Source organism: Bremerella cremea, assembly GCF_039541315.1.
GTDB lineage: Bacteria > Planctomycetota > Planctomycetia > Pirellulales > Pirellulaceae > Bremerella > Bremerella cremea.
Genome location: NZ_BAABFZ010000005.1, coordinates 749,728 through 865,070 on the forward strand (window position 1 = coordinate 749,728; position 115,343 = coordinate 865,070).

Annotated in this window: 86 protein-coding genes and 1 tRNA gene (2 of these 87 only partly in view); 48 read left to right on the top strand and 39 right to left on the bottom strand. The window is 56.4% G+C overall.

Annotated features, from left to right (window positions below):
- On the bottom strand, nucleotides 1-368 hold the 5' end (the start) of the coding sequence (locus ABD890_RS19930) for an aminotransferase-like domain-containing protein (protein WP_345093862.1). The gene continues 1,084 nt to the left of window position 1, outside the view; 368 of the gene's 1,452 nt are visible here — the first part of the coding sequence; its start codon is at nucleotides 366-368; the stop codon falls past the left edge of the window.
- 168 nt (nucleotides 369-536) lie between these two features.
- Here ABD890_RS19930 and metE point away from each other — a divergent pair, with 168 nt between their 5' ends.
- The 8 genes from metE to ABD890_RS19970 all read left to right on the top strand — a co-directional run bounded on the left by metE (nucleotide 537) and on the right by ABD890_RS19970 (nucleotide 10,119).
- A complete protein-coding gene (gene metE / locus ABD890_RS19935; protein ID WP_345093864.1) occupies nucleotides 537-2,825 on the top strand; it encodes a 5-methyltetrahydropteroyltriglutamate--homocysteine S-methyltransferase in 2,289 nt (762 codons plus the stop codon).
- A gap of 170 nt (nucleotides 2,826-2,995) precedes the next feature.
- Nucleotides 2,996-3,409 carry a Dabb family protein gene (locus ABD890_RS19940; protein ID WP_345093866.1) on the top strand — a complete coding sequence of 138 codons (414 nt, stop codon included), beginning with the start codon at nucleotides 2,996-2,998 and terminating at the stop codon, nucleotides 3,407-3,409.
- Nucleotides 3,410-3,730: 321 nt separating this feature from the next.
- Nucleotides 3,731-4,045, top strand: a complete 315-nt coding sequence (locus tag ABD890_RS19945; protein ID WP_345093868.1) for a hypothetical protein — start codon at nucleotides 3,731-3,733, stop codon at nucleotides 4,043-4,045.
- Between the two features lie 225 nt (nucleotides 4,046-4,270).
- Nucleotides 4,271-4,885: a carbonic anhydrase gene (locus ABD890_RS19950; RefSeq protein ID WP_345093870.1), complete on the top strand. Its 615-nt coding sequence runs from the start codon at nucleotides 4,271-4,273 to the stop codon at nucleotides 4,883-4,885.
- 31 nt (nucleotides 4,886-4,916) lie between these two features.
- Nucleotides 4,917-6,626, top strand: coding sequence for a SulP family inorganic anion transporter (locus ABD890_RS19955; protein ID WP_345093872.1), 1,710 nt, complete (start codon nucleotides 4,917-4,919; stop codon nucleotides 6,624-6,626).
- A gap of 437 nt (nucleotides 6,627-7,063) precedes the next feature.
- On the top strand, nucleotides 7,064-8,533 hold the full coding sequence (locus tag ABD890_RS19960; RefSeq protein ID WP_345093874.1) for an OprO/OprP family phosphate-selective porin: 1,470 nt from the start codon (nucleotides 7,064-7,066) through the stop codon (nucleotides 8,531-8,533).
- A gap of 100 nt (nucleotides 8,534-8,633) precedes the next feature.
- Entirely contained in the window at nucleotides 8,634-9,185 is a 552-nt protein-coding gene (locus ABD890_RS19965) for a hypothetical protein (RefSeq protein ID WP_345093875.1), read from the top strand.
- Nucleotides 9,186-9,312: 127 nt separating this feature from the next.
- Nucleotides 9,313-10,119 carry a TrmH family RNA methyltransferase gene (locus tag ABD890_RS19970; protein WP_345093877.1) on the top strand — a complete coding sequence of 269 codons (807 nt, stop codon included), beginning with the start codon at nucleotides 9,313-9,315 and terminating at the stop codon, nucleotides 10,117-10,119.
- Nucleotides 10,120-10,127: 8 nt separating this feature from the next.
- Here ABD890_RS19970 and ABD890_RS19975 read toward each other — a convergent pair whose 3' ends face one another.
- From ABD890_RS19975 to ABD890_RS20005, 7 genes are all read right to left on the bottom strand, one after another.
- Nucleotides 10,128-10,916 (bottom strand): biotin--[acetyl-CoA-carboxylase] ligase, encoded by a 789-nt coding sequence (locus ABD890_RS19975; RefSeq protein ID WP_345093878.1) that lies wholly within the window; start codon nucleotides 10,914-10,916, stop codon nucleotides 10,128-10,130.
- 3 nt (nucleotides 10,917-10,919) lie between these two features.
- Nucleotides 10,920-14,363, bottom strand: a complete 3,444-nt coding sequence (locus ABD890_RS19980) for a pyruvate carboxylase (RefSeq protein WP_345093880.1) — start codon at nucleotides 14,361-14,363, stop codon at nucleotides 10,920-10,922.
- 200 nt (nucleotides 14,364-14,563) lie between these two features.
- Complete coding sequence (locus ABD890_RS19985; RefSeq protein ID WP_345093882.1) at nucleotides 14,564-14,968, bottom strand: hypothetical protein; 405 nt, start codon at nucleotides 14,966-14,968, stop codon at nucleotides 14,564-14,566.
- Between the two features lie 105 nt (nucleotides 14,969-15,073).
- Nucleotides 15,074-15,835, bottom strand: a complete 762-nt coding sequence (locus tag ABD890_RS19990) for a response regulator (RefSeq protein ID WP_345093884.1) — start codon at nucleotides 15,833-15,835, stop codon at nucleotides 15,074-15,076.
- A gap of 36 nt (nucleotides 15,836-15,871) precedes the next feature.
- Nucleotides 15,872-16,561, bottom strand: coding sequence for a phosphate signaling complex protein PhoU (gene phoU / locus ABD890_RS19995; RefSeq protein ID WP_345093885.1), 690 nt, complete (start codon nucleotides 16,559-16,561; stop codon nucleotides 15,872-15,874).
- A 115-nt stretch (nucleotides 16,562-16,676) separates the two neighbouring features.
- Nucleotides 16,677-18,464, bottom strand: a complete 1,788-nt coding sequence (locus tag ABD890_RS20000; RefSeq protein ID WP_345093887.1) for a sensor histidine kinase — start codon at nucleotides 18,462-18,464, stop codon at nucleotides 16,677-16,679.
- Between the two features lie 197 nt (nucleotides 18,465-18,661).
- Complete coding sequence (locus ABD890_RS20005; protein ID WP_345093889.1) at nucleotides 18,662-20,050, bottom strand: Gfo/Idh/MocA family protein; 1,389 nt, start codon at nucleotides 20,048-20,050, stop codon at nucleotides 18,662-18,664.
- Between the two features lie 190 nt (nucleotides 20,051-20,240).
- Here ABD890_RS20005 and ABD890_RS20010 point away from each other — a divergent pair, with 190 nt between their 5' ends.
- Nucleotides 20,241-21,287 (top strand): FAD:protein FMN transferase, encoded by a 1,047-nt coding sequence (locus ABD890_RS20010; RefSeq protein WP_345093891.1) that lies wholly within the window; start codon nucleotides 20,241-20,243, stop codon nucleotides 21,285-21,287.
- A gap of 4 nt (nucleotides 21,288-21,291) precedes the next feature.
- On the opposite strand, the gene ABD890_RS20015 is transcribed toward ABD890_RS20010, so the two are convergent.
- Complete coding sequence (locus tag ABD890_RS20015; protein WP_345093893.1) at nucleotides 21,292-21,822, bottom strand: opioid growth factor receptor-related protein; 531 nt, start codon at nucleotides 21,820-21,822, stop codon at nucleotides 21,292-21,294.
- Nucleotides 21,823-21,918: 96 nt separating this feature from the next.
- Entirely contained in the window at nucleotides 21,919-22,758 is an 840-nt protein-coding gene (locus ABD890_RS20020; RefSeq protein ID WP_345093895.1) for a hypothetical protein, read from the bottom strand.
- 219 nt (nucleotides 22,759-22,977) lie between these two features.
- Here ABD890_RS20020 and ABD890_RS20025 point away from each other — a divergent pair, with 219 nt between their 5' ends.
- The 3 genes from ABD890_RS20025 (at nucleotide 22,978) to ABD890_RS20035 (ending at nucleotide 26,497) form a co-directional block, all read left to right on the top strand.
- Nucleotides 22,978-24,540: a cryptochrome/photolyase family protein gene (locus tag ABD890_RS20025; RefSeq protein WP_345093897.1), complete on the top strand. Its 1,563-nt coding sequence runs from the start codon at nucleotides 22,978-22,980 to the stop codon at nucleotides 24,538-24,540.
- Between the two features lie 436 nt (nucleotides 24,541-24,976).
- Entirely contained in the window at nucleotides 24,977-25,744 is a 768-nt protein-coding gene (locus ABD890_RS20030) for an AraC family transcriptional regulator (protein ID WP_345093899.1), read from the top strand.
- 39 nt (nucleotides 25,745-25,783) lie between these two features.
- Complete coding sequence (locus ABD890_RS20035) at nucleotides 25,784-26,497, top strand: DUF2185 domain-containing protein (RefSeq protein WP_345093901.1); 714 nt, start codon at nucleotides 25,784-25,786, stop codon at nucleotides 26,495-26,497.
- A 20-nt stretch (nucleotides 26,498-26,517) separates the two neighbouring features.
- Here ABD890_RS20035 and ABD890_RS20040 read toward each other — a convergent pair whose 3' ends face one another.
- From ABD890_RS20040 to ABD890_RS20050, 3 genes are all read right to left on the bottom strand, one after another.
- On the bottom strand, nucleotides 26,518-26,982 hold the full coding sequence (locus tag ABD890_RS20040) for a carboxypeptidase-like regulatory domain-containing protein (RefSeq protein ID WP_345093903.1): 465 nt from the start codon (nucleotides 26,980-26,982) through the stop codon (nucleotides 26,518-26,520).
- Between the two features lie 94 nt (nucleotides 26,983-27,076).
- Nucleotides 27,077-28,084 (bottom strand): DUF1559 family PulG-like putative transporter, encoded by a 1,008-nt coding sequence (locus ABD890_RS20045; RefSeq protein ID WP_345093905.1) that lies wholly within the window; start codon nucleotides 28,082-28,084, stop codon nucleotides 27,077-27,079.
- Nucleotides 28,085-28,647: 563 nt separating this feature from the next.
- Nucleotides 28,648-30,219: a M20/M25/M40 family metallo-hydrolase gene (locus tag ABD890_RS20050; RefSeq protein ID WP_345093906.1), complete on the bottom strand. Its 1,572-nt coding sequence runs from the start codon at nucleotides 30,217-30,219 to the stop codon at nucleotides 28,648-28,650.
- A 217-nt stretch (nucleotides 30,220-30,436) separates the two neighbouring features.
- On the opposite strand from ABD890_RS20050, the gene ABD890_RS20055 reads away from it, so the two are divergent.
- Nucleotides 30,437-30,525, top strand: a tRNA-Ser gene (locus ABD890_RS20055).
- Between the two features lie 105 nt (nucleotides 30,526-30,630).
- Here ABD890_RS20055 and ABD890_RS20060 read toward each other — a convergent pair.
- Nucleotides 30,631-33,498: a YncE family protein gene (locus ABD890_RS20060; RefSeq protein WP_345093908.1), complete on the bottom strand. Its 2,868-nt coding sequence runs from the start codon at nucleotides 33,496-33,498 to the stop codon at nucleotides 30,631-30,633.
- Between the two features lie 342 nt (nucleotides 33,499-33,840).
- On the opposite strand from ABD890_RS20060, the gene ABD890_RS20065 reads away from it, so the two are divergent.
- The 6 genes from ABD890_RS20065 to ABD890_RS20090 all read left to right on the top strand — a co-directional run bounded on the left by ABD890_RS20065 (nucleotide 33,841) and on the right by ABD890_RS20090 (nucleotide 41,389).
- Nucleotides 33,841-34,896, top strand: coding sequence for a hypothetical protein (locus ABD890_RS20065; protein WP_345093910.1), 1,056 nt, complete (start codon nucleotides 33,841-33,843; stop codon nucleotides 34,894-34,896).
- Between the two features lie 140 nt (nucleotides 34,897-35,036).
- A complete protein-coding gene (locus ABD890_RS20070) occupies nucleotides 35,037-35,459 on the top strand; it encodes a hypothetical protein (RefSeq protein WP_345093912.1) in 423 nt (140 codons plus the stop codon).
- A gap of 148 nt (nucleotides 35,460-35,607) precedes the next feature.
- Nucleotides 35,608-37,233: an efflux RND transporter periplasmic adaptor subunit gene (locus tag ABD890_RS20075; protein ID WP_345093914.1), complete on the top strand. Its 1,626-nt coding sequence runs from the start codon at nucleotides 35,608-35,610 to the stop codon at nucleotides 37,231-37,233.
- 12 nt (nucleotides 37,234-37,245) lie between these two features.
- A complete protein-coding gene (locus tag ABD890_RS20080) occupies nucleotides 37,246-40,449 on the top strand; it encodes an efflux RND transporter permease subunit (RefSeq protein ID WP_345093916.1) in 3,204 nt (1,067 codons plus the stop codon).
- Nucleotides 40,450-40,487: 38 nt separating this feature from the next.
- Nucleotides 40,488-40,880: an RND transporter gene (locus ABD890_RS20085; RefSeq protein ID WP_345093918.1), complete on the top strand. Its 393-nt coding sequence runs from the start codon at nucleotides 40,488-40,490 to the stop codon at nucleotides 40,878-40,880.
- Nucleotides 40,881-40,975: 95 nt separating this feature from the next.
- A complete protein-coding gene (locus ABD890_RS20090; RefSeq protein ID WP_345093920.1) occupies nucleotides 40,976-41,389 on the top strand; it encodes a thioredoxin family protein in 414 nt (137 codons plus the stop codon).
- A 42-nt stretch (nucleotides 41,390-41,431) separates the two neighbouring features.
- Here the strand turns inward: ABD890_RS20090 and ABD890_RS20095 are convergent, their stop codons facing one another.
- From ABD890_RS20095 to ABD890_RS20185, 19 genes are all read right to left on the bottom strand, one after another.
- The gene (locus tag ABD890_RS20095) at nucleotides 41,432-42,277 is read right to left on the bottom strand and encodes a transporter (protein ID WP_345093922.1); all 846 of its coding nucleotides are present in this window, start codon (nucleotides 42,275-42,277) and stop codon (nucleotides 41,432-41,434) included.
- Nucleotides 42,278-42,441: 164 nt separating this feature from the next.
- Nucleotides 42,442-43,743, bottom strand: a complete 1,302-nt coding sequence (locus ABD890_RS20100; protein WP_345093923.1) for a DUF1552 domain-containing protein — start codon at nucleotides 43,741-43,743, stop codon at nucleotides 42,442-42,444.
- A gap of 2 nt (nucleotides 43,744-43,745) precedes the next feature.
- The gene (locus ABD890_RS20105; RefSeq protein WP_345093925.1) at nucleotides 43,746-47,906 is read right to left on the bottom strand and encodes a DUF1592 domain-containing protein; all 4,161 of its coding nucleotides are present in this window, start codon (nucleotides 47,904-47,906) and stop codon (nucleotides 43,746-43,748) included.
- Nucleotides 47,907-47,915: 9 nt separating this feature from the next.
- Nucleotides 47,916-48,644: a GntR family transcriptional regulator gene (locus tag ABD890_RS20110; protein WP_345093927.1), complete on the bottom strand. Its 729-nt coding sequence runs from the start codon at nucleotides 48,642-48,644 to the stop codon at nucleotides 47,916-47,918.
- 511 nt (nucleotides 48,645-49,155) lie between these two features.
- The gene (locus ABD890_RS20115) at nucleotides 49,156-50,841 is read right to left on the bottom strand and encodes a TolC family protein (protein WP_345093929.1); all 1,686 of its coding nucleotides are present in this window, start codon (nucleotides 50,839-50,841) and stop codon (nucleotides 49,156-49,158) included.
- A 672-nt stretch (nucleotides 50,842-51,513) separates the two neighbouring features.
- A complete protein-coding gene (locus ABD890_RS20120) occupies nucleotides 51,514-54,990 on the bottom strand; it encodes an efflux RND transporter permease subunit (RefSeq protein WP_345093931.1) in 3,477 nt (1,158 codons plus the stop codon).
- Nucleotides 54,991-55,003: 13 nt separating this feature from the next.
- Nucleotides 55,004-56,179 (bottom strand): efflux RND transporter periplasmic adaptor subunit, encoded by a 1,176-nt coding sequence (locus ABD890_RS20125; RefSeq protein WP_345093933.1) that lies wholly within the window; start codon nucleotides 56,177-56,179, stop codon nucleotides 55,004-55,006.
- 700 nt (nucleotides 56,180-56,879) lie between these two features.
- Nucleotides 56,880-57,905 carry a glycosyltransferase family 2 protein gene (locus ABD890_RS20130; RefSeq protein ID WP_345093935.1) on the bottom strand — a complete coding sequence of 342 codons (1,026 nt, stop codon included), beginning with the start codon at nucleotides 57,903-57,905 and terminating at the stop codon, nucleotides 56,880-56,882.
- A gap of 234 nt (nucleotides 57,906-58,139) precedes the next feature.
- Complete coding sequence (gene ccoS / locus ABD890_RS20135) at nucleotides 58,140-58,307, bottom strand: cbb3-type cytochrome oxidase assembly protein CcoS (protein ID WP_345093937.1); 168 nt, start codon at nucleotides 58,305-58,307, stop codon at nucleotides 58,140-58,142.
- Nucleotides 58,304-60,820 (bottom strand): heavy metal translocating P-type ATPase, encoded by a 2,517-nt coding sequence (locus ABD890_RS20140; protein ID WP_345093939.1) that lies wholly within the window; start codon nucleotides 60,818-60,820, stop codon nucleotides 58,304-58,306. The genes ccoS and ABD890_RS20140 overlap by 4 nt, the downstream gene beginning before the upstream one ends.
- A 9-nt stretch (nucleotides 60,821-60,829) precedes the next feature.
- Nucleotides 60,830-61,615 carry a sulfite exporter TauE/SafE family protein gene (locus tag ABD890_RS20145; RefSeq protein WP_345093941.1) on the bottom strand — a complete coding sequence of 262 codons (786 nt, stop codon included), beginning with the start codon at nucleotides 61,613-61,615 and terminating at the stop codon, nucleotides 60,830-60,832.
- A 3-nt stretch (nucleotides 61,616-61,618) separates the two neighbouring features.
- Nucleotides 61,619-61,861, bottom strand: a complete 243-nt coding sequence (locus tag ABD890_RS20150) for a FixH family protein (RefSeq protein ID WP_345093945.1) — start codon at nucleotides 61,859-61,861, stop codon at nucleotides 61,619-61,621.
- The gene (ccoG, locus tag ABD890_RS20155; RefSeq protein WP_345093947.1) at nucleotides 61,840-63,228 is read right to left on the bottom strand and encodes a cytochrome c oxidase accessory protein CcoG; all 1,389 of its coding nucleotides are present in this window, start codon (nucleotides 63,226-63,228) and stop codon (nucleotides 61,840-61,842) included. The genes ABD890_RS20150 and ccoG overlap by 22 nt, the downstream gene beginning before the upstream one ends.
- Nucleotides 63,229-63,250: 22 nt before the next feature.
- Nucleotides 63,251-63,898, bottom strand: a complete 648-nt coding sequence (locus ABD890_RS20160) for a cbb3-type cytochrome c oxidase N-terminal domain-containing protein (protein ID WP_345093949.1) — start codon at nucleotides 63,896-63,898, stop codon at nucleotides 63,251-63,253.
- The gene (locus tag ABD890_RS20165; protein WP_345093951.1) at nucleotides 63,895-64,068 is read right to left on the bottom strand and encodes a hypothetical protein; all 174 of its coding nucleotides are present in this window, start codon (nucleotides 64,066-64,068) and stop codon (nucleotides 63,895-63,897) included. Before ABD890_RS20165 ends, ABD890_RS20160 begins: the two co-directional genes overlap by 4 nt.
- Complete coding sequence (gene ccoN / locus ABD890_RS20170; RefSeq protein ID WP_345093953.1) at nucleotides 64,065-66,374, bottom strand: cytochrome-c oxidase, cbb3-type subunit I; 2,310 nt, start codon at nucleotides 66,372-66,374, stop codon at nucleotides 64,065-64,067. The genes ABD890_RS20165 and ccoN overlap by 4 nt, the downstream gene beginning before the upstream one ends.
- Before the next feature lie 353 nt (nucleotides 66,375-66,727).
- Nucleotides 66,728-68,065 carry a sigma-54-dependent transcriptional regulator gene (locus tag ABD890_RS20175; RefSeq protein WP_345093955.1) on the bottom strand — a complete coding sequence of 446 codons (1,338 nt, stop codon included), beginning with the start codon at nucleotides 68,063-68,065 and terminating at the stop codon, nucleotides 66,728-66,730.
- Between the two features lie 13 nt (nucleotides 68,066-68,078).
- Nucleotides 68,079-68,477: a response regulator gene (locus tag ABD890_RS20180; RefSeq protein WP_345093956.1), complete on the bottom strand. Its 399-nt coding sequence runs from the start codon at nucleotides 68,475-68,477 to the stop codon at nucleotides 68,079-68,081.
- A gap of 22 nt (nucleotides 68,478-68,499) precedes the next feature.
- Nucleotides 68,500-70,542 carry a protoglobin domain-containing protein gene (locus tag ABD890_RS20185; RefSeq protein ID WP_345093958.1) on the bottom strand — a complete coding sequence of 681 codons (2,043 nt, stop codon included), beginning with the start codon at nucleotides 70,540-70,542 and terminating at the stop codon, nucleotides 68,500-68,502.
- Nucleotides 70,543-71,063: 521 nt separating this feature from the next.
- On the opposite strand from ABD890_RS20185, the gene malQ reads away from it, so the two are divergent.
- The 17 genes from malQ to ABD890_RS20270 all read left to right on the top strand — a co-directional run bounded on the left by malQ (nucleotide 71,064) and on the right by ABD890_RS20270 (nucleotide 96,226).
- Nucleotides 71,064-72,602, top strand: a complete 1,539-nt coding sequence (malQ, locus tag ABD890_RS20190; RefSeq protein WP_345093960.1) for a 4-alpha-glucanotransferase — start codon at nucleotides 71,064-71,066, stop codon at nucleotides 72,600-72,602.
- A 305-nt stretch (nucleotides 72,603-72,907) separates the two neighbouring features.
- The gene (gene pgi, locus ABD890_RS20195) at nucleotides 72,908-74,551 is read left to right on the top strand and encodes a glucose-6-phosphate isomerase (protein WP_345093961.1); all 1,644 of its coding nucleotides are present in this window, start codon (nucleotides 72,908-72,910) and stop codon (nucleotides 74,549-74,551) included.
- Nucleotides 74,548-75,450: a fructose bisphosphate aldolase gene (locus ABD890_RS20200; protein WP_345093963.1), complete on the top strand. Its 903-nt coding sequence runs from the start codon at nucleotides 74,548-74,550 to the stop codon at nucleotides 75,448-75,450. The genes pgi and ABD890_RS20200 overlap by 4 nt, the downstream gene beginning before the upstream one ends.
- Nucleotides 75,451-75,790: 340 nt before the next feature.
- On the top strand, nucleotides 75,791-77,149 hold the full coding sequence (locus tag ABD890_RS20205) for a PQQ-binding-like beta-propeller repeat protein (protein WP_345093965.1): 1,359 nt from the start codon (nucleotides 75,791-75,793) through the stop codon (nucleotides 77,147-77,149).
- A 46-nt stretch (nucleotides 77,150-77,195) separates the two neighbouring features.
- Nucleotides 77,196-77,900: a hypothetical protein gene (locus ABD890_RS20210; protein ID WP_345093967.1), complete on the top strand. Its 705-nt coding sequence runs from the start codon at nucleotides 77,196-77,198 to the stop codon at nucleotides 77,898-77,900.
- Nucleotides 77,901-77,975: 75 nt separating this feature from the next.
- Nucleotides 77,976-80,861 carry a DUF3386 family protein gene (locus tag ABD890_RS20215; protein ID WP_345093969.1) on the top strand — a complete coding sequence of 962 codons (2,886 nt, stop codon included), beginning with the start codon at nucleotides 77,976-77,978 and terminating at the stop codon, nucleotides 80,859-80,861.
- Between the two features lie 69 nt (nucleotides 80,862-80,930).
- A complete protein-coding gene (locus ABD890_RS20220) occupies nucleotides 80,931-82,445 on the top strand; it encodes a DUF2271 domain-containing protein (protein WP_345093971.1) in 1,515 nt (504 codons plus the stop codon).
- Nucleotides 82,446-82,451: 6 nt separating this feature from the next.
- Nucleotides 82,452-83,066 (top strand): PepSY-associated TM helix domain-containing protein, encoded by a 615-nt coding sequence (locus ABD890_RS20225; RefSeq protein ID WP_345093973.1) that lies wholly within the window; start codon nucleotides 82,452-82,454, stop codon nucleotides 83,064-83,066.
- A 503-nt stretch (nucleotides 83,067-83,569) separates the two neighbouring features.
- A complete protein-coding gene (locus ABD890_RS20230; protein WP_373356308.1) occupies nucleotides 83,570-85,120 on the top strand; it encodes a protein kinase domain-containing protein in 1,551 nt (516 codons plus the stop codon).
- Nucleotides 85,111-86,481 carry an FHA domain-containing protein gene (locus tag ABD890_RS20235; RefSeq protein ID WP_345093976.1) on the top strand — a complete coding sequence of 457 codons (1,371 nt, stop codon included), beginning with the start codon at nucleotides 85,111-85,113 and terminating at the stop codon, nucleotides 86,479-86,481. Before ABD890_RS20230 ends, ABD890_RS20235 begins: the two co-directional genes overlap by 10 nt.
- A 24-nt stretch (nucleotides 86,482-86,505) precedes the next feature.
- Complete coding sequence (locus ABD890_RS20240) at nucleotides 86,506-87,597, top strand: hypothetical protein (RefSeq protein WP_345093977.1); 1,092 nt, start codon at nucleotides 86,506-86,508, stop codon at nucleotides 87,595-87,597.
- Between the two features lie 192 nt (nucleotides 87,598-87,789).
- Complete coding sequence (locus ABD890_RS20245; RefSeq protein ID WP_345093979.1) at nucleotides 87,790-91,614, top strand: hydantoinase B/oxoprolinase family protein; 3,825 nt, start codon at nucleotides 87,790-87,792, stop codon at nucleotides 91,612-91,614.
- A 203-nt stretch (nucleotides 91,615-91,817) separates the two neighbouring features.
- On the top strand, nucleotides 91,818-92,273 hold the full coding sequence (locus tag ABD890_RS20250; protein WP_345093981.1) for a cupin domain-containing protein: 456 nt from the start codon (nucleotides 91,818-91,820) through the stop codon (nucleotides 92,271-92,273).
- A 49-nt stretch (nucleotides 92,274-92,322) separates the two neighbouring features.
- Nucleotides 92,323-93,345, top strand: a complete 1,023-nt coding sequence (locus tag ABD890_RS20255) for an NAD(P)-dependent alcohol dehydrogenase (RefSeq protein ID WP_345093984.1) — start codon at nucleotides 92,323-92,325, stop codon at nucleotides 93,343-93,345.
- 270 nt (nucleotides 93,346-93,615) lie between these two features.
- Complete coding sequence (purE, locus tag ABD890_RS20260; RefSeq protein WP_345093985.1) at nucleotides 93,616-94,110, top strand: 5-(carboxyamino)imidazole ribonucleotide mutase; 495 nt, start codon at nucleotides 93,616-93,618, stop codon at nucleotides 94,108-94,110.
- On the top strand, nucleotides 94,107-95,246 hold the full coding sequence (locus tag ABD890_RS20265; protein WP_345093987.1) for a 5-(carboxyamino)imidazole ribonucleotide synthase: 1,140 nt from the start codon (nucleotides 94,107-94,109) through the stop codon (nucleotides 95,244-95,246). The genes purE and ABD890_RS20265 overlap by 4 nt, the downstream gene beginning before the upstream one ends.
- A gap of 140 nt (nucleotides 95,247-95,386) precedes the next feature.
- Nucleotides 95,387-96,226 (top strand): hypothetical protein, encoded by an 840-nt coding sequence (locus tag ABD890_RS20270; protein WP_345093989.1) that lies wholly within the window; start codon nucleotides 95,387-95,389, stop codon nucleotides 96,224-96,226.
- 44 nt (nucleotides 96,227-96,270) lie between these two features.
- On the opposite strand, the gene ABD890_RS20275 is transcribed toward ABD890_RS20270, so the two are convergent.
- The 6 genes from ABD890_RS20275 to ABD890_RS20300 form a co-directional block, all read right to left on the bottom strand.
- Nucleotides 96,271-97,200, bottom strand: a complete 930-nt coding sequence (locus ABD890_RS20275) for a hydroxypyruvate isomerase family protein (protein WP_345093991.1) — start codon at nucleotides 97,198-97,200, stop codon at nucleotides 96,271-96,273.
- A 40-nt stretch (nucleotides 97,201-97,240) separates the two neighbouring features.
- Nucleotides 97,241-97,810: a dCTP deaminase gene (gene dcd / locus ABD890_RS20280; RefSeq protein ID WP_345093993.1), complete on the bottom strand. Its 570-nt coding sequence runs from the start codon at nucleotides 97,808-97,810 to the stop codon at nucleotides 97,241-97,243.
- Between the two features lie 177 nt (nucleotides 97,811-97,987).
- Nucleotides 97,988-98,638: an endonuclease III gene (nth, locus tag ABD890_RS20285; RefSeq protein WP_345093995.1), complete on the bottom strand. Its 651-nt coding sequence runs from the start codon at nucleotides 98,636-98,638 to the stop codon at nucleotides 97,988-97,990.
- Nucleotides 98,639-98,691: 53 nt separating this feature from the next.
- A complete protein-coding gene (locus ABD890_RS20290; protein ID WP_345093997.1) occupies nucleotides 98,692-100,653 on the bottom strand; it encodes a DUF4129 domain-containing protein in 1,962 nt (653 codons plus the stop codon).
- 45 nt (nucleotides 100,654-100,698) lie between these two features.
- Nucleotides 100,699-102,012, bottom strand: a complete 1,314-nt coding sequence (locus ABD890_RS20295; protein WP_345093998.1) for a DUF58 domain-containing protein — start codon at nucleotides 102,010-102,012, stop codon at nucleotides 100,699-100,701.
- 1 nt (nucleotide 102,013) lies between these two features.
- Nucleotides 102,014-102,964 (bottom strand): AAA family ATPase, encoded by a 951-nt coding sequence (locus tag ABD890_RS20300; RefSeq protein WP_345094000.1) that lies wholly within the window; start codon nucleotides 102,962-102,964, stop codon nucleotides 102,014-102,016.
- A 274-nt stretch (nucleotides 102,965-103,238) separates the two neighbouring features.
- Between ABD890_RS20300 and ABD890_RS20305 the strand changes: the two genes are divergently transcribed.
- The 12 genes from ABD890_RS20305 to trpS form a co-directional block, all read left to right on the top strand.
- The gene (locus ABD890_RS20305) at nucleotides 103,239-104,828 is read left to right on the top strand and encodes a hypothetical protein (RefSeq protein WP_345094002.1); all 1,590 of its coding nucleotides are present in this window, start codon (nucleotides 103,239-103,241) and stop codon (nucleotides 104,826-104,828) included.
- A 136-nt stretch (nucleotides 104,829-104,964) separates the two neighbouring features.
- Nucleotides 104,965-106,089 carry a hypothetical protein gene (locus tag ABD890_RS20310; RefSeq protein ID WP_345094004.1) on the top strand — a complete coding sequence of 375 codons (1,125 nt, stop codon included), beginning with the start codon at nucleotides 104,965-104,967 and terminating at the stop codon, nucleotides 106,087-106,089.
- A gap of 289 nt (nucleotides 106,090-106,378) precedes the next feature.
- Nucleotides 106,379-109,360 (top strand): anaerobic glycerol-3-phosphate dehydrogenase subunit C, encoded by a 2,982-nt coding sequence (locus tag ABD890_RS20315; RefSeq protein WP_345094006.1) that lies wholly within the window; start codon nucleotides 106,379-106,381, stop codon nucleotides 109,358-109,360.
- Complete coding sequence (moaD, locus tag ABD890_RS20320) at nucleotides 109,357-109,602, top strand: molybdopterin converting factor subunit 1 (protein ID WP_345094008.1); 246 nt, start codon at nucleotides 109,357-109,359, stop codon at nucleotides 109,600-109,602. Before ABD890_RS20315 ends, moaD begins: the two co-directional genes overlap by 4 nt.
- Nucleotides 109,603-109,660: 58 nt before the next feature.
- A complete protein-coding gene (locus tag ABD890_RS20325) occupies nucleotides 109,661-110,104 on the top strand; it encodes a molybdenum cofactor biosynthesis protein MoaE (protein ID WP_345094010.1) in 444 nt (147 codons plus the stop codon).
- A gap of 4 nt (nucleotides 110,105-110,108) precedes the next feature.
- Nucleotides 110,109-111,116 (top strand): GTP 3',8-cyclase MoaA, encoded by a 1,008-nt coding sequence (moaA, locus tag ABD890_RS20330; RefSeq protein ID WP_345094012.1) that lies wholly within the window; start codon nucleotides 110,109-110,111, stop codon nucleotides 111,114-111,116.
- Nucleotides 111,117-111,143: 27 nt separating this feature from the next.
- A complete protein-coding gene (locus ABD890_RS20335; RefSeq protein ID WP_345094014.1) occupies nucleotides 111,144-112,304 on the top strand; it encodes an aminotransferase class V-fold PLP-dependent enzyme in 1,161 nt (386 codons plus the stop codon).
- Nucleotides 112,305-112,331: 27 nt separating this feature from the next.
- Complete coding sequence (locus ABD890_RS20340) at nucleotides 112,332-112,760, top strand: YkgJ family cysteine cluster protein (RefSeq protein ID WP_345094015.1); 429 nt, start codon at nucleotides 112,332-112,334, stop codon at nucleotides 112,758-112,760.
- A 337-nt stretch (nucleotides 112,761-113,097) separates the two neighbouring features.
- Entirely contained in the window at nucleotides 113,098-113,556 is a 459-nt protein-coding gene (locus ABD890_RS20345; RefSeq protein ID WP_345094017.1) for an HU family DNA-binding protein, read from the top strand.
- Between the two features lie 130 nt (nucleotides 113,557-113,686).
- Nucleotides 113,687-113,905, top strand: a complete 219-nt coding sequence (locus ABD890_RS20350) for a hypothetical protein (RefSeq protein WP_345094018.1) — start codon at nucleotides 113,687-113,689, stop codon at nucleotides 113,903-113,905.
- Nucleotides 113,906-114,137: 232 nt separating this feature from the next.
- Nucleotides 114,138-115,055, top strand: a complete 918-nt coding sequence (locus ABD890_RS20355; RefSeq protein WP_345094019.1) for a dihydroorotate dehydrogenase — start codon at nucleotides 114,138-114,140, stop codon at nucleotides 115,053-115,055.
- Nucleotides 115,056-115,218: 163 nt separating this feature from the next.
- On the top strand, nucleotides 115,219-115,343 hold the 5' end (the start) of the coding sequence (trpS, locus tag ABD890_RS20360) for a tryptophan--tRNA ligase (RefSeq protein ID WP_345094021.1). The gene runs 859 nt beyond the window's last position; the window shows 125 of its 984 coding nt (coding positions 1-125); its start codon is at nucleotides 115,219-115,221; its stop codon lies off the right edge, out of view.

Sequence of the window (115,343 nt, forward strand, 5' to 3'; positions counted from 1 at the left end):
AGCGTCGGTTCCGCCCCAGAGCCGATCGCGGCGTTCATGCGTGTCGGGATGTTCGTCTGGATGACGCAGGCCTCGCCGTTGGGACTGGTCGAAGAGAGCTTCGGCAATTCCTCGGGCGGGCGTCGGACGTAGTGCCCCGACTGCGGGCGGACTTCAATCACGCGCCAATCCTCGAGTAGTGCTAACGCGCTTTTGGCTGTGTTCAAGCTCACGCGATGTTCTTCGCTGAGTCGGCGGATAGAAGGAAGCTTCTCGCCGGGCTCAAACGCTCCGGTTTGCACCAAACGGCGAAGCTTGTCCGCCAGTTGGTAGTAGAGCGTGCTCTCTTCATCGGTGGCCACTGCGGCCGCTTTGGGGGGCGTGTTCATCTGTCACCCTTGCTTCGGGCGGAATCTGACAAGGCGTGTTCTGCGCGGGCATCTGTACCCACGGACAATACTGTAATCCAGAACTGTGCCCACAGCTATCGTACCCATAAACTGCTCCCACTAGCAAGTGTTATCACATTTCATACTGAAACAAGGACTGTACCCCTCATGGCGATTGCAACCAATCTTGGCTTTCCACGGATCGGAGCGAAGCGCGAACTGAAGTGGCTGCTCGAGAAGTATTGGCAGGGAAAAATCGGGGCGGAAGAGCTTCTGACCAAGGCCCACGACGTCCGTCAGAACAACTGGCAATGGCAAGCGGACGCCGGCATTCAACAGGTACCGGTGGGAGACTTCTCGCTTTACGACCATGTGCTCGACTGGTCGCAGCGTGTCGGAGCAGTTCCGAATGCCTATCAATCGTCGCAACTGGTCAGCGAATTGGATCGCTACTTCGCGATGGCGCGCGGCACGCAAAAGGGTGTCGACCTGCCCGCTTTGGAAATGACCAAGTGGTTCAACACCAACTATCACTACATCGTTCCTGAATGGACCGAAGACCAGACCTTCCACCTCAATGCCGAGGCCTACCTCAACGAAATCGCCGCCGCCCAGGCCATCGCCCCCAATGCCCGACCGGTGGTCCTGGGGCCCGTCAGTTTGCTGCTGCTGGGCAAGTTGAAGGGAAGTGATGCGTCACCATTGATTCTACTGGAACGACTGCTGCCGGTTTACGAACAACTGCTGGCCAAGCTCAACGAAGCCGGCGTGACCTGGGTACAGTGGGACGAACCGGTCCTGGCACTCGATCTCAGCGAAGAGGCTCAAAAATCAATCCAGAAGAGCCTGGAAGTTTTGTCCCGTTCGTTCGGCAACTTGAAGTTGGTCGTGACCAGTTATTTTGAAGGACTACGTGAAAACCTCGCCTTGGCGTTCTCGCTTCCCGTCGCGGCGGTTCACCTCGACCTTTCGGCAGCCCCGAAGCAACTGGACGAAGCGCTGTCGTTGATTCGCCCAGAACAGTTCCTCTCGCTGGGTCTGATCGATGGGCGCAACGTCTGGAAGAACGATCTCTCGAAAGCATTGGATCTGGCCGAGAAGGCTGCCAAGGCGATCGGTTCCGACCGTTTGCTGATCGCACCTGGCTGCTCGCTGCTGCATAGCCCGGTCGATCTCGCTTCCGAGACGGCGATCGATGCCGAACTGAAGAGCTGGCTCGCGTTCGCTCGGCAAAAGCTGGATGAAATCGCCATCATTACCCAGGCCCTCAACGAAGGTCGCGATAGCGTCGCCGATGCTTTGCGGCAAAATGCCGAGGCAATCCAATCGCGTCGCAACTCGGTTCGAACCCATAATCCAGCCGTGCGACAGCGGATTGAATCGATCACTCCCGAAAGCTTGCTGCGGCAGGGTGCCTACAATCAGCGGCAAGGGGAACAACGCAATCGCTTGAACCTGCCGCTGTTGCCAACAACAACAATCGGCTCGTTCCCACAGACCAGCGAAGTCCGCCAGGCCCGTGCCGCTTTTCGGAAAGGTGACCTGACCGCGGATGCGTATCAAAAGTTCCTTGAAACCGAAACGCAAAGCTGTATCCGTCGGCAAGAGAGCCTTGGCCTCGACGTCCTGGTGCATGGCGAGTTCGAGCGGAACGACATGGTCGAGTACTTCGGCGAACAACTCGAAGGCTTTGTCGTCTCGCAAAACGGCTGGGTGCAAAGTTACGGTTCGCGTTGTGTGAAGCCGCCAATCATCTTTGGTGACATCCAGCGTCCTCACGCGATGACTGTCCCGATGGCCAAGTATGCCCAGTCGCTGACTCAGCGTCCGGTGAAAGGAATGCTGACGGGTCCAGTGACCATCTTGTGCTGGTCGTTTGTCCGCGACGATCAACCGCGCCGCGATACGTGCGAACAAATCGCGTTGGCCATTCGTGACGAAGCGGTTGACCTCGAGTCCTCTGGCATCGGTGTCATTCAGATCGACGAGCCTGCCTTGCGAGAAGGATTGCCGCTGCGTCAACAAGATCAGCCAGGCTACCTGCAGTGGGCAGTAGATGCCTTCCGCCTGGCATCGAGTGGGGTCTCGAACGAAACGCAGATTCACACGCACATGTGCTACTGCGAGTTTAACGAGATCTTGCCATCGATCGCCGCGTTGGATGCCGACGTGATTTCGATCGAGACGAGCCGCTCGAAAATGGAACTGCTCGACGGGTTCGGCGACTTCCAGTACCCCAACGAAATCGGCCCTGGCGTCTACGACATCCACTCGCCACGCGTTCCTTCCACCGACGAGATGGTGGGGCTATTGCGGAAGGCGGTCGACCTGATCCCTGCCGAGCGATTGTGGGTTAACCCAGATTGTGGGCTGAAGACCCGCGGATGGGTGGAAGTGGAAGCGGCACTGAAGTCGATGGTGGAAGCGGCCCAGCAGGTTCGTTCGCTGCTGGCTTAAGTGTCCGGGCTGTGAACTAAGTTTTTGCACGCCCCGTATAGGAAAAACCTACGAGGGGCGTGCATTAATTCTTGGCTCTAGACGTTGAAAATGCTGGGGTTTCGTGTCAAATTGGATGTTTCCCTGCCAGCACATTCCTTCCTCAGTCCAGCCCAAAAGGTCCCACCTCCATGAAGTTTCGTCGTTTCGAACTCCGCTCGCTGTCCCTATGCCTGGCCCTCACCTTCGTGGGGATGCTTTTCATGAGCTCGATGTCGCAAGCCGAAGAGAAAGAGTCGACTCGCAAACTCCGCCACCTGGTGGTCTTCAAATTCAAGGAATCGGCCAAAGCTGAAGATATTGAAAAGGTCGAAAAGGCCTTTATCGCCTTGCCTAAGCAGATTCCGGTCATCAAGGAGTTCGAGTGGGGCACCAACAACAGCCCTGAGATGCTCGACAAAGGTTTCACCCACTGCTTCCTGGTCACCTTTGCCAGCGAAGAAGACCGTGCCGCCTATCTGCCGCACCCAGCTCACCAGAAGTTCGTTTCGGTGTTACGTCCACACCTGGATGAAGCTTTTGTGATCGATTACTGGGCTGACTAAGCAATCAGATGGCTTCGGCCGCCGGTTCTAAGCAATTCAACGGAGAGCGACCCTACCCTTGTGGCTGGCGTCGCTATTTTTATGCGCCTCGTAGAATGGGCATTTCCACCGATTTAGGGAGCGATCTCTATCGCTAGGCGATTTCTTTCTGAAAATCGATCGCGGATCGCAAACTTGGGATTGGACGTAAGTCCTCTGATTCTCTATTCTTTTTTCAGGAACAATCAGTCGAATTCTGCGGTATTTGATTGCCGCCGCAAACCACAAGCGTTCGATATTCGTACTGATTACACATTCCCAACGACCACGATTTCTTCGCCTATGCGACCTTATTGGCTTTACCTACTGCTGATTCTTGCACTCTTGATGCCAGGGGCACGCCCTAGGTACATCAGTGCGAGTATCGCGTCTGGTGCTCCGGTCGAAGGCATTCCGACGACCGATACATCGGAAACGGAAGAACAAGAGGTCAACGAGAAGACGGTCAGTTCGCGGCATCGGCTTTCTTTGACCGCCACGCGAAGCCTTGATCCACGACCGGTCGTTCAACGCCAGAGATTTCCGCGTTCTCTGTCTGCTGTCCCTGGCATTGTGCATCAATCGCACAACGGATTTGGTGGCGATATCACCTGCTAGGTAAAACTGGGCCGCTGCGCGCAGTTGCTGAATCTTTTTTCGTCGGCACTCTGCCTATCTCTGGCGGCCCCCCTGCTTTGGTCTGTTCTGGCTGATGCTCCGCACGCTCGGCCTGGCAAGCCATGCAATCTTTGGTCTGTTCACGACACCACGTCGCCCATCGATCAGGCCCCCCCTGGTACCTGAATTCGTTCGACCGCCCCGAGACAGCGATAGGCAAGATCTATGCGTAATTTATTTGCTGGCGTAACTCATTTTCAAAACAAGACCTACCCACAGATGCAGCCCCGCTTCGAGGAGTTGGCCACCGGGCAGAGTCCCGACGCGTTGTTCATCACCTGCAGCGACTCCCGCGTTGTCCCCGAACTGCTTACCGGTAGTGACCCTGGCGAACTATTCGTCATTCGCAACGCCGGCAACATTGTCGGTACGAAAGACGAAGCCGACCTGGGTGTGGCTGCCACCATCGAATATGCCGTCAAGGCGCTGAAGGTGCCGCAAATCATCGTCTGCGGACATGCACGCTGCGGTGCGATGCAAGGCTTACTCAATCCATCGGCCGTCGAAAGCCTCCCGGAGGTCGCCAAGTGGGTTTCGCTTTCTGCGGAAGCACTCAACGACACCAGCGACGACTCCGACGACGACCGCCTCACCCAGTTGATCCAGGCCAACATTCGCCTGCAACTTCGCAACCTGATGACCTTCCCGGAAGTTGCCGAAAGGGTCGAAGCCGGCACGCTGCAGCTTCACGGTTGGTTGTATGACTTCGTCACCGGCAAGGTGAGCGTCGTTTCGTTGGGCTCGAGTCAATTTGTCGACTCCGTTGCTCACATGGCCTAACCCAAGCTCCAATTTTACGGAAGCACCACTCATGGCTACGCAAGAAACCTCACCAGCTCAAACGGCGGGATACTTCTCAGGAACCTTTCGAAAAGACTTTGTTTCGTCGATTGTTGTTTTCCTGGTCGCCTTGCCGCTGTGTATCGGTATTGCGGTGGCCGTAGGGGTCAATCCAGCACGAGCTTTAATTACCGGCATCATCGGTGGCCTGGTCGTTGGCTGCTTTAGCGGTTCGCCGCTGCAAGTGAGCGGACCAGCGGCCGGCCTCTTTGTGATCGTGGCGGATTTGATCGCCTCGCAAAAAGCAAAGTTCCTCGGCTTTTATGCAGGCCCGCAAGAATCGGCCGATGGCCTGTCGATGACGTACGCCCTGGCAGCCCTCGGTTTCGCGGTGCTCCTGGCGGGCGTCCTGCAAATTGTGGCCGGCAAGTTGTTGATCGGTCGCTGGTTCCAGGCAGTCTCGCCGGCAGTGATCAACGGCATGCTGGCGGGGATTGGCGTGCTGATTATCGTCAGCCAGTTTCATGTGATGCTCGATCACGAAGCCCTCTGGCATGGTCACAAGGCCCATGGTGGTCTGGAATACATGGCCACGATTCCCGAGGCAATCTGGAAGTGCTTCGACCTGCAAGGGACCGGTCCTTCGCATCACCTGGCGGCAGCTATCGGGATTATCACCATCCTGACGATGATGCTTTGGCAAGGCTTCGCCCCAAAGAAATTGAAGCTGATTCCATCGGCGTTATTGGGGATTGTGCTGGCGTCGATCGTGGCGGTCGTCTGGAACTTCCCCCTAAAGAATCTGGCGGTTCCCCAAAACCTGCTGGACGAAGTCTCGTTCCTGAACTCGACTTCCCACTGGACTTCGGTCATCACCGATCCGGCCGTCTATACCACCGCGTTGGTGATCGCCCTGGTTGCGAGCGCCGAAACACTGCTTTGTGCCACGGCGATCGACAAGATGAAGCCGGGACATAAAACCAATCACGACAAGGAACTCACCGCCCAGGGAATCGGCAACATGCTCTGCGGACTGGTTGGCGCCCTGCCGATGACCGGCGTGATCGTGCGAAGCTCGGCCAACGTGAACGCTGGTGGGCAAACTCGCGGGGCAACCATTATGCACGGTGCCTGGCTGTTGCTGTTCATCGTGCTGCTCCCTTCGATCTTGACGCTGGTGCCACGGGCCGCCCTCGGGGCGTTGTTGGTCTACACTGGTTTCAAGCTGGTCAACATCAAGCAGATCAAAGAACTGTTTCGGACTGGGTGGACCGAGTTCGGAATCTACCTGACGACCGTCGTGCTGATCGTCAGCTTCGACCTGCTGATCGGTGTGGTGGCTGGGATTGTGCTTTCGGCGGTTAAACTGCTGGTGACCTTCACCAGGTTCGAGACCGACCTATTTATCACGGAAGAAGAAAAGAAGGCGACCCTCGCCTTGCACGGCGCGGCCACGTTCTTACGGCTTCCGGTTTTGACGGAACGCCTGGAAGAGATTCCGGCGGAAGTCGAACTGACGGTCGACCTCAGCAATTTAACCTACATCGACCATGCCTGCTTCGAGGCACTTCTCGATTGGGCCAAGCAGCACGAGAAGACTGGCGGCAGCCTGGTCATCGACTGGCGTTTGCTGCATGGCAAGTTCCAGAAGGAAATGGATGTGCGGCAGTTGGAACCCCGTGATAGCGTCGAACCTCGGAAACTTAGCGGCAAACCGTCAACCAAGACGGCTACGGCTTAGCCCCCCGGTTTAATCGATACGACCTACATAACGCACATGCTTACAGATCACCTGAAAGGGTGTTTACGTTAAGAGTGTGTAAATATGAAAAAGTCGAGGTCTAACATAACCGTTCCCGGAGGTCTGGTTTCGAGCGAACGCGACCGCTGCCAGCCCCATGCATGAGGGTTTTTCTGTGGGCAACGGTTGCACCCAACCTATTGCTAGCACCACTTATTAGGGTTGCACCGGATTTCCGTTCAGCCTCTATGGCTTGGGCAAGTCTTTCTGATTGTGCGCGTTGCTCGGCATCTGCCAATTCTGCCGTGATTTTTGATTCTTGCGCACTGTTTGAAATCGATCTGACGCTCGTAAGACCCGTTCCGATTATCGCAACTAACGGCATTGGTCATTTCTGCTCAGGATGAGCGACATTCGTGAAGTATGGAAACCGCACGATGAAAACGAGCTGGACGTTTCGCGCCCTTGGAATCTGTTTGGGCGCATTAGTCCCTGCTTTGGGCTACTCCCAAGAACCTTTCTATAACGCGCCCAATAGCAACTACGCCGATTCGGCAACGCAATACCAGTCGATGTATTCGCAGCCACCGCAATCGTATGCGGCCCCTGACGTTCCCCAGGCCCTTCCCCAGGTGGACGACATCTCGGCTGCTTCCTACTACAACCTTCTGGAACGCGTCGAAGCTCTGGAAGCCGAGAAGGCGGAAGAAGCTTGCAAGGAGGTCGATCTGATCGCCAAGCCAACCCAGAAGTGGTCTGGCCGTGTGCACTTCGACTATTGGAACTTCCCCGATGAATCGGCCCTGCCGAACTACATCGAAACCGGAAACCCCAACGATGGTCCTGACGACTTCATCGGTTTCCGCCGTTTGCGATTTGGTGTCGGTGGCGATGTCTGGGAAAACATGAACTATAAAATCGAGATGGAGTTCGCCGATCCCGCGAACCTGGCATTCAAAGATGCCTATCTCGGTTGGACACAGCTGCCATTTCTGCAAACCGTGCTGCTCGGTAATCAGAAGCGTCCTTACGGTTTGGATCACTTGAACTCCAGCCGTTACAACGTCTTCATGGAACGTCCGTTCGTGATCGAAGCGTTCAACCAGGATGCTCGACGTATCGGTCTGCAGTCGTACGGCGTTTCGGAAAACGAATCGTGGAACTGGCGTTACGGTTACTTCCTGATGGACGACCTGGCGAAAGTCGGTCACCAGTACGATGACAACTACCAGTCAGAAATCGCTGGCCGTCTGGCCAACACGATCTGGTACGACGAAACTTCCGGTGGCCGTGGTTATGCTCACTGGGCGATCTCAGGTTCGGCTGCCTTCCCTGGCAGCGGCGGCGACGATCGCTTCACCACCCGTCCAGAATCGCGTACCAGCGAAAAGTGGTTGGACACTGGCTCGCTGGGTGCCTCGAACTATCAACTGGTCGGCCTGGAAGGTGTGCTGAACATCGGCGCCTTCTCGCTGGTCGGTGAATACCAAACGGTTCACGCCAATCGCTCGGCTGCTCCGGACGTCAACTTTGGTGGTGGCTATGTCTATGCTGCTTACTGGCTGACTGGCGAATCGACGCCTTGGGAACGTGACTCCGGCACGCTGGGTCGCACCAAGCCGTTCGAGAACTTCTGGCTGGTCAATCGCTGTGATGGCTGCCGCAGCTACGGTTGGGGTGCCTGGCAGGTTGCTGCTCGCTATTCGTATGGCGACTTCAGCGATGCCGATGTCTTCGGCGGTGTTGGCGAAAGTGCCACGCTGGGCGTCAACTGGTGGTGGAATCCGAACGCTCGCGTTCAGTTCAACTACATCAATGGTCGTATCTCGGACCGCGTGATCGCTGGTGCTCCTTCGGACGCCGGTTGGTACGACATGTTCGGCCTGCGATTCATGGTCGACTTCTAAACCGCGACGCGGATGCGAACCTTCTTGCCTGATGCCGATCGTGGCTCAGGCATTCACCCTGATAACAACCAGTCAATAAACCAAATACGGAGAGATCTCCATGAACCGTTACCTCGCCATTCTCGGCCTTGGTCTGCTGATGTACGGCAGCGGGTGCTGTACGACGAAGTGCTGCGTTCCGACCTGCTGCTCGTCGTACGGCAAGACCTGCTCGCCTGAAGTAAAGCAGACTGAAACGAAGCACAACTGCTACGCCGACAAGTGCAAAGACATTTGTATCCCGGCCGTTCGCTTCCCTTGGGAAGACTGCTGCACGCCGCTGAAATGTGGTCGTGTTCGCTCGGTCAAGCAGTTGACCAAGTTTGAATACAAGTGCCCTGACTGCGAAGTCAAATGGAACGTTGTCGACTCGGGCTGCAATTGCGGTCCTGGTGCGTGCGGCCCTGCCGGTTGCGGATGCGGCAACAATTGTGGTGGTGCCTGCGGCATTCCTGCCTGTGGAAGCTTCGCCACCGATGGTACAGCCCCGGCTCCGACCGAAGCCCCAATGCCGCTGCCAGAAATGAACCATCAGGAAAAATCACCTTCCGAGGTTCCTCCGATGCCGCCAGTTGTGATCGAACAAACCACGTACTTCGCGACTGGCCTGTAAACGAGTCTCTCTCCGACTTGATCAGGAATTCCGATCAAGCCCTTGGAGCTTCCCTACTCCAAGGGCTTTTTACGTTCGAACCGGGGCCACTTTGGCCGAACGAAATCTCGAGCTAAAATCGTTCGCTATGGCCGAGAACATCATCTATATCGATTCCCCGCAAGACCCGCAGCTCATTCGCTACCAACGCGAGTTCGAGCGAAAAGCTCATATGCGCGACGGGTATTTCATCGCGGAAAGTCAGTTTCTTGTCCAGCGTTTGCTGGATAGCCCCTTTCCGATTGAGTCGCTGGTGGTCGATGATGCCAGCAAGATCCCGGAACTCCCCGCTCAACGTCAGGGGCAGTTTCCGATCTACGTCCTCAGTCGATCCGATATCAAAGAATTGGTCGGGTACAACTTCCATCGAGGTATCTTGGCCTGTGGGCAGCGACCTCCGCGTCACGAGATCGCCAGCGTCTTCCCCGACGAAGTCCCGGCCACCTCGACCGTGCTTGCTGCATCAAAGATTGGCGACTTCGAGAACATCGGCGCCATTATCCGGGCGGCGTGCGCCTTCGGTGCGGATGCAATCCTTTTAGATGAGGGCTGTGCCGATCCGTTTGCCAAACGGAGCTTACGCGTTTCGACCGGGCACGCATTTAAGATTCCGATCGTCGAATCGCAAGACTTCGCGGCCGACCTGAAACAGCTTCAGTCGCAAGGCTTCGAAACCTTCGCGACCGTTCTCTCTGATTCCGCCACGCCCCTATCTCAGGTCAAGCGAGCCGATCGAAGCATCATCTTGATGGGCAATGAAGGCTACGGACTCGAGGCCGATACGCTGGCTCACTGCACCCATCAGATCACCATTCCAATGCAGCGTGGCAGCGATTCGCTAAACGTGGCGATGGCGAGCGGTATCTTCTTATACCACTTCTGCCATATGCAATAGCGACGCGACTACCAGCGGACAATCTCACCGGAAACCAGTGCACGTCGTCCCGACGAAGTTTCCAGGAGCAATGCTCCCTCGGCATCGATACCGTGACACTCTCCGACAAAGGTGCGTTCCCCTTGCTGCATCTCGACCTGGCGACCTGTCAATAGACAGTGTGAACGCCAATACGGCAACACGCTGGCGAACGACTCGGCGTTCTCTGAACAGAGCGACCGAAACCGTTTCAGAAACTCTAGCAGAACCTCTGGCAGAAAGTGCTGATGATGCGTCACATCGGTCAGGGCGATCGCTCGCTGCTGGACATCGAAGGGTGCTTGTTCGAGCGAGTTGTTGACGTTCACGCCAATCCCGACGCACAGATAAGGACGTCCTTGCTCGCGTTTTTCGACGAGGATTCCACACACTTTGCGTCCCGCGAGATAGACATCGTTTGGCCATTTGACCTGCACCATGTCGCCGTCGGCATATTGCTCCAGCGTCTGACACATGGCGACACCGGCAACGATCGAGCAGCGATGCCACGCCAACGGAGCAATCGGGATATCGGCCTCGCCCATCAAGAGCGAAAACGTCAAAGCCCCATCGGCAGCGAACCAGCTACGCGTGCCCCGTCCCCTGCCCTTGGTTTGCGAGCGAGCCACGATCAACGCTGGCAAGTGGTCGGTGTAGTGTTCAATGCTCGCGAGCGCATGGTCGTTGGTCGACGTGATCTCGTCAAAAACGTCGACGGTCTTCAGGTTCGCTTCCCGCAGGAGCTCTTGCTGGGCAATTTCAGGAAACCAGGCACGCATCGGTTACGCCAACTTGACCATCAAGTCGCCTGTTTCGACCTGGCTGCCTGGCTTGACCAGGACCTGCTCGACCGTCCCTTCGACTTCCGCGTAGACGGTGGTTTCCATTTTCATCGCTTCCAGCGACAGCAGTTTCTGCCCCTTGGCAACCTTCTCGCCAGGCTCGACCGCGATCGTCACCACCATGCCAGGCATCGACGAACCAATCTGCTTCGGATCGCCTGGATCGGCCTTCTGTCGTTTTGGCACGTCCGATTCAAGGTTCTGGTCAATGATGCTGATCTCGCGCGGCTGACCGTTCAGCTCGAAGAACACCACGCGCGAACCGTCGGGGTGCGGATCGCTGATCGTCAGGAACTTCACGATTAGCGTCTTTCCCTTTTCGATATCAAACGCCAGCTCTTCGCCGGGTTCTTGTCCGTAAAAGAAGACCGGCGTCGGCAGCCGACTGGTATCGCCGAAGGCAACCTGATGCTTGGCGAAGTCTTCATACACTTTCGGATAGAGCAAGTACGATACGACTTCGTTCCGCTTTGGGGCCCGGCCGAGCATCTTCTCGACCTTCGCCGTCGCATCTTCAAAGTCGGCGGGAGCGAAGCTTTCGCCAGGGCGCGAAGTCAGGATGGTTTCGTCGCGCATCACTCGCTTCTGCAGTGCTTCCGGGAAACCGCCTGGTGGTTGGCCCATGCGTCCCCCAAGCAGGTCTTTCACCGAAGCGGGGAACGCCAGTTCGCGTTCCGGGTTCAACACGTCCGCAGGCGTCAGTTCATTGGCCACCATAAACAAAGCCATGTCGCCAACCGCCTTCGAGGTTGGCGTTACCTTCACGATGTCTCCCAGCATCTCGTTGACCTGGGCATAGATCTCGCAGATCTCGGACCATTGATCCGAAAGCCCCAGGGCGTGGGCCTGCTGGAAAAGGTTGGTGTACTGACCGCCGGGCATCTCGTGCCGATACAGGTCAGCGGTCGCTGGCAGCACGGTGCTTTCAAACGGCGTGTAGAACTCGCGAACCGATCGCCAGTATTCCGCGACTTCGTCGATTTGCTTCGTCCCGAGACTGCTTTCCTGCGGCGTTCCTCGCAGCATTTCGACCACGGTGTTCAAGTTTGGCTGCGACGTTCCGCCGGAAAGCGGAGCCATCGCGGCGTCGGCGATGTCGAGTCCCACTTCGGAGCCCTCCAGAATCGACGCGGCCTGAATCCCAGCGGTATCGTGCGTGTGGAAGTGGATCGGCAATCCAATCTCTTGCCGGAGGGTCTCGATTAGTTTGCGAGCCGCCTTCGGCTTACAGAGCCCTGCCATGTCTTTAATTGCCAGGAAGTGGGCCCCCATCGATTCCAACTGCTTGGCCAGATCGACGTAGTACTTCAGGTTGTACTTGTCGCGTTTCGGATTGCTGATGTCGCCGGTGTAACAGATCGAAGCTTCGCAGATGCCGCCAGATTCGATCACGGCGTCCATCGCCACTTTCATGTTCGGCACCCAGTTCAAGGCATCGAACACGCGGAAGATATCCATCCCGGCCTGGGAGGCTTCTTCGACGAATGCTTTGACGACGTTATCCGGGTAGTTGGTGTAGCCGACGGCGTTCGAGGCTCGCAGCAGCATCTGGAACAAAATGTTTGGCACCGCCTCGCGCATATCGGCCAATCGTTGCCACGGCGATTCTTTGAGGAAACGCATCGTCGTATCGAAGGTCGCCCCGCCCCACATTTCGAGGGAGAACATATTCGCACAGTTGTGAGCGTACGCCGGGCAGATATTCAGCAAATCGGATGTCCGCACACGGGTCGCCAGCAAGCTTTGATGCGCGTCGCGGAACGTGGTATCGGTGAAGAGCAGTTCTTTCTGATCGCGAACCCACTCGGCGAACTTCGTCACCCCCAGTTCTTTGAAGCGATCGCGCGAGCCTTGCGGCAGCTTTGCATCTTCATCGACGTGCGGCGTCGGAGCCGGATCGCGACGCTTGGAAACGGCACGATCTTTCACCAGCGAGTTGCCGTTGACGGCGATTTCGCCCAGGTACTTCAGCAGCTTCGTGGCCCGGTCTTTTCGCGGGATGAACTGCATCAAGTCAGGTGTTTCGTCAATGAAGCGAGTCGTGCACTTTCCTTCGACAAACGTCGGATGCTTCATCAAGCGAATGAGAAACGGAATGTTGGTCTTCACGCCACGAACGCGAAACTCTTGCAGGACGCGTTCCATACGACGCGAGGCATCAACAAAGCGGCGGCCACGGGCCGTCACCTTCACCAGCAGCGAATCGTAATACGGATGCACGACCGCACCGCTGAACGCACTGCCCGCATCGAGACGGACGCCCATGCCAGCGCCGCTGCGATAATGCGTCACGCGGCCATAGTCAGGCATGAACTTGTTGGATGGGTCTTCCGTCGTAACGCGGCACTGCAAAGCAAAGCCGAACGGCGTGATCGCCGATTGATCTGGGATTCCAATTTCAGGATGCTCGAGCGATTCGCCCTGAGCGACCAGGATCTGCGACTTCACCAGGTCGACGCCGGTGATCTCTTCGGTCACTGTATGTTCGACCTGGATGCGCGGATTGACTTCGATGAAGTAGTATTCGCCGGTTACCGCATCGACCAGAAACTCAACCGTTCCGGCGGCATAGTAATCGACCGCCTTACCAATGGCGACGGCAGCATCGCACAAGCCTTGACGAGTCTTGGGGTCGAGCAGTGGGGCCGGGGCGATTTCGACCACCTTCTGGTGACGACGCTGCACGCTGCAATCGCGTTCGTACAGATGGACCAGGTTGCCATCCTTGTCCCCCAGCAACTGCACTTCGATATGCCGAGCATGCTCGATAAACTTCTCGATGAAGATGTCCGGGCTGCCGAACGCATTGAGCGATTCGCGTTGGGCTTCTTTGAACGAGCCATCAAACTCTTCCGAAGACCGAACGACACGCATCCCACGGCCACCGCCACCTTTGGCCGCCTTTAGGATGATCGGGAAGCCCATCTTCTCGGCCAGTTGGCGTCCGGCATCGACGTTTTCAATCGCCGCGTCGCTACCACCCAGGATCGGCACGCCTGCTTGTTTGGCGACGTTTCGAGCTGCCGTCTTATCACCTAACATTTCCAGGCAACGCTTCGACGGGCCGACGAAGACAATGCCATTCTTCTCGCATGCGTCTGCCAGGTCGGGGTTCTCGGACATGAACCCGTAGCCAGGATGAATCGCATCGATCCCATGCTCTTTGCACAGCCGAATCACGCCAGGGATATCAAGGTAGGCCCGAACCGGTTCGCCTTCGGTTCCGATCAAGTACGCTTCGTCCGCTTTGAAGCGATGCAGCGCGAAACGATCTTCGTACGAATACATGGCGACCGTCCGAATTCCGAGTTCGTGGGCACTACGGAAGATGCGGATGGCGATTTCACTACGATTGGCTGCCAGAAGCTTGGTGATCTTTTTCATAGTCGGCCGTATAGAATTCGCGACTGCCCAGGGACGGGGAAGCCAGACGGGAGAGGTGCAGTGGGGGAAAGCCAGCCAGTATATCAAATCCTAGGCGAAATAAACGAGCGTAAGTCAGACAACAATTTGATCTAATCCGACATGCGAAGTGATAGCATACAGCGATTATGCGGACGATTCGTGCGTTGATCGATCGGCGACTACACGAGCTCGCCAAGCTTGCCCGGCACCGGGATCAACTCGTCTGCAGGGAACCTTCCGGCGGCGTACTCGTTCCAGAGTCCATTGACCCAATCGTCACTGATGTTCAACAGCAGCGATGAAGCGATCAGCCCGAAGTCGTCCGAAACATATCCAGCCAACTCAGGCGACTCGGTCAGCTGCAATGTTTTTAAGAAGGCTGCTTTACGGATCTCTGCCTGGAGGCCTTTGAACGCCGCGGGGACATTCGCTTCAGGAAGCTTTTTTGAGGCCGCAGTCCAAGCACTATCGAAGGGAGCCGTATCGCGATAATCGAGTTTCGCGTCGAGGTCAGCCTCGAACGTGGCCGGAATTAAAAGTTGGTCGGAGTTAATCCGGTCGATGATTGACTGAACTTCCTTCACGGTAACCTTCCCAACTGCAACCGGACAGCGCATAAAAAAGAGAACGAGTTGGCTCACCCGTTCTCTTGCTGGTTATAGCGATCCAATTGGGATGCGTCTACCAAATTACATCCGCGAGATATTGGTCGACTCGGCGAAGTCTTCGTCGTCGATATCCGCATCGCTGCTGGGGGCGGCCCCTGGGTCGCGGAAGCGATAGCCTACGCCACGAACCGTTTCGATAAGGTCGGCGAACTCGGCCATCTTGCGGCGAAGGGCTCGTACGTGAACGTCGATGGTGCGTTCCATCACGACGGTGTCTTCGCCCAAAGCGGCATCGATCAATTCCGATCGATCAAACACGCGGCCAGGCTGGCGAGTCAGCGTTTCGAGCAAGCGAAATTCGCTGCGGGTCAGCTGCAGTGGCTTGCCATGGACGGTGGCACGGTGGCGCCGACGATCGATCGTCACACCCTGACTGGCGACCACGTCGGTGGTTGCCGTTTCGGTCCCACGACGACGACGTTCAAGAGCTTTGATGCGTTCCAGCAGCACCTTCACGCTGAAAGGCTTGGTGACGTAATCATCAGCACCGAGCGAGAAACCGATCAACTGATCGGACTCTTCCGCCTTGGCGGTCAGCATCAGCACCATGATGTCTTTGGTCGCTGGATCGGCACGCAGGCGGCGGCACACTTCCAAACCGTCGACAACCGGCAACATCAGGTCCAAGATCACCATGTCCGGCGTCTTCACTTGAGCCTGGGTCAAACCATCCTGACCATCGTAAGCCGAAAGCACTTCGTAGCCAGCCTGGCGAACGTTGTAAGCCAACACGTCGGCAAGTGCTCGGTCGTCTTCGACAATCAGAATCTTCATTCGGGCCATTTCGTAGGTCCAATTGCTAATACAGAACGGGGAGTTCTAGGAATGACTGGAAGAGCCGACTTCGCCACCATTGGTAAACCGATGACGAACGATGACTCCATCTACCATGTAAATTACGTCGTCCGCGATATTCACCGCGTGATCGGAAATTCGTTCAATGTGGCGACTGGCCGAGAAGCAATGCAGGGCCGGCACCACCTGGTCGGGACGTTCCCGCATGACTTTCTGCAGCTCTTCGATGACTTCGCAGTTCATCCGATCGACCTGGGCGTCCATTCCGCCGACACGAGTCGCGGCAACGCTATCCATGTTGACGAACGAGTCGAGAACGTCGGTCACCATTTGCTTGGTCAGATCGACCATGCGAGCAAGCCGCGGTGGAATGACAAACGTGGGGAACTCGATGACCGACTTGGCCCGCTCCGCCAGGTTGACGGTCAGGTCGGCCATCCGCTCGAGGTCGTTGTTCACCTTCAAAACGGTTGCAATGCGACGCAGGTCGACCGCCACCGGCTGGTGTAAGGCGAGGGCCTTCAGACATTCTTCCTCGATCTGAACTTCCCGCTCGTCGACGATGATATCGAACCGGATTACCTCGTCGGCGATATGTGCGTTGCGTTCAAAGAGGGCCCGGGTCGCCTTTTCGAGCATCTCTTCCACCACGCCAGACAACGACAGCACCTCGTGATGGAGGTGATCCAGGTCGCGTTGCAGGTGAAGAGGCATAGGGTCTTAAATCTCGGGCGCTGCCTGGGATTTGGGTCTGCTCCCAGGCCGAATCAGGTGTTTTCGATGAACCTAATGTTAACGCTCGATTATTAAGACAATGTAAACACAATTGTTAATTTGTAAGAACTCGGCTTCTTTTCAGCCGAACTGTGAAGACAGACCCCACTTCTAGCTCGCTATCGAGCTCAACACTACCCCCGAAAGAACTAGCCAAGTGCTTAACAATCGAAAGCCCTAACCCTGTCCCCCCCATTTCGCGGGAGCGTGCTTTATCGACGCGAAAGAACCGCTCGAAGATGCGATCCTGGGCATCCTGCGGAATGCCAATCCCATGATCTTCGACCGAGAACGCGACCAAATCCCCTTCGGTTTTCCAACGGACGATCACATCGCCTGGCTTGCCAGAGTACTTCACCGCGTTATCGACCAGATTGCCAACGATCGTTCGTAGGCCTTCCTCATCGGCTCGAACATAGACTTCGTCATCTTCCGCCGATTCCACCACCAACCGGATCTTCTTGGCGGCGGCCTTATCACGTAGCGAGTCAACGCTCCACTGGGCGATGTCAGCCAGATTGACGTCGGTGATATCGAACACTTCCTGGCCTGCTTCCACGCGGGCCAGTTGCAGCATGTCCATAATCAGATCGTGCAGGCGATCGCTTTGATCGGTGATCTGCCCGAGGAAGTAATCACGATTTTCGGCGTCGTTGACGGCCCCCATTGCCAAGGTCTCGGCGTAGGCACGAATCGCCGCCAAGGGAGTCTTCAGTTCGTGCGAGACATTTGCGACGAACTCGCGGCGGAGATTCTCGAGGCGGCGAAGCTCGGTCATGTCGTGCAGCACCAACACCACGCCAGGGCAAGGATCACCCGGCAAGCAGTTGGCATGAATGTTCAGCACTCGGCGAAACGGCGACGTGACCTCGAACTCCGTCGAGCAAGGCTCGCCAGTTGTCAGGGCTTGCTGCACCGATTGATCAAGCGCTCGGATCCGGGTGATTTCGATCAAAGGTCGACCTTCGATCTTCTCCACTCGAATCCCCAAGAGGCGGCGGACCGCTTGATTTGCCAGCAAGACGACACGATCGGCACTGACCGCCAAGACCCCTTCGACCATGCTGCCAAGCACGGTTTCGATTCGGTTGGCCTGGTCTCGCAAGGCTTTTTCCCGATCGGAAACCGCGATCGCCATTGCCTGGAAACGACGAACGAGTTGGCCTAGTTCATCCTTCGACGAGTTCCACAAATGCTTGCGGTCGCCACTCTCGGCCAGCGTGTCGCAGGCGTCGATCAGCTCGACGACCGGATCGACCGTTCTCGTTTCAACCGCGCGGGTCAGAAACAGCCCGACCACGATCGCTCCGAAGGCGATGATGCCCAGCACCACAGCAACGGTACCGGTCGAACTGGCAAGTTGATCTTTTGGCAAGCCGGCACGAACGAAAGCGACGGTCTGCCCTTCGTGGACAACCCTTTGAGCCACCATCAACATGGTGACATCTTTATCGATCAGAAGGCGCTCGGCGTACCCAAAGGTACGGGTGTCGGCATCGCGGAACTCGCTGAGTTCCCGCTGATTTTCCATTCGCCGTGGAGGATACAGCGAATCGGCCAGCACTCGGCCGCCGTCGCTGATGACAGTAATGTAGACACCCGTTTCTGCCGCATAGCGTCGGACGCTGCTTTGCAGCTGCTCGTCATCCTGGATGGGCGGATCTTCCTCGGTCAAAACGCCTGCCTTGACCATCTCGACAACCGTTTCCAAGTTGTGGATGCGTTCGCGGCGGACTGCGCGTTGCTGTTCGACGCTCGCGGCCCACGTCATTGCGAGTAACGTGATGAAGCTCAGCGAGACGACCAGCAGCAGAATGTATGTTCCGATTCGTGAACGGACCATTGCGACTTGAAACCAATCTTCCGTGTCAAAAAAGTTGCCATCTTGTATGATAAGCCGCGCACGCCGACTGCCCAGCGCGGGAAGGGACACGTTTTGGTTAAGTTCCGTTCATAATTCCGGCAAACCGCACGAAAAAGGGCGGCACCCAAGTGGGCCCGCCCTTTCGTTTATCGCTAGGCTTTGTTGAAAAACAAGCCTTAGATGGTGATGGTTTCGCCTGGCATCGGAACGACGTAAGGCGATTGTTCCAGCTGCTTCTTGACTGCTTCTGGATTTGGCTTCACTGGGGCTTCATCGTCCATGCTGTTCAGCTTGTCGAAGTCAGCCAGAGCAATTTCGGAGTTCAAAGCGTCTTCGTAACGAAGAACCTTGCCACCCTTGCCGCTGTGACCACCCGAGTAGGTCGCCATACGACCGAAGATTGCGGTCATGGTGCTGTGAGCACCGTTATCGCCTTCGTTCGGACGTTCGCCATTTCGCAGCGCTGCGAACAGGTCGTGATGTTCTTCCTGGTGACCGCCACGACCACCCTGGCCGTAGCTCCAAGCCAGGTTGCCCTTGGCGTCGTAAATCTTACCGCCACTGATGTCGGCGTAACCCTTCGAGCCGTGCGCATGTTCCGAGACGCTGTTCCAGCAACCTGGGATATGACGGCAAGCGCTGAGCATCTTCACGCCGTTGGCGTAGGTGTATTCGATCATGTGGTGATCGTAGATTTCACCATGATCGGCACCCTTACGAACCTGACGACCACCCTGACCTTCGGCGGTTTCTGGTGGACCATCCATCAGCCAGTTGATCACGTCCAGGTTGTGGATGTGCTGCTCGACGATATGATCGCCACACAGCCAGTTGAAGTAATACCAGTTACGCATTTGGTATTCGAGTTCCGTCTGCGAGGCAGAACGGTTACGAGTCCAAACGCCGCCCGAGTTCCAGTAGGCTCGGCAGAAGATGATGTCGCCGATCGCGCCATCCTTCAGACGATTGATCGTTTCGATGTAAGCCTTTTCGTGGTGACGCTGCAGACCGACAGCCACGGCCAAGTTCTTTTCCTTGGCCTTCTTGTTGGCTTCCAGCACGCGGCGGATACCAGGCGAGTCGGTCGCGACTGGCTTTTCCATGAAGATGTGCTTGCCAGCGTCGACGGCGGTTTCGAAGTGCAGTGGACGGAAACCAGGCGAAGTGGCCAGGATCACCAGATCGCAATCCGATTCGATCACCTTCTTGTAGGCGTCGAAACCAACAAACTGACGATCGGCTGGCACGTCAACTTGCTTGGCGTGACGGCTCGAAAGCGAACGGAGGCTCTGCGACAGGCGATCTTCAAAAACGTCGCCCATGGCAACCAGCTTGGTGTCGCCCTTGGTGTTCATCGCTTGATCGGCGGCACCCGTACCACGACCACCGCAACCAACGAGACCGATCTTGATCTGATCGCTACCAAAAGCGTGGGCACTTTGAGCGATCGTCAGCGAACCGGCGATCGCACCGCCGGCTACCAGCATCGACGAACCGGTCTTAATGAAATCGCGGCGCGATGGCTGCGTCGCGTCAGATTGCTGCTTGGAATCTTTCTTAGCCATAGATGGAGAATCTCCGTACTGCGTGAAAGTATTAGATAGGGGCGAGGTGGGAAAAATTAGACGTGCGTCCTACCTTGAGGGTAAGCTTAAAGCATACCGGATTCTCAAGTCGAATTCAATTATTTCCAGGTAAGATAAGGGCTTGCGCAATATTCTGCACAAGCTTGAAGGCCGAAAATCGGGAGCGAAGATGCCGTCACCATTCTCAAATTACTGCTTCGTCTGGGGGGCCATTTTGGCCTATCTCGGCATGGCAGGAACCACCTCGATCGCTGCCGAGTCTTCCCTTCTCTCGGTCTCCCAACCGCACATGGGAACAATCGTCCGCATAGTCGCCGACTACGACGATGTCGAGAAGTTCCAAAAAGCCACCAATGAGGCTTTCCAACGGATACGCGAGATCGAACAGATTTGTAGCGATTATCGGAGTGACTCCGAGGTCCTTCAATTGTCAGCAAAATCTCCGACAACCACTCCCCAGCGGGTGAGTGATGATCTGTGGAACGTCCTCGTCGAAGCCCAATCGGTCAACCAACAATCGCACGGCGCGTTCGACGTCACGCTGGGTCCACTCACCAAAGAGTGGCGTCGGTTTCGACGTCGCAGTGAATTCGATGCCGAGCGGATCGAAGCGGCCCGGCCGGCGGTTGGTGCGAAGCATCTGACGCTGGACGAAAAGCAGCAAAGCGTTTCGCTTGGGGTGGCCAACATGCGGATCGACCTGGGCGGCATCGCCAAGGGTTATGCGATCGACGCCGCCTTGAACACGCTGACCAGGAATGGCATTACCCGCGCGCTCGTTGATGCTGGCGGTGATATCGCTGCGAGCGATGCCCCGCGCGGCGAACTTGGCTGGAAGGTCGGCATCTCGGGCCTCAACCCCAAAGATCCTCCGATTCTTGTTTCCCATCTGGCAAACGGCGCCGTGGCAACCTCAGGCGATGCCTATCAGTTTCTGGAACACAACGGCAAGCGTTATTCCCACATTCTCGATCCTCGTACCGGGTATGGAGTCGAGCATCGCGCGACCGTGACGGTCTTCGCGACCAATGCCACGCTCGCCGATGCTTGGGCGTCGGCCCTGACCGTGCTGGGGCCAGATCAGGCCGGCGAAGCTTTGCAGAAGCAGCCCGCGGTCGCGACCTGGATGGAGGTGCTGGTCGACGAGAAACCGGTTTCGTGGACCAGCCCAAACTTAGGTGCCTGGCTGAAAGCCCACATGGCTGAAGCCGAGTAGAAGTCTACTTTCGCAGGGAATCGAATACTTCGTCTTCCAAAGCCATGTTCCAGAAGGCGAGCGTGCGATTGTCGATGCACTGAGCATCCAGGGCCGATGCAGCGACTGCCTGAAAGAAGGCACTCGCCAACTGATCGAACCCAAACAAACGCAAACTACGGATCACACGGGTCACACGCAGGTGGTTGTGGTTTAGCTGCGTATGCCAATTCTTGCGATTCGCCGCCAACAGTGGCTCGGCAACAAACTGACCCTCTTCGTTCAGCTCGAAACCCATAAAGCGAGCGAAACGAACGATCATCTCGCGCATCAAGAGTTGGGCATCGATGTTCTCACGCAGCACGTGGGCTGAGTCTTTTTCGATCAGCGGTGCCCCAGGATTCACCATCGATGTTTCGTGAAGCGGAAACATCCACTGAATAATATCGTGATGCATTTCGAGTTCGTGATCGCTCATGGCAATCATGTCCCGAGCCGTCCGACCGCTGGCGTCAGACCCGCCGTGACAATAAAACTCGATAACTCGTGAGGTCATCTCAACCTCCCCACTACCAACGACAAGTCGAACTCGAGTCGACGCAATGGCCGACTCGAGTGGTCCTGCTTCACTTCTCTCTGCGTCGCAAGCGACTTAGTCGAGACTCTCTAAAGATGAGAGGATATCGTTCGTCGCTTCGCGAGGCTTTCGTTCCGGTTTGGTCACATTCACTTCCGAGGCGAACACCCAGTGAACGTGATCTTGAGCTTCGTACACGCGGCCTTTCGCTGTTACATGATCGCCGACAGCGGCGTAGGCCAGGCTATTGACCATCAGGTGGGCGATTGTATCGTCGTTGATCAAAAACGCGAGTCGATGCAGTTTGCCAACCGGCGTCTTTAACGTCAATTGATCTCCGCGGAGTCGAGCCACGGCCGCAACGATCGATTGGCGATGCTCCGGCTCGATGGCTTCAGGCTCGAAACCAGGCGAAACGCTCACGACGTCCAGTTCGGTCAGCACATCTTTGCCATGTCCAACTTGATCGACTGACGACACCATGCGAACCACCATCCCCGGCTGCAAGCTTCGGGCAAGGACATCCCCATGAACGTCGACAGCGGAAACTCCAGCAGGATGGGTGGCAATCGTCCGGATGGTTCCGTTCGTCTGGCGAACCCACAGCATGCCGCTGCCGACACGCACGACCTCACCTTCAACCGCAATCTCAGGCAGGCGATTCACATCGACCTTATTCTTTTCTACGGGAACCGTGATCCTTTTGTTGGTTCCGCCGCAAGATCCCATTTTCCATAGGTTTTCGTAACGAGCTTCAACCAGTTGCGACTTATAGAACGTCGGCCAGTTGAGCGATCCGTCAGCTTTGATCGGGGGCTCTTCCTTTTCCGCTGGGGCGTACGGATCGTAAGCAGCAAACTGAGCATACAAGGTGGGGCAAGAACTGGCGAAGACGATCGCCCCCCACACCGCCATGAGGGTGAATCTACACATAGGGCACCGATAGATTTTCTCGGAAGGAAACGGGGAGGGAGGTGGGGGTTAGAAGCTCCCGTTTCCCCTAGCATACGCAGACAATCCGTCCGGAGGAAATAGCCTGCGTCGTAGAATTCGGGGAACATCGTTCCTAATTCGTGACCTGGGAGGCAGTTACGAATGCATCTCGCCTGCGGTTATTGGCTAAAATAGCTTCCCATGGAAAGGACGTCCCGCTTGCGGCATTTACGGATCATCTTTGGCGATCAGCTCGATCGAAACTCGGCCATCTTCGACGGATACGATCCCCAACAGGATCAGCTTTGGATGTCCGAAGTCGAGGAAGAGATTTCGTACGTTCCCAGCCACAAGCAGCGGATCGTCCTCTTCCTTTCTGCCATGAGACACTTCCGGGCAGAACTGGAAGAGGCGGGTAAACCGGTTCGCTACCATCCGCTTCAAGCCGACCGACGACACGATTCCGGCAAGTCGTTTCGCGATCTTATCTCGCAAACGATTCGAGAAGATCGCCCCGAGACCATCCGCGTAGTGTTGCCTGGCGACTTTCGCGTGAAGAAGGTATTGGAAGAGATCGCCGCGGAACATGAAATCCCGCTCGAGATCCTGCCCGACCTGCACTTCTATTGCACGGTCAACGAATTCCATAAGTTCGCCAAAGGTCGTAAGACCCTGCTGATGGAAACGTTCTATCGGCAGATGCGAAAGAAGCACGACCTGTTGATGCGCGATGGGAAGCCTTTCGGTGGCAGTTGGAACTACGATCACGACAATCGCGAATCGTTCCCGAAGCATGGCCCCGGTAAAATCGGCCATCCAACTTCGTTTCAGCACGACGAGATCACGCAAGAGGTGGTTGCCCTGGTCGAGGCTCGTTACCCAGACCATCCCGGCAGCCTCGATTCCTTCGCCTTGCCGGTGACGCCTGGTCAGGCGAGTCGCATGCTCTCGGACTTCGTTCGCTGGCACCTGCCTGACTTTGGTCGCTTTGAAGACGCGATGTGGACCGACGAGCCGTTCTTAAATCACTCGCGTCTGTCGACCTGCATGAACCTGAAGCTGCTCGATCCGCGCGACTGCGTGGCCGCGGCGGTCAAAGCATACCAAGACGGTTCGGCACCGTTGGCCAGTGTCGAGGGCTTCGTGCGGCAGATCGTCGGCTGGCGCGAGTTTATTCGCGGCGTCTATTGGACGCGGATGCCAGATTACGCCGAGCTGAATTACTTCGAGCACGACCAACCGATCCCGTCGTTCTTCTGGTCAGGCCAGACCGAGATGCGGTGCGTGGGTCAGTCGATGAAGCACGTGCTGGAACATGGCTACGTGCATCATATTCATCGCTTGATGGTGCTGGGCAACCTGGCGATGACGTACGGCATGCATCCGTACGAGTTCCACCGGTGGCACATGGCGATGTATTTAGACGCAGTCGACTGGGTTTCGCTTCCCAACACGCTGGGCATGAGCCAGCATGGCGACGGCGGTGTGGTGGGTACGAAACCGTACTGCTCGACCGGAAACTACATCGACAAAATGAGTAACTTTTGCCATGGCTGCAAATACCATCCGAAGAAAGCGATGGGCGACGAAGCGTGCCCGATCACAACGTTTTATTGGGACTTCCTCGATCGTCATTACGACCGACTGCAAAACAATCAACGCATGAAGCTGCAGTTGAAACATATCGAACGAAAACGAGACAACGGCGAGATCGAAGCGATTCGCCAGCATGCCGATCATCTTCGCAAGGTCTGGCAATCGTAACGATCCCAGCCCTTTCACCTTCAAGCCGCCTGGTGTGACTTCTTTCGATCCGATCTGGCCGGAAAAAGAAGCCGGGAAACGAACCACAACGAGCGACTCGTTCCCCGGCCCATCCCCTTAGACGGACCGACCGAGGCTTGTATCCTCGGTGTGGGTATATGGTTGGCTTACAACGAGAAGTATGCCCATGGCATTTCGTCGGTTCGCTTAGGTGGCTTTCCGACCAGAACCAATCTGCACGCTGGCAGTTGGATTCCGCTTCTCGCAAGTCATGCGATACAAAAATTAAGGAGTAGGACCTGGAACAATTCCGGGCCTGAATGCATGATGGGTGGGCAGAATTCGTTGGCGAAAAGAATGTGGGGCCCTTATCGTCAACAGGGATCCATTATTCATTGACTAGAATCGTTTGTCTTGCATCATTTCCACCAGCGCAATGCCGAATAAATACAAATCTGAGTGGGAACGACGCCTCGAAGATCTTTTCTCCCAGGCACCCACCCTAGAGATCTTCGAGGAACTGTTTGCGCGCCTGGACGAGGTCAACTTGTGCATCAAAGATCTCGAAGGGCGCTACCTTAGCGTGAACAGCGCATTCCTGCGCAGCGTTCCGCGACTGAAACGCGAAGACGTGATCGGCAAGACGGCGTTCGACATCTATCCCAAGGCTCTCGCGATCGGCTTTCAGCAGCAAGATCAGCAGTTGCTTTCGCGTGGCCAGAATCTGCACGATCAGTTGGAAATGATCACCAATCCCGATAGTTCCCTTGGTTGGTACATCACCAGTAAGGTTCTGGCACGCAACATTCAGGGGGAAGTGATCGCGATCATCGGCATGTCGCGCGACTTGCATACGCCAACGGCAAAAGGAGATCGCTACAACAAGTTGGCGGTCGCTTTGAAACGGATGCAGACCGAATACGCGAGCCCGCTGCGGATCCAGCAATTGGCCGACGATTCAGGGCTGTCGGTCAGCCAGTTCGAGCGTCTGATGCGCAGCATGATTCAGATCACCCCTTCGCAATACTTGATCCGTCAGCGGGTCGAAGCGGCGGCAGTGCAACTGCGCGATTCCGACAAAACAGTCGCCGAAGTCGCGCTCGATTGCGGCTTCAGCGATCAGCCTTCGTTCTGCAAACAATTTAAACGGATCACTGGCCTCTCGCCTTTGAAGTATCGTAAGATGACCCGCGAAGAGAGCTAACCGCTCCCCTGCCCTTCCGCATCTTGTCGAAACGATGGTATGTCTTCTGCCTTCCCCTACCTGATAGGTCGCATCGGCCTGACCGACCGCTGGTCTATTCAATTGTCGCACGTTCATAAACAGCGAATGGAAGATGGGGCGATGGTCCTGTGGCGACCTCGCTTCACCATCTGGCTCAATGCGTGGACCAACGATCAGCAACAGTCGGTCGAAGCGCGAAAGCAGCACTTTGCGAAGTCTGCCGATCCGAATAAATACGACGAACGCGAGCAGCAGACCGACGACGGGCGATTGATCTATTCGTATCGGCTGCGTGAAGAAGCGAACGATGAACGCGTCGCAGCACTGTACGGGTTTGTCTTCTCGGACTCAGGCCATGTGCAGCTCTCGCTCGACTTCGATGAAGAGTCAGATGCCGAGATCGCCTACGCGACATTAAACAGCGTCAACCACGAACCTCCGGCGCTGGCAGACTGTCAGATCTATTCGCAGTTTTGCTATGCGTCGAACATGGTAACGATCGATCGAATCCCGGTCGATTACATGGTTCGCGAAGCAACGGAGCGGCCAAGAGATAGTGGCTGGCAGTTCTTCTCCGGCCGTGAAACACAGGAATACGTCGACGACGCGAACAACATCCAACTGGTTCCGGTCGCATTCGTCGCAGCCATTTCGCCGGAGATCATTCCGCACCTTAGCGCGGAGCCAGGCACCCAATGGGAACGCCGAGACGACAGTTTCGTCCCGGCGTAGTGGTTCGCGAAGAAGTCGGTCTAACGAGTCAACTTGAGCGACATTGCCGCGGTCGGTCCATCGTTGACCGTGACCTTCAGATCGGAAGTGTTCGGGCTGGCGTACTTCTTAGGGAGCAGATCTTTCGGCGGACCGAGTTTGCGGAAGGCGGCCTGGGCTTCTTGCGGCGTGCCTCCTTCTTCTACCTTGCGGACTTCCAGTTTCCGAATGGTCACCGAGTAGTCCCCGGGCATCGCCCCTTCTGGCTGAACGCCCGGCGAGACGTAGGTCATCACCGAGAACTTTCCCTCGGCATCGGTAATGCCGCTCGCCGATCGGCCCGCCTCGCTACTGGGAACCAGTGTTACGGTTGCTCCCTCGACAACCTCGCCATCCATGGTGACTTCCCCGGTCACTGGATAGGTCGCCAGCCCAGATCCTCTGGAACATCCCAACAGCGTGGCGAACCCAATTCCGCACACCACCATCGCTTGCGCCAATTGCATTGAATCTTCTCCCCTGAGAATTCGTTGTCCTGCGATTCACCCCGCCCCCTGCCGGCAGTGGCCGAGGTTTCTGTTTCCTGCCAACGCCCGACGATCAATAGTCACCGATCACGCCACCGTCCGACTTGTCACCCAGCCGGGCATAGGTCAGCCGATCGATCGTTTCTGGTAGAAACTGCACCGAGCCGTCCCCCATCACAAACTGGCAACCGCCTGGGTGCAGCGACTTGAAACCGAACGTCGCACTCCAGTTGTTGCTGGCGTTCGAGAAGCAGGTATTCGATCCGTAACCGGCGTCGCCAGGGCATGTCGGGAAGTTGATCGGAGCGGTCGTCGCATACCACAGCGTTTCTGGCCAGGCCCAGCCCCAAGGCGCGAAGGTCTGACAGGTCGTGCGAATTTCACCCATCATGATCGTGTTGGTCGTTCCATCCCGCAGATCCGCGATCCTTGCCGAGTACGGCGTGAAATAGCCGCGACCAAACGGACCTGAGACAGGCTGATTCCCGTAGTCCGAACGCACGTTGCCTCGATTAAACGGATCTTCGCCGTCGTTGTCGTTATCGAGTCCCAATCCGGAAGGAAACGCTCCGGCCGTTGCCAACATGTCGCATCCCGCCGCCGACTGCATGTACTGCGAACCAATGCTCGGGGCATAACTGCAACGAGCCGTGTTCGTCGTGGGATTGAGCGCGGTCACATCACCGTCGCTGGGGCACTGATAGGCCGAGATCTGATAATCGCCTACTCGCTTTCCATTGACGTTGTACAACGTCAGGTTCGAGTTCGTCATGTCGATGCCGTCGTAGAGCGACGTCTGCTCGATGAAAGGCAACATGCCAATCAGCACGCACATGTTGTTGCCGCCGGTACCAGAGCCGTTGTACCAATTGATCGGGAACCGCTGCAGCACGTCGTGATAGTTGTGCAGACCAATCCCCAATTGCTTCAGATTGTTCTGGCAACTCATTCGTCGAGCCGCCTCGCGTGCTTGCTGAACGGCTGGCAAAAGCAGCGCGATCAAGACACCGATAATGGCAATCACGACCAACAATTCGACAAGCGTAAAAGCGCGATCTTTGCGCATTCGTGTGGCACGCATGATACAGGTCCTATGCATCGAATGAGATGAGGATCGAAAAGGGACGAATCGTGTCGACAGACTACCAACACCCGATTTGCAATGCCACAATATTTTTCCACTTTTTGCAATTTCTGCACAACAAACGCCCATTTTGAGAGTCATAAGAACGATTCAATCACGAGACCTTGCCTCGATTGCTCAGCTTTCTATCAGTGACACCTGATCTCACAAAAACCTTGTGATTCGCAACATTTCACGTCTAATTTGAGAACGACAAATACGAGTCCAGACGTGCCATATTTACGAATAGCGCTCCCGTGCCGCCAACTTTCGCCCGAGATGCAATCCTTCTACGCAGGCTCTGCCGGTCAGAACATCACCCTGAATTGCCTGAACAAATAGGGACAGGCGAAGGCTATGCCCGTTTTAGGAATAGGGACCTACCGTAATGAATCCGCAATGATCTCTATAGCAGTGATAGAAGACACTACTTGATATTCTCGACGCGTTTAAACGGTGCGGGCTTCCTTCAGAAGGAAAGCCCGTTCGCAAAGAATTGCCAGCTTGAATCACCGCAGATTCTACTCCGCGGGAGCTTCTTCCGTCGCTTCGTTGGACGGAGCCAGCAGCGGGCGGATTGCTTCCAGCGGCAGCTCGATTTGCTTCAGGTGTCCCTGGCGATCGATTAGCAGAACGGAAGGATCCGCGAACGAAGTGATCAGATCTTTGAATTGCATGCTGGTCTCGAACTTTTGGCCGTTGACCTCGTAGACGCGATCGAGCGGACGAAGCCCAGCCATCGCCGCAACCGAACCAGGCGTCACGCTGGTCAGCATCACCGAACCAGGCTCTGCCGGATCGTCGGTCCACGCAATGCCGATCGGCGCTGGGTTCAAGTTCAATTGAACCGGCAGTTTCAACGGCGCCTCTTCCCCGTCCCGTTCGACTTCAATTTCGACTTCCACCGGAGCGGCTTGAACCTGAGCCAGAAAGCGATCGACCGCCGAGAATGGAAGCCCTGCGAATTGAATCAACTTGTCGCCAGCCTTAATGCCTGCCTTGTCGGCCGGACTGCCGGTGGTGACGCCAGAGATCTCAAGCGAAGTCGCATCCTCTGGCCGGTCTGCATTCCAACGGATCCCCAGTCGTGAACGATTGACCGACCGTGGGACTTCGAATCGTTGACGTTCCGATTCCGATTCCAAACGACAGCGGGTGCGGAACGCGGGATAGAAGTCGCGATTCGCCGCGTCCCAAGCAGTTTGAGCCGTCAGCCGCGCGACCGATTCAATGCCGGCGTGATTGATCAGGTGAGCATCGTCCTGCGGACGATGGTATTCGTCATGCAAGCCGGTATGAAACATAAGCGTGGGGATCGACCGCGAGAAGAACGTATAGTGATCGCTGTTGTCGGTCATCTCCCAGCGGAAGTCGAGTTTCAGGTCGCTTTTCGCGTTGGCCCGAGCAATCACCTGACGCAGCCCTGGCAAGGTACGCGTGCCGTAGACCTCGACTCCCTGGGGACGCAGACGCCCCACCATGTCGAGATTGATATACATGCGAACCCGATTCCAGGCCACCGTCGGATGCTCGACCCAATACTTCGATCCGAGCAGGCCCTTCTCTTCGCCGTCCCACAGGACAAACAAGATCGAGCGTCGCGGCTTCACTTTCATTTCCGAGAGTGCCTGAACGACTTCCAGCAATGCGGAAGTTCCGCTGGCATTGTCATCGGCCCCATTATGCACGTAACCGAACGGCCCAAAACTGTTGGCCCGATTTCCGTAGCCAACGTGGTCGTAATGAGCCCCGACCACGATCAGGTCCCCTTTTTCGGCCCCTTCTTCCCCAGGCAAGATTCCCAGGATGTTGCGCGAGCCACCATGGAACAGTTGGAAATAGGTTCCGCCGTCGCCAGCCGGCTTCAGGCCGTACTTGGCGAACAGCTCTTGCAGGTAATTGCCGGCGGCGCGACCACCCCGGCTGCCTGCCTCGCGTCCCTCGAAGCTATCGTCGGCCAGGACGTCAACGTGCCGTTTGATGTCTTCCTTCTGGATCGTATCGATGGCAGCCGAGAGCGAAAGCTCGCCAGCAGAAGCACTTTCGCCGAAGGCGAACCCAACGCAAGCGACAACTGTCCAGACACGTAACATTGAGGTGATCCCGATCGCAAAAACTAACAATGCCCCTGCCAGTTCACCCTAAAACAGAGTGGAAAGGTATGGAAGGTGACGATTATCGCGAATAAAGCCAGGTCCGCTACCCTCGCCGGGGAGCGTTATTCAGCGTAACCATAGGCCATAATGGGAAAAAGCGAAGGAGGTCCCGTTGAGGCCCAGCCAAAAACCGTGTAGACTTTCGCTTTCCTCAGGAGAGATGGCAGAGTGGTCGAATGCGCCGGTTTGCTAAACCGGTGAACGGGTCAAACCGTTCCACGGGTTCGAATCCCGTTCTCTCCGCTTCCGTGAAAAGCCGTCAACGTAAGTCGTTGTCGGCTTTTGTTTTGCGCTGGCTGTAAGTTTCCGGTCCCCGTTGCCATCGGCCTTGGACGGCGGGGCAACTGCTTACGGGCGTTGTTGTTCCAGGCGTCTTAGAATGGCGTCCAGGGTCGCCTCCATGCGGCGGGTTCTGGCTTCCAATTCGTCGAGCCGCTGCTCGGTACTTTTGGCCTGGGGGATCCCCGGGTTGTTCATGGCTGCCTCACGCTGTTTTTGGCGGGCTTCTTCCATTCGCGCTCGTTGCTGAGCCTGGGCTTCCTCATTCTTTTTCAGCGCCAAGTCAATCTCTTTCCGTGGGCCGACGACGACGACGCTAAACTGAACAGTATCTTCCTGCCCTTCTGAGTCTTGCAGGGCGGCCAAGATCGGGATTTGCGCTACAAACTTGTCGTCAGGCAATTCCTTACCGGTTAACTCCTCGTACTTCTGCGCGTTGTTCGACCGCGTTGCGAACGATGCCTCTTGGCGCGAGCCAGGCAGTATCGGACCACTGCTCGTGATCCTTTTCGTCATATCGTCCCACAATCTCTGGACTTCGACCGTCAACTTCCCGCTCTTCGGGTCGAGCGTCAGTCCAGGAGACTCAGCCAACAGGCTGAAGGTCACCCCTTCTCGCAGCCCGGCCGTCCGAAGAGGAATGACTGCCGACGGGCTGAGAGCAATTTCCGTGACTTGATCTTGAGAGAAGTGAACAGGCACCGGCATCGCTTCGGCAACATCGGTGGGAATCGTCGCGACAAGGAGCTCCGTATTATTCAGAAACAGCACCGTCTGTTCGTGAACCAGCAAGCGATTAGCCCCATTGAAGAACGTGCCACGCGAATTGCCGTTTGAAGAAACATCGATCACCGCAGAATGCTTGACTAGTCCTTCGACCAAATCGCACAACTCCATTGTCGTATTCACGATGCGTCCCTGCTGCGAAGATGCCACGAGCACCCCCATCGGCCATCGCTCAGAGATCACGCCGATGCGGCCGCCTGGCCAGGAAGTAATCTGGCGTCCCTTGGAATTGCTAAGACTACTTCCCTGCAACCGGCGTCCCCAGCGAACTGGCGATTGATTGCGATCAGGAAGTCGATAGAAGCCGGTCGCTTCGTTCCGAACGAGCGTCGGCAGGCCATCTGTCGGCGTGATTCGCAGCGTTTCGCCGGTCTGACGGTCGAAAACTCGCGAACCAATTTGTATGACATTCTCACCGATCAAAGCAAAGTTTTGCGGCGAGTTGAGTGGAACGGGTTGCATCTTCTGTGTGTCAAAAGCCTGCAGCTTGCTCCCCTCCGCGACGACAACATTCGGAGCGAACTTCACCAACTGCTTCGGAGCCGACTGCAAGAACTGGCGTTCGCTGCCTGCCAACTGGTGATCGAGCCGATAAAACAACGTACCGGAATTAGGAGCAAGGTAGACGTAGTTCTCGTCGATCGTGGCGCAGCGGACTCCTTGCGGCAACGACTTCCGGGCGATGATCTCGAGCGTTTTCAGATTGACGACGGCAACATCATCCGGACCGGGCTGTGCTGGGTGTCTCGAATCCTTCCCAGCTACGGGCCCCCATACAACCAGAAACTGGCCATTTTCCGAGATCTCCATGGCCCGGGCCTGAAACTCGAGGTCGACCTTCGGCAGGGTGACATGAACCGTCATATCGGCCGAGTCCAAAACCTTTTCATCATTCGTTGAGACCACTTCCAATCGGAAATTGAAGAATCCCACGTCCTGGGCCCTCGGTGTCCAAGACAGCTTGCCGTCGATCAGCGTTGCCGTTTCTGGCCCTTCGGCGATCCTCAATTTTGCTGCTGGCTCTTGATCGGCATTCGTGACGGGCAAAGCGATTTCCAACGGTTTCATTACCGTCGTCGTAACCTCCGAGGGCGCCTGGACGACTTTTAATGGCGCAATATTTTCCGAGTAAGGTGCCAGATCGATCCATGTGCCGTGCGATTCAGTGCCAACGAACACCACGTTATGTTTCAAGTCGAACTGCACCGTGGGATCGATATTGGATCGTCTCGAATTTCGACTAGACCGGTTCCCAGCGTTGGCAGTTGCCGCAGGCAGGCTCACTGTGCCAATTGGCGATGCGTCGCTGAAACGCTCTAGCAAAAGTCCTCCTGAAGAAAACGCTGCCACCAAATCCAAGTGAGGATGAATAGCGACCGGCGTACCTCCGAAACTGCGAACCTTCTTGGTAATGTCCAACGTGTACAAGGCGTTGCCAAAGGTCCAATATCGGTTCATCGGACCGGCAACCATTTGCCCGAAACTGTCATGGTAGTCTCGTACCTGGGTGAAGGTCGCTTCTTCTTCATCAACCTTCATCAGGTCTGCACCGCTCGGTGAAGTCGCCCCTCGGGAGTCAGGGACAATCCACTTTCCGTCGCGACTCATTGCCACGTGCACGACATGCGACTGCCCCCAAGACTGCACCTTAACGCGATTGCGGACCCGGTTTTCCTGCAGATCGACCTGAAACACCTCGCCGTCCCACCATGCCGATCCAGTATTGCAGACGCAATAGACATAGTGATTATCGACCTGCGAACAGAAGAGAGCGTTCGGGCCTTTACCGCTGACGGCGGCCATGCCGGTCACTCGGTTGCTGCTCAGGTCGATCACATGCAGTGCCGGCGATTTGGTACAGGCGACGACAAGTTGATCTCCCTTGATAATCATCTCTGTCGGAGTTTCCCCGACTTTGAAGCGTTGCACTTCCTGGGCATTCGAGTCGAATTCGACGACTTCATTTCCTTCGCTTAGCGAAGCAAACACGCGGCCACTCGGTTCATGCACGACCCAATCACCGATCTCTTCCGTTAAGGTGACAGAGCGTGGTGGAGCGTCGGCGAACCCGGCCGATGGCCACAGCATGCTGCTGACCACAATCCCCAATACAATCCGAAAGTTATTCATCGAGTCATTATGCCAATGCACTATCATATTCCATTGATAACATATGGTATTGTTATTCGCCGCGATCAGAGTGTATCAGATCAGTAACCCCCGTTACAGCAACGCCCCAAACTTTGACCGTTTTGCTCACCCAGGGAATATTAAGATTGCACGATTCGGCTTGGTCATCGCAAACCTCCGGCCGCGAATGATGGAATGCATTCCTCCAGCTCTCTTTCGCCAACTTAATCGATGAACCACACCCCATTCGGCTGGAACCGTCTCGCCACCTGAGATAGAGCGGCCTTTACCCGACTACGGCAAAACCTGGAAACAGGTAACTTCTCGCGGAACTTATTGGCGGTCACTGGAGTTACATTCGATATGAAGACTCCACTCTCGCTATCACTGCTGCTCTTCGTTTCGCTTGCCACATCGCTGCTGGGTGCCGAGATCGAGAAACCTACCGGCACTTACGCCAGCAAGATCACTCCAAGAGCAGTGCGTAATCCGCAAATGCAAGGTGGGCTGGTTCGCGTGACCTGGAGCGAGATCGAACCGCAGCCAGGAAAGTTTGATTTTGAGCCGATCCAGCAACAGGTTCGGCTCTTGAAACCAGAGATGAACTGGACGCTCGCGATCCACGGAGGCTGGACTTCGACCGATTCTCCAGGGAGTTTCCCCCAGGCCAGGCGACGACCTCTTTCCCTTTCCCCTGGCTGGTTGGTTTCGGAATTCAACGTGAAAACATTCTCGATGAGCTTCCGAGGCAACCCGGTTCAAATGCCGAAATATTGGGATCCGACAGTGCAGAAGCGTTTGCAGATGATGCTTCAAGCCGTAGGTGATACGTATGCCCAAGACGCACGCTTGAAACTCATCTATGTTCCGCAGATGACTAGCAACGGTACGGAAGGGCACTTCAATGGCGTTTCTTCGGAAACGCTCTATCGAGCGGCTGGAATCGATCCACGTGATGCGAATGCCGAACAGAAGTTCGGCGACCTCTGGCTGAAAGCTGCAGGCGAAACGACACACAGCGTCTTGCAAGCATTTCCCGGCAAAGCAGTCGCATTCGAGGTTCACGAGTTGTTCCGCAGCATCAAAATCCCGGCTCGACTGATCGCCCAGTTTCAAAAGAAAGAATACGAAGATCGCGTTGGTATCGCCATGTGGTGGATTTCGGGTAAGACCGATTACCAACCTGGGCTCATCGCACTTCTGAAGGAGTATCCAGGCGACCTCTACGGTCAGGTGATCGGGCGTTCGGATCAGTCGCATCGCTTTCCTAACGGCGACTACACCGCCGTCTTCCGCCAGGCGGAAGAGCTCGGCATGCGTTACATCGAACCGTGGAATTACGAATTCGAGCACGATACCAGCGACAAGGCGATGAGGAAATTCAACGCCACGACCAAGTCCCGCTACAACAAACGGTAGGTACGTTGATTCCGCGAAACAACCCGCCATTTACCGATCGGAAACCACCAACGAATGGCAACTCGACTTGAACCACGGCGATTTGTCACCTACCATTCAAGTGAGCTTTGCAAGTCATTCCCGGTGAAAAAGCCCTCGGCATGAGCCAAATTGTCACCCTGTTAATCATGTTTCGCATTATCTTTTGCCCGCTATTTTGCGGTGCGGAGATGATGTTTGCTGCCATGCAACATGACTCAGGGAACACTTCGGTCGTGGTTTCCCCTGTGGTATCACACGGCTGTTGCAAGCACTGCACGGCTCCGGAACCTGCGGCTCCATCGGAAACTCCGCACGATTCCTCTCCCGATTGCGACTGCTTCTGCAGCGAATCTGCCATCGTTGGCATGAAGGTCGATCTCGACGATCTTTCGGCCGCTGCCTGGCCTGCCTACCTCCCTCTGGCCCAGCTGTGGGTGGTGACGGAACTGCTTCCCCAGGCCACTCTGAAGTCCCACATCAAAGTCCCTGGCATTGCGCCAGGGCGTTCTATGCGCCTCGTTCTTGCGTCGCTGCAGATTTAACGCTGCCATCTTAATAGCGTCGTTTTAACGGTCCGGTCCTGCGCGTAGCGCGTCGTGGAATCGGGTGCCTCTGCTTCCCAGGTATCGGTTATTGAAGCGAGCTCATGGTTCGTGCAACCTGCCTGGTCCTCTTTGCGGAGTCCTGCAAATGAGTCAAACAAATCTCGATATCCCCAGTTCCAATCCTTCCACGTCAAGTCCGCCGTCGTCACGCTCTGGCTTGCAGCGGGTCATTTCGTGGATCCTCGGAAGTATTGGGCCTATCGCAATCCTGCTTAGCTTCGCGGCGATCTTTGCATTCGGTCACTACACCGATTGGACAATGCCTAAGTTCGCAGCGTTGATGGGGCAGCCAGCGCCGGTCACTGCCGATTGGTGCGAAGAACATTCTGTGCCTGAGTCGATTTGTGTCGAGTGCAACGAGTCTTTAATGGAAAAGACGCCCGACTTCGGCTGGTGCTCGGTGCATGGCGTCCATAACTGCGTGATCGAGCATCCCGAACTCGCCCAGCTCGCCGAACAGCCAACGATCTCGCCGGAAGACAAAGCCCGCGCAGACCTGGCCATGACGATGCCGGTCTCGCGTGAGAACAACAGCGGCTGCACGACCTACCTTAGGCGAATCCAATTCGCATCGGTCGATGCGGTCGCTCAGGCCGGCGTTGACGTCGAACTGGTAGAACGTCGTCGCATCGAACAGACCGTCTCCGGTAGCGCCGAGATTCTTTACGATCCGACGCGAACGGCCAGCTTTGCATCACGAACCGCCGGCAGCGTTTGGCGTGTCGAGAAGAATGTGGGCGATTCGGTTGAAGCTGGCGATGTGTTAGCCCTGGTCGAAGCGGAGCAAGTCGGTGCGTTGAAGACGAACTTGATCCGGGCACTCGCTGAGCAATCGTTGCAGCGACAAAACGTGGAACGATTGCACATTGCCAAAGATGCCGTCGCTGGCGTTCGTCTGCTGGAAGCCGATGCCGCCCAGGCCAAAGCCGAAGCCGATGTGTTGAGCATCGTGCAGTCGCTAGAGAATCTGGGGCTATCGGTCGATTTGCAATCCATCGCCCAGTTATCGGAAAGAGAGGCCTTCGAGCAGCTTCGCTTCTTAGGGATTTTCTCGGCCCTTCGGACGCAGGTGCAAACCGCGACAGTAACCGCCAACTTGTTGCCGATTCGTTCATCGATCGCAGGGGTCGTCGTCGAACGCAATGTCACTCAAGGCGAAGTGGTCGACACCCATCGTCCGCTGTTTCAAGTGACTGATACCCGGCAGATGTGGTTGATGCTTGATATTCCGCTAGAGGATCTCGAACATGTTCAACCAGGACAAAAGATTCGCTTCCGCGGTGACGGAATCGGTCACCAAATTAGTGGTCAGGTTGACTGGATCAGCACCGCAGCCGATGCCCAAACGCGTCTGGTTAAAGTCCGAGCCGTGTTGCCGAACCCAGATGGCCGGCTCCGTGACAAGACCTACGGAACCGGAACGATTGTTCTGCGAGAAGATCCCAATGCGATTGCGATTCCATCCGAGGCCGTCCACTGGGAAGGTTGTTGCCGAACGGTTTTCGTGCGTGACAAGCACTACTTCGACAGTCCCGAAAGTCCCAAGGTATTTCACGTTCGTTCAGTTCGTCTCGGGGCGACCGACAAGGGTTACACCGAAGTTGTCGCAGGTCTGCTTCCTGGCGAGGTGGTTGCCACCACCGGAAGCGATGTGCTACGGGCCCAGCTATTGAAGAATGGCCTGGGTGCCGGCTGCTGCGTGGACGAATAGGGGACAACTTCGATGCTGAATGGCCTGATCGACTTCTCGCTCCGGAATCGCGCTCTCGTGATTATCATCACGCTGGCATTTGCTGCTTGTGGCATTTATGCCCTGCAGCATCTGGACATCGATGCCTTTCCCGACACGACGCCGGTCCAGGTACAAATCAATACCACCGCCCCAGCCCTTTCCTCGGAAGAGGTTGAAAAGCAGATTACGTTTCCTGTCGAGCAAAGCATCAGTGGCTTGCCAGGACTGACCGTAATGCGATCAATCTCGAAGTTCGGGCTTTCTCAGGTCGTAGTGACCTTTGAAGATGGAATCGACATCTACTTCGCTCGCCAGTTAATTAACGAGCGTCTCTCGACGGTCGAGCTTCCGCTGGGAATTGCTCGCCCGCAGATGGGCCCCGTTTCAACCGGACTGGGTGAAGTGTTTCACTACGTGCTGACTTACGATGGCGTCGACTTTTCGACCGTCAGCGACACCGAGCGAGTCAACCGCCTGACCGAGCTTCGCACCCTCCACGACTGGGTTGTGAAACCGCAATTGCGATCCGTACCGGGTGTCGCCGAGGTGAACAGCTGGGGTGGCTACGAAAAGCAGTACCAAGTGCGTCTCGATCCCGATCGGCTACTGAAACATGGTCTGACTTATGAAGAGGTTGCCGACGCGATCCAGGCGAACAATGAAAACGTCGGGGGAGGCACCATTACCGACGGAAGCGAAATGCTGCTGGTCCACGGCATCGGACGCACGGTGAACCTCGACGAGATTCGTAACATCGTCATCAAGGCAAAGGATGGCGTGCCGATTGTAGTGAGTGACGTTGCCGAAGTGCAGATCGGTCACGAAATCCGCCGCGGTACGGTTACGGCCGATGGGCAAGGCGAAGCGGTGCTGGGGCTCGGCTTCATGCTCATGGGAGAGAACAGTCACCAGGTGACCTGGGCACTGAAGAACAAACTGGAACAAGTTCGCAGCTCACTTCCCCCGGGCGTTGTCATCAAAACGGTCTACGACCGCACCGAGCTAGTGGACCATGTGATTCATACGGTTCAGAAGAACCTGTTCGAGGGAGGGTTGCTGGTCGTTGCCGTCCTATTCATCTTCCTCGGAAATCTTCGGGCAGGCTTCATCGTGGCCCTCGCGATTCCGCTTTCGATGCTGTTTGCCTTCTCTGGCATGCTGCAGGTTGGTATCGCGGCCAGTCTCCTCAGTCTGGGGGCAATCGACTTCGGTTTAGTTGTCGATAGTTCGGTCGTCATGATCGAGAACTGCGTACGGCATCTTTCCCACAATCCCGATGGGAGGAGCCGACTGGAAATCATCCGCGATGCTGCCGTTGAAGTTCGCAAACCAACCATGTTCGGCGAGCTGATCATCATGATCGTCTATTTGCCGATTCTCACGCTGGAAGGGGTCGAAGGTAAGCTGTTTCGCCCGATGGCGTTGACGGTAATCATGGCATTGGCGGGCTCCATGATTCTTTCCCTTACCTTGATGCCCGTCCTGGCCAGCTTCCTGCTGCCGCGAAACTTGAAAGAGAAGGAACCACTGCTGATCCGAGGATTGAAGCGGCTTTACGCTCCGATCCTTCGATTCACGATGCATAACAAGTTTGTTGTGATCGGGACAGCGGTTTGTCTGTTTGTCGCCGTCTTTGGATTGATCGCCCCCAACCTTGGCTCCGAGTTCGTGCCTCGCTTGTCGGAAGGCGCAATCACGCTGAACGTGGTTCGCCTGGCAGGGACCGACCTGGAAGAATCCATCCGTTACAACACACGAATGGAGAAAGTCCTGCTACAACACTTTCCGGACGAGATCGCTCACGTCTGGAGTCGTGTTGGCACGGCAGAGGTCGCAACCGATCCGATGGGCACCGAACTAACCGATCTCTTCATCACTCTCCGGCCCCGGAAAGAATGGACCAAGGCGAGTAGCCAGGAAGCATTAACACGGCTCATCCAAGAAGAACTCCGCGACTTGCCAGGTCCGCGGCTTGCTTTGTCGCAGCCGATCGAAATGCGAATGAACGAGATGATTTCCGGCGTCCGCGCCGATGTGGCTGCCATTCTATATGGCGACGATCTCGACCTGATGGTTCGCAAAGCGAGTGAGATTGAACAGCTCCTGAAGTCGATTCCAGGGGCTGCCGACGTCAAGGTCGAACAAGTTACTGGCCAGCCGGTCTTGCAAATCAAGATCAAGCAGGATGCGATTGCCCGCTATGGCGTGCCAACCCGCAACGTGATGAATCTGGTACGTTCGCTGGGAAGCCACCATGTCGGAGAAGTTTACGAAGGGCAACTTCGTTTCCCACTGACGATCCGCTTACCAGAAGAAGTCCGGGCCGATCCGGACGCGATCGCCAGTATTCTGGTCGCAACCTCCTCTGGACAAAGGATTCCACTTGATCGGCTCGCTTCGATCGAACGGGTCGACGAGCCAAACACCATTAAGCGGGAATGGTATCAACGTCGCATCACCATCGAAGCCAATGTGCGTGGACGTGACATGGGAAGCTTTGTGGCGGAAGCTCGCCAGGCGGTCGCCGACCAGATTGTCTTGCCGCCGGGACGGTATCGCGTGGAATGGGGAGGACAAATCGAGAACCTGCAACGGGCTCAACAGCGGCTGATGATTGTCGTCCCAATCGCCCTGCTCATGATCCTTGCGTTGCTCTATATGACTTACCACAACTGGGTCGATGCTATCCGGGTATTCACTGGGGTTCCGTTTGCCTGGATTGGTGGAGTGATCGCACTATGGATTCGCGATATGCCGTTCTCCATCTCGGCCGCCGTCGGCTTCATCGCCTTGTCCGGCGTCGCGGTACTTGACGACATGCTGCTTGTTTCAACTATCCGTCAGCTGCGTCGAAAAGGCCGCAGCCTCGACGATGCCGTCGAAGAGGCTGCCATGACACGGCTGCGTCCGATTTTGATGACCACGCTCGTTGCCAGCCTTGGCTTCGTACCGATGGCGTTCAGCACTGGCATGGGAGCCGAAGTGCAACGACCGTTGGCCACCGTGGTGATTGGGGGCGTTTGCAGCGCGATGGTCATGAGCCTGCTGGTACTTCGTGTGCTTTACATGGTCTTCAATCCCCGGGACGAGGCCACTGGTGGCAATGATGGTGGCGATCATCAAGAAGAAGACACTTCCCAGCCGCCACCCCAGCAACCAGATACCGGGCGAGTCGCAGAACTCGCCTCTTCTTAATCGAATGTTTGTTATCACCTTTCAAGAAGGAGAATTGTATGAAGTGGATGTCTCGATTTTCGAGTTTGGTCGTAGGGTTCGTTGCGATTACCGCGTTGACACTGACCGGTTGCGGCACAAGCCAGACGGCGATGGGCGATTCGGACGAGCACTCTGAAGTGGACCACGACGACCATGGAGACGAGCATGTCCATGGCGAGTGGTGGTGCGTTGAACATGGTGTTCCGGAAGAGGTTTGTGCACGCTGCGATTCGAGTCTGATTGCGGACTTTAAAGCGGCCGACGACTGGTGTGAAGACCACAACCGCCCGGACTCGCAATGCTTCGTCTGCACGCCAGAACTATTCGACAAGTTCGCTGCCCGGTACAAAGCCAAATATGGCGAAGATCCTCCCAAGCCAGAAGAACTGGCGAAAGACGGAGACTCCTAGTCGGGGCAGTGACAAGCCTTGATTGGCTTCGCGGCGGCAGTTGCCCGACCTGGCATTCTGTCGCCGCAAGGCCATCGCCTCCTTGAATGACAATCATGCCGTACACCCAACCTTCGATCTGGCTCACCGCTCTAACGTTTGTCCTGCTGATCGGCCTGGCAAGCTGCGCGCGGCAACCTTCCTTGGAATCCCCGGTTGTGCTCGACCAGGTCACGGACGTGTCGTTTGATCGCGAAGTGCTGAAATCGTCCATCCCGGTGCTGGTCGTCATGACGGCGAATTGGTGTCCGAATTGCGCCCGAGCCAAGCCTTCGCTTCAAGAGATGTCGGAACGACTTCAAGGGAAGGTTCACGTTCGTGAAGTTGATGCCGAACGTAATCGGTTTCTCGCTGAGAAGTACGACGTTCACCAATACCCGACTTATCTGATCTTTGATGCCGGCACGCTTCAAGAGCGTTTCGTCGGCGACGAAGGCGTTGATCGTGTGCGTGAAATCTTCAATCGATAGGCGGTCGATTGTTTCTCATTGGTCGCTTTGGAATCTGGGCGATTAGAAACGCAGCCCAGCCCCAACATTGGTGAAGAAGTTCGGAGACTGGTCGTTCAGTCCCCAGCCGAAACGAACACCGACTTCCACATTAGGCGTCACCAGGTAATGTACACCGGGGCTGACAAAATGCTGCGTGCTTTCGACTTCACGTCCTTCGGTGAAGACACCGAAGTATTCGACGTGCCCTTTCCAGCGTTCGCCAAACGGGACCTTCAGTACGGTGGATGGTGCCCAGACATGGAAGTGGTCTTCCTCGAAGCTGCCGGTGCTGTAGCGCATTGCGGAATCCCAGACCCAGTTGTTCGCAAACTTCCAACCACCAACGTAAGTTGCGGAAAGGTTGCTATCGTTTGCCTCGCCACTGGTGGGCGTGAAACCTTGCACGATCAACGAACTCTCTGGCAGCCAGTCCGACTGCTCGGTCAGAAAGAACTTGGCACCATATAAAATGGTACTCTCACGTTCGAGCATCGTGTTATCCTCGAACTCATCCGGAATATTGCCTGAAACCGGATTACCGGCGCCGCCAACTTCATAGTTCCAGCCAAGACGAAGTTCGATGTTTTCCGTAATCCCGTAGCGGGTGACAATTTCGGGATAGCTATGCGTTTCTGGAACGCCGCGGTTGTCGATAAACGTATAGGCCGATTCTACGACCAGCCAGTTCTTTCCTACGACACTCGTTGCCGGAGTGAACGAGTCGCGATCAGTCTCGATTTCGCTTTCCGCCGCCTCTTCAAAAGCAGACTCCGCGAATCCTTCGAACGCCATTTGGGCCTGGGCAAGGTTCGCTCCCGCAGCCCATATCATTCCCAGCCAAACCAGAACCTGCCGATACGAATTCATCGTCGACTTCCTGCCGAATTCAAGACGCTACCGATGCCCATAGTTCTTTTCGGCAGCCCTGACAGCCAGGCGAACTAAATTCGTCTCCGGTCTGAGAACTTCGTCTTTCCCAGTCGATTCAATCGTCGCAAATCGCTAGCATTTGGCTTTCACCTGCGCGAGAACTACACTTCCGCCAGCGGCGCGTCCGCATCGCCAAACGATGGCAGTTGGACTCCCATCTTGTTCATCATTGAAAGATAAAGCCGGCACATCTGCCGATTCGGTTGATCTCGATAGTCGAGGTTCTGCCCTCCTTTTATTTGCCCACCTGCGGTCCCCAGCATGACGACCGGCAATTTGGTCGCGTCATGATTGCCGTTGAGCATGCTCGAGCAGAGCATCAACATCGAATTGTCCAGTAGCGTTCGCTCGCCTTCCTGGATACTGTCCATCCGCTTGGCGATATAGGCCATCTGTTCAAGGAAGAACTGATTCACCTTCAGCCAATCATCCGAGTCGGTATGCGACAACAAATGATGAATCATGTAGTCGACACCCAGATGCGGGAATCGCAATGTGCCATGGTCGTTGTTCAGCTTCAACGTGCAGACCCGCGTCGTATCGGTCTGGAAGGCCAACACCAGAATATCCGACATCAATCGCATGTGCTCGACGATATCCTGCGGAAAGCCATCCGTTGGCCGGGGCATGTCTGGCTCGGTACATGTCGGCCGCCAACCTTGCATTTCGCCACGTTTGCCCGCCTTCGCGATCCGCTGCTCGACTTCGCGAACGGAAGTCAGGTACTCGTCCAGTTTCTGTCGATCGCCCTGGCTCAAACCGCGACGGAAGTCACTCGCATCTTCCAACACCGCGTCGAGCACACTCAAGTTCTCGCGACCCGATGTATCTTTAAACAACTGATCGAATGCCAAGGCGGGATAAACTTCCAGCGGAGTCGGCGTCGTTGGGCTGCTCCATGAAATGTGCGAACTGTAGAGCATCGAATAGTTCTTGTGCACCGACGGATTAGCCTTCTCGCAACCGAGCACCAGGCTCGGCAGCTTAGTCATATGTCCGACGCTTTGGGCAACAACCTGATCGACACTCGTGCCAGAACGGATCACGCCGCCCGATGCCAATGGCGCGCCAGAAAGGAGGTTGCCGGTTTGCGAACTGTGAATGTTCCCCTTCAAGGCTTCAGCGTTGTACAGCCCCTGAACAAAAGTTAGGCGATCGCGGTAGTCCTTCAGAGGTGCCAACACTTCGCCCAGTTCCATCTCGGCACCACTTCCCTTTACCCACCATTGTCGGGAATGGAAGCCGCAGCCAGAAAACAAAATCGCCATGCGTACTGGCGGTTCGTTCACCCGACTATTGGTCGGTACTTCATCGGCGAAGGCCCGGACCGATTCCATCCACGGCAACGCCATCGAGACACCCAGACCACGCAAAATAGTGCGGCGCGTCAATTTCCGATTCATGATTAATGCCCTTCCTGGCTAGTTGGCCAATCGCGGCCTCGAATGGAACGAAACTGGGGACTCAAAACAATCGCTTCGACGGCGGCATGAAACCGATAGTCACTCTCCGCCAGGCGAGATTGCATCTGATCGAGCAGGATCTCGTCGGAAAGCATCACTTCCCGGCCGAGGGCAAAGCCAAGCAGCTTTCGGCAAAATTGCCGGACCACGTCGTCCTGCCGCTGCGTCAACAGATAACGCCGCAGACCGTCGATACCTTCAATTTCATGGGCACTTTCGAGCGTCGAACGCGTATCCACGGCCTCCGAACGTAGCCGACCAATCGCGTCGTATTGCTCCAGGGCGAAGCCGTACGGATCGATCTTTTGGTGACACTTCGCACAGGCAGCATTCGAACTATGCTTTTCAATCAACTGTCGGGCCGTTAGCCCCTCGGGCAATTGGTCTGGTAGTTGTGGCACATTCGCTGGCGGCCGAGGGAGTTGCTGGCCGAGCAAGGTTTCGTAGGTCCAGTTCCCCCGCAAGATTGGGCTCGTTCGTGAAGCACCTGACTGGCTTGCCAGAACGGTGCCCAGACCAAATACGCCGCCCCGGCCATGCTGCTGAATCCCTTCGACCTTCCGCCACTGGGGCCCGGTCACTCCGTCAATCCCGTAATGCTTCGCCAATGCCTCGTTCAGAAACGTGTGATCCGCATCCAGGATATCGAGCACCGATCCATTGTTGCGAAACATATCCTCGAAGAACCGCACCGTCTCTTCGTTCATGTCGACACGAAGGGTCTGGAACTCGGGATAAAGCTGCTCGTTCTTATCGTCGTTCCGATCGAAGTCGCGAACATGCAACCACTGGCAAGCAAACTGCGTCGCGAGACGGCGAACCTTAGGGTCGTCGAGCATCCGTTGCGTTTGTGCGAGCAACTCGGTTTCACTCGTCAGCGTATCCGAATCGGCAGCCTGGCGTAGCTTGGCATCCGGAATCGAAGACCACAGGAAGAAGCCGAGCCTTGTCGCCAATTCCGTTGAAGTGACCGGAACCGCTTCATGTCCTTCACTCGGCTGTTCGTATCGATACAAGTATGCCGGCGAGGTCAACACGCGAGCTAAGGTCAAACGAATCGCCTCGTCATGCTCGATTTCGGCTGCACGCAATTGCTGATAGAAGCCGCGCAGACGCTGCCTTTCCAACGAGGAAAGAGGTCGCCGCCAGGCTCGGTCCGCGAACCGGATTACCGCCTGCAGATGGGAAGGTTCGGTTTCGATTAGCCGGGCACGGAAGGCGTCGGCTCGCTCGAGAATCGGGGCCCGCATCGGTTCAAATGCGACCACGAGATCTTGTCGGTCTTGCGTGGCGAATTCATAGATTTGCTCGAATACCACCGTCAAGGCGATCGGTTCCTGAGCGACATAGCGGAGATGGTCCCACAAGCGATCGAGCTCGGCGACTTGCTCCGCATTCAGCATCAACCGCTGAAGAGCTTCGTCTTCGCGAAAGTACAGTGTCATCGTCACGACTTCATCGACAGGGACAATCCGCGAGTAGCAGACCACCGTGGGGAAAAGGTCGCGAAACTCTTGGGCAGCCTGATCAATTTGCTGTTGGCCTTGGCCACCGGCCGTCACCAGCACCGAGGAATTTGGACTGAATCCTGGTGGAGCTTCATTCTGAAGCGTCACGGAAACCTGGGCAGCACCATCGGCAGAGGTCGCTTCATCCAGGCGAGCAACCACGACCAATTCTGCTCCCTCGAGCAAAGAAGCCGGTAGCGAGATCTCCGTTGCCGCTGGCGCTGCGACGCAAAGACCTTCGGCAGCGATGACCTTGCCGCGGGGATGCTTGCCGAACGGGCTGGTTGCGGCCACCTCCGCTGCCGGTTGAGAAAGGGCAACTTCAATCCAGCGCAAGGAGCCTTTCCAATCAATCACTTGCCGCCGAAGGGTTTGATCGGCGGGCGCCAGTTCCTCAGCGTTGGCATGTGTGACGACAGCCTGTACGCGTGCCGCGGCATTCGCAATCGCCTCCGTGGATGCCTCGCCAGTGACGGCCTCTTTCCAGGTCGCTAACGCGGAACCAGGAATGATGGCCGTGGGGACAGGTTGGGTGGCCGCTTCTGCCACACCCAAGTGCCAGGTCGCATCGTGACCGTAACGATCTGGCAGAGGGTTAGCCTGGAGAATCGGTTCCACGATGTCACGCGAAAGGCTCCAGTTTCGTTTGGCTTCGACTATTTCCGAGATCGTGAGTTCAATTTGGGTCGAATCGCAAACGTGCGACTTATCGCGGGCATCGATTACGTACTCGATCACGTCGCCTGCTTGCACGCGATGTTGTTCTGGCAGGTCGAACTTTGCGGAGCTTCCGTTATCGACGGCACCGCTCGCCAGAACCTGTTCTCCCGCTGCGGAAATCCAGTTCAACTGCCATGCCACACCATTGCCGCAGTTCGGATCGACGTCGGCGACCAAGCCGGTCAATCGAACGGTGGTCTCCGCAGGGCTCCGCCAAGAGATCACCACTTGCTGCGTCGGCGAAGGATGAACCACAATACTTCCCGCCGGAACAGAAAGAGTTGAATACTGGATCGCCTCTGCGGATCGGTTCGTCACGATGCTCGGCGTTTGCGGACTCCCCCAGCCATTCACCTCGGCGTGGCCAGCTACGTTTTCCAGCTTGTTGGTAAAGTGGCCGGTGATCTCACGGTTGGCTTGAACTCCGAGTCCCACAGTCTTGGCCCAACTCGCCAGCAATCTTTCATTCAATTGACGACTTGAAGCGACTTCCGCAAGCGGTTTGCCGGTTCGGTGAAGCTCAGCAACCGCAGCCAGGTACTGATCCGTTCGAGGCAGCTCGCTCTTCTGGAGCTTCGGCAACAGAGCTGAGATTTGCTCGACATCCTTCAGCAAAACCGGGGGATGCGTTTCGCTTCCTTGGTCATCTCGAAATTGAAGCTGAGGTCGCTGCCACACGACGTCGGTATTTCCTCGACTGGTCCTCAAATCATTGGCGTGGAAATAGACCGAAACTGGATCATTTGCCCCTTGTGCTTTAAGCGGGACGCGAATCTCCTGGCTCGTCATCACAGTCGATACCGGTGACATCCAGATCTTCTGACGGGCTCCTTCGGTTAGCTGCCCAATCGAATTAAACTTCCACATCCGCTGCTGCAGCGACTCAATAAAGTTCGTCAGGGCTGAGACATCATCGTTCGTAGCGGTTTGCCAGCGGCGTCGGAGCTCGTCCATATACAGTGACGGCGAATCGTCGGGCGTCTGCAATTGCTCCCACAAGATTCCGAGATACTTGGCATTCAGGCCGGTTTCCTGGGCGATTTGTGCGATCGACTTCTCGCCCCGGGTAAGCGTATCACGATGGGCGATCGTTGCTGCCAGGTAGTCGCGAAAAGGAATGGCTCCCCCAACGTTGGCGACTTTGCCGGTTCCCCCAACTTCGACGAAGACATCCTTCTCGACTGTAAAGCGATGATAGAACTGCTGAATGGCCCCGACTCGTTCGTCGCTCCAGTCTCGCCGCGATGCCCCGGCCGAGAACTCGATTCCTTCCGGGACCAGTACCGCGTGAGAAGCGACCTCTTTGGCGGCATCGAGATACTTGCCGACCATCGCCGGTGACATGGCCTGGGCGGCTCCGGTGTTGATGAATCCTTCGCCAGCGGCTCCATCCACCGGGAACTCTCGCGTCGGATCGAGTGACGCGACTCCGGTCAGATCGCGAACAGTAAAGTTGTATTCTTCGTTGTTCAAACGCCGCAGCACGACCGGTCCTGGGTCGCCAGCAGTCGCCTTCGCTTCCTCTTTCAGAAAGTTGTGTACCCACGTCCTCAATAGGACGGCCTCGGCTTCGGTCGGCTGATCTGAATCCTTGGGTGGCATCTGCCCTTCGTTCAGCATCCGCCGAGTTTTGATCCAGGTCTTCTGATCCTGAGGAAGTTGCTCGAAGGTGGTGAAGCGTCCTAAATCAATTTCCGCTTCGGTCGTATCGCCAGCATGACAATCGAAGCAATACTTCTGCAATAGTGGACGGACATCGTCGACGTAACGGACTTCCTCCGCCGCAACGCACACAGGGGCAATGAAAAGCCACGAAGCGGCCCAGAGCAGCACTTTCCCTGACAGATGGTTTGCTCGACAACGCAGCAGGTTCACGGGGAGGTCCTAGGAGGGAGGTTCGGGTTGGGTGGGAGGAGAGCGGCGGGCTTCGTCAAGACTTCGCTTGAGGCCATACGCATGGAGCCGAGCAAGCTCTTCGCAAGTGGCAATGTCACCAGACTGCAGGGCTTGAACAAGCTCTTGGTGGGATGCAGCGGTGATGGTTTGCGTCTTCTGAAAGATCACCATGTGTTGGCGATGTAGTTCGGCCAGCAGCAAAACCAGCTGCGGCCGCAACAAACGCCAGGCCGAGAGCAAGCGCGAATTGCCTGCGGCCTGAATAATCACCTCGTGGAAGTCAATATCGCGATGAGTCAACTGCAGGAGGTCGGTCTCTTGTCGAATCGCTTCGATGCGTTGTTCGAGCGATCGAACCACTTCATCGGTAAGCCGCGAGCATGCCAGCCGGATCGCGGCAACATCCAAGACTTCACGGAACTCGAGGATCTCGCGAATGTCTTCTTCCGTCAATGCTCGCACAAGAGCGGTGCCGCGGGAATCGAATTCGAGCAAGCCTTCCTGCGCGAGTTGAAATTTGGCCTGACGAATCGAGGCTCGACTCACGCCGAGCTGCGATGCCAGTTGCGCCTCGGCCAACGACTCACCAGGAGCCAGTTGCCCAGCCAGGATCGCATCGCGTAGCTGCCCTTCGACATCATCGGTAACGGTCTGCTTCTTGACACGACGCAGGCCGGTCGTCGAATCGTCGGATGGTGGCTTGAGGTGGGTTGTCATGGCCTTGATGCTACGCGGTCGACGGTCGACCGTCAATCAATTATGAAAGATTCTCCCTTACAAGGTCCGCTCGTTGGAGGAGATCGCCACGCAGCAAGGAATCTGCGCGCTACGGAAATAGAACTACCGCATTACAAGGTTCCCTGCCTATCGACTGTCGTCACAGGGCGACACCATCTCCTGCAGTGACATCCCAGGACGACTTTTCGACCGGTTCCGGCGAAGTCTTTATGCCGCATCGCCGCTACGTTTTCACCCGTTGAAGACTGCTTTGGATTTCCCTGGGACGCAGCGATTCCCCCTGGTGTCGTGACGATGTACTCAACGATCCGGCTGCGTGCGGTGAAGTCGGATGAGATCGAACACGTTTTCGCTGGTGACTCTCAGGCCGAGTGCTCTACTTAGTTCCTAGCCCATTCGAAACAAAAAACCCTCGGCCTTGGACTTGGCGCGAGGGTTCTTTGTGGAGACATGTCTGCCTGAGCCAAACGAGCTCAGGCAAACCTCGATATTAGTATCGCTCCGGCATGGCGAACTCAGGCGGCACCTCGTTCGCTCCGTGATACTTCACAATCTTGCCCGGCTGATTGATAGCCGGCAGCAAGGTTACCTCTGCGGCTGGTTCCACTTCGACCTGATCGAGCGAAGTGGGAGACAAGGCGTCTGGCGTCGCCGGGTGTGGCTGGCCGTCAACCGTTGGCGGAACCGGCAGTTCCATCTCGCCCGTGGCCGAACCGGATTGAACCGATTCGCACAGGGAGTAGCCTGGTGGCAAGCAGCGGACGTCTTTGTAGGTCATACCGGCGTTGTTCAGCAGGTAACCACCGCCCAAGGCCTGATAAGCGTTGACGATCGCCGAGAGCTGTTGCTGCTTGGTTTCGATCAGGTCAACTCGTGCTTCCAGCAAGTCACGTTGCGAGAACAACACGTCGACGTATTCGGCTCGGGCATTCTGGAAGAGGTTGGTAGCAACGCTAACCGATTCTTCCAAGGCTTGCACCTGGCCCTGCTTGATCTCGACACCACGGCGGTAGTTCTCGACCTTAGCCATGCGATTGACCACTTCGGTGTAGGCGTTCAACACCGTGCGTTGGTAGTCGTAGACTGCTTGAAGCTGACGTGCGTTGGCACTCAGGTACTCAGCACGAATTGCCTTCTTGTTGATCAGCGGTGCTACGAGCTCGCCAGCGGTGTTGGCGATGAAGGCACCTGGATCGAACAGGTAACGAGGATTGAAGGCCTCGAAACCGACGCGAGCGGTGATGTCCAGCGTGGGGAAGAAGCGAGCCCGAGCGACCAAGACATCGAGTCCCGATGCGGCCAGTTCACGTTCAGCGGCGCGAATGTCGCGACGGTTCTGCATCAACTGGGCTGGCACACCAACCGCCAGTACCTGCGAGTCGAGCGTGATGAAGCCCCACGACTGACGATCGACGTGTTGTGGGTAACGACCGACAAGGAAGTTGATCTTGTTCTCGGTTTCGATGATCGACTGCGAAACGATGTAGCGCTGGCTTTCGTTTTTGCGAACTTCGGCCAGGAATCGCTGGACGGCCAGTTCGGTGCCACGAGCGGCATCCTTCTGGGCCTGAGCCACTTCGAGGCTTTGCTTTTGAATCTCGATCGTCTGGTTCAAGTAAGTCAGACGTTGATCCAACGCCGACAGTTCGTAGTAGTTCTCGGCAATCTCGGCCACCAGACGCGTGACATAGAAGTCTCGAATCTCGACCGCTTCGATATAGCGATTCGTGGCGGCATCACGCGAGTTTCGCAGTTCACGCCAGATATCAACGCGCCAGAAGAGGTTGGCCGTCAGCCCCACATTGCCCAGCGGATCGGGGAAGGTGCCGCCGCCTGGGTAGGTCAGCTGATCTTCCGCGGCACCCAGGGGCGTGTACCGACTGGTGCGATCGAAGCCACCCTTGGCCCCCACGGTGACAAATGGCAAGTAAGCACCGCGGCGAGAAAGGATCTCGTTGGCAGCTACCTGCACTTCTTGGTTACGAATTTTGAGTTCCTGATTCGAGGCCAGGCCTTCGGCAATCAGGTCGGTCAGCATCGGATCGCCGAAGAACTCGCACACCCCAACGTCTGCTACGTTGTCGGCAGTGGTGGTCCCATTAAAGTCACCCGGCATCACTGGTGCAGGCGAAGCACAATACAGCTTCGGAATCGAACAGCCGGACAGAACCATCATCAGGCAAGCTGCCACGCCGAGCACCAGATGGCTCGCCGGCGTCTCCCCAAGGGAGCATGTGGTCAATCTGTTCTGTCTCATTATCGAGCCCCTTTGGCCAAATGGCAGTCGTAGGGAAATATGAAAATTCGGAAGTGTGGGGTTCAGATTTTTCATCAAGAGGTTCTTACAGCCCCTCAGATTGCCAGCCGCACCTTAGGCACAATTGGAAAACGTATACCGCGTCGAACGAACTGCGAGAAGCCGCAGGACCACGAACGTAGGAATAGCCGGCTCAGTTCCTATCGGCAGAATATTGCCTACAGGACAGAGAATCATTTCTGATAAATCGATCCAACGGACATTTTCAACGAGATGCGATCGGACTCGTAAATCCCCGAGTCAAACTACATTTTCGACTGTGCCGACTTGGTAACTTTTAAGGGCTGTTCGACATGACCCAAGAGGGGTCAATTGGCGCATCGGCACCATCAACTGATGGCATAGAAGGGGCCGCGCGGCCGGGTCGTAACGTCTCGGTAAGATGTAACGACGGCTGCTTCGTAGAGGTGCTCGTTTCGTGTCCAGATACGAAACGAGCGAAATTTTTTCGAACTTCCGGATGTTAATCTTTGCCGGTTGTACTTGTTGTGACGAACCGGCAAAGATTCCCGTTATCGAACTGCCACGATCTTACGCGTGACCATGTCCATGGTCATGACCATGTCCGTGCGATTCGTCGCGTTCGAAGAGTTCGCTCAACGGATCGTCGTGCTCGTCTTTGATGAGCTTACGTCCGTCCGATATTTTCGCGAACAGGTAATACAGACCCGGAATCACGAAGACACCAATCAGCGTGCCCATCAACATACCGCCGACCGCCGTGGTACCGATGGTCTGGTTACCAATGGCACCAGGACCTGTCGCACGCACCAGCGGAATCAGACCAGCGATAAACGCGAACGAGGTCATCACGATCGGGCGGAAACGGAGCTTACCACCTTCGATGGCCGCATCCTTGATGCTCAGCCCTTCATGTCGTCGCTGAACGGCGAACTCGATAATCAGAATCGCGTTCTTACCTAACAGACCGACCAGCATCACGAGACCAATCTGACAATACACGTCGTTGGAGAGTCCCATGCCTTTGAGCATGAGGAACGAACCAAACAAACCGACCGGAAGCGAGACGATCACTGCCAATGGCAGCAGAAAGCTCTCGTACTGACCGACCAGCACCAGGTACACAAACATCACCACAATCGCGAAGATGTAGATTGCCGTGTTCCCCTTGCTCGCTTCGTCGTACGCCAAGCCCTGCCAGCCGATGTCGTACCCGTGAGGAAGCGTCTCTTTAGCAACTTCCTGAATGGCTGCGATGGCCTGACCACTACTAAACCCAGTCGCCGGTGCACCCTGAATGATGGCCGTCGTATAGAGGTTGTAGCGGTTGATTTCGTTCATCCCCTGCTTCTTCTCGATCTTCATGAACGCCGAGTATGGAACCATTTCCCCCTCGTCGTTCTTGACGAACATGTTCTCCAAATCCTCGGGATAACGCCGGAATTCGGGAGCAGCTTGAACGTAAACCTTGTAGAACTGGCCGAAGCGGATGAAGCCCTGTTCCCAGGTACTACCCACCACGATCGACAAGTTTTCCATCGCGTCCGAAATCGAGACACCTTTCTGCATCGCAACGTCGTTGTCGATGATGATCTCGTACTGCGGATAGTTACTGGCGAAGAAGGTAAACAGACCCTTCAACTCCTTCCGCTTTTCAAGCTCGGCCAGGAAGTTTTCGGTCACGGTACCGAAGGTTTCGTAGTCGCCACTGTTCGTCTTATCGAGCAAACAGAGCGAGAAACCACCGGCGGCACCAAAGCCCGGCACGGCTGGCGGCTCGAAGAACTCGAGCTTCACGTCCGAGATCTCGCGGCCCTTCTCTTCCAGTCGTTCGATCAACTCTTTCGAGGTCAGTTCTCGATCGGCCCAAGGCTTCAAGTTGATCAAACAAGTACCGGCGTTCGACCCTCGACCTTCGGTCAGAATTTCGTAACCAGCCAGCGAGGTCACCGAAGTGATCTCGTCAAACTCTTCACAGATGGCCTGCAGTTCGTGCGACTTCTTGTTGGTGTACTCGAGCGTCGAACCTGGCGGTGTCTGAATAATCCCGTAAATAACGCCCTGGTCTTCCAGAGGAATAAACCCAGACGGAAGCACCTGGTTGACCACCAAAATGCCGTAGCTAAACACACCAATCACCACCATCGTGACCAATCGCCGCGTCACAATGCGACTGACGATTGCCACGTAGGCTGAAATGGTCTTTTCCACCGCTTGATCGAAGTAGTAGATGAAAATCCCAAGTGGTCCACGGATCTTCTTCTCGCCAGGCTCTGCCCCTGAGAAAACCGATCGGAACGTGAAGATCATCAACACTGCCACGATGCCGGCAACGATCAGCGTGCGTTCGTGGGTCAATTCGACCTGCTCCGCGATCACCTCCTCGATCAGCTCGACATGCAGCAAAAAGTACACGCCGACGCCCACCGCCAGACCAAGCACGATCGACAGCAACAGCCGGGCAATATGCACCTGCTTGCCGGCCATCGCTTTCAAGCCGCGATTGGTCAAACCAACCAACCCCTTTTGCTTCTGGTAGCCATGCGGCTTCAAGATCATTGCGCACAGCACAGGGGTCAACGTCAACGCAACCACACCGGAAAGAACAATCGACATGGCCATCGTCAGCGCGAACTGTCGATAAAACACACCCACCGCACCTGGCATGAAGGTCACTGGAATGAACACCGAAGTCATCACCAGCGTGATCGCGATAATAGCACCGCTGATTTCACCGACCACTTCTTTAGTAGCCGCGTACGGTGATAAATGTTGCTCGTGCATCTTCGCGTGGACCGCTTCCACCACCACGATCGCGTCGTCGACCACCACACCGATCGCCAACACCAGGGCGAACAAGGTAATGAGGTTAATCGACATCCCGAACATGCTCATGAAGAAGAACGTCCCAATCAACGACACCGGCACTGCCAACGTCGGAATGAGCGTACTGCGGAAGTCGCCTAGAAAGAGGTACACCACAATCGAAACAAGGATGAACGCTTCAAACAGGGTGTGAAGCACCTTTTCAATCGACGCATCCAAAAAGTTCGACACGTCGTAGCTAATGGCGTAATCCATCCCCGGCGGGAACGATTCGGCCTTGATTTCTCGCAGTTTCTCTTTCACCGCCTCGATCACCTCAGCGGCGTTCGAACCGGGAATCTGCTTGAGCACAATCGATGCCGATGGATCGCCGTCGATGTCGGAATAAAGGTCGTAGAAAGAAGAACCCAGGTCGACTTTGGCGACATCCTTGATTCTTAAGATTTCGCCGTTGGGGTTTGCCCGCAGGATGATGTTCTCGTACTGCTCTGGTTTATTGAATCGCCCCACCCAAGTGAGCACGTATTCGATCGTTTGCGATGTGGTACCGGTTGCCTGGCCGAGTCGACCGGGAGAACCGATCATACTCTGCTCTTTCACCGCCTCCATCACGTCAGCGGACGAAACGTTGTAGGCTCGCATTCGATCGAGATCTAACTCGATACGCATGGCGTAGGCACGGTTACCCAGAATGGTCGCGCGGCCCACGCCTCGAATACGTTGAATTTCCGGCAGAACGTTAACGCTCACATAGTTGTACAGAAAGTTCTGATCGTGATTCGGATCTTTACTGTACACATTCACGTACATCAGCATGCTCGTCATGTTTTGCATAACGATGATGCCTTCGCGTTCCACGATCGGCGGCAGTTGGTTCTTCACCATCTGAATGCGGTTGTTCACATTTAACACCGCAATGTTCGGGTCGGTTCCCGGCTCGAACGTGATCATGATCGTCGCTTCACCAGCACTGGTGGCAGCTGACGTCATGTAACGCATGTCAGGCACACCGTTGATGGCTCGTTCCAGAATCACGAGCGTCGAGTCAACCAAAATCTTGGCACTCGCACCCGGGAACGAAACGGAAACCACCACACTCGGAGGCGCGACAGAAGGGAACTGAGAGATCGGCAAAGCCGTGATGGCCAGCCCACCCATGAATAGGATGAGCAGCGAAATCACAATAGCTAGCGCAGGGCGATGTAAGAATTTCGAAAACATGTGCTATTTCTCCCTATTCCGCGTGGTACTTGAGGTTGCCAAGAACTTCTTCGGGAGAACGAAATTCGTATTCGATCTTGTCGCCATCGCGCACCTGTCGAATACCTTCGAGGATAATCTTTTCCCCTGCTTTCAAACCGCCGGCGAGCACGAAGATGTCTTCCTGCTCGTTCCGAATATCGATTTCGCGTTGATGAACGACCCCTTCGTCATCAACCACAAACGCGTACCGCTTCGCCAGGATCTCGAACGTCGCCCGCTGTGGAATGACCACGGCACCTGGCAGCGTGCGATGGATCAGGATGGTCCCGGTCTGGCCGTTTCGCAGCAAACCACTGGGGTTCGGGAAGTCGGCACGGAAGGCGATGTTACCGGTCGTATTGTTGAAGTCGGCTTCGATCGCACCGATTTTCCCAGGTTGCGGAAAGATCTTGCCGTTAGCCAGCTTCAATTCGATTTGCAGATGTTCTTCGCTAGAGCCACTCGAACCGGCGGCGTCCAGATCCGCCTTGTATTCCAGGTAGCGAGATTCCGGCACGTTGAAGTAAACCCACATCAGGCTGTTGTCCGAGAAGGTCGTCAGGACGTCCCCTTCTTCGATCAAGCTACCCAGCTGCGTGTGCTGGCGGTCGACGATTCCGTCGAAAGGGGCCTTCACGTCGGTGAAGTTCAACTCCGCCTGGGCCAGGGCAACTTTGGCTTTCGCTTTGGCCAATTCGGCTTTCTTCAGAGCCAATTCCTGGGGCGAAACAATGCCTTTATCAGCCAGGTTCTGCGCGTTTTGCAGCTCGATTTCGGTCCGGTTGGCTTCCGCGATTTCCGAGTCCAAGCGTGCCTGGTAGAGGGTCGGGACGATCTTGAACATCAGATCCCCTTTCTTGACCGCCTGCCCTTCGTTAACGCGAATTTCTTCGAGATAACCACCCTCCAGGGCGCGGACCTCGATATGCTTGCAAGAATGGATCTGGCAGACGTATTGCTGCGTGGTGATCACATCTTTTTCGATGGGACTGGTCACCAAGATCTTGTGGGCATGATGCCCCGATCCACCGTGAGACTCTTCATGAGCCTCCGAGTGGGCCTCTTCGTGGCCGTGGGATTCCTCATGCGACTCGGCGGGAGAAGTGCAGCCCACGAGCGCAACGGAAGCCAGCGCCAACAAAATGGCTGCAGTGGCTGAGAATTTCATGTTGTTCTTACCGACCTCTGTAAAGCCAGGAAGACTGGCAAGGAGAGATTGAATATAGATCGGTGGGGTTGCATCTATTGTTCCCGAAGGAGCCCTTAGAGAAAACCCGACTCACGCCGATCCACACAGGTTTTGCTTGATTTACAGCCCATTGGGGGGTGTAAGAATCAATCCAGGATTTTACAACAAATCGCTGGGGCCTCGCTCTTAACGGGCCTGTAACAGCAATTTAAAGCTTCTCATCGCCAGCAGTTGTCCACCTTAGGGTTCGCTTCCGGTGCCTATCCATCGAAGATCACCCAGGCAGACGCTTCACGTTATACCGAAGGGTGAGAACGAATATTGGCGACCTTCGCCCCTTTCGAGCTGCCACAGTGGCAGAACGTTCGCAGGTCGTCTTGAGATGCGTTCGCTCCACCGACCCACTCGTTCGGGATTCGCAGCGGCGGCGTCCATGATGGCAGTGGCGACGCTTCGAAGGCAGGTACTGCCGACGTAGTTCCGAGAATTCTAGTTTTGCCTATGGAGTTGTCTATCAACTGCTTACTGAAGATGGTCTTCCCTGCGGCAAGCCGCTCGGCGGAAGACGACCCACACGACACTTCGTACGGAATGCTCGACGCGACTGCTGCAACCGAATGAGTAGCAGAGACCTAAGCGTTCTTAGCGGCTACGCCGAACGGGCATTCAGGCGAAACAGCTAGAATCCCGCCAGATCGCGAACGGCCGTCAGATAGCCGAGCGAGAAGCGATGATAACGCCCGGCTCGCAGCTCGCCGAACACCTTCGCGACCTGCCGACCAGTCGCTTTGATCTGATGCCGCGTTCGATAGTGCTCCGCAGCTTCGTCTAAATCGGTCAGGCGTTCAGCCAACACCGCAGTCAGTTCTGGAGCGTCAACGGTTTGCAGATGCTCTTTGACCTGGGCGAATTGTCGAGCCATTTTCTGCAGCCGCTCGACCTCACTGGACCTCGTGCCTGAAAGTCCTTTTGCCCGGAGCTTGCTCCCCAGCGGGCCCAAGCTGAGTGGAAACCCAGAAGGTCGACGCAACCCAATCTGCTGACTGGCGTGCACTCGGTAGTCGATCAGATCGTCATCGATCGCCACGCTCGGCATCCAGGCGCTCAGTACGATCGCCATCCAGGCATCGTGAACCCAGTCGCGAGGAATGGGACAAAACCCTTTCAAACAGTCACGACGGATCACCATCGCAGCGCCAGTGACCACGCATTGCTTGAGCAATCGCGGGAACAACTCGACGGCGGCAAGCTGCTTCCCTTCCGGCAAAAGTCGCGGCAACGAATCCCAGGCACGGAATCCGCGTGGCTCGCCAGCTTCGTCCACGATCCGGGCATTCGAGAACGCAAACCCCGCCTCCGGATGCTGATTCAACGCCTCGAGCATCCGTTCTACTTTGTCCTCTCGCCATCGGTCGTCTTGGTCGCAAAGAAAGATCACCGGGTGCGAACAGGCCTGCATCGCTTGCTCGAAGTTCGCTGTCGAACCAAGATTTTGCGGGTTGCGAATCCAACGCACGGTAAACGGAGCCTGGCGTTGGAAGTCGGCGACGATGTCGGCGGTCGCATCGGTTGAACCGTCGTCGCAAATGATCAGTTCGTCCGGAACGATCGTTTGCCGGGCAATACTTTCCAACTGAGTCGGCAAAAACCGCTCGCCGTTGTAGGTGCAGAGTGCGACAGAGGTGTGCAGACGGGGCCCGTTCATGCGGCGAAACCTCTGCCGAGAATCGTTGCCTGGAAACGCCTGCCAACAGAATCGCCCCAACCCGAGGAGCAATTTAGGACTTCGATCTCTTCAGCAACCTGCGACATCGCAAACATCTAAGACGGCGGAATGGATAGACAATCCCACATCGTAAGGTACGAATATTAAGATCCGCGCAGCAAACCGCGAATTCTTGATAGAGGGTTCTCCGCCAATCGACCTGAAACCAGCGATTTAAGACGAATGTGGCTTGTTGTGCGGCGGATCGTCATCTTGCAACATCCGCACGGCCGGGGTTTCCAGATCGTCGTATTGTCCCTGCTTCACCGACCAGATGAATCCCCAGACGGCCAGGCCAGCCAGCAGCAATGCGATGGGAAGGGCGATGAAAACGACGCTCATGACACGACCTTTTGCACCTGAAGGTTGACCGGCTGTTCCTTCGTGAGACGCTGACGGAACGCGCCACTCGATGCCGAGATTGCCAAGACCGACAAAGAACTTATCGGCATCAAGATGGCAGCCACGATCGGATTGATCAAGCCGCACATCGACAGCAAAACGGCGATTCCGTTATATCCCAGCGAAACGGCAAAGCTGCGTCGGATCGCTCGGACCGTCTTTCGCGAACCGGTGATGATCTCCAGAATTGGCAGTGTGCCTGGTCGATTCAGATAGACACTCGCCGCCTTCAAACTGACTTCCGCTCCCCCCTTCACCGCAATCCCGACCGAGGCCGCGGCCAGTGCGGCGCTGTCGTTCACGCCGTCTCCGACCATCACCACGGTTTGCGATGGGTTCGACTTCTGAATCTGACGCAGCTTGTCCTCTGGGGATAATCCCCCCAGGATCCGCTGCGGCGCGATCCCGATTGCTTGACCGATCCGCAATGCCGCTTGTTGATGATCGCCGGATAAGATGCCCACCGTCCAGCCTTGCTCTTCCAGCGAGGCAATTGTCTGCTTGGCATCGATACGGACACGATCTCCTAGCGAGCAGACCGCGGCCACCTCGGACTGGCGGGCAATCACCACGGCGGTGTCCCCTGCCTCGATCAAAACGGCTAGACGATGTTCAAGCGATTCGCCGATGAACAAGTTGGCCTCGGCAATCATTTGGCTCGAACCGACCGAGATTCGTTCGCCATCGATCCAACCCTGCACACCGATGCCGGGAAGAGTTTCGACATCGGTAACCCTGGTCGCTGAGATTCGCTCGTCGGCTGGAACTGCCAAATCGCGGACCAGGGCCTCAGCAATGGGATGCACGATCTGGCGTTCTAACGCTTCGATGGCTGGAGCGACCGTCGTATCGCCGAAGAACTCGATCAGATGCATTCGTCCTTCGGTTAACGTTCCGGTTTTGTCGAGCCAGATCACGCCAGGCCGGGCCAGGTACTCGAACACATCGCCCGATTTCACCAAGATTCCCTTCGCACCTGCACGTCCCTGGGCGATTGCCACCGTCAGTGGCGTTGCCAGTCCCAAAGCGCACGGGCACGCGACAATCAACAAAGCCATCGCGTGATTGATGGCGGCTTCAATGCCGAACGGGGCCCAACACACGATCGTGATCGCTGCCAAGGTCAGCACGATCGCCACGAAGTAACCGCCGATGCGGTTAGCGAACTGAACGATCGGAGCCTTGCCACGAACTCCCTCTTCGACCAGTTCTGCGATCTGACCGAGCCGAGTTTGTGCCCCGATCGACTGAGCTTGAACAATGATCGGTCCGGCGAGGTTGGTCGCCCCGCTCAGCACGCGATCACCGGTCGTCGTCGGGATTCCATTCGACTCGCCGGTAAGTATCGCCTGGTCGATCAGCGACGATCCATGCATGACAATCCCGTCTACCGGGATGACATCCCCAGCCCGTACATGGATCCAGTCGCTGACGCGAATCGCTTCGAGTGGAACGCATTCGGTCGCGGCGTTGACATTCGTTTCCAAAAGTCGCGTCACCGATCGAGGCAGCATCGATCGCAGCAACGAAATCTGCTGGATCGCTCGACGCTGTTGCACATATTGCAGATAACGCCCCACCAATAACAAAAACACCAGCACTGTTAGCGAGTCGAAGTAGATCTCGCCGCGCTGCAAAATGGTGTTCACGAACCCCATCGTCGCCCCGGCCGCCAAACCTAAAGCCACCGGCAGATCCATATGCGGAACTCCGGCTCGGACGGCTTGCCAGGCACCATGAAAGAAGACGCGTCCCGGCCAGACGAGGCAGACCATCGCCAGGCCTGCACTCGTCCAACGAAAGAGATGGAAGAATTCGCTGTCCATGCCGGTGAACAGCCCAAAGTACAACGCGACCGCAATCAGCATCGTGTTGCCGGCACATGCCCCAGCCACGGCCAGGCGGATCAACTGCCGGCGCGACTCTTGCCGCTGCAAAGCTTCCAGTTCATCTTCGACCACTGGATGAGGCGGATAGCCAAGTCGGTCAAGCGTTCGAGCGACCTCTGACAAAGCAATCGCATCAGGCTGCCAGTCGATCGTCGCGGTCGACGACGTCAAGTTCATCCGGGCCGACACCACGCCTGGCAGAAAGCGAGGCAGCTTCTCGATCGCGAACACGCAGCTCGCACAAACGACTCCGCCCAGAAGAAACTTAGTACGAACCAGCCCGTCGCCAATTGGCTGACAGTTGGCCTCCTGAAAGCTCTCATGATCGAGGAAGCCATAGTCGTGCCCGCTGAACAACGATGCGTCGTTTTCGCTACGTCGCTGCTGGATCGAATCGAACAGATCCTGATCCTCTTGCACGATGCGATAGGCAGTCTCGCAGCCATGGCAGCAGAACTGCTCGTCATATTCTTTCCGCACCAAGTGGCCCGGGACGGGCTGGCCGCAGTGGGTACAGGCCACCTGGTTTGAGAAAGACATCGCTTTGGTTTGGGCGGTGCTCATCGTCGTGCCTCAATCACACGCCGATTGGCAATGGCAACACGGGAGAGGCGTCTCGCTGGCCTTGTTGACAGCCTCGACCGTGTTGATTTGTCCGGCCAGGTCATGATCGATCGAATCGAAGACCGCATGCGCCCGTACCGAGATGGTGAAAAACCCGCTAACGATCAGCAGCAGTGCGGTGGCCGTTGGAATCCAACGCTTCCAGCGATCGGTCAGCCAGTGCACGCCAATTTCAAACAGCGAAAGCAGCGGCACGGTTCCCGCCCAGAACACCAGCATCACGCCAGCTCCATGGAGCGGATGCGAGGTTCCGAGGGCAATCAGCAGGAACGCATACAGCCAGCCACACGGCAGCAAAGCGGTCACGCCACCAATGGCAAACGACCGCGACATTCCTTGAAAACGCCCACTCACACGATACAGCCGCTGCACCAAATTTCCGAGATAAGTGGGCAGGCCAAAGTGAACCGATCCGACTTTCGACAGTCGCAGCAAAGCGATGAAGCCGTAGCCGATCATCGCAAATCCGGTGATCCATGCCGCCAGTCGCTGCCAACCCAGGAAGTCGCCTCCCAGATCAACCAGGGAACCTGCCGCCCCGGCGACCGTTCCCAGAACGACGTACGTGAGCAGTCGTCCGAGGTGGTAGCCCCCTAGCGAGACCAGCGACATCCATTTGCCCTGCGATTCGCCACGACTTGCAAGGATAGCGAACGGGCCGCACATGCCAACGCAGTGCCCGCTGCCGACCAGGCTGGCAGTGAGAATCACCAGAGCAATCGAAATCACCTCCATCGGCTACGACTCCTTGATTGCCGACGTCGCGTGAAGCTCGTCGTAATGTAGTGCCTTTTGATAATAGTCCGGCACGATGTCGTTAGAATGCGAATTGGTCGCGATGATCGCTGCCGTCACCGACATCACGATCTGCAGCACCAACAGGCCAACGATCATTCCCACCCACACCAGGTGCGACCACTGTTCTTTCCAAACTTCGTCGGAATCCTCAGCGGTCGGTTCTAGGGACCGAATATTCGACATTGGATACTCCGTTCGTCTTGGGTCTTTTCGCTAGTTATTTTGAGCGTGGCCGGAATCTTGCCGACCACGAAATCTTTCCGCTCCGCGATCACCACGAACGAGATCGTTTCCGAAGCTCCTGCGGCGATCGTGGTGGGGCCGTTTCCATCCAACTGCAGGATGTTCGGCTCGAGCACCATCTGAAATGTGTCCTCTTCTTCCAGACGATTCACCAGCTTCACCTGCAATCGATTTTCGATCTGGCCGGCATCATTCACCGAGTAAGGCAAGCCGAAACCACGTATGAGGGTCACATCGAACGACTTCTTATTGATGATGTTGTACGCCAGGATCGAAACGACGATCGCCAGCAGTGTGGGGTAGATGAAAACGCGTGGCCGCAGGAATCGCTGCACGCCCGTCTCGATCGCCTCTTGGCTCGAATAACGAATCAGGCCGGTCGGCTTGTTGATGCGGGTCATAATCTCGTCGCAGGCGTCGACGCACTGGGTGCAGTGGACACATTCCATTTGCAGCCCATCGCGAATGTCGATCCCGGTTGGACATGTTCGCACGCACAACTTGCAATCGATGCAGTCACCTTGCGGCTCTTCCACGATTGGCAACTCTTGCCCTTGCTTCCGCTTGCCGCGTGGTTCACCTCGGACGTGGTCGTATGCCACGATCAGCGAATTGCGATCGAGCAGCACCGATTGAAAGCGTCCGTAAGGGCAAGCAATCAGGCAAAGCTGCTCGCGGAAGAACACAAAGTCAAACATCATCAGGCCCGTCGTCAGAGCCATCACGATGAACGGTCCAGGATGCTCGAACGGCGACTGAGTCACCCATTGGCGAAGCCGATCGGTTCCAACGAAGTACGCCAGAAACGTATGGGCCAACGCCATCGACAGCACTAGGTACACTGCGTACATCGCCACCTTGCGATAGGCCGGCACGCTTTTGCTGGGAACGCCGCCGCGGCCGGAGGTTCCCATGAAGAACCGTTCGATCGGGCGATAAACGAACTCCAGGTAAACCGTCTGCGGGCAAGCCCATCCGCACCACACGCGTCCCAGCAGCGCCGTCAGCAGGAAGATGGTCAGAAAGACACTGATCATCAACAACGCCAACAGCAACGTATCGCTGGGTAAGAACGTGTAGCCGAAAATCGTGAACTGCCGTTCTGTGATATCGAGCAGCACGAGCGGCTTGTTATTCAGTCGCACATGCGGGATCGCCACGAAGATGGCAATCAACGCGAAGCCGACAATCCGACGAGCATGCCAATACTTCCCCAACGAAACTCGCGGGAAGAGCCAACGGCGCGAACCGTCCGACTCTAACGTGGAAAGCACATGCTCGTCAGGGGTTAACAGTTCGTCGCTCATGACTGGTTACCGATTGGCTGGGCTATTCAGACGAGGCTGCTTCGCTTGGCGCATCGAGGTCTGAAATCACGTGGGTTTCGCCTGGGATCGGACGAAGGCCCTTTCCTGCGGGATTGCTCCCCTTCAGCGAAAGCAAATAGGACGAGACCAGAATGATCTCTTGCGGTTCCAGCTTGCCGCGCCACGCAGGCATGGCGTTGCCATTGGCACCGTTTTCAATCACTCGATACAGGTCTTCGACATTCTTGATGTTCTTCCAATGATCGTCGGTCAGATTCGGACCAACCCGGCCCTCGGCATCGTTGCCGTGGCACGAGGTGCAGTTCGCTTGAAAGACGTTCTTACCGACCGGCAGCCATTCAGGGTCGGTCGAAAACCGCAGGATCGTCTCGCGATCTGGCTTGATTTCGCCCAAGGTCGAGAAACGCTCTTTCAAGTTGGCGGCCAGGGCCCGGTCGTAAGCCGCGATGACCGAACGTCCCGGGGTCAGACCGTTTTCGTAATAGACCCAATAAAACACCGCGTAGATGATCGAGCCGAGGAACATTGCCTTCCACCAACCCGGCATCGGATTGTCGAATTCCTGAATGCCGTCGTAACTGTGGCCGGTCAACGGATCGTCTGGAATGTGGCCGTCAGCGGTCGAGTTTGGTTTTTCAGTCGAGTTCATCGTGGGCTCCGTTCCCCATCGTCTAGCGGGATTTCGGCTTCGGACATTGTTATCTTCTTGTCAGTCAGCAGCGTGCGGATGGTGATCGCCACGAACACGCCGAAGAACATCAACAGCGACAGCGTACCGATCCACCCATACAGCGAGCTGTTTAAAAGGTCGCCTATCATTCCTGGTCTCCCATTTCGTTACCCACAGCCGCTTCGGCAGGCTCAGCTTTGTCCGCTTCTCCTTCGGCCGATGGTTCTTCCGTTTTGGAAATATCGGTGCCCAATCGCTGGATATAAGCGATCAATGCGACCACTTTCTTCCCTTCAAGACCCGTAGGACCTTCCTGCTGAGCGATCTCGTCCGCGATTTGCTTGGCTTGGGCTTTCGCCACTTCGATCGAGTTCTCCAACACTTCGTCCGGATACGGAGCACCCAGGTAATAAGCGGCTTTGACGCGTTCTGGAATCGTATTGAAGTTCAGATCCTGCTGCTCGAAATGCGGATAGTTCGGCATGATCGAGCCCTTGATGTAGTCGCCTGGATTGCGGAAGTGGATCAGATGCCACAGGTGCGATTGCCGCCCTCCTTCCCGTGCCAGGTCAGGACCGATGCGACGCGAGCCCCATTGGAATGGATGGTCGTAGACAAATTCTCCTGGCTTCGAGTATTCGCCGTAGCGGATCGTTTCCGCCACGATCGGACGAATCATTTGCGAGTGGCAGTTGTAGCAACCTTCCGCCACGTAGATGTCACGGCCGGCCAGTTCCAGTGGCGTGTAAGGCTTCACCGAAGCGATGGTCGGAACATTCGAGCGGATCAAGAAGGTTGGAATGATCTCGAACAGCGAGGCGGCGATCACTGCGATCGTGACCCAAATGCTGAAGTAGATTGGACGACCTTCCCAGCCGCGGTGCCAACCGAGACGTGTAAACACGTCCAGTTTCTTGGCAACATTCACCACGGTCTCCAGCTTCGAGCCTTCGACGGCTGGTTCCTGATAGTCCTTGCTCAATGGAGCGGCCTGGTAAACCGGCACTTCGTACGTCGATGGACGCGATGCCCATGTCTTGTAGAAGTTGTAGCTCATCATGCTGGCCCCACCCAGGAAGCAGAGGCCACCCAAAGCACGGATCCAATAGAACGGTGCGAGGTTGACGGTTGTCTCGATGAAGTTCGGGAACATCAACTGCCCCTTGCTGTTCATCGCGAACCAGAGCAGCCCCTGATAAACACCGACCCCATAGATCGGAATGATGTATAGCAGAATGCCAATCAGCCCCAGCCAGAAGTGCCATTCGGCCAGCTTCTTGCTGTAAAGCTGCGTCTGGAAAACACGTGGCAATAACCAATAGATCATGCCGAAGGTCATGAACCCGTTCCAACCGAGGGCACCGCTATGCACGTGAGCGATCGTCCAGTCGGTATAGTGCGAAAGGGAGTTGACCGCTTTGACCGACAGCATCGGCCCTTCAAAGGTCGACATGCCATAGAACGTGATACCCACGACGAAGAACTTCAGCACTGGGTCTTCGGTCACTTTACGCCAGGCACCACGCAAGGTTAGCAGGCCGTTGATCATCCCGCCCCAAGATGGCATCCACAACATCACCGAGAAGATCATCCCCAGCGACGACGCCCATTCCGGGACGGCTGTGTAGTGCAAGTGATGCGGACCGGCCCAAATGTAAATGAAGACCAGCGACCAGAAGTGAAGGATACTCAGCTTGTACGAAAACACCGGGCGATTGGCGGCCTTGGGCAGGAAGTAGTACATCAGCCCAAGGAATGGTGTCGTCAGGAAGAATGCCACCGCGTTGTGGCCATACCACCACTGCATGAAAGCGTCCTGAACACCTGCGTAGATCGAATAACTTTTGAACAAGCCAGTTGGGAAAACCAGGTTGTTGAAGATATGCAAAATGGCAACGGTGATGATCGTGGCGATATAAAACCAGATCGCCACGTAGATGTGTCGTTCACGACGAACGACCAGCGTCATGAAGAAGTTCACCCCGAAGAAGCCAGCCCAGACCAACGCGATCAGTAGGTCAATCGGCCATTCCAGTTCGGCGTACTCACGGCTCTGCGTGATTCCCAGCGGAAGTGTCACCGCCGCCAGGACGATGATCAACTGCCAACCCCAGAAGTGCAGTTGGCTGAGCGTGTCGGACCACATTCGGGTCTTCAATAGTCGCTGCGTCGAGTAATAGATTGCCGCGAAGATCGAGTTCCCGGCGAAGGCGAAAATCGCTGCGTTGGTATGTAGCGGGCGAAGACGCCCAAACGTCAGGAACTCGAGGTTCAGCGACAAGGCCGGGACCACCAACTGAAGGGCGATGTAGATCCCAGCCAGGAAGGCGACCATACCCCAGACGACGGTCGCCGTCATGAATTGCCGGGTAATCTTATCGTCGTACGAAAACGACTCAAGATGCTCCGATGTGACTTGTGAACTTCCTGTAACGTTATCCTGCGCTGCACTCATGGCAATCATCACTCGCTCGCGTCTAGTCTTTCCCGACAAATCAAGGGCTTCACCTGTGCTGGTCCCGTTTGGCAACCCGTGTGCCAGAACCCTGCGACAGAATGTCCCAAGTCGTCAGGAAACGATTTGCAAGCAGCGATCTCGCTTAGAGTTCCGACAACTACCCCGGGGGAATCCCGCGGAAAACGTCGGTTTGCATCCTGAACGTCGGCAGCAAGACCAGAGGCAGCTGCGGCAAGCCGAAAGGAGTTTGAGGATGAATTTTTTGGCGAGTCACTGGCATCTCGGACTGAGCTTGCCAGTGTGCGGTAAAGAACGTGCGAGATCGCACGGCAGTGTGCGGATCCGCACGGCTATTTTGACTCGATTCCGTACTTTTCGAGAAGGCGATACAGAGCTCTTCGACTAACGCCCAGGGCCTGTGCCGCCTTGGTCTTGTTGCGCTGATTGGCGTCGTAGATCTGCTCGATATGCTGCCGAGTCAGTTGCCCAAGATCGGCGGTTGTCGCTTCATCTTCCGGCTCGATCGTGGCGACTTCTTCGGGGAAGTTTTTCAGTTCGAGCAGGTTATCATCCGCCAAGATCTTGGCCCGCTCGACCGCATTGCGAAGCTGCCGAATATTGCCTGGCCAATCGTATCGACAAAGGGCTTCCACCAGTCCCGATTCCAGCTCCCAGCTGTTGCCGGCGAATTTAGCCAGCAGCAGTGCCAGGTCCCCTTCCCGCTCGCGAAGGGGTGGCAACGAGATCGTGATCACGTTCAAGCGGTAGTATAAATCCTCGCGGAATTCGCCCGCTTTCGACGCCGCGGCCAGGTCGCGATTGGTCGCCGCGATCAAGCGAACATTCGCCCGGCGTTCCTGGATCGAACCGACGCGGCGAAACGAACCATCCTCGAGCACACGCAGCAACTTCGCCTGAAGCGGCAGCGCGAGTTCCCCGATTTCATCGACAAACAGCGTCCCCCCATCGGCCACTTCAAACAGACCTGGCTTGGCGGACGTTGCCCCGGTAAAGGCACCTTTTTCGTGCCCGAATAGCTCGCTTTCCAGCAACTGCTCCGGCAACGCTGCGCAGTTGATCGTGATCAGCGGGAAGTCTGCCAACGGGCTCACGCGGTGAATGGCTTGGGCGACCAGTTCCTTGCCGGTGCCGCTTTCGCCCTGGATAAGAACCGCTTTGTCGGTCGGTCCGACCCGTTCGATCAAGCGAAATACCGACTGCATCGAGGCCGACTTTCCGATCATTTCCGAGCCGGAAGGAAGCTGCTGCTGAATGAGTTCTTTAAGCTGCTGGTTTTGCTTTCGCAGCGTTTGTGTCTCGGCCGCTCGCGAGATGACCGCCTCTAACTCTTTCAGCCGCACCGGCTTGGTCAGATAGTCGGTCGTGCCGAGTTTCATTGCTTCGACGGCGGTCTCAATCGAGCCTTCGCCGGTGAGCATGATGATCTCGCAATCGGCGTCCGTTTCGCGGAACCGACGGACCAGCTCCAGCCCGGAAAGATCGGGCAGATGCATGTCGAAGACCGCCACGTGAAACGCATGCTGCTGCATCAACGCCAACGCATCGGCTGCCGTGTTGGCGGTTTGCACGCGGAAGTTCTGCCGCAAAAAATAGGTCTGAAGATCTTCGGTCAGGTACTCGTCGTCGTCGACGATGAGCAATTCAATCTGTTTCTGAGACACCGTCATAGGTTGCAAATTCTTACGAGTTATCGGCCTTCTCCTCGCCTGAGGAGCGTTCGGTCGTGGTCTCTTCAAACGATTGCAATGTCGACTGTAACTTGGCTCGGTTGATCGGCTTATTGAGATAACGAACCGGTGGAATGGCTTCCGCTTTGACGATCCACTCTGGGCATTGGTAGGCCGAAATGAGAATAGCAGGAACAGCCTGTTCTAGCCAGATTTGCCGCAGCGCATCTTCCCCGCTCAGTTCTGGCATCATCAGGTCGGTGATTACCATGTCTGGCACCTTAAGCCGGCACGATTCGACGAGAGCTTTTCCATCTCCCGCGACCGCGACGACTTCATGCCCCAAATGCGAGAGGATCTTCACGAAGTAATCCCGCATATCAGGTTCGTCGTCGGCAACCACGATTTTCATCGAACAACCTCACCGGCAAGGATTAGTCCTGCCCCAGAAACATCATGACAAACTTCGCCCCACGGCCTGGTTGGCTGATCGGTTGGATCTGCCCCTTATGGGCCTCGACGATTCGCGATGCAATCGCCATGCCCAAGCCAGATCCTTTCGTTTTTGTTGTAAAAAAAGGATCGAGCATCCGCTTAGCGATATTCTCGTCGAAACCAGGGCCGTTGTCCTGATAGGTTACCCGAACCTGCCCATCTTCGCTCTTCTCGAATAATAGAGTCACCACCAGGGGGTCGGGTGTCGCGGCGAGCGAGTTCTCCAGCAGATTCCGAAATACCTGGACCAGGCGGAACTCGTCGGCCTGGAAAGGAACTTCAGCCATCCCATCGATTTGAATTGCCGTCTCACGACCACGTCGCTGCGGTTCGGTCTGCTCCCAGGCCCTCCGGCATAGAACCGCCAGGTCGGAAGGTTTCGTCTCCAGCACGATCGGGGCCGCATAGTTACGGACTTCATCGAATAGTAATTGCAGGTCATCCTGGGCCTGTTGTAGACGTCCGATGAGCTTCATTTCCTGCGATTCCGGCTGGAATTCGAGTTCGAGCATCTCGGTACAAGCTTGAATCCGCTGCAATGCGTTTCGGCTTTCATGGGCCAGGCCGGTGATCATCTGCCCGATCGCGGCCAGGCGTTCTGCTTGAAGTTGTTGCCGCCGCTGCTCCTCCATCTCGGTGATGTCGTGCAACAGCCAGATCTCGTCGATGGCCGAACGAAACTTCAACTGCGAGATAATTCGCTCCTCGCCATCAGGCCGGCGAATCCGGACTTCGGACTGCACAATTTTCCCTTCGGGCGACTTGGCGGCTGACTCCTCGACTCGTTCCTGTTCCTCGACGATGGTCAGTTGTTCCCAATCGGCCAAGGTCGCCAACTCGGCTCGGGCATGCCCCGTCATCGATTCGACTGCCTGATTGACCTGAAGTTGCCCCCCGGCAACATAGACCGCCCCGGCTGGCAGGCGTTCGATCAAGCGTCGAAGCTGATGCTCGCTTTGCTGACGCTGACTTTCGATCCCTTTCCGATGGACCGCGTTGGCAATCACATTGGCCATCGAAACGAGGAAGTCGCAGTCCGAGGCCTGGAATTGCCTTCGGTTATGAAAGTGAACCCCGATCACGCCATAGATCTGACCTTCATTACGGACCGCGACCTGCAGGCTGCTAACAACACGTTGCTCGCGAAGCAGTGGCGGGAAGTCGAGGTCCGTTCGCAAGTCGTGATCGATGATCCCGATACATTCTTTATAGGAACAGACAAACTCGTAGTACGAGTCAGGCTTCCGCAACCCGATCACGTCGTCGATCGCCGCGCCCGTCCAGCCAGCCGCCGACCGCAATCGAAACGAACTGTCGGACGGGTGATACTCGAGATATTCGGCACAATCTCCCTGAAGCGTTTCCATCAGGTGGGCAACGGCCTGGTCGTAAAGGGCGTCGAGCGACTCCCCCGCCAGGGCATCACGGCTTAACAGGGCAAGATGCTTCTGCTGCTTCAGCCGGGCATGGTCGACTGGAATCTGCCGGAATTGATATTCGGTTTGATAGGCATCCGACATGATCGCCAGGTCGAGGTCCAAACGACGATTGAGCGATTGATGCAAAGCAATCCGCTCCTCGAAGGGGAGATCGTCTTGCCGGCAAAGGACACCGTTCAGTGTGCCACGGATCCGTGAGAACGCCGCGTTGACGTAAACCTGCTCGAGGCCAATCTCGACATGCTGCTGGCCAATTTTTGATCGCCGATCGACAAAGCTGCCGTCATGCTTCGCCAGCAGGGTATCGACCAACCATAACCGGAGGCTGGCCTGAAGTCGCTGGATCTGTTTTTCACCACCGGTGATCACGCGCGAGGCAGCGCGATGCTTTCGGATCTCGTCGTAGAAATCTTGAACGATTGGTTCAAAATAAGGTTCAAGCCGGCGCAGCAGTTCTTCGGAACAAGCATCGTCCGCATCGGACCACGCGATGTATCGCTTGAGATCTTCGAATCGTCCATGAAAGTCGGAAGGAACACTCATTCAGGCTTTGCTTCCCTCAAGGCGGTCGTCATTTGGTCCCCTTCTTCCGCATGGCGTCCGGGTGCCAGATCGTTCTCAAAAAAGTTGTCGTTTCGGTCGACTCGAACGGCTTCGATCTTCGTGGTTAGTCGTCAGAGCCTTGGCGATCCCAGTCGGCAACTTTCCCCCACGTAACCAAGTGTGCAGTGGGGCAGCCTTCCACAATAGGCGTTCGAGTTCGTTTCGCCTAGCAACCTTGGCAATCCGATCGTACCGGCGCCATAGCTCATAACTGGGAAAAGATTTTCAAAATCTTGTACGAACGCTTCAAAGATTGTGCAATGCTTGCGAAGATCACACCTGATACTTTCGAGATCGTTGGAAAAGTGTCGGAATCCGGGCCAAACAGATTACCCTCTGTAGGCGAAATAATTTCGCCAGCCCTGCCCAACGGTTCTCTCTCGGATAGCAGCATTCCTCGATTGACTATTTGTGCCCCGTATTGATGAACGGCGGCGGATTCGTTTACGGAAAACCGAACCATGTCGGACGATTGCCCAGTTGCTCCTATTCCCCCCTTCCCGGACGGATATCGTGCGGCCGGCATCTTGATGCATATCACCTCGCTTGCCAGTCCACATGGGATTGGTGACTTCGGGCCCAGCGCGATCCAGTGGATCGATCTGCTGCACGACGCCGGGCAAAGCTGGTGGCAGGTCCTCCCCCTCGGTCCGACAGGGGACGGCAATTCACCTTACTTGCCGCTGTCTTCGTTCGCCATGAACGAAGTGCTGGTCAGCCCCGAATGGCTTCTGGAGGATGGCCTGATCTCGGCCGACGATTGCCAGACTTCGTGGCCAGACGCCAAGGTCGATTTCGACAATGTCAATCCTTATAAGTATCGCCTGCTGGAAACGGCTTGGGATCGTTACCGTGCTGAACCGTCGGCAGAATTGGCCGATGAGTTCGAGGCCTTCAAACTAGCCGAAGGGCACTGGCTCGACGACTACACCTTGTTCCGGGCCTTGAAGAACCAATTCCAAGGCGACTATTACCTCGATTGGCCGGCCGAGCTTGCCGAACGAAAGCCGGAAGCCCTGCTGAAGGCCCGAACCGAACTAGCAGAACAGTGCGAAAAGTTCGCCTTCTTCCAATATTTATTGCATCGCTACGGAATGCGAGTTCGCAATCATGCTCGAGACAAAGGGGTCCGCTTGATCGGTGATGTGCCGATCTACGTTTCGGCCGACTCGAGCGATGTCTGGGCGAATCCGGAACTGTTTTCCCTGGACGAGCACAAGCGGCCGAAGTTTGTCGCCGGCGTGCCACCCGATTACTTCAGTGCCGTGGGGCAGCTTTGGGGTAACCCGGTCTATAACTGGGAAGCCCATCGTCAGACTGGCTATCGCTGGTTTATCCAACGCTTCCGTTCGCTGCTGACCTATGCCGATGCCATCCGCCTGGATCACTTCCGCGGGTTCGCTGCCGCGTGGCATGTGGCCGCCGACGCTAAGACCGCGGAAGTGGGTTACTGGGCACCGGGACCTGGTGCGAAATTGTTTGAGGCCACCAAAGCGGCGATTGGCAACTTGCCATTCATCGTCGAAGACCTCGGCACGATCACCGAAGATGTCTGGGAACTGCGCGATCAGTTCGACATGCCAGGCACTCGTGTCGTGCAGTTTGCCTTCGATGGCGACCCCGACAATCTCTACCTGCCGAAGAACTACGTCGCCAACACGACCGTTTACACCGGCACCCACGACAACGCGACCAGCCGTCAGTGGTATGAAGAATTGCCGGAAGACGCTCGCGAGACCGTTTGGCGAAGTTTGCAAATGCCTGCCGTTTCCGAAGATGAGGTAGCGTGGGCGTTACTGCAAGCGGCCTGGCAGTCGGTTGCCGCCCTGGCGATCGCCCCACTGCAAGACGTTTTGAACCTCGGCAGCGATTCACGCATGAACGTTCCGGGCGAATCAGAAGGCAACTGGGACTGGCGATGTCCAGCGAACCTGCTCAGTAGTCCGTATTTTTCCACCTTGGCGCAAACCACCAAGGATACCGGTCGCTGGCCTGAATAAAGCGTGGTATCGATCCGACTCTCGATCAAGATCGTGAAAAACGTCTCAGATCCAGCGTCGCACTTCTTCATCCGCTCTTCCCAAACTCCTACGATTGATAGGTATGAGTCATCCTCGATGATCGGTGGAAATTGACACCCGGTCGTGTGGGGGCTGGCTCGTGGCCCACGCAATGGCACAATACAAGTGGTCTCGGCATCCAGGATATTGCCGAGACCCACGCGGCAACCGATTGCCTTCGCTCCGTTCCAGGTCGGCTCGCGAGCCCGTCACGACAGCAATGCTAAATCGATAAGGAATTCAAGATGGCAGCAACCAAGACACCCCTGACGGAAATGAAAGCCTGGAAGGGCCTGACCGAACATTATCAGGCCATCCGCGACGTCCACATGCGGACTTTGTTTGCCAAAGATCCGGAACGTGGCGAGCGTATGACGGCCGAAGGTGCTGACCTGTTCCTCGATTACTCGAAGAACCGCGTCAACGAAGAGACGATCAAGCTGCTGCTGGAACTCGCCGAAGAATCGGGCCTTCGCGAACGTATCGACGCGATGTTCCGCGGCGATAAGATCAACATCACCGAAGACCGCGCTGTGCTGCACGTCGCTTTGCGTGCTCCGAAAGGGGCGACGATCGATGTCGACGGCGAGAACGTCGTGCCTGACGTTCACCAGGTGCTCGAAGCGATGTCGGCGTTCTCCAATCGCATTCGCAGCGGCGAGTGGAAAGGTCACACCGGGAAGCCGATCAAGAACGTTGTGAACATCGGCATCGGCGGCTCGGACCTCGGTCCTGTGATGGCGTACGAAGCACTGAAGCACTTCAGCGACCGCGCGCTAACCTTCCGCTTTGTCTCGAATGTCGACGGAACCGACTTTGCCGAAGCGGTTCAAGACTTGGACGCGGCTGAAACGCTGTTCATCGTTGCCTCGAAGACATTCACCACGCTTGAAACGATGACCAACGCGAACACCGCTCGCGATTGGCTGCTTTCCGCGTTGGGTGGCGACAAAGACTCGGTTGCCAAGCACTTCGTCGCAGTTTCGACCAATGCCGAAAAGGTGTCGGAATTCGGGATCGACACCGCCAACATGTTTGGCTTCTGGGACTGGGTGGGTGGTCGCTATTCGATGGATTCGGCCATCGGCCTATCGACGATGCTCGCCGTTGGTCCCGAGAACTTCATGGCGATGCTCGACGGTTTCCATCAGATGGACGAGCACTTCCGGACCGCTCCGTTTGAGAAGAACCTGCCCGTCCTGATGGCCCTGCTGTCGATGTGGTACAGCAACTTCTTCGGTGCCGAGACAATCGCCGTCCTGCCATACGAACAATACCTGAAACGCTTCCCAGCCTATCTCCAGCAATTGACGATGGAGAGCAACGGTAAGTACATCACGCTGGCTGGCCAACGCGTCGATTACTCGACCGGCACGATTTACTTCGGCGAACCCGGCACTAACGGTCAGCACTCGTTCTATCAGTTGATTCACCAGGGAACGCGATTGATTCCGTGCGATTTCATCGCCTTCGGCAAGTCGCTCAATCCACTGGGCCGTCATCAAGATATGCTGATCGCCAACGTCTTCGCCCAGTCCGAAGCCCTCGCCTTCGGCAAGACGGAAGAACAAGTCAAAGCGGAAGGCACTGCCGACTGGCTCGTTCCGCATCGTGTGTTTGAAGGCAATCGCCCGTCAAACACGATCTTCGCCAAGCAGCTTTCCCCATCGGTTCTCGGCCAGTTGATCGCCTTGTACGAACATTGCGTCCTCACCCAGGGAACCATCTGGCAAATCAATTCGTTCGATCAGTGGGGCGTGGAACTGGGTAAGCAACTCGCCCAGCGCATCATTCCAGAATTGGAAAATGCCGAACTCCCTGAGCTGACGCACGATAGTTCCACCAACAATTTGATCCGCCGTTACCGAGCCACCAAGGAGTCGAAATGACCGCGATCGATCCTAGCAGTCCCCAGTTCAAAAAGGTAAAGTCGGCTCCCGGCTTTATCGCCGCCCTCGATCAAAGTGGCGGCAGCACGCCCAAAGCGCTTCGCTCGTACGGCATCTCGGATGACGAATGGTCTGGCGATGACGAGATGTTTGCGATGGTCCACAAGATGCGATCGCGTGTCATCACCAGCCCAGCGTTCACCGGTGAACGCATCCTAGCGGCGATCCTGTTCGAGAACACCATGGATCGCGAGATCGAAGGGAAGCCGACGGCCGATTACCTGTGGGACGTGAAGAATGTCGTTCCGATCTTGAAGGTCGACAAAGGTCTGGCCCCGGAAGCCAATGGCGTTCAACTGATGAACCCGATGCCAGGGCTCGAACAGCTGTTGGTAAAAGCCAAAGGCAAGAACATCTTCGGCACCAAGATGCGTTCGGTGATCAAACAAGCCGACAAGTCAGGAATCGAAGCGGTCGTTGCCCAGCAGTTCGACGAAGCTAAGAAGATCATCGAAGCCGGCCTCGTGCCAATTATCGAGCCGGAAGTCGATATCCATTGCCCCGACAAGGGCGATGCCGAGGCTTACCTGAAGGCCGCTCTGGCCGCCAAGCTCGATGAATTGCCTTCCGACGACTATGTAATGCTGAAGCTGACTCTTCCCAGCGAAGACAACTTTTACGCCGAGTTCGTCGAGCATCCCCAGGTCGTTCGTGTCGTCGCCCTCTCGGGCGGTTACTCGCGGGAAGAAGGAAACGAGATCCTCGCTCGCAATCACAACGTGATCGCCAGCTTCTCGCGCGCCTTGCTGGAAGGACTTTCGGACAAGCAAAGCGACGAAGAATTCAACACGATGCTCGATACTTCGATCCAAAGCATTTACGACGCTTCGATCACCTAAACGGTTATCGACAATCTATTTAGGCACCTTTTCCCCAATCGGGACGGGTGCCTTTTTGCGTTCGAATGGCAACTTCCGGGTTCCCTTTTTGCAAATGAGTTGCAAAAATAGCGTTCTCAGCGTCCCCATGTTGCAAGTGGCGGAAAGCTTGGTATCCTGGTCTCTGTACTGAGATTCAATATCAATTTCTAGCCGCCAGCCGTTTACGCCAGCATCCAGGCCACTCGCGAGCTTTCATCGTTGTATCGATGAGCGTTTGCGGAACTTGCTTCATGGGGATGCTGTGATCTCTTGTAAACCTGCTTCTTTCTGCGATCACACTATAAAGGCGACTGCTTACATGTCTGCTTCGATCCGGGCCTACGCCCCTATTCTCTTTGGCTTCCTGCTTGCATCTTCCCCTTGGGCTCTTTCGGCGGAAGAACACACCAGTGCTGCCTGGCCGTCGTTTCAAAATGGTGGAAGCTGCTTGATCCCGGGCAATTCGTTGCCGCAGAAGTGGTCGTCCACCGAGAACATTGCCTGGAAGGCTGAAATCGAAGGTTACGGTCAATCGACGCCGATCGTCACCGGCGATCAGATCATCGTGACTTCGACCAGCGGCCCCAACAAAGAGAACTATCATCTCGCGGCGTTCCAGCTTGGAACCGGCGAAAAGCTGTGGCAGAAGGATTTCAAGAATCCGAGCCCGATCGAAAACACTTCGTACGTCAGTCGAGCTGCCCCTTCCCCGATCGCAGATGGCACCGGCTACATCGTCTATTACGAAGGGGGCATCGTCGTCGCCGTCGAACAGGACGGCAAGATCCGCTGGGAACGCAACCTGGTCGAAGACTATGGTCCGATCAGCTCGCGCCATGGCCTTTCTTCCTCGCTGGAACAAACCGACGATCACGTCTTCGTGTGGGTCGAACGTTCCGAAGAGCCTTACCTGGCAGCGCTGAATAAGAAGGATGGAACCACCGCCTGGAAGGTTCCCGGCCTCGGTTCGACCGCCTGGAGCTCGCCACGTTTGATCCCTGTCGGTGACCAGATGCATTTGGTCTGCAGCTCGAGCGGCAAGATCGCTGGCTTCGATCCCAAGACGGGCGATCGTCTTTGGGACTTCGATCAAATCGCCAACAACACGACCTGCACGCCGATGCCGCTGGGTGACGGCAAGTTCCTGATTGGTGCCTCGGATGGTCGTGGCGAAGCAGCCGCCACGACCGATGGCACCTCAAACGGTGTTATACAGATCAGCAAACAGGACGACGGTTCGTATGCCGCTGACTTCGCCTGGCAGGCCGCCAAGGCAAAGTCGAGCTTTGGCAGCCCGATCGCTGCCGACGGCAAGGCCTGGTTCGTCAACCGCAGCGGTGTGCTGTTTGGTGTCGACTTGGCAACCGGTGAGCAAACTTCGTCGGCACGTCTCGCCGCCGGCGGCATGTGGGCGACGCCGATTCAGCAAGGTAATGTGCTCTATATCTTTGGCTCGAAAGGAACGACCGAGTTGATCGACGCGACCAGCGGCAAATCGATTGGCGAGAACGCTCTGTGGGTCAATGAAGAAGAACCGGAACCAGCCGAAGGTGGACGCCGTGGCGAAGATGGTACTTCGTCAGGCGAGATCGTCTACGCAGCCGTTCCGGTTGGTTCGTGTCTGCTGATTCGCACCGGCAATATGCTGTATGCGATTCAAGAAGACACCACGAAATAGAACTCCCCCACTCCCTCAGGATTAAATTCTGGAAGGAACTTGATTGATGAAAACGCTTACCGCTTCCTTGTTGGCGATCGCCCTGCTGGCTTCGGCCACGCCGGCTTATGCTCACTTCCCTTGGTTAACAATCCAGAAGGATGGCAAGGTCGCCTACTTCTTCGGAGAGAACCCGGCCGATTGCACCTATAAGTTGCCAGGCCCCATCGCCAAGTCGGAAGTGAGTGCGGTTTCCGAAAGCGGTAAGCTGACGGCCGTGGAGTTGGAAGCGATCGAGTCCGACGACTTCGTTGGTCGCCAGTCTGCGAAACCATTGGCGAAGGACGCGTTGCTGCAGTCGCAAGCGACCTTCGGTATCTATCATGGCTCGCGTCTGGACTACTACACGCAGCATGTCGGCGGCAAGCTGCCTGCCTCGCGTGAAGCGGCTCAGAAGGTTTCCGCAACAATCGATCTCAAGGCGGAGTTGGTCAAAACGGAGGAAGGTGTCGACGCTTACATCCTGTGGCAAGGCAAGCCATTGGCAGACGCGGATGTCCATCTTTACTGCGAAGAAGGGCATGAAGAAGCCACTGCCAAGACCGACCAGGACGGCAAAGTTTCCTTCACCGATGCCCAAATTGAAGAAGGCGTGAACGGAATCATGGTGGGGCATACCCTCCAGCAAGCCGGCACGCTCAACGACAAAAAGTACGACTCGAACTCGCACTATTTGACGGTCACCTTCCAGGGCCCCGCCGAAGGCAAATAGGCCGCCGGCCGGTAGGCCCGACCCGCTCAACGGATTTCATTTCTCCCCCCAAACTCACTTCGTGAATCGAATACCATGCGAACCACCTTTCGTTATCTTGCCGCCGCGTTGCTGTTGACGTCGGCAAGCTTCGTTCAAGCCGAAGAACAAAGCACGGTTACGACCAGCAAGACCTCCGAACCGACCGCCGCCGATCTGCGGCAAGCGGCTCACGACTCCCGCGAAGTCTGGCACAACTTCCCTGGCTTCACCGCTGGAATCGTGATCTCGGAAGATTCGCAGCGTTACGAAGGGACGATCCGCGTCGGAGCCGACTTCGAGTACGACATTGAAATCGATGACGAAGCTCTCAAGCCATGGCTAAAGTCGAAACTGCGTTCGGTGATTTCGCATCGGCGCCCTGATCCTTCGCCAGAGCATTACGACGTTTCGTTCCGCGAAGAAGGAACCGCTCATGCTGGCGGTCGCCTGGTTGCCGAGAACGATGGTTCCGGCATCTTTCGCATTCAAGATGGTCAGATCAAGGAAGTGATTCGCCGCAATGAATCCTCGTGGTTCGAGATTACCACGCTCGAAAACCTCACCACGCCGGCCGGAAAAGTCCTGCCTCGCTCGACGTCGGTTACCTTCCGCAACCCAGACACCGGCAACATCGAGTCAAACCTCAGCAACTACTTTGGCTGGACCCAGGTCGGCGATTTCTTTCTGCCGGACTTCTGTTACACCGTGAAGGTGGGTTCTGATGGCGAACGCTCGACGCGAAAGCTTGAATTCAAATCGCACCAGTTGCATCTGGGGGATGCCAAAACGGTCAAGCTGCACAAGCCATTGCCGGAACCACTGACCAGCTTTGGTGCCGCGATCATGGGAGATTACCTCTACGTCTTCAGCGGTCATGATGGTGACGCCCACGGCTTTGGCCGCGACGTGCTGGCCGATCACTTCCGCCGGATCAAGTTCACCGATCCAGCCGCCGAGTGGGAAGAACTTGCCAAGCAAGAACCAGCCCAAAGCACCGCCCTGGTAACCGATGGCCAGTACATCTACCGCATCGGTGGTCTGACCTTCTTGAACCGTGGCGACGAAGAAACGAACTTCAAATCGACCACCCACTTCTCGCGTTACGATTCCGAGAAGAACGAATGGACGCAGCTTGCCGAACTGCCTGACTCGCGTTCGTCGCTCGATGCCGCCGTCCTCGGTCGCCACATCTACGTGGCCGGCGGATGGAACCTCCAGGGTGCTTCGTCGAACGACGCCCCTTGGCACGAAGACATGCTTCGCTTCGACCTCGACAATCCAGAGAAAGGTTGGGAATCGCTGCCAGGTCCTGGCTATAAGACCCGTGCGATTTCTTTGGCTGCCCACGACGGCAAGATTTATTTGTTCGGCGGCATTCAGCCAGGCGGCATTTCGCGAAAGGTTTCCGTTTACGATCCTGAATCGGAAAGCTGGGCCGCTGCCCCGGATCTGAAAGCGGACAGCAGCACGTCTGGCTTCGCGACCAGTTCGTTCGCGACAGGCGGCAAGCTGTACGTGACCGGCGGCTCTGGCATCTTGTACCGCCTGAGCGACGACGGCAAAGACTGGGAAGTCGAAACCCGTTTGCTGTACCCTCGCATGTTCCTGCGTTTGCTGCCGGTGAACGATCAGCAGTTGCTGGCCGTTGGTGGCACGTCGATGCTGGGAGGCCGGATGGCCGTGATCGAATCGATTGACGTGCAAACCGAAAAGGCTTCGCCGAACATGGTGAAGTGGTCGCTGCCATTCGATGGTCTTGCCAAGCAAAGCCAAACGTTGGTGCTCAACGGAACCAAGCTGTATGCCTTCGGCGGCAATGCCAGTCGCTCGCCTCACGACTTCAGCAAAGAAGCCTTCGTGAACGAAGCGTTCGCGTTTGATATTTCGGACCAGTCGGTTGAACGACTGCCCGATGTCCCAGCCGCTTCCCAAAGTGGAAGTGCTGTTTCGCACGCATTGACCAGCAAGCATGAAGAGATCTTGCTGCTGGGCGGCCTGGGAATGCCAGACGATCAGTTTGGTTCGCTGTCGAAAGTCTATTCCTTCGATCCGAAGTCGAAACAGTGGACGACGCACTCCCCTACCCTGCCGACGCCTCGTGGCATGTTCCACGCCGTCAGCTACGACGATGCCGTCTGGTGCTTCGGTGGAAGTGCGGCCGGTAAGGGTGGCAACTTGAATCCCAACATCCTGCATTGGTGGGGTGATGAAAGCTCGATCGCGGCTCTGCCCGAAGTCGCCCTGCCTCACCCGCGACGCTCGTTTGGTGGTGCTCGTATTGCTGACGAGTACTTCCTGGTTGGCGGTCTGGGCGAAGGAACCGGAATTGAAACCAGCGTCGATGTCTTCAACTTCCAAGATCGAACCTGGCGAACCGCTGCTTCGCCGGTCACCTCGCGCGTGTTCCCAAGCCTCGTGAGCGACGGTCAGCGTTTGTATTTGTATGGCGGCTTCGCCAACACCGACGGCCATTTCGCGCCGGCAACCGCGCTGGAAGTCTACGATCCGGACGCGGATCGCTGGACCGTGCTGGCCAGCGAACTGCCTGGTGTCGACGCCTCGATGGCAATGTTCAACTTTGGCGGACGGCTGTTGTTCTATGGCATTGATAAGGAAGCCGACGGTCAGGCCAACTTTGTTCTGTACGATCCGAACCCGACCGAAGCTCCGAAAGACGTGGCCGGTGCCGACTTCTCGGGCCGCCGTGGTCGTGGGTCGGAAGCGGCTTCCAACGCCAAGGCCATGCTTCGCAAAGACACCAACAAGGATGGCAAGCTTTCGCCTGAAGAGTTGGGCGATCGCTTGAAGTCGTTGATTGAATCGGGTGATACCGATGGCGACGGACTCCTTTCCCACGAGGAATTGGTGAAAGCCTTGGAAAAGCAAGCCGCCGAAGCTAAAACGGCGGAAGAGGCTAAAAGCGATGACAACGAAACCTAACTACGGGTTTAGGGTTCAATTGCATTAGTCTGCTTCCCAACGACCAACCAACCTGACGCTGGATCCGTGATGTTGAAAACTTGCTGCTCTGCCTTCCTTTGCTTGACGCTGGTCTGCGTGGCGACGCGTGCCCAGGCCAAAAACTTCCAGTTTCTCCACGAAAACGTTCTCGGCACCTCGCTGCAACTGGTGATCGATAGCCAGGACGAAGCGACCGCCAAGAGTGTGGAAAAGCGAGCCCTGGAAGAGATCGACCGGCTCAACGCGATTCTCAGCCGTTATGACCGCCGAAGCGAATTGATGCAGTGGCAAGCAGGGACGACCACGGAAGTCTCCAGCGATCTGTGGCAGGTCTTGTCGCAAGCCGAACAGTGGCGTCGAACGACCAACGGTGCGTTCGACGTTCGTTCGCAAGCGGTCTCGCAGCTCTGGGAAAAAGCCGACGCCACGGCCAGGGCTCCCTCGGATGGGCAGCGTCAGCAGCTGGTTCGTCAATTGTCCGCAGCCCCTTATCAACTGGCACAGCCCAACCATGCCACCTCTAGCGGATCGCTTCCGTTGAGCTTGGATGGTCTGGCGAAGGGTTATGTGCTGGACGCCGTTTGCCAGATCGTTCAGCAGGAATTCCCTCAGGTTCAAGACTTCGTCGTTAACATTGGTGGCGACCTTCGCAAGCTGGGCGATGCCCCTCTCGAGCTTTCGATTGAAAATCCACACAACGCCGCGGAAGGTGCCAAACCGCTTCAGCACTTCGTCGCGACGCAGCCTTTGGCGGTGGCCACTAGTGGAAACTATCGCCGTTTCGTGAATGCCGGCGGTCGCCAGGTTTCGCACATTTTCGATCCCCGTACCGGGCTTCCAGCGGAAAGCATTCTGTCGGCCACGGTCATTTGCCAGAACGCCATGGACGCCGACGCTTTGGCAACCGCGATCACCGTGCTGGGTGCCGAAGAAGGTCTGGCACTGATCGAAAACCTTTCGAACACCGAGTCCTGCGTCGTCACCGCCAATGGCAACGTGGTGACCTCGAGCGGTTGGCCATTGGGGCACTTCGCTGCTTCGCCACTAGCGATGGTGCTAAAAGTGGAAGAAGAGACGAAGCAAGGTTTGTTCGTCGATTTCAGCATCGATCGGCCGGAAGGTGGTCGCCGTTATCGTCGACCTTACGTCGCCATGTGGCTGGAAGATGAAGATGGCTACCCGGTCAAAACAGGCATCCTTTGGCTGCAGACCGAACAACCAGGCCCCCGCTGGCACCGCGACCTGACCCGCTGGTTCCGCAGCGATCGAATTCGCAAAACGGTCGAAAACACCGACCTGATCAACACCATCTCTGGGGCAACGCGTGGCCCAGGCAAATACGACGCTCACTTCGATGGAACCGACAACCTTGGCAAACCGCTCAAGCCGGGCCAATACACCTTGTGCCTGGAAGTGGCTCGCGAACATGGAACCTACCAGTTAATTCGCGAATCGATCGAGTGGGGCAACACGCCCATTGCTGAGAAGAAGCTGGATGGCAACGTCGAAGTCGGTTCGATGTCGTATCGCTTCGTCCCGACCACTTCGGAAGCAGGCAAGTAGCCCCGCATGAGGTCTGACGAAAAGAAGCCTCGCGGGCGGAATTGGTACGCGACTAGTGCCAAGTGGACGCGGTGGCTGCATACGTACTTGTCGATGATCAGCTTTGCCACGCTGCTCTTCTTTGCCGTGACGGGGCTCACGTTGAATCATCCAACCTGGCTCGGAGCCGACCAAACGGTCATTCGTGACGAGGAAGGTGCGTTCACCACCGAAGAGTTGACCGGTGAACTCGACAAGCTGGCCATCGCCGAAAATCTTCGCGAACGCCATAAGCTGAAAGGTAAGGTCGCCGAATTCGAGGTCTCGGACTTCGACTGCATGGTGACCTACAAGAGCCCAGGCTACGTGGCCGATGTCTTCATCGATCGCGAGTCCGGCAAGTACACCGTCAGCGAGACGACCAGCGGCGTGATCGCCGTGCTGAACGATCTCCATAAAGGGCGCGACTCCGGCGCGAAGTGGTCGTGGGTGATCGACATCTCCGCGATTTTGCTGGTGCTGGTTTCTGTCACCGGTTTGGTGCTGCTGCTGTTCCTCAAACGGCAGCGAATGCCGGGGCTGCTCGTGACCGTCGTCGGAACCGTGCTGCTGGTGTTGGCCTGGCTGTGGGGCGTGCCGTAACGCTTTGCTGGCTAACCATTCCAAGCCTTGGTAGACGTTCTTGATGCGATGACGCGATGCTCCCCCCTTACAGCCTATTTGGGGGCAGGTTTCCGCCGACTTGTTTTTGCCGAAAAATCAGTTTGCAACCATGGATCGGTCCCACTTAGAATCGATGGTGGCAAATTAAGTAAGGTCTTGGGAGAACCCAGGTTTCGCGCTTCGGGACGATCGATTCCGTGTCGGCGGTACGCTACGGGGCAGCACGGATCCGTGGAAATATATTGACGCCCGATGGTGGATTTTTGGCAACATTTCCTCGCAACGATCGATAACCCTTTACGGATTCGTCGAATCAGCGGAATTTCGGGGGAAGCGACTGGGCAAGAGCCTGCCTCGAATGCCATTCTGCCGTGCCCCATGCCGATGAGCCGCTGCCTGGGCCTTCGAGGTTCGGTGCCACCTACCGTGTACTTCCCAGCGGAGGCGAGACATTGATTCGAATTGAAATTAAGAAAGGCCCCATGGAGGGCCGCGTCTTCGAATTCGAAGGGCACGATATTTTCTTGTTCGGGCGTGACGAGCAGCATTGCCATGCCTCGATCCAGCAAGACCCGTTTGTCTCGCGCCACCACTTTCTGCTGGAAGTCAATCCGCCCCTCTCGCGACTGCGCGATCTTGGTAGCCGAAATGGCACCTTCGTCAACGGCAAGAAACATGGTGGCCGAGCAACTTTTGCCAACAGCGAGGAGGAAGTCAAAGCTGGCGGTTCAACGATCGACCTCCACAGTGGCGACGTCATCACCGCAGGCAAGACGGTCTTTCAAGTCTTCGTCGAAGAACGTAAGCGGGTGACCGACACCATGGCGTTCGGCCAGTTCCCTCTCGACGATGATCGCGGCCATCACGGCGGCGATATCCGCCGAACGATCACGGAGTTCCCGCCTTCGTCAGCCGTCGGACGCCAAACGATGCACGAGCTTCCTCCCTCGATGCCAGGCTACGCCGGTCGGCAAACGATGGTCGAGATGCCTCCTCCGGATCGCTCGCAGGCCATCGGACGACAAACGATCGTGGAAATGCCCAATAACGCCCAAAGCGACATCGCCCAGGTCGCTGGACGGGCCACCATGGTGGAAGGAAGCATCGGTGGGACCGGGGCGTTTGGTAGCCACGTAGGCCATGTGGGACCTTCGCAATACATTCCACCCGAAAGGCAGCCGGGTGAATTTCCAGTTCTCGATGGTTTCGAATTCCGCCAGTTTCTCGGTGCTGGTGGTCTCGGCGAAGTCTACGTTGCCCATCGAACGATCGACAACAGCCCAGTCGCGGTCAAGTTCATGCGGTCGCGAGTCGCCGTGACGCCGGATGCCCGCGACGAGTTCCTGCGAGAGAAAGAAGTCAGCGGCCGCTTGCGGCACCGGAATATCGTCCAATCGTACGGAGCGGGTTCGATCGGCAACGAGTTCTACTTCGTTACCGAGTACTGCGATGGCGGTCCGCTGGCCAAACTGTTTCGCCAGAAGAAATCGACGATTCAGCCGAAGCATTTGGCGGTATCGCTTTACCTGATTCTCGATGGTCTCGCCTTCGCCCATGAAAAGGGCCTCGTCCATCGCGACCTGAAACCAGCCAACCTGTTAGCCGCGAAACGAAACGGACGCTGGATTCCCAAGATCTCGGACTTCAGTCTGACGAAAGACTTCGAGAAATCGGGCTTCTCGGGCATGACCACCACCGGAACCTATACCGGCAGCTTCCCGTACATGCCACGCGAACGCCTGACCGATTACAAGTTCGCGAACCCCGCCAGCGATGTCTTCAGCCTGGCCGCCAGTTTCTATCGGATCATCACGGGGCGTTACCCACGCGGTGACAAAAAAGGAGGCGATTCGCTGGCGTTGATTCTTGGCAGCGACGTCCGTCCGATGCGGAAGAAATATCCAGGCTTTCACGCAGGTCTCGGCGAAGTCCTCGATACGGCCCTGCGTACCGAATGCTGCGAGCGTTACCCGAATGCTCGCGAGATGCAAAATGCCTTGCGCGTCGTCATGAAAAAGGAAGGATGGTTATAGACCGGATGGGCTCGAAGAAGGTCTGGATTATTGGTGCCCGCGACACGTGCGACATCGTCATCGATCAGCCGACGGTGTCTGGCGAACATTGTCGATTGGAGTTCGACGATGGTCGAGTCTTCATCGAGGACCTGCAGTCGACCAACGGCACCTTCGTCAATGGCGAACGGATCTTCAAAAAGAAGCAGATTCACCCCGATGCCTTGGTCACCCTCGGCAAGAGCGTGACGATGCCGATGCCGTCGCAGCTTTCCGGTCCGAAAGAACCTCCCAAGAAACCAGCTCAGCCTGCGCCACCGACATCCACCGACGACGACGCCCCATTCCCAGCGACCTTGCTGATCGCCAGTGGGATTGGTGCCACCGTCGCCTTGCTGCTGGTATTGTTTCTCGTGCTTGTCTTTAGTTCCGGATCGACGGGCGAAGAGGACGTTGCCAGCGTCAACGATCCCATAGCGGAAGAACCAGAAGTCCCAAAGCCCACGACACCGGCGACCACTTCTACCAAACCAACCACTACGGTCGCACAGAAACCGGTCGAACCGCCGCCGGTCACCCATTCGCCCCAGGAGGCGATCTACGTGCTGGCGGTCACCGACGCCTCGAACACGCAGCGCTACCGCATCGGAACGGGGGTCGCGATTGGTCCTAACACGATTCTGACTTCCGCAACCGTTAAAACAATCTCGGATCTGGCCAAAGAGCGATTCCCTCGCGTTACGGTATTGGGGGATCGCCCGCTGACGGTTACCCAGTTCGTGCCTCATCCGACCTACCTGACCGCGATGCAGGAAGGGGACGAAGCAGAAGCCAAGTTCCACACACTGTTCTCGAAAGTCGACATGAACGACATCAGTGCCGACCTGCGAAAGACGGTCGAGGACACCTACCGGCACTACATGATCTATGCCGAGAAGCCGCATCACTACGACGTCGCGATCATTCAGGTCCAGCAGAAGCTTCCCTACTGGTTGCCGCTGGCCAAAGATCCGACGCTACCTCCATTAAGCAAGTTGACCGTTGTTGGCCATGGCTTCGATCGGATGGCACCGTATTATCCACCCGGTAGCGCACTTCCTTTAAGTGAAGTGACAGCCCGCGTGCAAAAGGCTTCCGGCGAAGCAGGCAATCAAGAGAATGCCCGTCTGCTGGTGGCCCGTTTCGACGCGGTCAGGCCGCAGAATCACCTGGAAACCAATTGGAATGGATCCGCACTGTTGAATTCGCAGGGAGAGCTTATCGGTATCTACTCGCGTCTTACTCCCGAAATGACGCTCGGCTCGCCGCCAACCGGCGAGACCTTCGATGCGAGTGTGATTGCCGATCTACAGCCATTTATCCGCCAGTTCTCGACGAACTAGAAACGCCCAGTGAGGAATCGAACCATGTCTCATCGTCTCACGCAGTTTTGTTTGACCATCGGACTGTGCGCCGCTCCGATGGCTGCCGTCGAAGCTCAGGTCGTCGTCGAAGATAACGTACGACCGTACTTCTACTCGCGGTCTCCGCACATGGAAGTTGGCTTACTGTTCGGCCAGGCCGAAATGATCCGGGCCCAAGGGGAAGCTGCCGTCGACTACCAAACGGCACGCACCATCGCCGCCGAGGCCTACGACAAAGAACTCGACAACGCCTTGAAGGCGGTCGAGATCTATTTCGAGCGCCGTGCCCTGCGAGATGCCAAGGTCTTGAAGAACCACCTCGACGAAGCGGACTCGCGGAAGGCCAAGGCCCTGCGCCGGCTGGTCGACCACCCTGATCTGACCGGTGAAGGCCAAGTCAACGGCGCCGCACTGAACACGTTGAAAGAGGCCCTTCGTTCGAGCGTCCTCTCATTCGATTACTTGAACGACGACGTGCAAGTTGCCGACCTGATGGCTCGTTTCCGTTTGACGCCAGATGACCTGGCGAAGATCAACTTGCGATTGGCCAACGTTCGAGGCGAATCAGGCACCTTCCGGGCCGATTCAGGCAAGCTGGGAACCTTCCAGTGGTGGCCGCAACTGCTGCAGGGCGAAGCCTTCAAAGAGGACCGCGCGAAGATCGAACAGAATTTAGAAGAGATCCGCCAGGCAGCCTCGAAGCAAACCGATATCGATCCGGTGCTGATCGATAAGCTTGAAAGCTCGATCCTGCAGTTGGCCAACAAGTTTCTGCAGGAAGTCGATGGCCAGGAAATGGCTCGCAAAGGGGTGTCCGAGTACTACACCTATCGTGAGTCGGAACAGCACCTGCAAAGCCTTTCCCAGGCCGTCCGTCGCTTGAAACGGGTTGGCAAAGCGGAAGGTGCCTTGGTGATGAACGGTTACAATCCGTCGATCGATGGCCAGAACTTGACCGCCCTTCTCTCCTACATGGTACGTAATGGGGTCGAGTTCGCTCCGCCTGAACCAGGCAACGAGAACACCTACCAGAAGCTGTTCGAGATGGCCAAGAGCCTCTACGTGGCGACTTCCGCCGCCGATCCTTCATCGTAAACCGTCCGTTTCGTTGGACGCCGTACCTCCAAGCCCAGGCACATCGTCAGATGTCCGCCTGGGCTTTTTTTGTGGCGATCGCGGTGTGACCTCCTACTACGCACGTCCTTCCGCGAACCGGTGCCATTCGCCTATCATGGAATCGACTGTGCTCTGACCCTCTTGTGAGTTCTATTGACGATTGACTGGTTGATGCGACCTGAGTTCTGGATCGATGTAGGTGGAACGTTTACCGATTGTTTGATGCACTTGCCGGGCAATTCTCCGATGCGGCACAAAGTGCTCAGCTCTGGCAAGATGCAAGGAACCGTCGGTCATGGTTCGACGCAGTCCGACATCGTCGATGCCATTCGCCAGAACGATCCGCCCCAGGTATGGCAGGGCTATCAGTTCCGTTTGCTCGATCAAGCCGGACAGATCGTCGACGAACAAATCGTCATCCGGTTTGATAACCTCAGTGGAACGCTCACGCTGGCCGCTCCACTTAAATCGGTGCCAGCCCCTGGGATGGTCTATCAACTCGATGGGCACGAAGAAGCACCCATTGTTGCGATTCGCTACGCGCTCGGACTTTCTCGCAACGATGTCATTCCACCAGTCGACGTCCGGCTTGGGACCACGCGGGGAACCAATGCCCTTCTGACACGAACGGGAGCGAAAGTCGGCCTGGCCATTACCGAAGGCTTCGCCGATATCCTCGACATCGGCAGCCAAAGCCGACCTCACCTTTTCCAACTGGCGATTCGGAAACCGACGTCGCTGGTCACAACGGCCATCGAAGTTCGCGAGCGTCTCGATGCGGAAGGCAATGTCCTTCGTTCGCTCGATGAAACGCATCTGCGACAAGAGCTCCAGCGAATCTACGACGATGGCATTCGCTCGCTGGCGATTGCCCTGCTGCACGCCTATCGCGAGCCCTGCCATGAACAACGCGTCAGCGAGATCGCCGCAGAGATTGGCTTTGAAAGCGTGAGCATGTCGCACGCGGTCGCTCCATTAATCAAGATCGTCTCGCGTGGCGACACCACCGTGGTTGATGCTTACCTCAACCCGATCCTGCAAGACTATGTCGGCCGCATCCAGGCCAAGCTGGGCGAAGGTAGTCACCTCCGTTTGCTGACCTCGGCGGGTGGACTGGTGGCGGCCGATTCGTTCTCGGGCAAAGACAGCATATTGTCAGGCCCAGCCGGAGGCGTGGTCGGTTTCGCGGCGGCGGCCAAGGCGGCTGGTTTTCAGCAGGCAATCGGATTCGACATGGGAGGCACCAGCACCGATGTGTCCCGGTTCGATGGCACGTACGAGCGACAATTTGAAACGGAAAAGGCAGGCGTACGGATTGTCGCTCCGATGATGGCAATCGAAACGGTCGCCGCCGGTGGAGGTTCGATTTGCGGCTTCGACGGTGTGAAGCTCGTGGTCGGGCCAGCGAGTGCCGGAGCCGAACCTGGCCCGGCTTGCTATGGCCGGGGCGGCCCGTTGACGGTTACCGACATCAACTTTGCGTTGGGCAAACTGCAAGCGGCCCGGCTTCCCTTCCCGCTCGATGCCGAAGCGGTCGAGCGTCGTTTGCAAGAAGTATCGCAGCAACTGCATCAGGCAACCCAGTCGACACAAACGCCAACCGAGTTGGCCGACGGTTTTCTGAAGATTGCCAATGCCAACATTGCTGAAGCGATCCGCACGATCTCGGTCGCCAAAGGCTACGATCCGAAAGACTATCTGCTGGTCCCTTTCGGTGGCGCGGCAGGTCAGCATGCGTGTGCCGTCGCTGAACTATTGGGGGCGGAGCAACTGCTGTTTCATCCAAACGCCGGGATTCTCAGCGCGGTTGGGATTGGCGCGGCGGAGACAACCCGTTTCGCAGCCAAGCCCTTCTATGCCGCGTTGGCCGAAGTAACCGCTGAAATCAAATCGGCACTCGAACAGCTACGACGACAAACCTGTGATGAAGTCACCCAGGAAGGCGTTCCTGCCGCGGCGGTGTCGTATCGCGAACAGATCGAACTCCGCTATCGTGGGCTTGAGTCTTCGCTGAACATCGATGCCTTTCCGGTTGCGAACCTGGAAGAGCGATACCATGCCGAGCATCGTCGCCGGTACGGATACGATCGGCCTGGGCAAACAGTCGAACTGGTCGCCGTGCGAGTCGAAGCGTTTGCGACCGGACAAGCGACTTTCTCTCCCAGCGCACAAGGCACCGCTTATTCACCTAGACCGAAAGAGACGGTGACGGTGACTTTCAATGGCAAGGCGTGCGGCACCCAGGTCTTCGATCGCGACGAACTGAAACCCGGGGCGGTGCTGACGGGGCCAGCCCTCATCGCGGAGTCGCTGGCGACCACGGTCATCGACCCTGGCTGGGAAGCGGAAATGCTAACCGGCGGCGAGATCGTTGCCCGCCGCGTTGCGAAGACAAAGCCTGCTTCCGTCAGCGACGCGACTTCTGAGGAAGTTACCGAGGCGGATCCTGTCTTGCTCGAGATTCTGAACAATCGCTTCGCGGCTATCGCGGAGCAAATGGGCGTTGCGTTGCAGAACACCTCGGTCAGCGTCAACGTGAAGGAACGGCTCGACTTCAGTTGTGCCTTGTTCACTGCCGCTGGCGACCTGATTGCCAACGCCCCGCACATACCGGTTCATCTCGGAGCGATGGGAGAAACGGTTAAGGCAACCATCGAGCGTCATCCGCAAATGCAGTCGGGCGACGTCTTCGTCACCAACGATCCGTACCACGGCGGTTCGCACTTGCCTGATGTGACCGTGATCTCGCCGTTCTTTGCGGATGCCACGTCGAACAGGCCGCAGTTCTTCGTCGCCAGCCGAGCCCATCATGCCGAGATTGGCGGGATCGCGGCGGGCTCGATGCCGTCTGGTTCGACTAACCTGGCAGAGGAAGGAGTCCTGATCGATAATCTGCGACTCTTCGAGGCAGGCACGCCACGCTGGGAAACGCTGGAATCGATTCTGACCTCCGCCGAATATCCTTCGCGCAAACCGGCCGACAACCTCTCTGACATCGCCGCCCAGATCGCAGCGAATCAACATGGGATCGACGATCTGCACCATATGATCGGCCAGTATGGTCTCGCCCTGGTACATGCCTATGCTCGATTCATTCAAGATGCCGCGGCTCGCAAAACGCGAGCCGCCCTGTCGCGGCTTCCCAACGGCGTCTACCGCTTTCAAGATCACCTCGATGATGGTTCCCCCCTTTGCGTGGCCATCGATCTGGTCGACGATCAGGCCACCATCGACTTCACCGGCACCGGTCCAGTCTTGCCAGGCAACTTGAATGCGAATCGCGCGATCGTAACCGCAGCGGTGATGTATTGCCTTCGCTGCCTGCTGAACGAAGACATCCCTTTGAATCAGGGTGTGCTGTCGCCCGTGACGATCGTCTTGCCAGAGTGCTTTTTGAATCCTCCCAAACGCGAGACGCCACAGCAGTCAGCGGCCGTCGCCGGTGGCAACGTCGAGACTTCGCAGCGCGTCGTCGATGTTCTTCTGGGGGCACTCGAAATGGCAGCGGCCAGCCAAGGCACGATGAACAATCTGACGTTTGGCGATACGACATTTGGATACTACGAAACGATCTGCGGTGGATCCGGCGCGACGGCCGCGGTAGACGGAGCTTCAGCCGTGCATACGCACATGACCAATACTCGGCTGACCGATGTCGAAGTGTTTGAACTACGTTTTCCGGCTCGAATCCAACGGTTTGCTATTCGGCGTGGGTCAGGCGGAGCGGGAAAGCATTGCGGTGGCGATGGCATCATTCGCGAGATCGAGTTTCTCAAGCCGCTCGACGTGTCGCTTCTCACGCAGCGACGTGGCCCGTATGCACCGTATGGGTTAGCTGGTGGCCAGCCAGGAGCATGTGGCGAGAATCTGCTGAGGCGTCACAATGAACAAGAGACACCGCTGGCGAATATTACCAGCGTCCAGGTCACGGTCGGAGATGTCTTGATCCTGAAGACACCTGGCGGCGGTGGCTGGGGAACGCCTGATACAGATTAGAAGCTTCAGGCATTGGAAACCTGCGAAGTAAAAAGCGCGCCCAGATGGTCAGTTTTCACCCATACTGGCGGAGGGTGAGTCAGCTTAGCACGCACCCATCTGGCAGCCTTTCCATAGGTTAGATCGCCAAACCCGCCTGAAACGGCTTTGGTATGCGATATGCACAGTGATTAAGTAACACCCTCAGTTGGAAGGAGGTTACGATGTCCACCGCATCTACCAAACTGATCGTTCAAGATTTGCCTGGGATCGACGAAACAACCCAGGTCACGCGAGCTCCTGAAGATACGGACAACGTTCCGAACGTTGACGCCCGCTACCTTCATCTGAAAACTCGCGAGCAAGTTGGCACACAAGCCACCGTTGGCGAAGCAATGATTTTCTGTGTTGCTGGTAATGTCGACGTGCTTGTGCGACGTCAGCATTATTCGCTAGGCCCCAACCAACTGCTTCACGTTGCCGCAGGCTCACCATTCCGATTGGAAGCCGAAGACGAAAGCGCGGTATTGATCACCACGCTGTCCAAAGAAAAGAAAACGACGCCAGAGGTTGCGATCTCAACTCCCGCTTCGCGCGAAGAGAAGGATACCGTTCAGGAAGCTCTCGAAGAGACATTCCCGGCCAGCGATCCACCGAGCTACAACTCGACGATTACCTAGGAATCGGCTTGCGTCGAATCCCATGAACCCCAAATCGAGGAGTTTGAAAATGGCCACCGCCGAAGTCCAACCCGATATCAAAGCCAAAACCATGCAGGCCGTCGTACTGGAAAAGTACGGCAGCGAAGACAATCTCAGTCTCGAGACCGTTGCCCGACCGAAGATCACTGCCGATCAAGTTCTCATCCGTGTCCATGCGGCCAGCGTGAATCCTATCGACTGGAAGCTTCGTCAGGGGATGTTGAAGTGGGTGATGCCCGATCAATTGCCCGGCGTCCTTGGCTTCGATGTCTCAGGCGAGATTGTCGAAGTCGGATACAGTGCCCGACAGCAAGGTTGGTCGGTCGGCGATGAGGTGATGGCCTTTTCGAGTAAGACACTAGGAGGAGGCTACGCCGAGTTCCTGGATGTCGATGCCGCTTACATTGTCCGAAAGCCAGAAGGTTTTTCGTACGAAGAATCGGCCGGGATTCCATTGGCGGCGACGACCGCCTGGAAGTCGCTGGTAAAACTTGGTCAGCTTCGTGATGGAGACGACGTGTTAATCAACGGGGCCTCGGGCGGTGTCGGGACGTTCGCCGTTCAGATTGCCAAAGCCCTGGGTGCTCGAGTTACGGCGGTTTGCAGCTCCGACAATCACGATTTGGTTCGGAGTCTGGGGGCCGACGAGGTGATCGACTATCATTCGACGCCGTTCACAAGAATCGATCATTCGTTCGATATCGTTTTCGACGCCGTCAGCAAATCGACCTTCCGCGATTGCCGACGACTGCTGAAACCAGCCGGTCACTATGTTGCAACGTTGCCTTCAGTCGAGAATGTTGGATTCTCGGTTTTCTCGAAGCTTCAAAAGCAGTCGTGTCACGTGGTTCTGGCCCGTCCTGATGGACCAACGCTGAAGGCCCTGGCTGCCTTGGCAAATGAAGGAAAGCTACGCACGATTATCGATTCGGTCTACCCGCTCAACGATGTCGCCGCCGCGCATCATAAGAGCCAAGGTGGCCACGTCGTGGGGAAGGTGATTCTGAACGTCGTTCCAGATTTGCCATTCCAGGAAACCAATCAAGACTAAGGTCTCGAAGGCCCAACTACGCTGTTAGAAATTCAGAAGGCAGCCGGTCGTTTATCGTCCGGCTGCCTTTTTTTATGGGATGAACAAGGATAGCTCTTCTGCAAATCTGGGCGATTTCGCTGTTTTGGCGGGGGAAGTCGCATTTTTGCGTGGTCCACGGCAGTCGTCCCGGTGCGAAAAGTTGCAATTCGGGGTACCATTTTACGTTTGAAATGCCCCGGTGCGCTCCGGGACGAAGTGTGCACCTAACGACGATTGAGAGAGCCAGGAATGTCTCAAGCACCCCAGCCGCTGGTGGGCGTCATCATGGGCAGTAAATCGGATTGGGAAACCATGAAGAATGCCTGCGAGATCCTCGAAAACTTCGAGGTTCCCTACGAAAAGCGAGTCGTCTCGGCCCATCGTACGCCAGCCTGGATGAACGAGTATGCGACCACCGCCCAGGGGCGTGGCCTGCGGGTTATTATTGCTGGGGCCGGTGGCGCCGCACACTTGCCAGGCATGGTCGCCGCTCAGACGATTCTTCCGGTCCTGGGTGTTCCGGTCAAAAGCCGTGCGTTGAAGGGGCTCGACTCTCTTCTTTCGATCGTGCAGATGCCCGGCGGCATTCCTGTCGGAACGCTGGCCATCGGTGACGCAGGTGCCAAGAACGCCGGCTTGCTCGCCGTTCGCATCCTGGCCACCACCGACTGTGACTTGGCCGAAAAGCTAACAGCCTATCAAAATAAGCAAACGAACGACGTGATGAAGGATTCGGAACTGTGAGCCAACCGATTCTTCCTGGAGCAACGCTCGGCGTTCTCGGTAGCGGCCAGCTCGGTCGCATGTTTGCCATCGCGGCCCGTCGCATGGGCTACCGCGTGCATGTCCTTTCGCCCGAGACCGACACGCCCACCGGTCAGGTCGCCGATGTCGAAGTCACGGCCAGTTACGACGATCTGGACGCCGTCGCCAGGTTCGCTCAGCAGGTCGATGTCGTGACGTTTGAATTCGAGAACGTCCCTCTCACTACCGTCGATGTGGTCAGCAAATATGTGCCCGTTCGACCAGCCGGACGCGTGCTGCACACCACGCAGCATCGCTTGCGGGAAAAAGGCTTCCTCCACGAAAACGGTTTCCCAGTCACGAAGTTTCATGCGATCCGCGACGCTGCCGACCTTGATACGGTTGCCGACGAACTTCTTCCTGGCGTGTTGAAGACCGCTGCGTGGGGCTACGACGGCAAGGGACAGGTCAAAGTCGCCAACCGCGAGGAACTTCGCAAGGCATGGACTGAAGAGCTGAAGCAGGAAGCGATCCTCGAACAGATGGTGCCGTTCGAGAAAGAGTTCTCGGTGGTTGCGGCCCGTGGGCTCGACGGCAAGGTTGCTTGCTATGCACCGATTGAAAACGTCCACACAAATCATATCCTCGATGTATCGGTCTCCCCCGGTCGCTTGTCCGAAAAGGCCAGCCGCGAGGCGATTGAGATTACGACCGAAGTGCTGACAAAGCTGGACGTGGTTGGCGTGCTATGCGTCGAATTCTTTCTCGCTCCTGGCGATACGTTGTTGATCAACGAAATGGCCCCACGACCGCACAACTCAGGGCACCTTACCATCGATGGTCACGTGACCTGCCAGTTCGAGCAGCAAGTTCGCTCGATTTGTGGCCTGCCGCTGGGCTCGACCCTTCAAATGCGTCCCGTCGCGATGGTGAACCTGCTAGGCGATGTCTGGGCGGAAGGCACGCCAAACTGGGTTGCTGCCTGCGAAGATCCCGACGTGAAGCTGCACTTATACGGCAAGCACGAACCACGCAAGGGTCGCAAGATGGGGCACCTGGCGGTGACCGCCGATACGGTGGACCAGGCCATCGAAGCTGCCCGAGCAGCAAAAGCGGCTTTAGGAACGAAGCGATAGCTTCACGTTTCTACGCAAACGCCCCAGTTTATCGGTCGCATGTGTGTGGCAGGGATTCGACTGGATTCCCTGCCGGGCATTGGTCGAAGAGAGAGTTCTGTCCCCCCTCTCTCGATGCCAATCCATGCGAGTCTCAGGTCATGCGGATCGAAACGCAGTCGAGCCCGACGTTAACGCGCCAGCAACGCCAGGATGCAGCTTCTGAAGAACTGCAAAACCTCTTCAGCGAGATCCTGACGCAATCGGGAAAGTCTGGCTACGCTTCGGCGGATGCTTACGAGTCTGAAAACACCGTCGAAGAAGATATCCAGCAAACCTGGGACGACTGGTTCGCACTCTCGAACGTCGGTAATTATCCAGATGGAGTCGATGCCGAGACGCTCAAGACTTCGTATGGCGAACTGCTCGTTAGAACCTACAACGAAGGTGGCTACGCCGATCCTCAAGGCTTCCTGCAGAGCCTTGAAAAGGAAGACCTGGAAGTCGTACAGCACATTAACCGTCTGGCCAAACCGATCGACACCGATTCGCTTTCCCAGGAAGCGGCCATCAACTTGCTGCTTCCGCGGCCGACGCAGATCGACTTAGACTTCAACGGTCTCACCCAGGTCGGCGCCGCCAATACGATCCGCTTTCCTAACAGCCGCACGCCCGAAGCGGTGGTGAATGCCTGGAACGAAACCACGGCCGGTATGAGCCTGCGCGAGAAGATGACTTACGAGTTGCAAATGTCGCTACCGACGATGCTGGCGAACATCGAAGTGGACGAGAACGGCCGGTTCGTCAGCCAACGCGAGCCGGGCGATCCCGGCTGGGTTAATCCAATGGCTTCGCCTGATTACTCCTACGTCGACTTCACCCAACAGATGCTCGACTACCTGGACTACTTCAAGAACCAGATTCCACCTGACCAGCACGAGCAGCAAACGTCGTTCTACCAGGCGTTTCAGCAAGCCCTCCAAGAAAACAAGGCACCTTAATCAAGGTGCCTTGCTGAAGCTTTCGCGTTCAATCGAGTCTGCGTTTAGACGTCGCACAATGCCACGCCGTGACGCAGAGCCGCGATCTTGTCGTCCCAGGTCGGGATGTATTCTTGAACGACATAGCCGTCGTAGTCCGATTCGGCCACGGCGCGGATGATCGCGGCGTAGTTCATTTCCTGGTTCTCGTCGATTTCGCAACGACCAGGATTGCCTGCCGTGTGCAGGTGACCAATGTATGGCAACAACTGCTGGAAACGACGGGTCACGTCGCCATTCATGATCTGCACGTGATAGAAGTCGAACAGCAACTTGAAGTTCGGCGAGTCGACCTGCTTGATGATATCGATGCAATGATCGACGTCGTCGCCGAAATAGCCCGGGTGCCCCTTCATTGGGTGCGAGTCGTCACGGCTGTTGAGATGTTCCATCACCAGCGTGACGTTCTTCTCTTCTGCGTAAGGGACGATCTTCTTGAAGAAGTCGACGCAGTTCTTCGTTCCTTGCTCGAACGACTGACCTTCAACCGACATCCCGGTGAAGGTGATCACATTCTTGCAGTCCCATTCGACGGCGGTGTCGATCGATTCCTTCAGGCGTGCTTCCAGCATGGGGTGCAAGCTGGCGTCGACAGGACCTTTGTTGAAGTTGTGCCCTTGAGCCAGCGAGACCTTCAGGCCATGCTCCTTCATCAACGGGTACCACTTCTTATCAAGACCTTCCATTCCGACCAGGCCCATCTTGGCACATGCCGGGATCAGTTCTTCCATCGGCATGGGATTAAAGCACCAGGCCATCACCGACTGCTTGATCCGTTTGCCGCTTGCCTTGAAGTCTTCGGGGGGAAGCTGCGTGGTCGCTGGGTTTTCTGCAGCGGCAGCCGTTCCGGCCATGGCCAGACCACCGACAACCGACGTACCGACGGCCGACTTCAAAATGTCACGACGCGAGAGGTGGGAAGGATCTGTGGGCATATCAAACTCTGGGGGTGGTTGAGGCAGGAAGGTGGGAATACTAGTGGTCGAAAGGAAACGCCAACTGCGATTCTTCCGGCTGCTTGGCATCGGGGTTGAGCTCTTTGAAGAGCAGGCTCGGCTGGATGCCTTGATTGTTTTGGTACTTGTCGCTGACGTACTCGGTAATGTCGCCGGTAATCTCGTGATAGAAGATCTGGCAGATCGGTACGTTGCGATAGATTCGAATCGGCTGAACGGCGAACATTTCGAGCGTCCAGAATCCCTTGAACCCAACGTCGCCGAACCCGGCCGTCACGTGGACGAACAAACCCAAGCGACCAATCGAAGAGCGACCTTCGATCATCGGCACGAACCCGTGCGTCTCGGTCAGTTCGTTGGTCCGAGCCAGATACAGCTGGTTGGGATTCAAGACGTAGCCTTCGTCAGGAATCGTGATCCGGCGGATCCGATGCGGCTGACGCATGTCGAGGATCAATTCCTCGTAAGTCATCAACTCTTCGTTGAGCGTCAGATTGTAGCTGTTGGGGTTTAAACGGCTTTCGTCGTAAGGCTCGATAAAGATCTTGGTACCGAGATGTTTCCGTATTTCATTGCCGGAAAGAATCATGGAAAGCCTTTGGGTTGACGGCGCGGTCTTCATGGCCAAACGCCGGCGAATTATCTGAAAGATGCCGAAGTGCTGATTATAAAGGGATTTCGCGAAAATAAAACGGAGTCGCTGCCCCCTATTTTGGTCATCGGCCGATCTTTACCCGGCGACTCCCCACGCGGGAGGGAATCTCGCCTAAGCAACGCCCACCTGCGGGCAGAATTTTGCGAAATGACAATCGTGGCACTTCGGCTTTCGGGCCGCACAAATGGCGCGGCCATGATGAATCAATCGATGCGAAAACTGGATCCATTCCTTTTTGGGGACGATCTCCAGCAGTTCTTTCTCGATCTTCACGGCGTCTGCTTTATCGGTAAGCCCCATCCGCTTGGTTAGCCGGCCGACATGCGTATCGACCACAATTCCGGAAGGAATGCCAAACGCGGTCCCCAAAACAACATTCGCCGTCTTGCGGCCGACACCAGGCAAGTCGACCAGCACGGCGAGATCTTGCGGCACTTCGCCGTCGAACTTCTCGTCCAAGGCTTGCGATGCGGCGTGGATGTTTTTCGCTTTGTTACGGAAGAACCCGGTCGTTTGCACCAGCTTCTCGAGCGTTTTCACCGGGGCCCGAGCCATGGCATGGGCATCAGGGTATTGGGCGAAGAGATCCTTTGTCACGATGTTCACCCGCACGTCGGTACACTGGGCCGAAAGTATCGTCGCGATCAGTAGCTGAAACGGAGTCTCGTAATTCAGCGCACATTCCGCGATCGGATAATCTTTCTTCAACTGTCGGACCACACGACGGGCCTGAGCTTTGCGGTCGGCGAGATCTGAAAACATGAGGCTTGCTCGATGAATAATCGCAGGGAAGTTTCTTGGCGACCAGCAACCGGTCAGCCTCGAAGGGTCTCCCATAACTTTCGCAGAATTTCGCCCGTTTCCCTAGGGGCCTTGCCAGAGCCATAGGCGACCTGGCCATAAATGTCGGCGGCCCGCCGGAGCGTGTTGTTGAACTCGGCGTGCTCCGTTTCAAGCCGATTCGCGAATTCGCCCAGCGTTTGATCTTCGCCGCGTTCGCATCCTCGTTCCGCCCCCCAAGCCTCGACCGCGGCGACACTGTATCGAATCCATTCTTCCGGCGGCTTTCCTTTCCACTGGGCATCGTGGAAAGGATTCCGAAACGCCGAGAACGGAACACGCGGCTTCACCACCGGAGCTGGCTCCGCAGCCTGTTCTTCCTCGTCCGACTGCTTCGAGCCAAACAAGCTTCCCCAGAAATCTCTCCAGGCCGCGGCGATGTCGTCCCAAAAGGCCCAGCCACCAATTCCCAGGCCGGCAGCCAACGCTACGTAAAACAACAACTTCAAGTAGAAGCCAAGATTCCCAAACAATTCCCCAAGAAACGAAAACGGTTTGGGCTTGGCCGCAGGGGTTTGCTGGGGACTCTTGGACGGTTTCGAAGAATCTGCATCTTTCGGCTCTGGACTTTGCGACTTCGACGCATTCTGATCGTCACTCGATTGCGTCTCGTTCGAATCGCTCTGCGGATCTGATTTCTCGCCGGACGAGTCTTGTTTCTGCGATTGGGACTCTTGCTGCTGTTGCTGCTGTTGCTGCTGTTGCTGCGAGTTTTGCTGATCTGAATTTTGAGACTGCTGATCTCCAGAGTCTGACTTGCCCTTTTCAGATTCCCCCTGTTTGGAATCGCTTTGCTTCGAGTCGCTTTGGTCCGACTGCTGTTGATTTGACTGCTGCGAATTCGATTCGTTCGACTTGCCCGGCTTCGACTGCTGGGCGTTGGCGTCGGTCTTCTCGCCAGGCTGCTTACCATCTTCCCGGGTTTCGTCGGACTGCGGCGAGTTCTCGTCTGCTTGATCCTGGTTCTCGGTCGTGCCGGAGCGATCGTCGCGATTGTCTTTGGTCCCCTCGTCATTGACCGAAAACTGCGACGCATCGGAGTCGTCTTTCTCGGAATAGGTAGGGAGCTTCGCCAGTTCGTACTCGGCATTGGGTCGCGGAAGGATTGCCACCAACAGCAAGACGATCAGCACCACGCTGAAGCCAACACCGAGCCAGGTTCCGGTCATGCTTAAAGGCATCACGACGCCACGTTGTTGTAAGTAACGACGCAGTCCCAGAAAGCTGGTCGTCACCAACAACCCGAGTGCCGCGAAGACATACGCGACCAACAGCACGAACAAATACCAACGTCGGTCATCGGCCAGTTGGCGGGCAAATGCCTGACCGAGGCCGAAAATGGGCAATGCCCCAAGCGAGAAATAAACAACCCAAGCCCCAGGGGCGAACTTCGTGTTGGTGGGATTGAACCAAGCATCCAGTTTCTCGGTGAAGGTCGTGGGCTTCGCTTCTTCAGGATCGGTGCCGGTGACTCCTTCGATCGGCGTCGGCACTTCCGGCATCGGCGAAGGAGGCTGCGGCGGTTCTTCTTGATTCGGTCGAATCCATTGCATCAGCCCCTTCTGCGAGGCATCAACTGATTGTTCCATCACCGTGCAGTCGTAAACGAGTCGAGTGCTGATCCACCAAATCCCCAATAGCATGAGCGTAGCCATCACCAAGGCATCGGGGGCCATCTGCCAAACGGCAAACAGCATGACAAAGGTGAATGCGGCCCCCAGTTTGATCGACTTCAAAATACCTTCTTCAATGTGCAGCCGAGCCAGCGAAACGATCCCCAGCACGAACATGCAGATCACCATGTTCAGCCGCCACTCGTACTGCCCGTGATAAAACAGCCCTGCCAGAAACAGCATCAAGCTGGCGACCAAAACCATGATCAACGCAGGGGCAACCGCGATGATGGCGTAATCGGTTTCGGTCAGACGGGGACGCATTGGTTGGGATCTGATAAGGAGAAAAGGAAAGAGAACTCAGCTTCATCAAAACAACGGGTAGGCTTGCTCCTGGCATATTTGGCTGATCGTTTCGAGCGACTTCAACTGCTTGGCGACCATCCGTTCCGCCAACAGCAGGCCGGCTGCCTGGGCGAATTCGTATTCGTCCCAGCAATTCACAATCGGGCTGACGACATAGCCACTGCGGACCAGGTTTCCCAGTGCCAAAGCGACTTCGGGAGTGACCGAAGACAAGATCGGAACAACCGTCGCATCGCGAGGCAATTCGCTTTGAATCTCGAACAGCAACGCCGGCAGCGAGAGTCCTTCGTTCTTTTCGCTGCGAGCCATCATGTGACGAATCTGCTGAAACTGCTCGGACCCGCGCCGGGTGCGGACACGCTGTGGTGTTAGACGTGGATCACGATCGATCCGACCAGCACTTTTCCGAGCCGCACTTCGCGTCCGTGCATCGAAGTCCCAACCTTCGTACTTCATTCGCTGGGCGGCATCGACCGAGTTGGTCACGATACCGACCTGCTGATCCATCAGGTGAACCGCGTTGGCAATCGCCACGGCACACTTCACCGACAGTTCGCTGCGGATCGGTTCGTCCTTGGCCGGAAAACTATCGGGATGCAAGTCGAGCACCAGGCTCACGCCGGCAATGCAAGTCGCTTCGTACTGTTTGCTATGCAGTTCCCCGGTCCTGGCAGTCGAAGCCCAATGCACGCGGTTCAAGGGGTCCCCTAACTGGTACCGCCGCACGCCGGCGATGCGCGAGGGATCTTCGAACAAGCGCGACTGCATCTTGATCTCGCCCAACGGACGCTTCGAGGCGAGGTCGAATCCATCGAGAGCGATGATGGAAGGTTCGACGGTGATGAAGCCAGGTTCAGCCAGCATCTTGAACTGCTTGTACAACCCGAACACGTCTCCCGTTTCGACGACTGCCGGACCGATTTGATAGTACCCGCGCCGATGGCATTGAATTCGATAGGTCAACAAACGTGTCGCCCGAGGCCACATCATCGACAGAAAGATTCGCTGTCCCTCGACTTCCAGGGCTGGCGGCCGCGAGACGATCGCATGCCGCGGCAGAAGATCTTCGACCAGAAACCATGGCATTGGGATCGATCCGGTATAGCGGACTGTCAGCCCAACCGTCAGCAGGTCGCCCTCTTCCAGATCGGTATGACTGAGATGTCGCGTCGCGGTGAGGTTTCGCAGCCAATAGTTCACCAGCAGTCGCGATCCACCAATCACGGCCATCAGGGCGTACATGGCATACGCCATCAATCCCAGCCCGAAGATCATGGAGATGGCAAGCAGGATCGCGACTCCCAGAATCCAACGCATACTAAACAGCCGCCTCGTCGATCATCGGGACCGGGACTTCCTGCAAGATGTCGTCGATCACGTCTTGCGGCGTTACCTTCCGCAGCCGGCTTTCGGGACGCAAGATCATCCGGTGAGCCAACACCGGCGTAAGGACTCGCTTCACATCGTCTGGCAAAACGTAGTTTCGACCCAAGATCGCTGCCAAAGACTGGCTCGTGCGAAACAATGCCAGCGACGCACGGGGACTCGCTCCCAACAGAAGTTGATCGTGCCGACGCGTCGCATGGACGAGCTCGACGATGTAACGCTGAACCTTCTCGTGCAGCTTGACGCTGCGTGTCGCCTTCTGACAGGCTCGCAGCTCTTCTTTGGTCACGACCGCATCGATGGTCTCGAGTGGGTGCTGTTTCCGCGACGCCGACAGCATCCGCATTTCGTCCTCCATGTTCGGATAGCCCAGGCTGAACTTCATCAGAAATCGATCGAGCTGCGCTTCGGGCAGCGGGAAGGTTCCTTCGTGGTCGATCGGATTCTGCGTGGCGAGCACCAGAAACGGAGGATCGAGCGGGTAGGTCTCTCCGTCGATCGTGACCCGCGACTCGGCCATCGCTTCCAACAAGGCAGCCTGAGTCCGGGGAGTCGTGCGGTTGATTTCGTCCGCAAGCAGAATATTGGTAAAGACCGGTCCCTGACGAAACTGGAATTCCGAAGTCTTCTGGTTGTATATCGACGTCCCCGTGACATCGCTGGGCAGAAGATCAGGCGTGCATTGCACCCGTTTCAGCGTACAGCCCACGCTTTTGGCCAAGGCACGTGCTAGCATTGTTTTGGCGACGCCGGGGACGTCTTCCATCAAAACGTGCCCCTCGGAAAGCCAAGCTACCAGCGAAAAGACAACCTGTTGCCTCTTCCCCAAGATAACTTTTTCAACGTTCCCCAAAATTTTCTTGACAGTCGAAGCAACGTCCATAGGGTGTAGTTTCAGTGCCGAAAATAAGAAATTGCGAAGGCGAAACGCCCCCTATTATGAAGCAAATTGCCGGATTGGCCCGCATTAAGAATGCCTTTTTCAGATTGACGATCAAGCATCTCCCAGGATATCATCATACACCTCTGCAGGGGCATAAATAAATCCAATGCTGCAGGAAGCACGTCTTACTGCTAAGTCCGGTGTTAAATACAGAAGTTACAGGCAACCGACGCGCGCGGCGTAAGAGAGCCTGGCCAGCATTGTAGAGATCTCTATGTACAAGCTATTGAATGCCTTCGGGCAGCATGGCGTTGGCTGTCTGGCCCTTATTTTGGGGTTCTTCTGTACCGTATCCATCGAAGCTCGCCCTTGGACGACGGTCGAAGGAAAAGTGGTCGAGGCGGAACTGGTCGAAGTCGTTCAAGACGGCAAAGCGGTGGTGCTCGACGTGCAAGGGAACCGTTTTACCGTTTCGCTGGAAAGGCTCTCCCCACAAGACAGGGGGTACATCCAAGGCTTACGAGACGCGATGTCGAAGCCGAGCGATGCTGAAATCAACAAAGAAATCGACGAAGCGGTCACCGAAGATGAAAAGGACAGTGACTCTTCCGAAAGCAATGGCGTCCGGCTGAAATCTCGCCGCGTCTGGAAATCACGGGATGGGATCGCCGTCGAGGCCCAGTTCGTCCGCATCGTGTACGGGACGATCCTTCTGAAAGAAGGGAGCCGCTACCACCGGATCCAGTACTACGATCTCTCGACCGACGATCGCCAGTTTCTGTTCGACGCCCATAGGGTGATGGGCAAAGAAAGCCTGATTCCGCCGGTTCGGCCTGACCTGCTCGACCCAGAAACCCAGCAGAGCGTTCCCATGTACCAGGATTCGTCCCCGACGCCGACCAACACCACGGGCACCAACAATCCCGGTCCAAGTGGCAGTTCGGAAAAGAAAGAAGACGTTAAACTGCCGCCAAATGGCTTCGGATCGGGTTCCTCCAGTTCGGTTAACCTTCCCCCAGGTGGCTTCGGCAGTGTGCCTTCCAGTGGATCGGATTCCAAAGTCAACTTGCCTCCGTCCGGGTTTGGCAGTGTCGGCTCGAACAATTCCGGCGGAAGCGGCAGCGTTAATCTGCCTCCATCCGGTTTCGGAAGTGTCCCCAGTTCTGGCAACTCAGGCAGTAACGTGAATTTGCCAAGCAATGGCTTCGGCAGTGCAAGTTCCAATGGAAGCTCTCGCCCGCGTGGCAGCGGCAAAGTGGGGCTGCCTTCGTCGACGATCGTCGATAACGAAATGCCCGAAGAAACCGAGTCGGAATCGGATCCGGGCCAGCCACTTTTCGACGTAGCCTCGATTCCTCAGCAGTCTGGTGGCTATGACGCTTTGCCTTCCACGTCGACCTCAGGCTGGTCGGATAGCCCACAAACGATCACGCCGTCTGCTACCACCCCGACTTCGACTGCCCGTCCGGCCGCAGAAACGAAGCCCAAAAGCAGCCAAGGCTCGCAGCAATCGCTCTCGGAACAAGGTGCCGAGTTCAACGCTCAGATGTTCAAGCCACAGTCCGATTTCACGCCGCTGCAAACCAACGAACCGCGAGAATTCACGACCACCGACTGGAACATGCAGATGTTCGGCGTCACGCTGCTGGGCCTGGGCAGCATGATGATTGCCGGGGGATATCTTTGGATGATCGCCCTGGCGTTCCTCGATAGTCTGCAGTGGGGTCTGAAGAGCTTGATCCCAGGCATGGCGATCGTCTACGGAATCACAGAATGGGACAAAGCCAGCACACCACTTCTGACCATGGGGCTAGGCGTTTGCTTGACCCTGGGAGGATTTGGTTTGTTGATGAGCCTCGGTTAAATTAACGGAAGTTGGATCGAGCTGAATTCGCCAGTGCCTGGTTACTGGCATCCTTATCCATACCTATCGACGTAACTTTTCAGCCGAGCCTTCCCTTCCGACCGTCATTGAATCTCCGCATTCGGGAATCTTGTTCATGTTGGCCAGCCGTCTGATCCCTCTCTTTTCGCTGCTACTCTGCCTGACGTCAGCGATTGCCTCTGCTCAGGAAGTCCGCGAGTGGACCGATGCCAGTGGTCAGAAGTTGACTGGCAAGTTCATCGAACTGACTTCTGATAACGTCGTCCGCATCGAGTCGAACGGCGAAGAGTATGGCATCCCCCTGTCGGCGTTTGTTCAAGCCGACCAGGACTACGCCAAGCTGCAGCAAGCCAACGCCGAGAAGCCGAAGACGCCCACCGATACCTCCCCTGCCCCGTGGATCGACAAGTCGGACAAGACGCTGTTCGAGAACCGCGAGTGGGCGAACTACCGCGACCAGAAGATCAAAGCGCGCTACGTCCGCATGGTCGATGGCTACGTTGTCTTGATGCAGGGAGCCAATCCACAGAAGGTTTCGTTTTACCTGCTCAGCAAAGAGGACCAGGACTACCTGCGAAATCACCTGAAAAAGCGGGGCGAACTCGATCAAATACTCACCCGCCAAGAGATTGAAGAAGAAGATCCCGACGTCCACAAAGATATGGAAAGTTACGTTAGCTCTCGTCCGACTGGGATGAACGGCGGCGCGATGAACTCGAATACGGGCGGCAATAACAACACGTCGCGTCCGCCGGCGTACGTTCCTCCAGAAACCGAGCCCTACCGTCCACCATCGGATGAAATGCCAACTGAAAATGGCTCTGGCAATAACAGACCAACGACGACGGAGCCAACCAACATGGTCGGCACCGACCCGTTTGGCCCTGACGCTGGGACCGATCCGATGAACAACGGCACCAGCGATCCAAGGTTTGGCAACAACAACACCTCGGAAGGTTCGTCAGGCTCGCCTGGGTTCGCTAATCGCTTCCGCAGCCAAGGTGGCGACAGCAGCGTTCCGCCTGGGCATTGCCCCAACTGTCGCATGGAACTGCCGGCTGGCTATGGCGCCGGCGATCACTGCCCACGCTGCAAGGTGTTTCTCGAAGAATGGGTAGTCGAAGGCTCAGGGCCCCCGGTCGACCCGTGGTATGTTCGCTATCCAGTCATTTATATCGTCGGCTTTGGTATCGTCGTCATCGGCGGTATGACCATATTGTCGAAGAAATTCTACGGCTAACCGTTGACCTAACGAACCGATTTCTGCTGGAAAACTTCCCGCTCAAGGGGAACAATTCCACGGCATTTGCGACCAATGTTAAACCTTGAGGGCCGTCGTAAACATCGACACCGCAAGGGGATCCCTGGGCAGCACGCTCCCCAGGGATTACCATTGAATCGACGCAAGCGGGGCAATTGGTAAGGCCTGTTCGCCGAATCCCGCTTTCCTATGTGCCGCACTAAACACCGCACTGGGCTCTGCCGAAGTCCGTGCCTCTCTGTGACGGGTCGTCGCCGACTCGCAGCCGATGGATTTAGAACGCGAACGAATACGAGCCGATCTCCGGGGTATCATCGCCGGCGAGATTCGCTGCGACGATACGTTCCTGGAACTGTATTCGACCGACGCCAGTATCTTCCAAGTGAAGCCGCTGGCCGTGGTACGTCCCCGTCGAACATCCGATGTTGCCGCCACTGTCCAGTATGCGGCAGAGAATCAAATTCCGATCCACGCTCGCGGAGCCGGCACCGGAATGGCAGGCGAATCGCTCGGTCGCGGGATCGTGCTCGATTTCGCCCATTCGATGCGACGCATCCTGGAAACGGGTGACGACTGGGTTCGCGTCCAGCCTGGAGTCGTGCTGGCCAACCTGAACCGACACCTTGCCCAGCGCCAGCGAATCTTCGGTCCCGATCCCGCCACACGCAGCGTGACGACAATGGGAAGTGTGATCGCGCTCGATGCCTCAGGCAGTCACTGGCCGCAGCACGGATCGGCCCGCGATCACATCCTGGAGTTGCAAGTCGTGTTGGCGAGTGGCGAAGTGGTCACCGTCAAGCGAACCCATCTGGATCAGATCGCCCATCTTCAGTCGCCGGAACTGGTCCGAATTACGTCTGGCATCGCAGAACTCCTTTCGAGCAACGCCGACAAGATCCAAGGGCATCTGCCCAAGACGTTCAACCAAGGAAGCGGCTATCGACTGTCTGGGGTGCTGGAACAGAACGCAGTCGACCTATGTAAGATCCTGGCCGGGTCAGAAGGTAGTCTGGCGTTGGTCACCCAAGCCAAACTACAAACCAGCCCTCGCTCGAAGGCTCGCGGCTTGGTACTGCTGTTCTTTGAACGCCTGGACAGTGCAGCCAAGGCCGCCGTGCAGCTCTCGCAATCAGGCATCAGTGCGTGCGATTTGCTCGATCGGCGAATCCTGGCGATCGCCCGCGAGACCGATCCGCGTTACTCGAATCTCATTCCCGAGAACACCGAAGCAATGCTGCTGGTCGAGTACTCGGGCGAGACGCAGACGATCGTGCACGAAGAACTGGAAAAGATCGCCGATCGCATCCGTAGACGTCGCCGACTTGCCTTCCATTCGCTGATCACCACGAGCCCGAAAGAAGTAGGCGTCTACTGGGAACTGGCTCGGCGGATGACGCCGATTTTGTATCGCCTGAAAGGAAACACGCGGCCGCTTCCTTTCATTGAAGACATGAGTGTTCCGCCTCCTCAGTTGCCAAGCTTTCTGTCGAAGATCCAGGATGTGATGAAGCGACATGAAACGATCGCTTCGATCTTTGCCCATGCGGCCCACGGCAATCTGCATGTGCGGCCTCTGCTGAACCTGGCCGACCGCGCCGATCTGACCAAACTGGAACGAATCGCCGACGAAATCTATGAAGAGTTATTTCAAGTGGGCGGCTCGCTGAGCGGCGAAAGTGGAGACGGGATCAGTCGCACTCCTTATCTCCCACGTCAGTATGGCCCCCTGTACGAACTGTTCGGTCGAGTGAAGCGTCTGTTCGATCCGGTCGGGATCTTGAACCCTGGCAAGAAGGTCCTCGCTTCGACCCTTTCGCCAATGGAACTGGTTCGTCGCGTTGAACGGGCCACACCAGTTGGCTCTGGCGACATTCCTGGTAGCAGCGAAAACGGAACGAACAGCAGCAAGAATCAATTCGAGCTACCAATCCTGACCTGGTCGCCCGAAGAAATGGCGACCGCCGCCCGAAGCTGCCATGGCTGCGGCCGCTGTCGAACGTATGGCTCCGACACGCGAATGTGCCCTGTCTTTCGGTTCGATTCGCGCGAAGATGCTTCTCCGCGAGCCAAAGCGAATCTGCTACGGGGTGTCTTATCGGGGCAGCTTTCGCCGGAAAGTATCGACACTGAAGAGACCAAAGAGATACTCGATACCTGTTTCCATTGCCATCAATGCCGCATCGACTGCCCATCGAATGTCGACATTCCGGACATGGTCATGGAAATGAAGGCACGCAACGTCGAAGCGAACGGGCTCTCGCAAGATGGCTCGCTACAAGCCAAGATCCATCGCTGGGCATTGTGGGGAAATCGCTTTCCGCGAATTGCCAACTGGGCCTTGGGCAATCGCGCAATGCGTTGGTTGATGGAACGGATGATCGGCCTGGCCAAGCTCCGGAAGCTTCCGCGACTGGCCAATCGCAGCTTCATCAAACAAGCTGCCCGAAAAGGCCTGACGACCGCCACTCGCCGCAGCGGACGGAAAGTGCTGTACTTCGTTGATCTGTATGCGAACTTGTTCGATACCCAGTTGGCGCAATCCTTCGTCAACGTGCTGGATCACAATCGGATCGCGGTCTACGTCCATCCCAAGCAGCAAGTCAGCGGGATGACCGCCATCGCCCAGGGCTCGCTGACGATGGCTGCTCGTTTGGCCCACAAGAATGTTCAAGCGTTAGCCGAAGCGGTGCGACAAGGCTACACGATCGTCGCGACCGAGCCTTCCGCCGTGATGGCTTTGACCCACGAATACCTAAACCTGCTCGATTCCGACGATGCGAAGATCGTGGCCGAGAACACCCGGGAAGCGTGTGAATTCCTCTGGGATTTACACCATCATGGAGAACTGGAACTCGACTTGAAGCCAGTGAACCTGACGGTTGGCTTCCACGTTCCTTGCCATTTGCGAGCCCTGCATCAAGAGTCGTTCGGCCAGCGGATCTTGCAACTGATCCCCGGCCTCTCCGTGCGATCGATCGAGAAAGGTTGCTCTGGCATGGCAGGCACCTATGGTCTGACCCGAACCAATTTCCGGAGTAGCCTACGTATCGGTTGGGACTTGATCGTCGCGATGCGAGCCAAACAAATTCAGATTGGATCGACCGAGTGCAGTGCCTGTAAAATGCAGATCGAACAAGCTGGCAACAAAGCGGTCGTTCATCCGATCAAGCTGCTGGCGAAGTCGTATGGTGTGCTCGATCAAGACACCGACCTATTCTCTCCTTCCTCGCACGATTTGTTTGTTTCATGAACGTACGTGTCAAACTATTCGCGCTGACGCAGGACCTGGCCGGCACGGATGAAGTCTCGCTCGCGCTGCCTGAAGACGCCACGGTAGCCGACGTTCGCTCAGGCCTCGCTAAGTTGGTGCCGGCTTTAGAAGCGGTTTTAGTAGGCTGTGCGTTTGCGGTGAACAACGAATTTGCCACGAACGACGCGCCGGTGAATGCCTCCGACGAAATCGCCTGCTTGCCGCCTGTCAGTGGCGGATAGTGAGCTTCACTGCCCGTCGCTCGTCTCCTCCGAATCTTGTCGCGGAAGCAATTTTGCCATGGTGGAACTTACCGACCATCCCATCAACGCCGACCAGATCACCGCAACGGTGACTTCACCTAACTGTGGCGCGGTGGTGCTGTTTTTGGGAACGACGCGGCAATTTACCGACAGCCGCGAAACCGTCACGCTGAGCTATACCGCGTATGCACCGATGGCGCAAAGTCAGATGGAAAAGCTCGAAGACCAGGCCAAAGCTCGCTGGCCGGTCGATCGCTGCGTAATGATTCATCGCCTCGGAGAAGTTCCCATCGGCGAAGCAAGTGTCGCCGTCGCCGTCTCGACACCACACCGTCGCGATGCCTTCGAGGCGGCAAGCTGGCTGATGGACCGTCTAAAAGAACTAGTTCCGGTCTGGAAAAAAGAGCATTGGGCAACTGGAGGAACCGATTGGGTTCATCCAGGCCTGGTTCAGTCTTCGGAAGAGAATAGGCTACAATAGAACTATGCCTATCGAACCTCATTCACCGTTAATCGACACCTTTAAACGGGTGCATACCAGCTTGCGGATCAGCGTAACCGATCGCTGCAATATCCGCTGCTTCTATTGCATGCCGCTGGAAAACGTGCGATTCAAGCCTCGTGACGAGTTGCTCTCGTTCGAGGAAATGGAACGCGTGGTTCGCGTTGCCGCCGGGCATGGGATCTCCAAAATTCGACTCACCGGTGGCGAACCGCTCGTCCGGTCGAATCTGGCGGAACTAGTTCGCCTGCTAAAGAACATCTCAGGGATCGATGAGGTTGCCCTGACCACCAATGGCATCCTTCTTCCCGACCAGGCCGCCGACCTGAAGGGAGCCGGCCTCGATCGTTTGAATGTCAGCCTCGACGCGTTAAGTGAAGCGATGTTCGAGCGGATCACGCGGCGGCAAGGCGTGCAGAAAGTGCTCGATGGAATCGCCGCGGCCAAGCAAGCAGGCTTTCATGATATTCGCCTCAATGCGGTCGCGATCCGCGACCTGACTGAGGGGGAAATTGTCCCGTTGGCCAAGTTTGCACGTGAAAACGATCTCCATTTACGCTTTATTGAATTCATGCCGCTGGATGCCGATCGGAACTGGGACGCCAGTCAGGTCCTATCCGGCGAAGACCTTCGCGCGATTATTTCCCGCGATGTGGCCCCGCTCGTCGAAGCGAATCGAAGCGACGCCAGTCAGCCGGCGACCGACTTTGCCTATGCCGATGGAAACCAGCGCGTCGGCTTCATCAACAGTGTGACTCATCCCTTCTGCGGAACTTGCAATCGGTTGAGAATCACCGCGGAAGGACAATTTCGTAACTGCTTGTTTGGCACAACCGAATGGGATGCCCGACAAATTTTGCGAACCGGCGGCAGCGATGCAGACTTGTCGCAGCTATTGCATGACTGCGTTGTCGCCAAAAAAGCCTCGCACGGAATCGACTCCCCCGAGTTTGTTCCTCCTGCGCGAGCCATGTATCAAATCGGGGGCTAAAGCGACCACGACCAGAAAGCTTGAATAGTGGCACGAGAACGAATCTATCTCGATAACGCAGCAACCAGCTGGCCCAAACCGGCCTGCGTGGTCGAGGCTGTGCAGCATCATCTGACCGAACTCGGAGCGTGCGCCGGACGGAGCGGCTACCGCGAAGCGAACGAAGTCGAACGACTGATCGGCGATACTCGCAAACAGATCGCCTACTTGTTTGGTACCCATACCCAGGAACAAGTCGTCTTCGGCCAAAACGGCACGGACATGTTGAACCTGGCACTGCATGGCCTGCTTCGCCGAGGCGATCATGTGATCACGACTTCGCTGGAACACAACTCGGTGTTACGGCCTTTGTCGTACATGAAGCAAACGCTCGAGATCGATATCACCTATCTAGATCCTGGCGAAGATGGTCGCATTGACCCCAACGCTGTTGGCGAAGCGATTCGTGACAATACCCGTCTGATCGCGATCACGCATGTCTCGAATGTCACCGGTGCCATTCAGCCAGTCGAAGAGATCTTTGCGATCGCTCGGGACCGCGGCGTGCGAATGCTGGTTGATGCGGCCCAGTCGGCCGGCCATCTCGATTTGAACCTGGCGGAAACACCGATCGATCTCGTTGCCTTTCCGGGGCACAAGGGCCTGCTCGGTCCGCTGGGGACCGGGGCGATGGTGATTCAACCGGCCGTGTCAGACGAACTGCAAAGCCAGCGTCAGGGTGGCACCGGCACCAAGAGCGAGTCGGATCAACAGCCGCAAGAGATGCCCACTAAGTTCGAGAGTGGCAACGCCAACGTGACCTGCCTGCTGGGTTTACGTGCTGGTGTGGAATACATTCGCGAACAGACAGTGACCGCACTGCATCGTCACACGATGCAAAACACCAGCCGCCTGATTGAAGGCCTTCAGGGGCTGCGAGGCGTAAGGATCTTCGGCCCGCAAAATCTTGAGCATCGCACCGGTGTCGTCAGCATCCAAGTCGAATCATTCGATCCGCACGAACTTGCCACGGCGCTCGATTCTGCGTTTGGCGTTCAGTGCCGAGCAGGGCTACATTGTGCCCCCCTGACGCACCAGCACTTGGGAACAATTAGTTCGGGCGGTACGCTAAGGTTTAGCCTCGGCATTTTTAACACCGCTGACCAAATCGATCGAACTTTGGAAGCGATGCAAGCCATTCTGCGATAGCCCTTCTTCCGCGATAGCATTGAAGCCATGAAAGAAAAACCAAACCAAGGACCGTGGTATCAAGATGGACTGCAATTTGAATGCAGTCAGTGCGGTGACTGCTGTACCGGCGGTCCCGGTTACGTCTGGGTGAATGCCGCCGAGATCGAAGCCCTGGCCAAATATGCAGATATGACCATCGAACAATTCGAGTCCGTTTACGTTCGCGAAGTCGGATTACGAAAGAGTTTAAAGGAATACTCAACTGGAGACTGTGTTTTTCTCGATACCGAAAAGAGAGGTTGTACGGTTTATCCGGCACGCCCTCGCCAATGCAAGACTTGGCCATTTTGGGACTCGAATATCAAAACGCCGGAAGATTGGCAGGCTACCTGCGACTTCTGCCCCGGCAGCGGTCAAGGGCGTCTCTATACGCTCGAAGAAATCGAAGACCGAGCGAGTCAGATCCGGATTTGACGAAAATTCGGGTGAAACTGTCCTGATCGGTTGAAGATTTGCCGATTATTCCGCCGATACCGATTACACCGAGACCGGTATGTTCGAACAGTGTGGTTACTTTACCGAGCTGTTCACCCGAACGAAGGGGCTCGGTACCCATGGATCTTTGAAAATTGGATAGTTCGGAGAAGCCTGCAAAAGGAGCATCGGTCCAGATGCTGGCGTCGCGTTAAATCTGCGCGGCTTCAGAAACATCTTGACTCTAGTGCTTGTGGCACTTACACTTGGAGCAATTGCTGACGGAAGTTACGAAAACTTACGGCAACTTACTCTATCCTCGTGTGGGAGTCGCCTCGTGACCAAAAAAGAGATTGTGAAGACGATTTCTGAAGAGATCGGGCTCACACAACTCAAGACGAAAGAAATCGTCCAGAAGACGTTCGATGCTATCGTCACTACCCTCGTAGAGGAGGGTCGCATCGAGTTGCGAAACTTCGGCGTTTTTGAGGTCAAGAAGCGAGCAGCCCGCAAGGCACGCAACCCTCGGACTGGGGCGAAAGTTGATGTCGACGAAAAGTACGTCGTCACTTTCAAGCCGGGAAAAGAGATGGAAGAACGGGTGCGACAGCTCGAAGAGAAGGACCGACAAGGTCGTCTCGAATCAGAGCAAGCCGCTTCGGCCCAGCCGCAGCAGCCCCCCTACTCTGCTCCTCAGCCACCTCAGTCGAATGATTCGCCTGGTTACCCAACGGCTTACCCTAGCCCGCCGAATCCGCCGACCTCTGGTCCTGGCGACTACGGCTCGCAAGGTTAATTCGCACCAGCGATCAAGCTCTTAAGCAGACAGGTCTCTCCGAACTCTCCAAGATTCAAAGCCTTGGACGATTGAGAACGAACGCAGTCGGTCAGGATGGCCGCTATATAAGTTTCACGGAGGAAATGAGATGCGTAACTTCATCATCGCACTGCTGCTTGGCTTCGCACTGATGGGCAACACCGGTTGCTTCCTGCCAATTTACTCGGCCGATCCGAGCACACGAACGACCGAATTGATCTACACGTCGGAAAACTTGCGGCACGTGCTGGAAGAATGGCAACGTATCTGGTTCCTCGACCAGCCTAGCCATCTGACCCCGTACCGTACCCATGGCGGCATCATCTAACCACTGCCGCCCTGCTCCGAAACCGTGAAACGAGACACCATCAGGCTGTGTTTGCGCAGTCTGGTGGTGTCTTTTTGCATGCGCCGAACGGTCTCCAGCAACGAATTGTCCAGTAGATAGCCTCGCTTTTCGGCCCTCGTTGCGAGATCGTGTCTACCCCGATACGATTGGCTTAGCTTTTTGCGGCAAAATGGCCGCTTTTTGAACGCTCAACCTTTGCCAATCCAGACGCATGCCTGTTGATCTTGCCGTAACGCTCGGGCGGCTTACCCTTCCCAATCCAATCCTGGTCGCCTCCGGAACCTTTGGCTATGCCAAGGAAATGGCCGGAATCGTCGACTTGGCGAAGCTGGGGGGAATCCTTCCCAAAACGATCACCAGCAGCCCACGCCCCGGCAACAAGCCATGGCGAACCCTTGAAACCACCGGGGGAATGCTCAACAGCATCGGTCTCGACAACGACGGCATCGACTACTTCATTGCCAACCACCTGCCTTATCTGGGCTCGCTTGGTTCGCCGCTTGTGGTCAGCATCGCCGGCAAGACGAAGGAAGACTTCGTCAGCATGGCAGCTCAACTAGGCGAACACTCCCAGATCGCTGCGATCGAACTGAATATCTCTTGCCCGAATGTCAGTGGCGGTATCGACTTCGGAACCGATCCCGCGACCTGCGAAACACTGGTTGCCGCTGTCCGGGCCGCGACTCCTCACCCGATCATCGCCAAGCTGACGCCGAACGTGACCAGCATCGCCTCGGTCGCCAAGGCCGCCGAAGCAGGCGGAGCCGACGCTGTTTCGGCGATCAATACCGTCCAAGGGATGGCGATCGACTGGAAACGCAAGAAGCCGCTGCTCGGTAACGTGATCGGCGGGCTTTCCGGCCCCGCGATCAAGCCAATTGCCCTGCGATGCGTGTTCCAGATTGCCAAAGCGACGAAGGTTCCGATCATCGGTATCGGTGGCATCAGCAGTGTCGACGACGTGATGGAATTCCTGGTGGCCGGGGCGACGGCCGTGCAGATCGGCACCGCCAACTATTTCGATCCACCGCTCAGTGGTCGAATTGTGGGCCAATTACCCGACGCGATTACCTCGTTGGGAGTCTCCAGCGTCAAGGAAGTCGTCGGTAGCCTACAACTTCCTTCGTAAGTTCGGCCCAGGCTATCCGCCTGGGTTTTCCGCTCGGTGATGTGCCCACGCATTGAACCCTTGTCATGCCGATCTTGTCCCCGGGGTGACAGTTCGCCTAGTCGTCCGTCATAATGACTAGCTGGTTTTGACTTCTTTTGACCCCGTAAACTGACGTAGATCCATGCGTGTCCTCTCCGGAATCCAGCCGACTGGACGTCCCCACTGGGGCAACTACTTCGGTGCTATTCGCCAGTACATCGAGCTGCAAGGGAACGAGCAGTCGTTCTACTTCATCGCGAATCTGCA

Bases quoted from the DNA above. Each gene is read 5' to 3' on its own strand.
- ABD890_RS20200 (WP_345093963.1), top strand. From the start codon at position 74,548: ATGACCGCGATCGATCCTAGCAGTCCCCAGTTCAAAAAGGTAAAGTCG.
- ABD890_RS20165 (WP_345093951.1), bottom strand. From the start codon at position 64,068: ATGATAGGCGACCTTTTAAACAGCTCGCTGTATGGGTGGATCGGTACG.
- ABD890_RS20220 (WP_345093971.1), top strand. From the start codon at position 80,931: ATGTTGAAAACTTGCTGCTCTGCCTTCCTTTGCTTGACGCTGGTCTGC.
- ABD890_RS20325 (WP_345094010.1), top strand. From the start codon at position 109,661: ATGGTGGAACTTACCGACCATCCCATCAACGCCGACCAGATCACCGCA.
- ABD890_RS20290 (WP_345093997.1), bottom strand. From the start codon at position 100,653: ATGCGTCCCCGTCTGACCGAAACCGATTACGCCATCATCGCGGTTGCC.
- ABD890_RS19990 (WP_345093884.1), bottom strand. From the start codon at position 15,835: ATGGCCCGAATGAAGATTCTGATTGTCGAAGACGACCGAGCACTTGCC.
- purE (WP_345093985.1), top strand. From the start codon at position 93,616: ATGTCTCAAGCACCCCAGCCGCTGGTGGGCGTCATCATGGGCAGTAAA.
- ABD890_RS20070 (WP_345093912.1), top strand. From the start codon at position 35,037: ATGAGCCAAATTGTCACCCTGTTAATCATGTTTCGCATTATCTTTTGC.
- ABD890_RS20210 (WP_345093967.1), top strand. From the start codon at position 77,196: ATGAAAACGCTTACCGCTTCCTTGTTGGCGATCGCCCTGCTGGCTTCG.
- ABD890_RS20090 (WP_345093920.1), top strand. From the start codon at position 40,976: ATGCCGTACACCCAACCTTCGATCTGGCTCACCGCTCTAACGTTTGTC.
- ccoG (WP_345093947.1), bottom strand. From the start codon at position 63,228: ATGAGCGACGAACTGTTAACCCCTGACGAGCATGTGCTTTCCACGTTA.
- ABD890_RS20140 (WP_345093939.1), bottom strand. From the start codon at position 60,820: ATGAGCACCGCCCAAACCAAAGCGATGTCTTTCTCAAACCAGGTGGCC.
- ABD890_RS19940 (WP_345093866.1), top strand. From the start codon at position 2,996: ATGAAGTTTCGTCGTTTCGAACTCCGCTCGCTGTCCCTATGCCTGGCC.
- ABD890_RS20275 (WP_345093991.1), bottom strand. From the start codon at position 97,200: ATGCCCACAGATCCTTCCCACCTCTCGCGTCGTGACATTTTGAAGTCG.
- ABD890_RS20100 (WP_345093923.1), bottom strand. From the start codon at position 43,743: ATGAATCGGAAATTGACGCGCCGCACTATTTTGCGTGGTCTGGGTGTC.
- ABD890_RS19950 (WP_345093870.1), top strand. From the start codon at position 4,271: ATGCGTAATTTATTTGCTGGCGTAACTCATTTTCAAAACAAGACCTAC.
- ABD890_RS20270 (WP_345093989.1), top strand. From the start codon at position 95,387: ATGCGGATCGAAACGCAGTCGAGCCCGACGTTAACGCGCCAGCAACGC.
- ABD890_RS20205 (WP_345093965.1), top strand. From the start codon at position 75,791: ATGTCTGCTTCGATCCGGGCCTACGCCCCTATTCTCTTTGGCTTCCTG.
- ccoN (WP_345093953.1), bottom strand. From the start codon at position 66,374: ATGAGTGCAGCGCAGGATAACGTTACAGGAAGTTCACAAGTCACATCG.
- ABD890_RS20015 (WP_345093893.1), bottom strand. From the start codon at position 21,822: ATGACCTCACGAGTTATCGAGTTTTATTGTCACGGCGGGTCTGACGCC.
- ABD890_RS20020 (WP_345093895.1), bottom strand. From the start codon at position 22,758: ATGGCGGTGTGGGGGGCGATCGTCTTCGCCAGTTCTTGCCCCACCTTG.
- ABD890_RS20355 (WP_345094019.1), top strand. From the start codon at position 114,138: ATGCCTGTTGATCTTGCCGTAACGCTCGGGCGGCTTACCCTTCCCAAT.
- ABD890_RS20310 (WP_345094004.1), top strand. From the start codon at position 104,965: ATGTTGGCCAGCCGTCTGATCCCTCTCTTTTCGCTGCTACTCTGCCTG.
- ABD890_RS20010 (WP_345093891.1), top strand. From the start codon at position 20,241: ATGCCGTCACCATTCTCAAATTACTGCTTCGTCTGGGGGGCCATTTTG.
- ABD890_RS20050 (WP_345093906.1), bottom strand. From the start codon at position 30,219: ATGTTACGTGTCTGGACAGTTGTCGCTTGCGTTGGGTTCGCCTTCGGC.
- ABD890_RS20250 (WP_345093981.1), top strand. From the start codon at position 91,818: ATGTCCACCGCATCTACCAAACTGATCGTTCAAGATTTGCCTGGGATC.
- ccoS (WP_345093937.1), bottom strand. From the start codon at position 58,307: ATGAGCGTCGTTTTCATCGCCCTTCCCATCGCATTGCTGCTGGCTGGC.
- ABD890_RS19980 (WP_345093880.1), bottom strand. From the start codon at position 14,363: ATGAAAAAGATCACCAAGCTTCTGGCAGCCAATCGTAGTGAAATCGCC.
- ABD890_RS20115 (WP_345093929.1), bottom strand. From the start codon at position 50,841: ATGATGGTTCTGTCCGGCTGTTCGATTCCGAAGCTGTATTGTGCTTCG.
- ABD890_RS20160 (WP_345093949.1), bottom strand. From the start codon at position 63,898: ATGAACTCGACTGAAAAACCAAACTCGACCGCTGACGGCCACATTCCA.
- ABD890_RS20085 (WP_345093918.1), top strand. From the start codon at position 40,488: ATGAAGTGGATGTCTCGATTTTCGAGTTTGGTCGTAGGGTTCGTTGCG.
- ABD890_RS20175 (WP_345093955.1), bottom strand. From the start codon at position 68,065: ATGACGGTGTCTCAGAAACAGATTGAATTGCTCATCGTCGACGACGAC.
- ABD890_RS20110 (WP_345093927.1), bottom strand. From the start codon at position 48,644: ATGACAACCCACCTCAAGCCACCATCCGACGATTCGACGACCGGCCTG.
- ABD890_RS19975 (WP_345093878.1), bottom strand. From the start codon at position 10,916: ATGCGTGCCTGGTTTCCTGAAATTGCCCAGCAAGAGCTCCTGCGGGAA.
- ABD890_RS20040 (WP_345093903.1), bottom strand. From the start codon at position 26,982: ATGCAATTGGCGCAAGCGATGGTGGTGTGCGGAATTGGGTTCGCCACG.
- ABD890_RS20045 (WP_345093905.1), bottom strand. From the start codon at position 28,084: ATGCGTGCCACACGAATGCGCAAAGATCGCGCTTTTACGCTTGTCGAA.
- ABD890_RS20180 (WP_345093956.1), bottom strand. From the start codon at position 68,477: ATGAAAATCGTGGTTGCCGACGACGAACCTGATATGCGGGATTACTTC.
- ABD890_RS20095 (WP_345093922.1), bottom strand. From the start codon at position 42,277: ATGAATTCGTATCGGCAGGTTCTGGTTTGGCTGGGAATGATATGGGCT.
- ABD890_RS20075 (WP_345093914.1), top strand. From the start codon at position 35,608: ATGAGTCAAACAAATCTCGATATCCCCAGTTCCAATCCTTCCACGTCA.
- phoU (WP_345093885.1), bottom strand. From the start codon at position 16,561: ATGCCTCTTCACCTGCAACGCGACCTGGATCACCTCCATCACGAGGTG.
- ABD890_RS20185 (WP_345093958.1), bottom strand. From the start codon at position 70,542: ATGAGTGTTCCTTCCGACTTTCATGGACGATTCGAAGATCTCAAGCGA.
- ABD890_RS20035 (WP_345093901.1), top strand. From the start codon at position 25,784: ATGTCTTCTGCCTTCCCCTACCTGATAGGTCGCATCGGCCTGACCGAC.
- ABD890_RS19955 (WP_345093872.1), top strand. From the start codon at position 4,917: ATGGCTACGCAAGAAACCTCACCAGCTCAAACGGCGGGATACTTCTCA.
- ABD890_RS20130 (WP_345093935.1), bottom strand. From the start codon at position 57,905: ATGAACGGGCCCCGTCTGCACACCTCTGTCGCACTCTGCACCTACAAC.
- moaA (WP_345094012.1), top strand. From the start codon at position 110,109: ATGCCTATCGAACCTCATTCACCGTTAATCGACACCTTTAAACGGGTG.
- ABD890_RS20315 (WP_345094006.1), top strand. From the start codon at position 106,379: ATGGATTTAGAACGCGAACGAATACGAGCCGATCTCCGGGGTATCATC.
- ABD890_RS20225 (WP_345093973.1), top strand. From the start codon at position 82,452: ATGAGGTCTGACGAAAAGAAGCCTCGCGGGCGGAATTGGTACGCGACT.
- ABD890_RS20235 (WP_345093976.1), top strand. From the start codon at position 85,111: ATGGTTATAGACCGGATGGGCTCGAAGAAGGTCTGGATTATTGGTGCC.
- pgi (WP_345093961.1), top strand. From the start codon at position 72,908: ATGGCAGCAACCAAGACACCCCTGACGGAAATGAAAGCCTGGAAGGGC.
- malQ (WP_345093960.1), top strand. From the start codon at position 71,064: ATGTCGGACGATTGCCCAGTTGCTCCTATTCCCCCCTTCCCGGACGGA.
- ABD890_RS20080 (WP_345093916.1), top strand. From the start codon at position 37,246: ATGCTGAATGGCCTGATCGACTTCTCGCTCCGGAATCGCGCTCTCGTG.
- ABD890_RS20340 (WP_345094015.1), top strand. From the start codon at position 112,332: ATGAAAGAAAAACCAAACCAAGGACCGTGGTATCAAGATGGACTGCAA.
- ABD890_RS20145 (WP_345093941.1), bottom strand. From the start codon at position 61,615: ATGGAGGTGATTTCGATTGCTCTGGTGATTCTCACTGCCAGCCTGGTC.
- ABD890_RS20215 (WP_345093969.1), top strand. From the start codon at position 77,976: ATGCGAACCACCTTTCGTTATCTTGCCGCCGCGTTGCTGTTGACGTCG.
- ABD890_RS20255 (WP_345093984.1), top strand. From the start codon at position 92,323: ATGGCCACCGCCGAAGTCCAACCCGATATCAAAGCCAAAACCATGCAG.
- moaD (WP_345094008.1), top strand. From the start codon at position 109,357: ATGAACGTACGTGTCAAACTATTCGCGCTGACGCAGGACCTGGCCGGC.
- ABD890_RS20005 (WP_345093889.1), bottom strand. From the start codon at position 20,050: ATGGCTAAGAAAGATTCCAAGCAGCAATCTGACGCGACGCAGCCATCG.
- ABD890_RS20025 (WP_345093897.1), top strand. From the start codon at position 22,978: ATGGAAAGGACGTCCCGCTTGCGGCATTTACGGATCATCTTTGGCGAT.
- ABD890_RS20120 (WP_345093931.1), bottom strand. From the start codon at position 54,990: ATGTTTTCGAAATTCTTACATCGCCCTGCGCTAGCTATTGTGATTTCG.
- ABD890_RS20065 (WP_345093910.1), top strand. From the start codon at position 33,841: ATGAAGACTCCACTCTCGCTATCACTGCTGCTCTTCGTTTCGCTTGCC.
- ABD890_RS20030 (WP_345093899.1), top strand. From the start codon at position 24,977: ATGCCGAATAAATACAAATCTGAGTGGGAACGACGCCTCGAAGATCTT.
- dcd (WP_345093993.1), bottom strand. From the start codon at position 97,810: ATGATTCTTTCCGGCAATGAAATACGGAAACATCTCGGTACCAAGATC.
- nth (WP_345093995.1), bottom strand. From the start codon at position 98,638: ATGTTTTCAGATCTCGCCGACCGCAAAGCTCAGGCCCGTCGTGTGGTC.
- ABD890_RS20350 (WP_345094018.1), top strand. From the start codon at position 113,687: ATGCGTAACTTCATCATCGCACTGCTGCTTGGCTTCGCACTGATGGGC.
- ABD890_RS19965 (WP_345093875.1), top strand. From the start codon at position 8,634: ATGAACCGTTACCTCGCCATTCTCGGCCTTGGTCTGCTGATGTACGGC.
- ABD890_RS20295 (WP_345093998.1), bottom strand. From the start codon at position 102,012: ATGCGTTGGATTCTGGGAGTCGCGATCCTGCTTGCCATCTCCATGATC.
- ABD890_RS19960 (WP_345093874.1), top strand. From the start codon at position 7,064: ATGAAAACGAGCTGGACGTTTCGCGCCCTTGGAATCTGTTTGGGCGCA.
- ABD890_RS19945 (WP_345093868.1), top strand. From the start codon at position 3,731: ATGCGACCTTATTGGCTTTACCTACTGCTGATTCTTGCACTCTTGATG.
- ABD890_RS20125 (WP_345093933.1), bottom strand. From the start codon at position 56,179: ATGAAATTCTCAGCCACTGCAGCCATTTTGTTGGCGCTGGCTTCCGTT.
- ABD890_RS20150 (WP_345093945.1), bottom strand. From the start codon at position 61,861: ATGTCGAATATTCGGTCCCTAGAACCGACCGCTGAGGATTCCGACGAA.
- ABD890_RS19970 (WP_345093877.1), top strand. From the start codon at position 9,313: ATGGCCGAGAACATCATCTATATCGATTCCCCGCAAGACCCGCAGCTC.
- ABD890_RS20305 (WP_345094002.1), top strand. From the start codon at position 103,239: ATGTACAAGCTATTGAATGCCTTCGGGCAGCATGGCGTTGGCTGTCTG.
- ABD890_RS20240 (WP_345093977.1), top strand. From the start codon at position 86,506: ATGTCTCATCGTCTCACGCAGTTTTGTTTGACCATCGGACTGTGCGCC.
- ABD890_RS20245 (WP_345093979.1), top strand. From the start codon at position 87,790: ATGCGACCTGAGTTCTGGATCGATGTAGGTGGAACGTTTACCGATTGT.
- ABD890_RS20000 (WP_345093887.1), bottom strand. From the start codon at position 18,464: ATGGTCCGTTCACGAATCGGAACATACATTCTGCTGCTGGTCGTCTCG.
- ABD890_RS20230 (WP_373356308.1), top strand. From the start codon at position 83,570: ATGGAGGGCCGCGTCTTCGAATTCGAAGGGCACGATATTTTCTTGTTC.
- ABD890_RS20300 (WP_345094000.1), bottom strand. From the start codon at position 102,964: ATGGACGTTGCTTCGACTGTCAAGAAAATTTTGGGGAACGTTGAAAAA.
- metE (WP_345093864.1), top strand. From the start codon at position 537: ATGGCGATTGCAACCAATCTTGGCTTTCCACGGATCGGAGCGAAGCGC.